Below are 114,139 nucleotides of genomic sequence, written 5' to 3'. Positions count from 1 at the left end.
CCACTCTTGCGCCTTCATTTCGGCGCGGGCCAGGATCAGCAGGTCGCGGTCTTGAAAGGCATTGGTGGAGCCGGAGCACGGCAGCAGAAAGCGCACGGTGTTGCGGCGCTTTTGCAGGTGATCCCTGAGCCAGCGGCCAAGGCGCAGGCCCAGGTGGTCGGGTTCTTCCGGCAAGACCAGAATGGGCAAGCGCTCGTCCCAGCGCTCGGGCCGCTCGGCTTCATCCAAGGCTGACCAGGGGTCGGTCTGCCAGGCTTTCGGCAGCGCGATGACGCGGAAGGTCTTGGCCACCTCGTCGGCGCTGCCGATGACGTAACGAATCTGCCTGGCGAGTTGGGCCTGATCGGAGCCGTCGGCAAAGAGCTTGTCGTTGCGTGCGCAGGCCCTCAGTTTGGCACGCGGGTTCTCTTCCTCGCGGAAAACCAGCCGCAGCCCATCCTGATGGATGTTGAAGCTGTTTTCGACGATGGTCGCCAGTTCTACCTGGAAGGCGTTGTCGTCGATGGCCTGGCTGCGCGTAATGTCGGCCTGCAAGGTCGCGCCCTCGGCGCCGGCCAGGTTGCCGACGGCAATCGAGCGCAACCACAGGGCGCTGACGAGCTCTTGCAGATGCGGGGCGCGACGGGCGTGGTCGGCCACGGCTTCGGTGACCGCGATGATGTTCTGCCGGGCCTTCGTGCGCAATGCGCGGTGGCGCTCGTTCGACACCGAATCGAGCAGCGCGGCAATGCCTGAGGCATCGTCGTCCAGCCGGAAATCGGCAGCCGTCAGCACCGGCGCCGCTGCGCCACGGGTCTTGTAGAGGTTGGCCAGGATGCGGATCATGTCGCGCGTTTCCTGCGCGTCGGTGGCAACCAGCACCTGCTCTTCCAGCAGGCGCAGCAGGTGCGGCGCATAGGGCCAGGATTCGGTAAATTCACGGCGCTTGCGCTCTTGCTCGGACGGCGGCACCTCCAGCAGGCGAAAGCTCTCCGCGACATGCCCGGCCACCAGCGACTCGATGCTGGCCGCAGCAATCTGCCGGCGGTTATCGAACAGACGGTGCAGCAGCATCCGGCGCCGGTCCTGCTGGATGCGCTCGGCGTCGCCGCCGGCCTGGAAGTCGATGACGACCGGATTGACACGATGCACCTGCTGGTAGGCGTCGCCGCCGCCGTTGCGCACCGAGATCACCAGCACCAGAAGGTCTGGATGCTCCTTGGCAATTTCGGAGAGTATCTGGATGAAGGTGAAGGCCCAGTTTTTCCAGGGATGCTGCTTGCTGTTGGTCAAGCCGTCGTACCACGTCTGGAATTCGTCCAGCAGCAGCATCGTGGGCCTGTGCTGCAATAGTTCAAGGATCAGTTGGTCGGACGGGATGTCGGTCTTGGCCGCGCCCATGCCCGCCCATTTGCCCTCGATGTAGGCGCCGTGGGGATGGTGATCGAACAGCAAATCCCACAGGAACTTGCAGCGCTGACGGTGCAGGCTTTCACCAATCACCTGCATTCCGTCGCGCAGCGCGATCTTGGCGATCTGCGGGTCGCCAAGGGTGGCGGCCCAGTGGTTCAGCCACACACGGGTCGATGCGGCATCGTTGACCGCGTGGTACAGCACGGCCATCAGGTGCGACTTGCCCAGGCCGCGCTCGCCAATCACCACCACCGGACGGCCCTGGTTCGGGCCGACCGCCTCGATCCCTTTGAGCAAATCGCGGGTCGGATACGTGATCTGCAAAAACGCCTCGGCAGCCATCTGCGTCGCGCCGGTATTTTTGTCGTTGGAAAGCTCGATGGCCGTCCCTTTGAGGCGATTGCCTCGAAATTCTTCTCGCAGGGTCAGGTTCAGCATTGTTTTCGTTCCTCTTGGTCACCCTTGTCCGACGGACGCTTGCCCGTGCCGTTTCCGGCATGTCCGGGGACTGGCCTTGACTGCTGCTCGATCCAGCCATCGATATCGACACGCGAGAACCGCCATACCCCGCCGACCCCGAAGGCCGGGATCTCCTTGGCGGCTGCGGGCCTGTAGATCGTTCGTTGCGTGACTTTCAGGTAGTCGGCGCCCTGCCCGATGGTGAGGATTTCGCCCTCGTTGGTGCTGGTGGACATGGTGATCGATGGTCGATGCGCGGGAAACGACGGCAGGGTAACGCACTATTTTCAAGCCAGTGGCGGCGAACGGTGGATCCTTGCAGCGTTCTTCATGGTGAGAAGCCCCGTGGATGAGCCAATACCAATACCAATACCAATACCCAATACGATCGGGGCCAGGAACGGAACGGAGGCGCCAGCGCATGGGTGAAAGGGAGTCATCCCTCCGGTGGGCTGGCATATATATGCCCGGCAAACTCGCGGCAGCAGTCAGGCCGCGCTGGCGGCACTGACGGCTGCGTTTTGTAAAGCGGTGCGCTTTTGTTCCAGGGCGCGGTAGCGATCGAGGGCTGTCGGGTCTTGTGCTGCTTGCAGGATCAGCAGCTTTTGCTGCTGCTTGATGTCTTCGATCTGCATGCGGTTGAGCAGATCGCGCAGTTCCAGCCACAACTCCTGCAACTCGCCTTCGGTCTGGGCATGGGCGCCGGTCATCACTTTGAGCGCCAGGGCTTCGCATTCGTGCTCGCGCAGGCTTTCGCGCAGCCGCGCCCAGGCCACCGGGCCTCGTTCGTGAAACTGCGCCTCCAGCCAGGCGAACAGCGGTCCGTGCGGCGCTGGCTGGGCGCACAGTGTGCTGTGGTCGTCGTGGGTCAGTTCTTGCAGAAGATCCATGTGCGCGAGCAGCAGCCGCGCCGCGTGGTCGGCGCGACTGGCGTTGGGCGTGCGCGGCAGCCGGGGTTGGGATGGCGGCCAGGGCGCGGCGCGCCTGTTGCCGTTGCCGCTTTGCCAGTCTGCGCTTTTGCGCCAGGCCGGCCGCTGCACTGCGTAGCCGCCGGAGTCGCCATGGCCGTTGCTGGCGTCACGGGGGGGGTGTCTGTCGTCCAGGGCCGGCGGGTGGCCCGGGTTGGCGGGGCGCTGGCTCTGGCGGCTGTGGTCCGGGCTCCACAGGTCTGACAGGTCCCGGGCGTCGAGTTGGGTCAGTTGGGCCAGTTCAGCCAGCAACTGGCGCTTGAGCACTCCGTCGGGCAGGGCAGTCCACAGGGGGCGGGCGTTGCTGGCCATGTGGGCGCGGCCTTCGGCGCTGCCCAGGTCGCAGCCTTCGCTGGCGGTTTCGAGCAGGAAGCGGCTCAGCGGGACGGCGTCGCCCACATGCCGGGCGAAGGCTTCGGGGCCATGGCTGCGGATGAAGCTGTCCGGGTCATGCTCGGCGGGCAGGAACAGAAACTTGATGCTGCGCGTGTCGCTGGCGTGGGGCAGGGCGCCGTCGAGCGCCTTGCGTGCTGCGCGGCGCCCGGCGGCGTCGCCGTCGAAGCTGAAGACCACCGACGCGGTAAAGCGCAGCAGCTTTTGCACATGCTCGGGCGTGCAGGCCGTGCCCAGGGTGGCGACGGTGTTCGGAAAACCCCGCTGCGCCAGCGCCACCACGTCCATGTAGCCTTCGGTGACCAGCGCGTAGCCTTGCTCATGGATGGCGCTGCGGGCCTCGAACAGGCCGTAGAGTTCATGCCCTTTGTGGAATACCGGCGTTTCCGGGGAGTTGAGGTATTTGGGTTTGTCCTGGCCGAGCACGCGGCCGCCAAAGCCTATGCATTCGCCCTTGACGTTGCGGATCGGGAACATCACCCGGTTGCGAAAGCGGTCGTAGCGTTTGCCGCCGTCTTCGGCGTTGACGATGACCAGGCCGCTTTCTGCCAGCAGCGGGTCGTCGTAGCGCGCAAAGCAACTGGCCAGACTGCGCCAGCCGTCGGGCGCATAACCGAGGCCGTAGCGCTCGGCGATGGCGCCCGAGACGCCCCGGCTTTTGAAATAGGCGATGGCGTGCGGCGTGTCATGCAAATGCTGGCGGTAGGCTGCGGCCGCTTTTTCCAGCACTTCGCTCAGCGTGGCCTGCTTTTGACGGGCGGCGGCGGCGCGCTCCTTGTCGGCCGGGGAACTGTTGTCGTCGGGCACTTGCAGGCCCGCTTGCCGGGCCAGGTCTTGCACGGCCTCGACGAAGTCCAGGCCCGCCTGTGCCATCAGAAAGCTGATCGCATCGCCGCTTTTGCCGCAGCCAAAGCAGTGGTAGAACTGCTTGGCGGGGCTGACGCTGAACGAGGGCGACTTTTCCTCATGGAAGGGGCACAGCCCCATCAGGTTGACCCCGCCTTTTTTCAGCGGCACGTAGCGGCCCACGATGTCGACCAGGTCGATACGGGCGAGCAGTTCCTGAATGAAAGACGCAGGGATGGACATGCCGCCCATTGTGCCTGTTTGCCGGGCCTGGACAGGCGCAGATGCGGCACTGCCGGCCCCTGGAGATGGCCGCAAATTTGCGCTGTGGCCCAGACCCCGTAGTTGCTGATGGCTATAAAAAAGAGAGCATCGAAGTGGGCCGATCCGGGACGCCGGGTTCAGGCCGGGATCGGGCCGGGCCACCGGTCTTGCACCACGAAGCGGGCCAGGGTGCTGACCGGGCTGTCGGCGCGCAGCGGGTCTTGCAGCACGCGCAGGCTGGTGCTCCAGCGCTCGGGCCGGATGTCGGCCAGGCCGTAGCCGCGCTGCTCGCAGCGCGCCAGCAGCACCTGGGGGTTGTGCCGTGCCACGGCGTCCACCTAGTGTCGCGTCACCGATCAGATGTCGTAGGCTGCGCGCAGCCATCGGAGCGCAGCGCAAGGCGCAGCGCTTGCCAATACCGAGCGTATTGGCAAGCGATGCAACGCCGCGATGCGCTTCGATGGCCAGCGCAGACCGACAGATGATCGGTGACGCGACACCAGGTCGGGCTGATCGGCGGCCAGATGGCGCCAGGCCGCGTAATGCCCGTGCTCCCAGCGCTGGCAGGAGGCAAAAGCCAGGCGCAGCGCAGCCGGCAGCATGCCCGGGGCGGGCGCGGTGCGCGTGCGGCCCGTGGCGCTGACCGCATCGCCCAGCATGAAGCGGTAGTGGTACCAGCGCTCGGGCGCCAGGCCGTGCAGTTGCACATGCACGCCATGGCCCAGTTGCGGCAGGGCCGGGGCCTGGCCTCGTTGCACGATGCGCGCAAAGCGGCTGTCATGCGCCAGTTCCCAGCGCACGCTGTACGGGGTTTGCTGCTGGCCGGGTTCGGCCAGCAGCAGGCGCGTCCATAGCACCAGGCCGTCGGGCGCAGGCTCGCCGCTGGCAACGCCCAGCGCGAAGGGGTTGCGACCGAGCGCCGGCGACCGGCTCCAGGCCCGGCGGGGCGCGCTGCCGGCGCTTGCCGCCCATGCTGCGTGCAGCAAGAAGGCGCGGCGCTGTAGCGCGGACATGGCCGCAGCAGAGGGCCTGTCGATCAATTGACCAGCACCAGTTTGCCCATCACGCCGCGCGCGCCCATGCGGGCGTAGGCGGCGGGCAGTTCGGCCATGGGCATGGTGCGGTCGATCACGGGCTTGATCTTGCCCTGGGCGTACCACTGCGCGAGTTGCCCCATCATCGCGGCGTTGCTCCGGGGTTCGCGCCGGGCAAAGTCGCCCCAGAACACGCCCACGATCGACGCGCCCTTGAGCAGGGCCAGGTTCCAGGGCAGCGCAGGGATGGGGCCGGAGGCAAAGCCGACCACCAGATGGCGCCCGCGCCAGGCGATGGAGCGAAAGGCCGGCTCGGACAGGTCGCCGCCGACCGGGTCGTAGATCACCTGCGGGCCTTGGCCGTCGGTCAGCGTCTTGATGGCTTCGCGCAGATTGTCCTGGCTGTAGTCGATGCTGGCATCGGCCCCGATGGAGCGGCACAGCGCGCATTTTTCGGCGCTGGAGGCGGCGGCGATCACCCGCGCGCCCATGGTCTTGGCGATTTGTATCGCTGCCGTGCCCACGCCACCGGCGGCCCCGAGCACCAGCACGGTCTCGCCCGCCTGCAGTTGTGCGCGGTCGGCCAGCGCGTGGTGCGAGGTGGCATAAGTCATGATCAACGCAGCGGCATCGACATGCGAAAAACCGTCCGGCAACGGCAGGCACAGCTCGGCCGCAGCGATGGCGTGGGTGCCAAACCCCCCGGTGCCCGACAGGCAGGCCACGTTCTGGCCGGGCTTCAATTGCGTGACGCCAGCGCCCACTGCCGCCACCACGCCCGCATATTCGGAGCCGGGCACGAAGGGCAGGGGCGGCTTTTTCTGGTATTTGTTCTGCACGATCAGCAGATCGGGAAAATTCAGGCTGGCGGCCCGGATCTCGATCAGCACTTCGCCGGCCTGGGGCGCGGGCGTGGGCAGTTCGGTCCAGGCAAGCGCCTGAACGCCTGTGGGTTCGGTGCAGAGCCAAGCATGCATCGGGGAGTCTCCTGCGGTGGGTCGATGGGCCGCATGATAGAGGAGCGGCCCGGTGGCTGCGCCGCCCCCCGGGCGGGTAGCGCTGCGCCGACCGGCCACACCTACAATCGGCAGCAACCCATACCGCGACCATGAAGATTCTGATTTCCAACGACGACGGCTACCAGGCGCCCGGCATCGTGGCCTTGCACGATGCGCTCAAGACCCTGGAGGGGGTGACGGTGCAAGTCGTCGCGCCCGAGCACAACAACAGCGCCAAGTCGAATGCCCTGACCCTGCATTCGCCGCTGTACGTGCACCAGGCGGCCAGCGGCTTTCGTTATGTGAACGGCACGCCCGCCGACTGCGTGCACATTGCGCTGACCGGCTTGCTCGGCTACCGGCCCGATCTGGTGGTCTCGGGCATCAACAACGGCGCCAACATGGGCGACGACACCATTTATTCAGGCACGGTGGGCGCGGCCATGGAGGGCTATCTGTTCGGCGTGCCGGCGATCGCGTTCTCTCAGGTCGACAAGGGCTGGGGCGAGTTGGAAGCGGCCGCCGCCAAGGCCCGCGAGATCGTGGCGCAGTTGCGCGCGCAGAACCTGGTCGATCCACAGGCGCCATGGCTGCTGAATGTGAACATCCCGAACATGCCGCTGACTGCGCTACGGCCCATTGCGCTGTGCCGCCTGGGGCGGCGCCATGCAGCCGAGCGCGTCATCGTGCAGCAAAGCCCGCGCGGCGAGGCCATGTACTGGATTGGCGGGGCCGGCCCCGCCAAGGACGATGCGCAGGGCACGGACTTTTACGCGACGGCGCATGGCCATGTGTCGATCACACCGCTGAAGGTCGATCTGACCGACCACGATAGTCTGGCCGACTGGGCGCAAACCGCAATGCGCCTGGCGCCAGGGGCCTGCATCTGATGCAGCGCCGGCCCGGCCCCCCCGCCCGATTCCCCGCCCGGCTGCCGGGTTCGGACCCGCCGGCGCCCCGGCCCGCAGCAGCCGCGCCGGCGGGGGCCGCCGGGTCGGCCCCTTCGGCGCTGACCGGGCTGATGAGGGCGCGCATGGTGCAAAGGCTGGCGGCCGGCGGCATGGCGTCGGCCCCGGTGTTGCAGGCGATGGGGGCGGTAGAGCGCCATCGGTTCGTCGACAGCGCGCTGGGCAACCAGGCCTACGAAGACATCAGCTTGCCGATCGGCCTGGGACAAACCATTTCCAAGCCCCAGGTGGTTGCGCGCATGTGCGAACTGCTGCTGGGCGCCGAGGTTGCCCGTGCCGGCGGCCTGGGGCGGGTGCTGGAAATCGGCACCGGCTGCGGCTACCAGGCGGCGGTGCTGAGTTTTCTGGCGCGCGAGGTCTATACGCTGGAACGCTTGCGCGGGCTGTACGACAAGGCCCGCGACAGGCTGCGCCCATTGCGGCTGGCCAACGTCCATTTGCTGTTTGGCGACGGCATGCCCGGCTATGCCAAGGGGGCGCCGTATGCGGCCATCATTGCGGCCGCAGGCGGCGACGCCGTGCCCCAGGCCTGGTGCGACCAATTGGCCGTCGGCGGGCGGCTGGTGGCGCCGATGGCGCTGTCGGGGGGGCCGCAGATGCTGCTGGTGATCGACAAAACCCTGCACGGGCTCGAGCAAAGCGTTCTCGAGCCGGTGCATTTCGTCCCTCTAAAATCAGGGATTGCCTGAGGGGATGCTTATGTTCGTATCGCGTGGTCTGGTGCTGGTGTGCGGCTTGGCAGTGGCGGCTTTGCTCTGCGGCTGCGGCACCCGACTGCACAAGGCGCCGGTGGAGGACCGGGGAAGCTCCCTGGCGCTGCAGCAACCGGCCAAGCCGCCGCCCCCGGGGGCCGAGAACGCGGGCAAGCCGGGCTACTACACGGTCAAGCCGGGCGACATCCTGATTCGCATCGGTCTGGAGACGGGCCAGGGCTGGAAGGACATCGCCCGCTGGAACGACCTGGACAACCCCAACCTGATCGAAGTCGGCCAGGTGCTGCGCGTCGTGCCGCCCCTGCCGGTGGCGCCGGCGCCCGACAGCGGCGTGGTCACGCGACCGGTGACTTCCTCGACGGTGGTGCCCACGACGCCCGCCATGGCCCCCGCAGGCGCTGCCTCCGCCACGGCCCCCGCCGCGACGCCCGCTGCGGCCCCGGCCCCCGGCGCGACGATCGTGGCAGCGGCCCCCGCCACGCCGACCCCCGCAGCCGAAGACGATCTGAGCCTGATCTGGCCGGCGCAGGGCGCATTGATCGCCGGCTTTCACGAGGTGCGCAACAAGGGCTATGACATCGCCGGCAAGGCGGGCGATCCGGTGCTGGCGGCCGCAGATGGGCGCGTGGTGTATGCCGGATCGGCCATCCGCGGCTATGGCAATCTGATCATCCTCAAGCACAACAACACCTTCCTGACGGCATACGCGCACAACCGCAGCTTGCAGGTGCAGGAGGAGCAGACCGTGCGCAAGGGGCAAAAAATCGCCGAAATGGGCGATACCGATGCAGACCGCGTCAAGCTGCACTTCGAGATCCGCCGCAACGGCCGGCCGGTCGACCCGTCGCGCTACCTGCCTGCCCGCTGAGCACGATGCCGCACAGTCCGCCCGACGGCAAGGCCCCTGTCTGCGGGGAACTCGGGGAACCGGCCGGCGCGGGTGATGATCTGCTGGAGCCTGCCGATGAGGCCGACGGCGAACTGCGCCAGATGCAGATCGGGGCGCGCCAGCATGCCGCCCGGATCGATCGGGCGCTGGTGGAACTGGTGCCGGAGTTTTCCCGCAGCTATTTGCAGCAGTTGCTGGCGCAAGGAGGGGTCAGCCTCAACGGCCGGCCGGTGCGCAAAGCCGCCAGCCGCGTCAACGCCGGCGACCGGGTGGTGCTGGAAATGCGGCCCACGGTGCAAAGCCAGGCCTTCAGGCCGCAGCCGATGGACATCGATGTGGTCTACGAGGATGCCCACCTGCTGGTGCTGAACAAACCGGCGGGCCTGGTGGTCCATCCGGCGCCCGGCCACTGGAGCGCCACCTTGCTCAACGGCCTGCTGGCGCGCGACGCCAACGCGCTGCTGCTGCCACGGGCCGGCATCGTCCATCGGCTGGACAAGGACACCAGCGGCCTGATGGTCGTTGCCCGGGACCGTGCCACGATGGACGCATTGGTGGCGCAGATTGCCCGGCGCCAGGTCCAGCGCCAATACCTTGCGCTGGCGCATGGCGCCTGGAGCGGGCCTCGCAGCCGCTCCGTGCAGGCCCCGATCGGGCGCGATCCGCGCAACCGCCTGCGGATGGCGGTGGTGGACTTGGCGCGCCATGCGGGCAAGTGCGCGCGCACCGATGTCCTGTGCCTGGACGCAACGCCGCAGGGCTGCTGGCTGCAGTGCCGCCTGCACACCGGGCGAACCCACCAGATTCGGGTGCATATGGCCTCGTTGCAACACCCGCTGGTCGGCGATGGCCTGTACGGCGGCGCGCCGCTGGGAGCGCTGCAACGCCAGGCGCTGCACGCCGAGCGGCTGGCATTCGTGCACCCGGCGACGGGCCAGGCGCTACAGTTTCATGCCGAGGTTCCGCAAGACATGCAGCAAGCCCTGTCGTCGTGGGGGCTGGGCTACAATGCCCGCTGACGGCTGCCAAGGCCCCGTGCCCGATCTGGGATCGAGCCCGGCATGGCCGATACAGGCCCCCGACCCGAAGACGCAACGCCCATCGCGCCAAGCCCCGACGCGCTGTTTGCGTGCTGTCTGCACCCCGGCATGGCGCGCCGCGCCGTTTGCCTGGCTTGCCACTTCGCCCCATTGATTCGATGGGCCCCTGCTGTTGTTTTGTCTGATGTGCCGCCGGCTGCAATGCGTGGCCACTTTCCAGGAATCGCCAAACCATGAACACGGTGGATGCCAAACGGATCCTCGAAACGGCGCTGATCTGCGCGCCGCAGCCCGTGCCTTTGCGCGAGCTGCGGGTGCTGTTCAACGACGCGCTGGGGGCCGACACGCTCAAAGTGCTGCTGCAGGAGTTGCAACTGGACTGGGCGCAGCGCGGGGTGGAGTTGGTCCAGGTAGCGAGCGGGTGGCGTTTTCAGAGCCGCCCGCAAATGCGCGAGTACCTGGACCGGCTGCACCCCGAAAAGCCGCCGCGCTATACGCGGGCGACGCTGGAGACGCTGGCCATCATGGCCTACCGCCAGCCGGTCACGCGCGGTGACATCGAAGACATACGCGGGGTGGCGGTCAACAGCCTGACCATCAAGCAATTGGAGGACCGGGGCTGGGTGGAAGTGATAGGGCACCGGGACAGCGTAGGGCGCCCGGCGCTGTTTGCCACCACGCGCCAGTTTCTGGACGACCTGGGACTACAGTCGCTCGACCAGTTGCCGGTGCTCGACGACCCCTCGGGCGACACGGATGTGCTCGCCGCGATGGCCGCCGCAGCCCGGGGCCTGATCGCACCAGAGGCGGAGCCGGCGCCTGCCGAGGATCTTTTTCGGAACGAGCATGTGGATGCCCCGGCAGGCATCCAGGAAAGCACTTGATGAACGACACGACCCCAGACACTCCGGCAGCCGCTGCGCAGCCTGGCAGTGCCCCCGCGCACGCAGCGCGCGGCCAGGAAACAACGACGAGCACAGCGCGCGGCCAGGAAACAACGACGAGCGCAGCGCAAGGCCAGGAAACGACACGCACGGCGCCCGGCCAGGAAACGGCATGTGCAGCGCAAGGCCGGGAAACGCACACGGCGCACGACCCGCCAGCGGACACAGCCGCCACCCGGCAACAAGCCGGGCCGCCGCTGGCCGCGGTCGACGGGCCGGCCGAGCCAACGGCCGCCAGCGCAGAGGCTGGCGCGCAACGCGAGCGTCACCATCCGGCCGAACCCGGTGCCTCCAGGGGCAGGCCGCGTCCCCCAGGCCCGCGCAGGCCGGCGGCGATTGCGGTCGAGGGCTATCGGCTGGCCGATGTGGTATCGGGCCGGTTCGATGCCGACGATGCCGCGAGCGACCTGCCGCCCCCCAAGCGGGTGCTGCTGCCGCAGGTGGAAACGCCCAAACTGCACAAGGTGCTGGCCCAGGCCGGGCTAGGCTCGCGGCTGGAGATGGAGCAGCTGATTCTGGAGGGGCGCATCTCGGTGAACAACGAGCCGGCGCATATCGGGCAGCGGATACAGTTCGGCGACCAGGTCAAGGTCAACGGCAAGCCGATTCGCTACCGCATCGATCCGCCACCGGCGCGTGTGATCGCCTACCACAAGCCGGTCGGCGAGGTCGTGTCGCACGACGACCCGCACAACCGGCCGACCGTCTTTCGCAGGCTGCCGCGCCTGGTGCAGGGCAAGTGGCAATCGGTGGGGCGGCTGGACCTGAACACCGAAGGCTTGCTGCTGCTGACCAGTTCCGGCGAACTGGCCAACCAGTTGATGCACCCGCGCTTCGGACTGGAGCGCGAGTACGCGGTGCGGGTCCTGGGCGCGCTGAGCAACGAAGAAAAGCAAAAACTGCTGGACGGCGTGCGGCTCGATGACGGCATCGCATCTTTCGGCACCATCGAAGATGGCGGCGGGGAAGGCGCCAACTGCTGGTACCGGGTCACCATTGCCGAAGGGCGCAACCGTGAAGTGCGCCGCATGTTGGAAGCGGTCGGCCATGCCGTCAGCCGCCTGATCCGCATCCGTTACGGCGCGATGGTATTGCCGCGCGGCCTCAAGCGCGGGACCTGGCTGGAGCTCGACGAGCGCGACATCCGGGCACTGGCGCAGGCCGCTGGCGCGCGCGCGCCAGCACTGTCCACGCGCACGCCGACGGATGCGCGCGCGGGCAAGCAGCGCGAGCGCAGCGGCCCCCCGATGGGCAACGGGCCGCGACGCGGCCGGTCGCCGCAGGGGCCTGCCGCCGGCGCGCGCGCGCAGAACCCGCGCCGCGATGGCGGCGGGCAGGGCGTGGGGGCCGGTGGCAACCATGCCGGCCCGCGCGCAGCGGCCCAACCCGACCCGATGCAGACCAGCGTGGGTTATATCGGTGGCGACAGCCTGTCCAGGCTGCGCCAGAGCAAACGCCGCCCGGCAGGCGCGGGGCCTCGGCGCGGAGGCGGCGGGCGCTGAGCCGAAGGCGGCAGCAGAGTTCAAACCAGGGGCTGGCACGGTTAGAATCGCGCCCTTTGTTCGGCGGACATCCGGCGGACGAAATGCATCACTGCAACACACAATGTCAGGAAACCAACATGGCGATCGAACGCACACTCTCCATCATCAAACCCGACGCAGTGGCAAAGAACGTCATCGGCCAGATCTACGCCCGTTTCGAGGCTGCCGGCCTGAAAATCGTGGCGGCGCGCATGGTGCATCTGGCGCGTCCGGAAGCCGAGCGGTTCTACGCAGTGCACAAGGAGCGTCCTTTCTTCAAGGACTTGGTGGAATTCATGATCTCCGGCCCGGTGATGGTCCAGGTGCTGGAAGGCGAAAACGCGGTGCTCAAGAACCGTGAACTGATGGGCGCCACCGACCCCAAGAAGGCGCAAACCGGCACCATCCGCGCCGACTTCGCGGACAGCATCGACGCCAACGCAGTGCATGGCTCGGACGCCGCTGAAACGGCGCAGGCCGAAGTGGCGTTCTTCTTCCCCGGCCTGAACATCTACCCGCGGTGAACCAGCCCCCGCAATGAGCACGACCAACCTGCTGGAGTTCGACCGCGACGGACTGGCCGATTTTTGCGCGCGCCTCGGCGAGAAGCGGTTTCGCGCGACCCAGTTGTTTCGCTGGATTCACCAGCGCGGCGCCAGCGACTTCGACGCCATGAGCGACTTGGCCCGGGCCTTGCGCGACAAGCTCAAGGGCTGTGCGCGGGTGCAGGCCCCGCCGGTCATTTCCGGGCAGGCATCGGCGGACGGGAGCGTCAAGTGGTTGTTCGACGTGGGCGCCGGCAACGCCGTCGAGGCCGTGTTCATCCCCGAAGATGAGCGCGGCACGCTGTGCGTGTCTTCGCAGGCCGGGTGCGCGGTGGGCTGCCGTTTTTGCTCCACCGGGCACCAGGGCTTCAGCAGGAATCTGAGCAGCGGCGAGATCATTGCGCAACTGTGGTTTGCCGAGCATGCGCTGCGCCGGCGCCTGAAGACCGAAGACCGGGTGATCTCCAACCTGGTCATGATGGGCATGGGCGAGCCGCTGCAAAACCTTGCAGCGCTGCTGCCCGCGCTGCGCGTGATGCTCGATGACCATGGCTATGGCCTGTCGCGCCGGCGTGTGACGGTCTCGACCTCGGGCGTGGTGCCGATGATCGACCGCCTGGCCCGGGACTGCCCCGTGGCCTTGGCGGTTTCCCTGCATGCCCCGAACGATGCGCTGCGCGACCAACTGGTGCCGCTCAACCGCAAGTACCCGATCGACGAACTGCTGCAAGCCTGCAAGCGCTACCTGGCGCATGCGCCCCGGGACTTCATCACGTTCGAGTACTGCATGCTCGATGGCGTCAACGACCAGATCGGGCACGCCCGGCAACTGGTCGAACTGGTCGGGCGCGCGGCAATCCGCTGCAAGTTCAACCTCATCCCTTTCAATCCATTCCCCGCCTCGGGGCTGTTGCGGTCGGCGCACGATCAGATCCTGGCTTTTGCCCAGGTCCTGGGCGCTGCGGGCATCGTCACCACCGTGCGCAAGACCCGGGGGGATGACATCGCCGCTGCCTGCGGCCAGTTGGCCGGGGATGTCAGGGACCGCACCCGGGTCGCCGAGCGCATGGCAAAGCAGCGCACAATGCAACTTCAACTCCAGCTCAACTCCAGCCGCCGGGCTGAGCCGTCAGCAGCAGGGGTGATTGGATGCGGAGAATCGATTTAGCGGCATGACCCTATGCGTCTTACACATGAGCGCATACCGGTTTCCTTTGGGGCGCGCACCCTTGGCCGCTGTGAAGTGCGAGAACGGCGCCATCCAGCCTTTCGTGGTGAGTCCGATGGATGGCATGAATTGCGGAGCGATCAAGGAGGCACTATATGGTGGCAGGATTGACAGGTCATTGGCCGCATCGGGGTCATCGGACATTCACGGCATGTGGCGCAGTGCTCGCAGCGCTGGCAATGGTCTGTGTGGCGGCACTTGCCGGCTGCGCAAGCCGCAGCAGCCAGGGGGTCGTCAGCAATGCCGATGCCGGCTTGATCACCCCCTCGGACGAGCCGGAAAACAGGCGCCGCGCCCGTCTCCGGCTGGAACTGGCGGCCAATTATTTCGAGACCGGGCAGGCCGCCGTTGCGCTCGACGAAGTCAAGCAGGCCCTGGCGGCAGACCCGGAGTATGCCGATGCCTACAACCTGCGCGGCCTGATTTACATGGGGCTGAGTGATTTCCCGCAGGCCGATGACAGTTTCCGCCGTGCGCTGGCGTTGCGCGGGCAGGACCCCAGCTTGCTGCACAACTACGGCTGGCTGCTGTGCCAGCAGCACAAGTACCTGCAAGCCGACCAGTACTTTGCCCGCGCGATTGCCAACCCGGCCTACACCGCGCGCGGCAAGACGCTGATGACGCGCGGGCTGTGCCAGTCCGGCGCCGGGCAATTGGCCGAGGCCGAGCAGTCTTTTCTGAAATCCTATGAATTCGATGCCGCCAACCCGGTGGTGGGTTACCACCTCGCGGCCCTTTTGCTGCGGCGCAATGAACTGACCCGGGCGCAGTTTTACATACGCCGCCTGAACAACAGCGAGTTTGCCAACGCCGAGTCGCTGTGGCTGGGCATCAAGGTGGAGCACGCGCTGGGGGACTCCGTGGCCATGCGGCAACTGGCCGATCAATTGCGCAAGCGGTTTCCCGATTCGAGTGAGCTCGGGGCTTACGAGCGCGGGGCTTTCAATGACTGAGGCGGCCGACGGCCAGGCCACGGCCGGTGGCTTGCTGCGCCAGGCCCGCGAGGCATCCGGCATGCACATTGCGGCCTTGGCGGGGATCTTGAAAGTCCCGGTCAGCAAGCTCGAAGCGCTGGAGGCCGACGATCATTCCGTGCTCACCGATACCGTGTTCGTGCGCGCGCTGGCAGCCAGTGTTTGCCGGACACTGAAGGTGGATGCGGCGCCGGTGCTTGCGTTGCTCCCGCAAAACCTGCCGCGCCTGTCTGCCAACGGCGCCGGGATCAATGCGCCGGTCAAGAGCAGCGCCGCCTCTGCAACCGCCTTCCCGGGCTCGGCCTCGCGCTCGGTGATCCTGGTCGTGCTGGCCTTGCTGCTGGGGGCCTTGCTGCTGTTTTTCTACCCGCGCCATCCGCCCGACGCTGGCGTCACCCCGGCGCCTGCCGACGCTCCGGCGACCACCGGCTCTGCTGCGGACCCTGCTGCGCAGGCGCCGACGGCGGCCTCGGACATGGCGGCCGTGCCCGAGCCGCCGGCCGCAGGCATGGCCGGGAGCGCGGCCGTTCATTCTTCGGCGGCAATGGCCCCAGCGTCGGCGACCGCTGCCCAGGTGGCGGCCGGGGCGGGGGCCGGGGCCGGGTCGGCCCAACTGCTGGTATTGCGCGCCCGCAGCCAGTCCTGGGTTCAGGTGCGGGACGCCACCGGAGCGCTGGCTTTGCAGCGCACGCTGTCCGCAGGCGAGTCGGTGTCGGTGGCTGCGCCCACCCCGCTGTCGGTGGTGGTCGGCCGCGCCGATGGCACGGAGGCGTTGGTGCGTGGCAATCCTTTCGATCTGCGGGCTGTCGCGCGCGACAACGTCGCTCGTTTCGAGGTGAAATAATGGCCAACACCCGCGACCTCCTCGACACCACTCCTGGCGCCTGCGATGCCCCCTGCCGCGACGACGCGCCGGTGGCGATCGCGGCCCCGTTGCCCCGTCGCGCGCGCCAGGCCACCCTGGCCTGGGGGGCGCGGCTCGTCACCGTCGGTGGCGCGGCCCCGGTGCGCGTGCAGTCGATGACCAATACCGACACCGTCGATGCCATCGCCACCGCGATCCAGGTCAAGGAACTGGCGCAGGCCGGCTCCGAATTGGTCCGGATCACGGTCAACACCCCGGAAGCCGCAGCGGCCGTGCCCCATATCCGCGAGCAGCTCGACAAGATGGGCGAGAGCGTGCCTTTGATCGGGGATTTCCATTACAACGGGCACCGTTTGCTGACCGATTTTCCGGCCTGTGCCCAGGCCCTTTCCAAATACCGCATCAACCCGGGCAACGTGGGCCGGGGCGACAAGCACGACAAGCAGTTCGGTCAGATGATCGATGCCGCGCTGCGCTGGAACAAGGCGGTGCGCATCGGTGTCAATTGGGGCAGCCTGGACCAGGATTTGCTGGCCGATCTGATGGATGCCAACAGCCGCCGCAGCGTGCCATGGCAACTGCGCCAGGTGATGTACGAGGCGCTGATCAGCTCGGCGATCGGGTCTGCGCGCCGGGCCGAGGCGATGGGCCTCGATGGCGACCAGATCATCCTGTCGTGCAAGCTCAGCGGGGTTCAGGACCTGATCGCCGTGTACCGCGCATTGGCGCGCCGCTGCGACTACGCGCTGCATCTGGGGCTGACCGAAGCCGGCATGGCGACCAAGGGAACCGTGGCCTCGACGGCCGCATTGGCGGTGCTGCTGCAAGAGGGGATAGGCGACACCATCCGCGTGTCCTTGACCCCTCAGCCCGGGCAGGCGCGCGCGCAGGAGGTGCTGGTCGCCACTGAAATCCTGCAAGCGCTGGGCCTGCGCGCCTTTGTGCCCAGCGTCACGGCCTGCCCCGGCTGCGGCCGCACCACGAGCACCCTGTTCCAGGACCTGGCCAAGCAGATCGATGACTTTTTGCGTGACCGGATGCCGGTGTGGCGGCTGCGTTATCCGGGCGTGGAAAACCTGCGCGTGGCCGTGATGGGCTGCATCGTCAATGGTCCGGGCGAGAGCCGGCATGCGGATATCGGCATCAGCCTGCCAGGCACCGGGGAGGCGCCGGCGGCGCCGGTCTTCATCGACGGGCAAAAGGCCATGACCCTGCGCGGAGATAATATCGCCAGCGAATTTCATCAACTCGTCGAGCGCTACATCGAAAAACGCTTTGGCGCAATGGCTGCGCCCACCGTTTGAAAAAGAAAAGCCGTGAACAACGCAGCAAAAAAACCCTCGCCCGCGCCGGAAAAGCTGGCCGCAGTCAGGGGCATGAACGACATCCTGCCGCCCGAGTCGGCCCGTTGGGAGTGGCTCGAGGACAAGGTCCGCACCCTGATGGCGCGCTATGCCTATCGCAATATCCGCACCCCCATCGTCGAGCCAACGGCGCTGTTCGTGCGTGGCTTGGGCGCGGTCACCGACATCGTCGAAAAAGAGATGTATTCGTTCGATGACAGGCAAAGTGGCGAGCCGCTGACGCTGCGCCCGGAAGCCACGGCGGGCGTCGTGCGCGCCGTGGCCGAGCATTCGCTGCTGTATGACGGGGGCAAGCGGCTGTACTACATGGGCCCGATGTTCCGGCATGAGCGTCCGCAGCGGGCGCGCTATCGCCAGTTTCATCAGGTTGGCGCCGAAGCCCTGGGTTTTCCGGGCCCGGAACTGGATGCGGAACTGATTCTTCTGGCCCATGCGCTGTGGCGTGAACTGGGCCTGCGCGCTGTCCGGCTGGAGCTCAACAGCCTGGGCGAGCCGCATGAACGCCTGGCCCATCGCGCGGCGTTGAGCGCCTATCTGAAGCAACATGCCGAGCTATTGGACGAGCAGGCGCGCCGGCGTCTGGACAGCAACCCGCTGCGGATTCTGGACACCAAGAACCCGGCCATGCAAGCCATGGTCGAGGCCGCGCCCCGATTGATCGACTTTCTGGGGCGCGAGTCGTTGGCGCACTTGCATGCCGTGCAGGCCATTTTGGATGCCAACGGCGTCGCATGGACGATCAATCCCCGGCTGGTCCGGGGCATGGACTACTACAACCTGACGGTCTTCGAGTTCGTGACCGACCAACTCGGCGCGCAGGGAACCATCTGCGGCGGGGGGCGTTACGACTATCTGATCGGGCAAATGGGCGGCAAGCCGGCCCCTGCCGTGGGTTGGGCGCTGGGGATGGAGCGGGTGCTCGAATTGCTCGACGCGCAGGCGACGGCCTGGCCCTGCCTGGTGCCCGATGTGTACGCGGTCATTCCCTGCGCATCCGTCTTGCCGCTGGCGCTGGCCACGCTGGAGCGGCTGCGCCAGCACGGCCTGGCCGTGCAGATGCATGCCGCGCCTGCCGGGGAGCAGGGCATGGGCAGCATGAAATTCCAGTTCAAGAAGGCCGACGCCAGCGGCGCCCGGTACGCGCTGGTGTTCGGCGAGGATGAGCGCGCGCGCGGCATGGTGAGCGTCAAGGCGCTGCGCGATGGTGCCGGCACGCAGGTCGAGCACGCGCTCGATACCCTGGCCCAATGGGCCGGCACCCTACAATCGCCGCGCTGAGAACACATCCATGGCCCATCATCTAGACCTCGAAGAACAAGAGCAGCTTGACCGGCTCAAGCATTTCTGGCGCGCCTGGGGCACGCCCATCACCTCGGTGCTGATAGTGGTGGCCGGCGCCATCGCCGGCTGGAATGGCTACCAGTATTGGCAGAACCGGCAGGCGGCCCAGGCCGCAGCATTGTGGGATGTGGCGGATATGGCCGTGCGGGCGGGCGACCAAGCACGCATGGAGCAGGCTTTTGGCGATCTGAAGGCCAAATACCCGGGCACGGCGCAGGCCGCGCAGGCGGGCTTGGCCCTTGCCAAGGCGCTGCAGGATGCGGGCAAGACCGATGGCGCCAAGCAGGCGCTGGAGTGGGTGGCGCAGCAGTCGGCCGATGAGGGGCTCGAGGCGCTGGCCAGGCTGCGGCTGTCGAGCCTGCTGATGGATCAGAAAAACCACGAGGAAGCGCTGCAGCAACTGTCCGGCAACTTTGCCCCTGCCTTTGCCGCCATCGTCGCTGACCGCAAGGGCGACATCCTGTGGTTGCAGGACAAGCGCCCGCAGGCCATTGCCGAGTACCGCAAGGCGTACCAGGGATTCGAGGACGGCCTGGAGTACCGGCGTCTGGTCGAGATCAAGCTCGACGCGCTGGGTGCCGCGCCACAGGATGTGGCTGCCTCGGCGGCGCAGGCCAGGCAGCCATGAGGGCGAGTCCGGAGACTCTGGACACGGCGTCCGGCAGGTCGCTGCCGTGGCGCGGCGTGGCCTGCGCGCTGCTGCTGGCGGCGGTGACCGGATGCTCATCCTGGGGCGGTGGCAGTGGCAGTGGCAGTGCCAAACCCGCCCCGGCAGATTTGGGGGTGAATGTCCCGACCCTCGGCGTTCGGCAGGTCTGGACGGCGCGCATTGGCAGCGTTGCCGGCCTGCCGCTGGCCGTGCACACTGCCGGCCCTGTGGTGACGCTGGCCAGCGCCGATGGCGTGCTCGCTGCCATCGATGCGCGCACGGGGGGCGATCTTTGGCGCATGGCGCTCGGGGAATCCTTGTCGGCCGGCGTCGGCAGCGACGGCAAGTCGGTGGCGGTGGTGTCGCGCAACAACGCGCTGATCGTCGTCGATTCCGGCCGCGAGCGCTGGCGCGGGGCGCTGACCGCACAGGTGTTGACAGCGCCCTTGGTGGCCGGCGGCCGGGTTTTCGTGCTCGCCGCAGACCGTTCGGTAGCGGCCTATGACGCGGCCACCGGGCGCCGGCTATGGGTCTTGCAGCGCCCCGGCGAACCGCTGGTCCTGCGGCAGGCGGGGGTGCTGCTGGCGGTCGGTGATACCTTGGTGGCGGGCCTGTCCGGACGCCTGGTGGGCATCGATCCCGACAACGGCAGCCTGCGCTGGGAAGCGCCGCTGGCCAGCGCGCGCGGCAGCAACGATGTCGAGCGCCTGGTCGAATTGGTCGGCCGCAGCAGCCGGGTCGGCGATAGCGTATGCGTGCGCTCCTTTCAGGCCACGGTGGGCGCGGTGGGCTGCGTCGATACCGCCCGGGGCGTCGTCCGCTGGACACGAGCGGCCAGTGGCGCCGAGGGGGTCGATGGCGATGGCGATGCCATTTTTGGCACGGAAAGCAACGGCACGGTCATCGCCTGGCGCCGCAGCGACGGCACGCGGCTGTGGGACAGCGACCGGCTCAAACACCGTAAGCTGACGGCGCCACTGCTGCTCGGGCGCTCGGTGGTGGTCGGCGACGATACCGGCTGGGTGCATTTCCTGTCGCGCACCGATGGCACGCCGCTGAACCGCATGGCCACGGATGGCTCGGGCATCGCGGCAGCGCCCACGGTGGCTGCGGACACGCTGGTGATCGTCACCCGCAATGGCGCTGTCGGCGGCTTTCGGCCTGATTGATCGGACGGCCGTCCGATGAAGCCCGTCATGGCCCTCGTAGGGCGCGCGAATGTCGGCAAGTCCACGCTGTTCAACCGCCTGACCCGCTCCCGCGATGCGCTGGTGGCCGACTTTGCCGGGCTCACGCGCGACCGGCATTACGGCAATGGCAAACAGGGCCGGCACGAATACATCGTCATCGACACGGGCGGCTTCGAGCCGGATGTGGCCAGCGGCATTTACCGCGAAATGGCCAGGCAGACACAGCAGGCCATCGCCGAAGCCGATGTGGTCGTCTTTGTCGTCGATGTCCGGGCCGGCGTCACGGCGCAGGACCACGACATCGCCCATTACCTGCGGCGCGCGGGCAAGCCCTGCGTGCTGGCGGCCAACAAGGCCGAAGGAATGCAGCAGGATCAGGGGGGGAAATGGGCCGAGTTTTATGAACTGGGACTCGGCACCGTCCACCCGGTGTCGGCAGCGCATGGCCAAGGCATCCGCAGCCTGGTGGAGATGGCGCTGGAGCCGCTGAGTCCGCCGGACGACGGGGCAGATGCGGCCGCGCGCGACCTGCCCGACGCCGATGGCGTCGATGGCGTTGATGGCGTTGATGGCGCTGACGGGCGCATCATCCGGCTGGCCGTGGCAGGCCGCCCGAACGTGGGCAAATCGACATTGATCAACACCTGGCTGGGGGAAGAGCGGCTGGTCGCATTCGACACCCCGGGCACCACCCGGGATGCGATCACGGTGCCGTTCGAGCGCAATGGCCAGCGCTTCGAACTGGTGGATACGGCGGGTTTGCGGCGCAAAGGCAAGGTCTTTGCAGCGGTCGAGAAATTCTCGGTCGTCAAGACATTGCAGGCGATCGAGTCGGCGCATGTGGTGCTGCTGCTGCTCGATGCCAGCCAGGGCGTGACGGAGCAGGATGCGCATATCGCCGGCTACATTCTGGAGAGCGGTCGGGCCGTGGTGCTGGCGGTAAACAAATGGGATGCGACCGATGACTACCAGCGCCAACTGCTCGAACGCTCCATCGAGACCCGGCTGGCGTTCCTGAAATTTGCGTCGCTGCATCGCATTTCGGCCAAGAAACGCCAGGGCCTGGGCCCCTTGTGGACGGCCATCGTCCAGGCCCACAAGGCGGCCACCTGCAAAATGTCTACCCCGGTGCTGACGCGGCTGCTGCTGGAGGCGGTGCAGTTCCAAAGCCCGCAGCGCCAGGGCCTGTTCCGGCCCAAAATGCGCTATGCGCACCAAGGCGGCATGAACCCCCCGGTGATCGTCATCCACGGCAATGGCCTGGAGCATGTGACCGACACCTACAAGCGATTTCTGGAAGGGCGCTTTCGCAAAGAGTTCGATCTGGTCGGCACACCGCTGCGGATCGAGCTGAAAACCTCCCACAACCCCTATGTCGACGAGGGCCGGGGCGGAAGATGATGTCGTTTACTTTGCAAAGCCATGCACTGCTTTGGCAACGCCGCCACCGGCTGTGGTAGAGTGCCCGCTCACAACAACTTCGACACGCTCTTGAACACGGAGAAAATATCGTGAGCAACAAAGGCCAACTCTTGCAAGAACCCTTCCTCAACACCTTGCGCAGGGAGCATGTTCCGGTTTCCATTTATCTGGTCAACGGAATCAAGCTGCAAGGACAGATCGAATCGTTCGATCAGTACGTGGTGCTACTGCGCAATACGGTGACGCAGATGGTCTTCAAACACGCGATCTCCACCATAGTGCCGGGTCGCGCAGTGCATTTTTCTACGGCAGAGCCCGCTGATGCAAACAGCAACAACGGCTGATTCTTCGTTTCCCGGCCGATCTTTGCTTCTGATTTCGAATCAGGCGGTACCAGAAGGCGCCTGGCTTTGAGTTCGGCGATGTCTTCTCAGGCCGGTAGCGCTGCGGTAGTGCTGGTGGGCGTGGATCTGGGTCTGCCCCACTTCGATGGCGAACTGGAGGAACTGGGCCTGCTGGCCCAGGCCGCCGGCATGCAGCCCGTCGCGCGCATGGCCTGCAAGCGCAAGGCGCCCGATGCCGCACTGTTCGTCGGCAGCGGCAAGGCCGATGAGATTCGCAGCCTGGCGCAGTTACATGGCGCCGAGGAAGTGCTTTTCGACCAGTCGCTGAGCCCGGCCCAGCAGCGCAATCTGGAGCAGCACATAGAACTGCCGGTCAACGACCGCACCTTGCTGATCCTGGAGATCTTCGCCCGGCGCGCGCGCAGCCACGAGGGCAAACTGCAGGTCGAACTGGCCAGGCTCCAGTACCTGAGCACCCGGCTGGTGCGGCGCTGGTCGCACCTGGAGCGCCAAAGCGGCGGCATCGGCGGCCGTGGCGGTCCGGGCGAAAAGCAGATCGAGCTCGACCGCCGCATGATCGGCGCGGCCATCAAACGCACCCGGGAGCGCCTGGTCAAGGTCAAGCGCCAGCGCTCGACGCAGCGCCGCCAGCGTGAGCGGCGGGATACCTTCAACATTTCGCTGGTCGGCTATACCAACGCAGGAAAATCCACGCTCTTCAACGCCCTGGTCAAAGCCGGCGCATACGCCGCCGACCAACTGTTTGCGACGCTCGATACCACGACGCGCCAGTTGTACCTTGCGAATGCCGGGCGCTCGGTCTCGTTGTCCGATACGGTGGGCTTCATCCGGGACTTGCCGCATGGCCTGATCGACGCCTTCGAGGCCACATTGCAGGAGGCCGTCGATGCTGATTTGCTGCTGCATGTGGTGGACGCATCGAACCCCGATTTCCCGGAGCAGATGGCGCAGGTCGAGCGGGTGTTGCATGAAATCGGTGCGGCCGACATTGCGCAGATGCTGGTGTTCAACAAGCTCGATGCGCTGCCGGCGCAGCGGCGTCCGCTGCGTCTGCAAGACCAGTACGAACGGGCCGGGCAGGGGCTCGAGCGCTGGTTCGTCAGTGCCCGATCGGGCGAGGGGCTGGACCTGCTGCGCCAGGCACTGGCGGCCAAGGTGCTGGCCACGCCAGCCGACATCGCCCCTGCTGACAGCGTGCAATTGCCATATGCCCGGCCCTGATTGGGCACAATGACGGATCGATGGCGTCATCGAGAACCAGAGACTTTGCGCATGAATTTCCAAAATCGCCCCCTGGGATGGGCCTTGCTGCCCGAACGCATTCGGGGCATGTTCAACCTGAATGACCCGCGCTGGGGCCGTGGCGAGGACAAGTCGGACGATGCCGCCGGGCCACCCGACGATCGCCCCGGCACACCGCCGGCCGGCCAGCGCGGCGATGACAAGCGCCCTGGCCGCCCCGGCCGCTCCGGTAATACGCAGCCGCCGGACCTCGACGAAATCATGCGCGACCTGAACCGCAAGCTCGGCGGGCTGTTTGGCGGCAAGAACGGCGCAGGGCGCGGGCCGGGCAGCGGCGGCAATGGCGGCGGCTCGGGCGGCGGGTTTCAGCCCGACATGAAAAGCGCCGGGGTGGGCGTCGGTTTGATTGCCGGCATCGTTTTCGTGATCTGGATGGGCACCGGCTTTTTCATCGTCCAGGAAGGGCAGCAGGCCGTCATCACCCAATTTGGCATGTACAAGAGCACGGTGGGCGCGGGCTTCAATTGGCGCCTGCCTTACCCGATAGAGCGCCATGAACTGGTCTTCGTGACCCAAATTCGTTCCGAGGACGTGGGCCGCGACAACATCATCAAGAGCACCGGCCTGCGCGAGTCGGCCATGCTCACGGCAGACGAGAACATCGTCGAGATCAAGTTCGCCGTGCAATACCGCTTGAATGATGCGCGGGCCTGGTTGTTTGAAAGCAAAAACCCCAGGGATGCCGTGGTGCAGGCGGCAGAGACGGCTGTCCGTGAAGTGGTCGGCAAGATGCGCATGGATACGGCGCTGGCCGAAGAGCGCGACCAGATTGCGCCCCGGGTGCGCACCTTGATGCAAACCATCCTCGACCGCTACAAGGTCGGCGTCGAGGTGGTGGGCATCAACCTGCAGCAAGGCGGGGTCAAGCCGCCGGAGCAGGTGCAGGCGTCGTTCGACGATGTGCTCAAGGCCACGCAGGAGCGCGAACGCGCCAAGAACGAAGCCCAGGCCTACGCCAATGACGTGATTCCGCGCGCCGTCGGGTCTGCGTCGCGGCTGAGCGAAGAGGCCGATGCGTACAAGGCGCGTATCGTCGCCCAGGCGCAAGGTGACGCGCAGCGCTTCTCATCGGTGTTGGCGGAGTACCAAAAGGCGCCGCAGGTCACGCGCGACCGGATGTATCTGGACGCGATGCAGCAGGTGTACGGCAATGTGACCAAGGTGCTGATCGAGTCGCGGCAGGGCACCAACCTGTTGTACTTGCCGCTCGACAAGATTTTGAGAAATGCCGGCGCCGAAACCGGAACGCAGGAGCCGTCGGCGGCCCCCTCGTCGGTCATACCGGCGATACCGCCAGCCAATCTTTTGAATGACCCCCGGGCGCGCGACAGCAACCGCACCCGTGAACGCGAATCTCGCTAGGAGCAAGCTCGTGAACCGAGTCGGACTTATTGCCTCCACCGTCCTGGTGGCATTGGCGCTGATGAACTCCATGCTTTTCGTCGTCGATCAGCGCCAGTTTGGCGTTCTTTATGCGCTGGGACAGATCAAGGACGTGATTACCGAGCCGGGCCTGAACTTCAAGCTGCCGCCGCCTTTCCAGAACGTGACCTACATCGACAAACGCCTGCTGACCTTGGACAGCACGGACACCGAGCCGATGCTGACCGCTGAAAAGCAGCGGGTCGTGATCGACTGGTATGTGCGCTGGCGCATCTCTGAACCGACGGCATATATCCGCAACGTGGGCCAGGATGAAAGCGCCGGCGCGATGCAGCTCAACCGCGTGGTGCGCAATGCCTTCCAGGAGGAGATCAACAAGCGCACGGTCAAAGAGTTGCTTTCGCTCAAGCGCGAGGCATTGATGGCCGATGTGAAGCGCGAAGTGCTCGAAGCCGTCCGCGGCGTCAAACCCTGGGGCGTGGACGTGGTTGACGTGCGCATCACCCGCGTCGACTACGTGGAGGCCATTACCGAATCCGTGTACCGCCGCATGGAGGCCGAACGCAAGCGGGTGGCCAACGAACTACGCTCCACCGGGGCTGCCGAGGGCGAAAAAATCCGGGCCGACGCCGACCGTCAGCGCGAAATCACGATCGCCAACGCCTACCGCGACGCACAAAAGAGCAAGGGCGAGGGCGACGCGCAAGCGGCCCGCATCTACGCCGAAGCCTTCGGCCGCGACCCGCAGTTCGCCCAGTTCTATCGCAGCCTGGAAGCCTACAAGGCGAGCTTCAATAAAAAAAGCGATGTGCTGGTGGTCGACCCTTCGTCGTCAGATTTCTTCAAAGCCTTCCAGGGCCATGCGCCAGCGGCTGCCCAGCCGGGTGCGCGCAAGTAATCCCATGTAATCCCATTGCCCAACGGGGCCAATGCCCTCAGCGCCGCCATGCCGGGCTCGGGCGGGCCTGCGCCGCTGCGGCACTGCCGCTGAGCACAGCGCCTTCGAGCGTGGCGGGGTAGACGGGGTAAGGGCCTTGCACATAGTCGCCGCAGGCGCTCAGCCCTGGCAGCACTTGCATGCCGGGCCGTTGCAGACCGGGGGTGCAGGCGAAGGTCGCCCGTTTTTCCAGCACGGTCTGCACCAGCCGCAGCGGCGGTTGCGTCCCTGGCGCCCCTGACTCCCGATGGGCCAGCGTCGCGCGCGCCTGCTGCAGCACCTGCCGCTCGATCGCTGCGCGTTCGCCGTCGCTGGCGCTGACCACGAAGGCCAGCAATCCGGGGGGGCCGCCGAGCCAACCCCGGTCGAACACGAACTGCGCAGGCTGCTCTGCCGTGCTGCGCAGCGCCAGCATCGGCTGCGGCAGGCGCACACCGGCGGCGTGGACATAGACGGTGGCGATGGCGGCAAAGCGCAGCCCATCGGCCGCTGCGCTCCAGCAGCGGGCGGCCCGCTGGCCTGCTGCGTCCAATCGGGCAATGCCTGCCACCAGCCGGCGGGCCTCCCATGGCGGGCAGGCCAGGGTGACATGCTCAAACCGCTCCGAGGCCCCGCCGCCGCTGACCTGCCAACCCGCGCCCGCCGATGGCAGCAGCCCGCAAACCCGTTGCCCGGTGATGATTTGCCCGCCATGGCGCCGTAGCCAATGCGCCGCAGCCTGTGGGAAAAGCGCGCCCAGGTCAGTGCGCGGCAGCAGCAGGTTGGAGCCGCCACGGCCGCTGAACAGGCTGTCTTGCAGCACCCGCAAAAACACCTGGCCGCTGGCCGCATGCACCGGGGTGTTCAGTGCCGAGACGCACAGCGGGGCCATGAACTCGGCCATCAGGCGCGGTGACAGCCGGGCGCACAACTGCGCCACCGAGACCGGGGGCGCGCAGCGAAAGCCGCGCAACCGCCACAGCGCCGCCGTGCGCAGCAGCGCCAGTTTGTCGCGCCAATGCCAGCCTTTGGCGCGGGCGATGCCGAGCAGCGCATCCAGGGGCGGCGGCAGATCGGGCAGTTGCAAGCCCTGGCCATCGGCAAACAGCAGCGTGAGCGGCAGGCGCAGCAGCGCAGCGTCGGTGTCCACCCCCACCAGCCGCATCAGGCGCAGGCTTTCGCGGTAGGCGCCGATGAGGATATGTTGCCCGTTGTCCAGCGTCACCGCAGAGCCGTCAGGCAGCGCGCCCGGCACGGCCCGCGCACGGCCGCCGACCCTGCGTGCCGCCTCGAAAACGGTGACCCTGCGCCCCGCCTGCGCATGGGCGATGGCAGCGGCCATGCCGGCCCAGCCTGCGCCGATGACGGCGACTTTCATCGCCCGACCCGGGCCATCGGCCGGGCCGCTAGTGTCGCGTCACCGATCATCTGTCGGTCTGCGCTGGCCATCGAAGCGCATCGCGGCGTTGCATCGCTTGCCAATACAGCTCGGTATGGGCAAGCGATGCGCCTTGCGCTGCGCTCCGATGGCTGCGCGCAGCCTACGACATCTGATCGGTGACGCGACACTAGTCTGCCCCGAGGCCAGGCGCGGCGGCGCGCCAGCCAAGGTCGGGCAAGGTCGGGCAGGGGGCGATGCGACCGTGGGGCGGCCATACCTTTTACATGCGCCCCAGCGCCTGCACCTTCCACGCCAGCCAGAACTTGCGCAGCGGTGTCAGGCGGATGCGCTGGTGCAGCACCTGGAAGTTCTCATGCCCGATCTCGCGCAGCAGCGTGCGGTAGATGCTGGCCATCATCAGGCCGGGCTTTTGCGCGCGCCGGTCGACCTCGGGCAGCAGGGCCAGGGCCTGGTCGTACAGGCGGTGCGCGCGCTCGGCCTGAAAGCGCATCAGCGCGGTGAAGCGGTCGGAATACCGGCGCTCGAGCAGTTCGTGCACCTTCACGCCGAATTGCTGCAACTCGCTCAGCGGCAGGTAGACGCGGCCCAGCAGCGCGTCTTCGCCCACGTCGCGGATGATGTTGGTGAACTGGAACGCCAGCCCCAGCATGTGTGCGTACTGCGTGGTGCGCTCGTCGGTCTGGCCGAAGATGCGCGCCGTGACCTCGCCCACGATGCCCGCCACCAAGTGGCAATAGCCGGTCAGGCCCGCAATGTCGAGGTAGCGGGTTTGCTCCAGGTCCATCCGGCAGCCGTCGATCACGGCCTGCAAGTGGCGCTGCGCAATGCCGTATTCGGCGGTGTGTGGCATCAGGGCCTGCATCACCGGATGGCTGGGCTGGCCGGCGTAGGCCTTGACCACTTCCGACTGCCACCAGGCCAGCTTGGTGCGGGCCACGCCCGGGTCGATCATTTGGCTATCCACCACGTCGTCGACTTCCCGGCAGAACGCATAAAACGCCGTGATCGCCGCGCGGCGCGGCGCGGGCAGAAACAAAAAGGCGTAATAAAAACTGCTGCCCGAGGCCACGGCTTTTTGCTGCACGTACTGCTGTGGTGTCATGGCCTCGATTGTCCCATGGCGCCGCCGCACCTCCCCACGCATAAAAGTTTGGGGTAATTGAGGCTGGAGCCATTGATTTTCATGGATTGTAAGATATCATTTTGATAGTGACACCGATGCCCGCCGCAGGCAGCTTGCGTGGGTGTCCCGCGCAGGTTTGCGACACTGGCCGGAGATGGTTCGTGCCCGGCCGAAAGTGGCCGGGGTGATGACAAGGAGAAAGGTTTTGATGATGAAGCAACGTGTGATGGATGGTGCCGGGCCCCGGGAAAAGTCGGGCCAGGTGGTGGCCGATCCGGGCCTGCAGGGTGTCGATCGGTTTCAGATCAAGTCTGGCCTGGTCCAGGCCATCGCCTGGACGATGCAGCACCGCAGTTTGACCCAGCAGGCGATGGCCGAGATCAGCGGCATTGCCCGGCCCAGACTGTCGCTCGCGCTGCGCGGTGATTTCTCCCAATTGTCCGAGCGCAAACTGATGGATGCGTTGACCCGGCTGGGCTTTGACATCGAGATCAAGGTCAAGCGCACGCGCAAGGCGCAAGGGGTGCGGCAGTTGGTGCTGTCCTGATGGCCTGGGGGGAGGGCGCCGCCGGGCCGCTTCATTGCATTGCTGAATCATCCGTGCACTGCGCCGGCGTCGCTTGCCGCACATCTGTGCCGTCTGCGCTCCGCCTGCGCGTTCACGAACGATTTGGACGATTTGGCAATGGAATCAGGCCGCGGTGCCGGTGCCGTCGGGGCGCAGCAGCCATTCGTGGGCCGGGTCGTTTCTGAAGGCCCAGGCGCGGCGGGGGCCGGCCATCACGTTCAGGTAGTACAGCCGGTAGCCATGGGGGGTGACCACCGGGTGGTAGCCGCGCGGCACCAGCACCACATCGTGGTTCTCGACCACGCAGGCTTCGTCCAGGCTCCGGTCGTCGGTGTAGACGCGCTGGAACGCAAAGCCCTGCGGCGGGTCGATCCGGTGGTAGTAGGTTTCTTCCAACCGGGTTTCGCCGGGCGCGGCGTCGTCGTCGTGCTTGTGCGGCGGGTAACTGCTCGAATGGCCCGCCGGGGTGATCACCTCGACCACCAGCAAGCGCTCGGCCGCCGGGTTGTCGCCCATCAGGATGTCGCAGACATGGCGCAGGTTGCTGCCGGCGCCGCGTGTGCTGCGGCGCATGCCGGTGCCGTCGATGCGGCGCACGGGCTTGTTGCCGCCGGCGCAAGGCGCGCTGCACAGCGCGACCTCGGCCGCGCGCGTGGCCGTGATGGTCAGCCGCTGGCCGCCGGGCAGGTACAGCGCGTCGGGCGCGCATTCCTCGAAGACGCTGTCGCGCCGGCCCAGGCCGGCATGGCGTTGCCCGGCCACTTCGGCGTCGATGCTGCCGGTGAGCACCACCACGCACAGTTCGCGCGTTCCTGTCTCCAGGGTTTCGCTGGCGCCGGCTTGCAGGCGCAGTGCGCGAAAGCCGACATGGCTCCAACCGGCGGAGGCCGGCGTGACGCAGCAGATCTCGCGCCCGGGCGCGGCTTTGATCAGCAGGGGGGAAGTCGTCATCGGGATGCTCTCCTCGGGATATCAGCGCTCACGCTGGCCAGGCCCATGGCACACGCTCGATTGGTCGACCAGCGCGCGCAATGTGTCGTGGCCTTTGCGCGCATAGGCGTAGCTGGGCGCGACGGCCGGGTCCTGCTCGGCCTCGACCACCAGCCAGCCCTGGTAGCCGACATCCTTGAGCACGCGCAGTATGGCCCGGTTGTCGATGGCGCCGTCGCCCGGCACGGTGAAGGCGCCGTTGATGACGCTGTCGAGAAAGCTCCAGCCGCCATTGCGCGCCTGGTCGATGATTTGCGGGCGCACGTCCTTGCAGTGCACATGCACCACGCGGGCCGCATGTTTGCGGAGCAAAGCCACCGGGTCGGCGGCGCCGCCGAACCAGGCATGGCCGGTGTCGAACAGCAAAAAGACGCTGGCGGGGTCGGTCAGCGCCATCAGTTGGTCGATGTCGGCCGGCGCCTGGACATAGGCGCCCATGTGGTGGTGGTAGGCCAGCCGGATGCCGTAACGGGCCAGCAGTTGCGCGCCAAAGGCGTTCAGGCGCTCGGCGTAGCGCTGCCAGGCGGTGGCGCCGGCAAAGCGCGGGCGCTTGGCGAGCGGCATGTCGATCCGGCCCTGTATCGTGCCGGCGCATTCGCCATAGACCACCACCGTGACATCGTTGTGCTGCAACTTGCGCATATGCGGCTGGCAGCGCTCGAGTTCGGCGGCCACGGCCTGGGCGTCGCTCTGGCCGGGCGCGGGTTCGGCCAGCGCGCCGCTGTACCAGCCCGAGACGCAGACCAGGCCGAACTCGGCGAGCCGGGCTTTGAGCGCCGGGCCGTCGGCGGGAAACTTGTAGCCCAGCTCGAAGCCGGCATAGCCGATCTCGGCGCCCTCCCGGAGCGCGGTTTCGAGCGGGGTTTCACCGCCCAGCGACGGCAGGTCGTCGTTGCTCCAGGACAGCGGGTTGATGCCGATGCGGACGTTCCAGCTCATGGGATGCCTGTGTCGGTGGGTGGATCGGTGGGCGGCGGCCGGCCGGCTCAGCGGCGCTGCCGGGTTTTGGCTTGCAGGTAGGCGCGGTGCGCTGCGGCCACCTCGGCCCGGGCGGAGACCTCGGGCACCGCCACCTCCCACCAGGCGCCGCCGTCGCCGGTGGTGCGCTGGTGCGTGGTGTTTATCACCAGCACCTGGCTTTTGCTGGCCGCCCGGGCGCGGTGCAGCTCGCGGCGCAGTTCTTCCGTGTCGCGCACATGCACGGCGTCGGCGCCCATGGAGCGGCCATGCATGGCAAAGTCGATCGCCGAGCGCGCGCCGCCTTCGGGCACGCAGTCGTCGAGCATGTTGTTGAAGCTCGCGCCGCCGCTGCCGATCTGTAGCCGCTCGATGCAGCCGTAGCCGCGGTTGTCCAGGATGACGACGATGATCTTGCGGCCGAGCAGCACCGAACTGGCCAACTCGGAGTTGAGCATCATGTACGAGCCGTCGCCGACGATGACGATGACCTCGCGCTCGGGCCGCGCCAGTTTCACGCCCAGGCCGCCCGCCACTTCGTAGCCCATGCAGGAGTAGGCATAGTCCATGTGGTAGTTGCCCGGCAATGCGCTGCGCCAGAGCTTGTGCAACTCGGCCGGCAGCGTGCCGGCGGCGCAGACCACGATGTCGTTGTCTGCGCTGTCGAGCCCGACATCGGTGGCCGATTCGCGCACTGCGCCTATCACCTCGGCGTCGTAGGGCAGCGCGTCGCCGGGGTCATGGGTGGTCAGTTCGGTCACGCGCGTCGCCCAGGCGGCGGCCTGGTGGCGGCAACTGGCGCTCCAGTCCGGGTCGGCACGCCAGCCGGCCAGGGCGGCCGTGAGCTGGCCCAATCCGGTGCGGACATCGGCGAGCAGCGGCTGGCCGCGCTTTTTGGCCGCATCCAGCGGCTGGATGTTCAGGCTCAGCAACCTGGCCTGCGGGTACAGCGCATGCGAGCCGGTGGTGAAGTCCTGCAGCCGCGTGCCGATGGCGAACAGCAGATCGCATTGCTCGGCGGCGCCGTTGGCTGCGGGCGAGCCACTGACGCCGATGGCGCCCAGGTTCAGCGGGTGGTCCCAGGCCAGGCTGCTTTTGCCGGCCTGCGTTTCGCTCACCGGCACGCCATGGGTTTGCGCAAAGCTGCGCAGCGCGTCCCAGGCCTGGCTGTAGAGCACGCCGCCGCCGGCCACGATCAGCGGCCTCTTGGCCGACTTCAGCAGCGCGCAGGCGGCGGCCAGTTCTTGCGCGTCGGCCGGCGGGCGGCGCATGCGGATCAGTGCCGGGTGGAAAAAGTCTTCGGGCCAGTCATGGGCGAAGGTCTGCACATCCTGCGGCAGCGCCAGACATACCGGGCCGCATTGCGCCGGGTCGGTCAGCACCTGCAGCGCACGCGGCAGGGCCACCAGCAGTTGCTCGGGCGCCATGATGCGGTCGAAGTAGCGCGTCACCGGGCGAAAGCAGTCGTTGGCGCTGACATCGCCCTGCCCGAAGCTCTCGACCTGTTGCAGCACGGGGTCGGGCAGGCGCGAGACAAAGACATCGGCGGGCAGCAGCAGCAGCGGCAGCCGCGCCACATGCGCCAGCGCTGCCGAGGTCAGCATATTGGTCGCGCCCGGGCCGATGCTGGAGGTCACGGCCATGATGCGCTGGCGGAAATGGGCTTTGGCAAAGGCCACGGCGGCGTTGGCCATGCCCTGCTCGGTGTGCGCGCGCAGCGTGGGCAGCCGGTCTTTTTCGGCCTGTAGCGCCTCGCCCAGGCCGGCCACGTTGCCGTGGCCGAAGATCGCGAACACGCCGGCGCAGTAGGGCAGGATGTCGGTGCGGCCGTCGGGCTGTATGACCTCGGCCTTCAGCGCAGCCAGGTAGCGCACCAGCGCCTGGCTGACCGTCAGTCTCGTGCTTGCTTGCATGTTCATGCTTCGGTGGTGGTGGGGATGGAGGTGTTTGCCGGGCTGTCCAGGCGCTGCTGCCAGGCCTGGACCAGCCGGGCGAAGTTGTCGGCCACGGCATCCGTCAAGGCCTGGTCGTCGATCTGGCCGCGCAGCCATTGCAGCGCGGCCTGCGCCCACAGCGTGCGGCCGACCATGAAGCCTTTGACCACCGGGTCGGTGGCGGCGCGAAAGCTGTCGGCCAGATACGCCAGCGGCTGGTTCAGGCCCAGGATCACCGCGCCACGGCAGTGGCTGTCGCGCTCGGCGATCAGGGCCGCCAGTCGTGACCAGCCCTCGGGACGCATGGGCGCGAGCTTCCACCACTCGGGCTTGACGCCCAGGTTGTAGAAGCGCTTGACGGCGCGCAGCACCACTTCGTCTTCGGCGCTGGCATGGGTTTGCGGGCCGGCGTCCGCAGGCGGTTGCAGGCAGGGCGGGATCAGTTCCAGCAGCAGTTCGTTGCCGCTGGCGCGCGTGGCCTGCCAGAGTTCGAGCACGGTTTGCTCCTGCGCCAGGCGCAGGTCCACGGGGTCGTCCGGGTGGTAGTGCACCAGGCATTTGACCACTTGCTCGGTGGGCCAGTGCACCAGGGCCGAGCCGATCGAGCGCGTGCCGTCGAAGCGCAGCGGGCGCGAGCCTGGCAGCTCCACCGGCCGCCCGACCCACCAGCCGCGCCCGGTGGCCTGCGCCAGCGCATCGCTGCCGTAGGCGCCGCCATCGATCAGCACCCCGATCTGGCCCTGCAACTGCTGGCTGCGCTCGACCTGCTCGGCAGCGCGCACCAGCAGCAGCTTGAGCCGTTGGATGCGCTCCTCGGCGGCGCCGGCCTCGCGGGCCAGTTCGTAGAACTGGCTGCGGTGGTCGAAGGCCATCACGCACAGCTTGTCCCAGCGCTGGCGCGCCACGGTGACGCGGTGCAGATGGGCCAGTTGCCGGTCGGCATCGACCTTCGGGTTGCGCTGGCCGCTGAACCAATGCGCCAGTTCGGCCGGCGTGGGCATGGACGCCGAGCAGGCATGGCGCGAGACCACGATCGCGCCGCAGGCGTTGGCGATGCGCGTGGCCTCGGCCCAGTCCCGGCCCTGCAACAGGCCGGTCAGCAGCCCGGCGAGGAAGGCGTCGCCGGCGCCCAGCACATTGAGCACCTCGACGTGCTCGCCGGGGTAGCCGGGCGCGTCTTCGATGCGCGCCGGCAATGCGCCCTCGATGACGCAGCAGCCCAAAGCGCCGCGCTTGACGACCAACACCGCCTGGCTGTGCTGCCGCACCGCTTGCAGCGAGGCCATCAGTTGGTGCGGCACGCCGCCGGCGATCAGGAACTCCTCCTCGGTGCCGACCAGCAGGTCGAATTCGCCCAGCACCTGTTGCAGTCGTTGCGTCACGCTGGCGTCGGGCAGGTAGCGGTTGGCGCCCGCGCCGCGCGGCGTCAGGCCCCACAGCACGGGCCGGTAGTCTATGTCCAGCACGCGCACCACGCGATGCCGGCGGGCGTAGCCCAGGGCGGTCAACGCGGCCTCGCGGGTGCCCGGGGTCGACAGGTGGGTGCCGGTGACCGCCAGCGCGCGGCAACCGGCGATGAAGTCCGCGCTGATTCCGTCGGCGCGCAGCGCCATGTCGGCGCAGTTCTCGCGCATGAACAGCAGCGGGAAGTTGTCGCGGTCCTTCAGGGCCAGCAGCACCAGCGCGGTCAGGCGCTGCGGGTCGGTCTGCAACTGGCTGGTGTCGCAGCCTTCGCGCTCCAGGGCCGCGCGCAGATAGTGGCCCATCTGCTCGTCGCCGACGCGCGAGATCATCGCGCTCTTGAGGCCGAGCCGGGCAACGCCGAAGGCCAGGTTGCCGGACGAGCCGCCCAGGTACATCTGAAAGCTGCGCGCGTCTTCGAGGCGACTGCCGTATTGCTGGGCATAAAGGTCGACGGCCACCCGGCCCAGGCAGGCCAAGTCGATGGGGCGACCCGTCGGAAAGTTCAAGGCGCTCATGGTCACTTGTCGGTTGGTCAGGTCCACCGCGATCCACGCAACCCGGGGCGGTGGCCCTCGTCTGTTCTGTTCTGGAGGCTCGGGACTGCGGCCGGAGTCTAGCCAATGTAGAAATAAAATTCTCTAGGTGTAATTACTTAGAAATAAATTTTCAAAAATGACCGGCATCGAACTACACTGACCTGCGGTCGAAGGCGCCCCCGGCCGAGGTCGCCAAACCAGGCACCGGCCCCCGAGACCCGCATATCCAATAGGAGACATGCCGAATGAAAACGCTACTGATGGCCGTGGTGACGGCCACCGCCGCACTGGCCGCGCCGCTGGCCAGCGCGCAGAAGATCGGCGTGACCATGTCACAGTTCGACGACAACTTTCTGACCATCCTGCGCAACAGCATGGCCGACTCGGCCAGGAAAGCCGGCGTCAGCGTACAGATCGAGGACGCCGGCGGCGATGTCGGCAAGCAGCTCAGTCAGATCCAGAACATGATCGCGCAGAAAGTGGACGCGGTCATCGTCAACACCGTGGACACCGACGCCACGCCGAAAATGACCCGCCTGCTGACCGAGGCCGGGATTGCGCTGGTCTACGTGAACCGCAAGCCGGTGGACTTCGAGAAACTGCCGCCCGGCATGGCCGTGGTCGCGTCCGACGAGACGGTGTCGGGCAAGTTGCAGGCCGAGCAGGTGTGCAAACTGCTCGGCGGCAAGGGCAGCATCCTGGTGCTGATGGGCGATTTGTCGAACGAGGCTGCGCGCTCGCGCACCAAGGCGGTCGAGGATGTGCTGGCGGGCAAGGAATGCTCGGGCATCAAGATTGCCGACAAGCGCGAGGGCAAGTGGGACCGCACCCGGGGCCAGGACATCGCCACCAACTGGCTCAGTTCGGGGCTGAAGTTCGACGCCATCGTCTCGAACAACGACGAGATGGCCCTCGGCGCGATCAACGCGCTCAAGGCCACCAAGAAGTGGACGCCCCAGACCATCGTTGCCGGCATCGATGCCACGCCCGATGCGCTGGCGTCGATGAAGGCCGGCGACCTGAAGGTCTCGGTTTTCCAGAACGCCGTCGGGCAGGGCGCAGGCGCGATCGATGCGGCGATCAAACTGGCCAGGAAGCAGCACCAGGAGCGCTTCGTCAGCATACCGTTCGAGCTGGTCACGCCCGAGAACATGGCCCGGTACGCCGGCAAAAACTGATCCGGCCGCAGCCCCCATCGGCGCACCTACCTGCCCGCCCGCCCGCCCATCGGCCCGGTCAACGAATCAACATCAACCAAACGGTAAACCTGCATTGCGGCCCGCAAGCCCCGTCCGACTTCCCGAGGAGACCCACCGAATGAAACCGCTACTGATGGCCGTGGCCACGGCTGCCGCGCTGGTTGCGCCGCTGGCCAGCGCGCAGAAGATCGGCGTAACCATGGCCACGTTCGACGACATCTTCCTGAACATCCTGCGCAACAGCATGGCCGACGCGGCCAGGAAGGCCGGTGCCAGCGTACAGATCGAGGACGCCGGCAGCGATGTCGGCAAGCAACTGAGCCAGATCCAGAACATGATCGCGCAGAAGGTGGACGCGGTCATCGTCAACGCCGTGGACACCGACGCCACGCCGAAAATGACCCGTTTGCTGACCGAGGCCAGGATTCCGCTGGTCTACGTGAACCGCAAGCCGGCGGACTTCGAGAAACTGCCGGCCAGCGTGGTCATGGTCGCGTCCGACGAGATGGCGGCGGGCAGGCTGCAGGCCGAGCAGGTGTGCAAGCTGCTCGGCGGCAAGGGCAGCATCCTGGTGCTGATGGGTGATCTGTCCAACGAGTCCACGCGCTCGCGCACCAAGGCCGTCGATGACGTGGTGGCGGGCAAGGAATGCTCGGGCATCAGCATCGCCGACAGGCGCGAGGGCAAGTGGAGCCGCACCCGGGGCCAGGACATCACCATCAACTGGCTCAGCTCGGGCCTGAAGTTCGACGCCATCGTCTCGAACGACGACGAGATGGCCCTCGGCGCGATCAACGCGCTCAAGGCCACGAAGAAATGGACGCCCCGGACCATCGTTGCCGGCATCGATGCCACGCCCGATGCGCTGGCGTCGATGAAGGCCGGCGACCTGAAGGTCACGGTCTTCCAGAACGCCGCCGGGCAGGGCGCAGGCGCGATCGATGCGGCGATCAGGCTGTCGGGCAAGCAAAGCGTCGAGCGCTTCGTGAACATACCGTTCGAGCTGGTCACGCCCGGGAACATGGCCCGGTACGCCGGCAAAAACTGATCCGACCCGGCCCGGCAATGAACCCAACGAACGCTCGACCTGTATGGCGACCCGCAAGCCCGGCCCGGACTTTCGCAGAGACACCATGACCCAGCGCATCGCCCTTCGCCTCTTTGCCGTCCTCTTCGCGGCCACGCTGCTGGCCGGCGCCGCGCAGGCGCAGCCAGCCGCCTACCCGCAGCAGCCGCTGAAGTGGGTCGTGCCCTACGCGCCGGGGGGCACCACGGACGTGATCGCGCGCCAGCTCGCGGTGCGCATGGGGCAGACGCTGGGCCAGTCGGTCATTGCCGACAACAAGCCGGGCGCGGCCAGCATCATCGGCGCCACCTTCATCGCGCGCTCGGCGCCGGACGGCTACACGGTGGGCACGGCGGACTCGGGCACGCTGGCCTTCAACCCGGCGATGTACGCCAGCCTCGGCTACGACGCCGGCAAGGACTTCAGCCTCATCGGCGGCTTGGGCCGGATGCCGCTGGTGCTGGCCGTGCACCCCTCGTTCCCGGCCAAGGATGTGCAGGAGTTCCTGGCGCTGGTGCGCAAATCGCCGGGGGCCGTGTCCTCGGCCTCGGCGGGGTCGGGCTCGCCGTTGCATGTGGCGCTCGAACTGTTCAAGCAGCAGACCAGGACCGACATCCTGCATGTGGCCTACAAAGGCGCGGCCCCGGCGCTACAGGATCTGATGGCCGGCCAGGTGAATTCGATGTTCGTGGACCTGCCGGCCAGCCTGTCGATGATCAAGGCCGGCAAGATCCGCGTGCTGGCCGTGGCCACGCCGCAGCGTCTGGCCCTGCTGCCGGACGTGCCGACGATGGCCGAGGCCGGTGTGCCGGGCTACCAGGCCTACGCCTGGCAGGGCCTCGTCGGTCCGGCCGGGCTGCCGACGCCGGTGCTCGAGCGGCTGAACAAGGAACTGGTGGCTGCGCTCTCGCACGCGCAGACCCGGTCCAGGCTGCAAGAGATCGGCATCGAGCCGATGCCGATGGCGCCGCAGCAGTTCGCCGATTTCGTGCACGACGAGCAAAAGCGGTGGTCCGGCGTGATCAAAGCGGCCAGCATCCGGCTCGATTGACGACGCGCTGTCCAGGGAGCCTGCCATGTTCGTTGCCACACCCGATCGCCCAGCGCCCACCGGAGGGGGCCGGCCACCCGTCCCGCCCGGGCCGGCCTGCCTGCTGCAGGTGCGCGGCGTGAGCAAGTCCTTCCCCGGCGTGGTGGCGCTCGACAACGTGCAGTTTCGCCTGCGGCCAGGCTCGGTGCATGCGCTGCTCGGCGAGAACGGGGCCGGCAAGTCGACGCTGATGAAGATCATTGCCGGCGTCTACGCGCCGGACCAGGGCCAGATCCTGCTGCGCGGCCAGCCGGTGACGCTGGCCAGCCCGCGCGCGGCCCTCAGCCATGGCATCGCGATGATCCATCAGGAACTGAACCTGATGCCCTATATGACGGTGGCCGAGAACATCTGGATCTGCCGCGAGCCGCTGGGCCGCCTGGGCCTGGTGGACCACGGCGCGCTGCGCCAGCGCACGCAGGCGCTGTTCGATCGCCTGGCCATCGACATCGACCCCGAGGCCGAGGTGCGCAGCCTGACGGTGGCCAACCGCCAGATGGTCGAGATTGCCAAGGCGGTGTCGTTCGACTCCGACGTGCTGATCATGGACGAGCCTACGTCGGCGCTGACCGACAAGGAGGTCAACCACCTGTTTCGCATCATTGGCCAGTTGCGCGCGCAGGGCAAAGGCATCGTCTACATCACGCACAAGATGAGCGAGCTGTTCGAGATCGCCGACGAGTTCTCGGTGTTTCGCGACGGCAAGTACATCGGCACCCATGCCTCCTGCGATGTCACGCGCGACGACATCATCCAGATGATGGTCGGGCGCGAGATCACGCAACTGTTCCCCAAGGAGGAGGTGCCGATCGGCGCTGTCGTGCTGTCGGTGCGGGACTTGGCCGTCAAGGGCGTGTTTCGCGACGTGAGCTTCGACCTGCGCGCCGGCGAGTTCCTCGGCCTGGCCGGGCTGGTCGGCTCCGGGCGCTCGAACGTTGCCGAGGCGCTGTTCGGCGTGGTGCCGGCCACCTCGGGCGAGATCCGCATCGATGGCCAGCCGGTGCGCATCGATTCGCCCGCCAAGGCGATGCGGCATGGCCTGGCCTTCCTGACCGAGGACCGCAAGGAGAGCGGCTGCTTTCTGATCCTCGACCTGCTGGCGAACCTGGAAACGGCGGTGCTGCGCAGCCGCTTCGTCAAGTACGACTTCGTGCAGCAGGCCCCGCTGCGCCGGGACTGCCAGCAGATGCTGCGCACGCTGCAGGTGAAGGCGCCGGGCCTGCACGAGACGATACAAAACCTCTCGGGCGGGAACCAGCAAAAGGTGCTGATCGGCCGCTGGCTGCTGACCGAGCCGAAGATTCTGATCCTGGACGAACCGACGCGCGGCATCGATGTCGGCGCCAAGGCCGAGATTCACCGCCTGGTGACCCGGCTGGCGGCCCAGGGCGTGGCGGTGCTGCTGATTTCGTCGGAGATGCCCGAGGTGCTGGGCATGTGCGACCGCATCCTGGTCATGCACGAAGGCCGGATGACCGGCATCGTCGAGCGCAAGGACGCCACGCAGGTGCGCATCATGGAATTGGCGTCCCGCTGATTTCCCGTCAATCCGTCAATCCATCAATGCTTCATTTCAACAACGCTCAGGAGAGAAACATGACCTTCGCTCGCCAACTGGTTCGCTGCGCATTCGCGGCGGCGCTGTCCGCAGCATGCGCCTGGGGCCAGGCCCAAACCATCGCCGTCGTGACCCATGGCCAAGCCAATGACGCGTTCTGGTCCGTCGTCAAGAACGGTGTCGAAGCGGCGGCCAAGGACGCCGGCGTCAAAGTCAGCTACCGCGCGCCCGAGAGTTTCGACATGGTGGCGATGAGCCGTCTGATCGATGCGGCAGTCAACCAAAAGCCCGACGGCCTGGTGGTTTCGCTGCCCGATGCGTCGGCCCTGGGCCCGGCCATCGAACGCGCGGTCAAGGCCGGCATCCCGGTGATCACGATCAATTCCGGGCTGGAATTTTCCAAGAAGCTCGGGGCCGTGCTCCATGTGGGCCAATCCGAATACGATGCCGGCAAGTCGGCCGGCGAGAAGCTCAAGTCCATGGGCGGCAAGAATGGCATTTGTGTCAACCAGGAAGTGGGCAATGTCGCCCTGGACCTGCGCTGCAAGGGCTTCGCCGATGGCTTTGCCGGCAAGTCCAAGGTGCTGCCCACCGGCAATGATCCGGCCGAAGTGCGCGCCAAGGTCAAGGCCGCCCTGGATTCGGATGCCGGCATCGACACCATCATGGTGCTCGGCGCGGCGACCTCCGGCGACCCGAGCCTGGCCGCCGCCAAAGACACTGGCCGCAGCGCCAAGCTGCTTATCGCGGCCTTCGACTTGTCTGCCGGCTTCCTGAAAGCCATTGCCGCCAAGGAAGCGGCGTTCACCATCGACCAGCAGCAGTTCCTGCAAGGCTATCTGCCGGTGAGCTTTCTGGCGCTGCACGCAAAGTACGGCGTGATGCCGGCGGGCAATGTGCCGTCCGGCCCGAACCTGATCACCGCCGACAAGGCCGCGCAGGCGATCGACCTTTCCGCCAAGGGCATTCGCTAAAGACCCGCCAGGGGCCATGCAACGGTTGCCGGCCCCCCGACCCCATCAACCCTCTTTCCTCGAAGACGCCATGAATCATGCAAGCGGGCCGGCCGACGATCGCTTGACGCACCGGTCCTGGTTTTCACGCTGGATGAAGCGCCCTGAATTGGGTGCCGTCGCCGGCCTGCTGCTGGTGACGGTGTTCTTCATGCTCACCGCCGATCCGGTGATGTTCAGCCTGGCCGGGCTGGTCAATTTCCTGACGCCGGCGGCGCAGTTGGGCATCCTGGCATTGGGCGCGGCTTTGCTGATGATCGGCGGCGAATTCGACCTGTCGATCGGATCGATGATTGCCTTTGCCGGTCTGATTTTTTCCACGGCGATCGTCATCTTCGAGCTCCCGCTGGTGCTGGCGGTCTTGCTGACGCTGCTGGTGGTGGCCGTGATCGGCTGCGTGAACGCCTGGATCGTCATCAGCACCGGCTTGCCGAGCTTCATCGTGACGCTGGCCTTTTTGTTCATGTTGCGCGGCCTGAGCCTGGTGGGGCTCAAATGGGCCACCGGCGGCTCGACGCAGTTGCGCGGCGTGACCGAAGCGGTCCAGGACAGCTCCCTGCTCTGGCTGTTCAACGGCAAGGCGTTTACCGGCTGGTTCGCCTTCATGGGTGAGCATGGGCTGATCCCGCGTTTCCCGAACGGCGTGCCGATGATCACCGGCATCCCTGTGGAAATCTGCTGGTTCGTGGGTCTGACCGCATTGGCCACCTGGGTGCTGCTGCGCACCCCGCTGGGCAACTGGATTTTTGCCTCCGGCGGCGATGCCACGGCCGCCAAGAACTCGGGGGTGATGGTGCGCAACGTCAAGACCGGCCTGTTTGTCTTTGCCGCATTGTGCGCCGGGCTGGTGGCCATCATCACGGTGCTGGACAGCGGATCGACGGACGCGCGGCGCGGTTTCCAGAAGGAGTTCGAGGCCATCATTGCCGCCGTGATTGGCGGCTGCCTGCTCACCGGTGGCTACGGCTCGGCCGTGGGCGCATTCCTGGGTTCGATCATCTTCGGGATGGTGATGATAGGGCTGACCTACACCCGCATCGATCAGGACTGGTACCTGGTTTTCCTGGGCGCGATGCTGCTGGTGGCCGTGCTGTTCAACAACACCATCCGCAAGCGCGTGACCGGGGAGCGCTGATATGACCGCAGCCGCCCAGCCCCAGCCCCAGCCATTGGTCGAGATGCGCGCGATCGAAAAGCGCTTCGGCAACATCATCGCCCTGTCCGGCGTTTCGTTTTCCATCCATGCGGGCGAATGCCACTGCCTGCTCGGGGACAACGGCGCCGGCAAATCGACCTTCATCAAGACCATGTCCGGCGTGCACAAGCCCTCGGGCGGAACCATGCTGGTCAACGGCGCCGAGGTGGTGCTGGAAAGTCCGCGCCAGGCCATGAATGCCGGCATTGCCACCGTGTTCCAGGACCTGGCGATGATTCCGCTGATGTCGGTGACGCGCAACTTCTTCATGGGCCGCGAGCCGACCAAAGGCTGGGGGCCGTTCAAACGCTTCGACATCCGGCAGGCGAACCAGGTCACGATGGCCGAGATGCAGCGGATGGGCATCCGGCTGCGTGAGCCCGAGCAGGCCGTGGGCACCTTGTCCGGCGGCGAGCGCCAGTGCGTGGCCATTGCGCGCGCGGTTTATTTTGGCGCCAAGGTGCTGATCCTGGACGAGCCGACCTCGGCGCTGGGGGTGCGCCAGACCGCCAACGTGCTGGCCACGATCGACCGGGTGCGCAAGCTGGATGTCGGCGTCATTTTCATCACCCACAACGTGCGCCATGCGATGGCCGTGGGCAACCGCTTTACCGTGCTCGACCGGGGCCGGACCCTGGGCACCGCAACGCGCAGCGAGATCACGGCCGAGCAGTTGCAAAACCTGATGGCCAGCGGCCAGGAACTGGCCACGCTCGATGGCTCGCTGGGCGGCACGGTGTGATCGACAAGCAACGATGCGGCCACGGTGCGCGCAGGAATGAGGACGAAACCCATGCAACGATCTTTTGAATTGGCCGCCTGCGCCGAAATGCTGTGGCGCGACAAACCGATGCTGTGGCGCGTCAAGCGCCTGACCGAAATGGGGTTCCAGGTCGGCCTGTGGAACTGGCCCGACCATGATCTGGCGCTGCTGGAGCGCTCGGGCGCGCGCTTTTCCATCATGAACGGCTATCTGCGCGGCCGTCTTGCGGACGACGAAGGCGCTGCCGAACTGCTGCGCACGGCCCGCGAGACGGCGCAGGTCGGCAAGCGCCTGGGCGTGGCCCGGCTGAACCTGCACGGCACCGGCCTCGGTGCGGACGGTTTGCCGGTCACGCCCTGCGATGTGGTCACCGGCCCGATGTGGATCAAGGCCCGCGACACCTTGGCCCGCATTGCCGACCTGGCCGAGCAGCAAGAGGTGTGCTTCACGCTGGAGAACCTGAACCGGTCCGTCGATCACCCCGGCGTTCCGTTCGCCCGGGCCGCCGACACCCTGGCCCTGGTCTCGGCGGTGAACCATCCGCGCCTGCGCCTGAATCTGGACCTGTACCACGCGCAAATCGGTGAAGGCAACCTGATCGATCTGTGCCGCCGCTGCCTGCCCTGGATCGGCGAGGTGCAAGTGGCCGACGTGCCTGGCCGCCAAGAGCCGGGCAGTGGCGAAATCAACTATGCCGGCGTTGCGCGCGCACTGCACGCGCTGGGCTACCGTGGCCCGGTGGCGCTGGAGGCATACGCCAGCGGCGAGCCTGAGGCGGCACTGCAAGCCTTCCAGCGCGCTTTCACGGTCCAGGGCGCTGGCGTGGCCGGCGTCTGAACCCTTGCAATCCCTTCGACCCTTTCAACCATCTCGTTTCTTCAGGAGTCCGCCATGATCAAAGTGGGTCTGCTCGGCGCCGGCCGTATCGGCAAGGTGCACGCCAGGAGCATCGTTGCCGATCAGCGCAGCCAGTTGCTGGCCGTCGCTGACATCAACGCGCAAGCGGCGCAGCAACTGGCTGCCACCTGCGGGGCCAAGGCCCGGTCGGCGCAAGAGATCATCGCCGACCCCGGCATCGATGCGGTACTGATCGCCACCTCCACCGACACCCATGCGGCGCTGATCGAAGCGGCGGTGCATGCCGGCAAGGCCGTGCTGTGCGAAAAGCCGGTGGACCTGGACCTCGACCGCGCGCTGGCCTGCCAGGCAGTGGCGGCCCAAGCCGGCCGGCCGGTGATGATCGGCTTCAACCGCCGCTTCGATCCGCACTTTGCCGCGCTCAAGCGCGCCTTCGACGCCGGCGACATCGGCAAGGGGGAGTTGTTGTCGATCACGTCGTTCGACCCGGCGCCGCCGCCGGCGAGCTATGTCAAAAGCTCCGGCGGACTGTTTCGCGACATGGCCATCCATGACCTGGACATGGCGTGCTGGCTCTTCGCCGCGCTCCCGGTGTCGGTCACCGCGCTGGGCGCCAGCATCATCGACCCGGCCATTGGCGCCGAGGGCGATGTCGACACCGCCGTGATCACGCTCGGCTTTGCCGATGGCCGGATGGCCGTCATCAAGAACAGCCGGCGTGCCGCTTACGGCTATGACCAGCGGGTGGAACTGCTGGGCGCCACCGGCCTGCTGTCGGTCGGCAATGTGCTGGAAAACACGCTGACCCGGATCACCAGCGCAGGCGCACACAGCGCCAAGCCGGAATACTTCTTCCTCGAACGCTACATGCAAGCCTACGCCGCCGAGTGGCGCGCCTTCATCGACGCAGTGACCGCCGGGACCGACTATCCGGTGACGCTGCAAGACGGCGTGAATGCATTGGCGCTGGCGCAAGCGGCAACCCTGTCGTGCCACAGCGGCAAGACCGTGCAACTCGATGGCGGACGGCCCGTGAGCGCCGCCCGGCCGCCCGAAGGCGCTCACACCGCAGCCGAAGGCGAAGGTATCCCAGCGAGCGCCGCCCGGCCGCCCGAAGGCGCTCACACCGCAGCCGAAGGCGAAGGTCTTCCAATGAGCGCCGCCCGGCCGCCCGCAGGCGAAGGCGCTCCGGCGAGCGCCTGAAACCAGGCGCGCAGGCCGTCGTCCGGCATCCGGAGACAAGACATGAAGACAACGGACATGGGCGCGCCGGATCCGGCCGCAGGCGCGCACGGCGCCAATCCTGGCCCGGGCGCGCAGGCGGCCACCACGCCCTGCACGCCCGGCACGCCCGGCACGATGCGCCAGCGCAAATGGCCGCCCGAGTGGAGCACCTTGCTGGTGCTGGCGGGCATTGGCCTGTTCTTCGAGGCCGTGGGCTGGGTCGTGGTGGGCCAGAGCTTTTTGTTGAACCCGCAACGGCTGCAGATCATCGTGCTGCAGATGGCGGTGATCGGCATCATCGCCGTGGGCGTGAATCTGGTGATCATCACCAGCGGCATAGACCTGTCCTCCGGATCGGTGGTCGCCGCCGCCGCCGTGGTCTCGGCCAGCCTGGCGCAGGTGGCGGACTTTCCGCGCGCGGTGTTTCCGCAACTGACCGACCTGCCGCTGATCTGGCCGATCCTGGCCGGCGTCACCGTGGGGCTGCTGGTCGGGCTGATCAACGGCTCGTTGGTGGCCTTCACCGCCATCCCGCCATTCATCGCCACGCTGGGCACGATGGTGGCGGTGCGCGGGTTTGCCAAATGGTTCACCAACGGCACGCCGGTGTCGATGCTGACCGACGACTTCGCGGCCATCGGCGCGGGCATCAACCCGGTGCTGATCTTCGTGCTGATTGCCGTGATCTTCCACGTCGTGCTGCGCTACACGCGCTTTGGCAAATTCACCTACGCGATTGGCGCCAACCGCCAGGCGGCCATCGTCTCGGGCATCAACGTCAGGCACCACCTGGTCTGGGTCTACATGGTCGCGGGCGTGCTCAGCGGCATCGCCGGCACCGTCACCGCCGCGCGCGCCATCTCCGGCCAGTCCGGCATGGGGGTGATGTACGAGCTCGACGCGATTGCCGCCGTGGTGATTGGCGGCACCTCGACCGCCGGCGGTCTCGGGCGCATCACCGGCACCGTGATCGGCGTGCTGATCCTGGGCGTGATGACCTCGGGCTTTACCTTCATCCGCATCGACGCCTACTACCAGGAGATGGTCAAGGGCGCCATCATCGTCGCGGCCGTGATCGCCGATCAATACCGCAACCAGAAACGACGCGGCTGAGCCTTGGCCGCAGCGCCGCTTTCAGGAGACCTGTTGTGAGAATACGCCTGCTCCCCGTGGCGGTCGTCTGTGCCTGTCTGTGGCTCGCGCCGGCGGCACAGGCCCAGCGCATTGCCGTGTCCGTTGCCAACACCGGCCCCTGGCTGTCGCTGGTCAGTCGCGGCATGAGCACCTATGCGGCCAGCCAGAAAGGGCTGGATCTGAAACTGCACGACGCGCAGGACGACATCGCGCGCCAGCTCAACCAGATCCAGAACTTCATTGCCCAAAAGGTCGACGCCATCATCGTCGTGACCGTAGACACCCAGGCGACCCCGAGGATGACCCAACTGGCCAGCGCCGCCGGCATCCCGCTGGTGTATGTGAACCATCCGCCGGCCGAGGGCAAGCTGCCACCCAAGGTGGTGTTCGTCGGCTCCGACGAGGCCGACTCGGGCACCCTGCAAACCCGCGAGGTCTGCCGGCTGCTCGGCGGCAAGGGCCGCGTGGCGGTGATGATCGGCGACCTGTCGAACCAGTCGGCCATCCAGCGCACGCAGGATGTCAGGGAGGTGATCGCCAAGCCGCCATGCCAGGCCATAAAGATCGTGGCCGAGCAATCTGCCGACTGGAGCCGCGTCAAAGGCGCAAACCTGATGACCAACTGGATCACCGCCGGCATTCCGGTCGATGCCGTGATCGCCAACAACGACGAGATGGCGATCGGCGCGATACAGGCGCTCAAGGCCGCGCGCAAGCTCGATACGGTCGTGGTCGCCGGCATCGATGCCACGCAGGACGCGCTGGCGGCGATGAAGGCCGGCGAGTTGAAGGTGACCGTGTTCCAGGACGCCATCGGGCAGGGTCGGGGTGCGGTCGATGCCGCCCTGAAGCTCATCCGGGGCCAGCCCGTGCCGTCGAAGCTGTGGGTGCCGTTCGAGTTGGTGACCCCCGCCAACATCGACAAATACCTGGGCAAGAACTGAGCGCGACGCACCCGCCGGCACGCCGTGCGGCCAGCCGCGCATTGCGGGCCACTACGGGCCACTACGGGCCACTACGGGCCATTGCGGGGCGTGTCTGAAGCAGAACCCAACGCATTCAAGGAGAACATGCACCATGATCAACGGAGAAATTGCGCTCGGCCAGCCCATCCCCTGGGGCCTGGTCGGGGGCGGACAAAGCAGCCAGATCGGCTATATCCACCGCTCGGCCGCGCTGCGCGACGGCAGCTTTGCGCTCGTCGCCGGCGCCTTTGACATCGACGCCGAGCGCGGCCGCCAATTCGGCCAGCGGCTCGGGGTCAGCGCCGAGCGCTGCCATGCCGACTACCGGGCGCTGTTCGAGGCCGAGGCGCGCCGCCCGGACGGCATCCGCGCGGTATCGGTGGCCACGCCCAACGACACCCACTTCGAGATCTGCCAGGCCGCGCTGCACGCCGGGCTGCATGTGGTCTGCGAAAAACCGCTGTGCTTTACCAGCGCACAGGCGCGGGAACTGCTGGCGCTGTCGGGCGCGAAGAACAAGATCGTCGGGGTCACCTACGGATACTCCGGCCACCAGCTGATCGAGCAAGCGCGCGCGATGATCGCCCGTGGCGACCTGGGCCAGATCCGCATCGTGCAGATGCAGTTCTCCCACGGTTTTCACAGCACGGCGGTAGAGGCCGCCAACCCCTCGACACGCTGGCGCGTGGACCCGAAGTTCGCCGGCCCGAGCTACGTGCTGGGCGACATAGGCACGCACCCGTTGTACATCAGCACGCTGATGCTGCCCGAGCTCAAGATCGAACGGCTGCTGTGCTCGCGCCAGAGCTTCGTCCAGAGCCGCGCCCCGCTGGAGGACAACGCCTTCACCATCATGCAGTACGCCGGCGGCGCGATCGGCTATCTGTGGTCTTGCGCGGTCAACGCCGGCTCCATGCACGGCCAGCAGATCCGCGTCATCGGCGCCAACGCAAGTCTGCAATGGTGGGACGAACGGCCGAACCAACTGCGCTACGAAATCCAGGGCCAGCCGGCGCAGGTGCTCGAACGCGGCATGGACTACCTGCATCCGGACGCGCTGCACGATGACCGCATTGGCGCCGGCCACCCGGAAGGGCTGTTCGAGGCCTGGTCCAACCTCTACTACCGCTTCGCGCTGGCCATGGACGCGACCGACCGGCGCGACGCAAAAGCCCTGTCCGGCATCCGCTACCCGGACATCCACGCCGGCCTCGAGGGTGTGCGCTGGGTGGAAAACTGCGTGCGTTCGGCCGACGCCGGCGGTGTCTGGGTCGACTACCGCTGACGGAACCATCGAAAAGGCCGCGCATCTGTTCTGCCGGGCGGCCCATGCATCGATATGCCGCAGTGTCGTGTCCGGCACCGTCGGCAGACATCGATGGCGCATCGTGGCGTTCGCATGCATCGCATCGACCATGACGCCGCCATCCGCCGTCCGCCGCTCCTGGCCTCGATCGCCCGTCCTGCGACATGGCGGGGGCCATCCTCTATGGCAGCCGTGCCCGTGGCACGCACCGCCCGGACAGTGATGCGGGATGTGGCCGTTCTGTTGCGCGGAGAACATCGACGCCTGCTGTCCGCGAAACTGGACATGGCCGATGTCGCCTTTGATGTGCTGCTCGAAACCGGCATCCTCATCTTTCCGCTTCCGATCTGGCGCGATGAAGGGGGAGCACCCGGAGAACCATGCCAACCCCGCCTTGCTGCGCAACATCGGGCGCAAGGGGATCCGGTTGTGCGGACGGCAGGCCGCCGCCCGAGCCGCCGCATGCACCGGTGGCGGCCCTGCCGGATCTTCAGTGCTTGAGCAGGGCGCGTTTCGATACGACGACCAAGCCGATGACCGCAACGCAGATCAGCAGCGCCAGCGGGTCGAAGGCTTCGCCCATCAGGATGATCGAGTAGCCGTAGGTGAAAAAAGGCTGTAGCAACTGTAGTTGGCTGATGCGCTGTATGCCACCCAAAGCCAGCGCCCGGTTCCAGGAGAAAAAACCGAGCAACGAGTTCACGAACGCCAGGAATGCCAGCGCCGCCCATGACACCGAGCCAAAACCGGCAAAGTCTGCCGCGTTGAAATACAGCAGCGACAGCGGCAGCAGCACCGGCAGGTTCAGCACCAGCGCCCAGCACATCACTTCCCATCCCTGCATCTCCTTGGACAGGGCGCCGCCCTGGGCATAGCCAAAACCGGCCAGCGCCACTGCGCCCAGTAGCGCCAAGTCGCCGAGGTAAAAACCACCGCCGATACCACTGCGCCACGCCGCAAACAGCGCCACGGCCACGAAACCCCCGATCGAAGCCAGCCAGAACAACAACGGCGGGCGGTCTTTGGTGATCAGGCTGCCGAAAATCGCGGTCGCCAGCGGCAACGCGGCCAGCACCACGCCGCCATGGCCGACCGGCACATAGCGCATGCCGACCGCCGTGAGGATAGGAAAACCATAGACGATGCCCAGCGACAGCAGCAGCAGGCGCTTGACCTGCGAGGCATTGGGCCGCGCCGAGCGGGTGAACCACAGGATAGGCAACGCCGCCAACGCCGCCAACATCGAACGGAACAGGCCGATCTGCATCGCACTCAACGGGCCGGCCAAGACCTTGGCGCAGGGCAACGTCAGCGCGAACGCGGCCACCGACATCAGGCCCAAAAGATACGCCTGCATTTCGACAGAGGCGGCAGGCCGGGAAAGCGCTTGGTTCATGGCATTTCGCCTTTGGTGAGTGAAAATTTCCTGGTCAGGGGATCCACATCCTCGCGGGCCCCGAAGAGGACAACGACAACAAAATCAAGCCCGTCGTTGAGCGCTTCGCGCGTTGCCTTCAACTGGGCCTCAGCGCAAGTGCCGATCATCGAAGTCGTGAATACGTTGTAAGCAATTCGCTGGTTCGACATCACGCTTGAAACGAGCGTTTGCAGTTGGTTGCTGTTCTTGGCATCGAGAATGATGAATGGATACTCATCGATTTTTGCCAGAAAGCCGCTGGCACTATTGGAGTAGTCGAGCAAGTGCTCGGGGTTTACGCCTTTCCCGGACAAGCCAAACGCGGTGTGTGCCAGCGCATTCAGGATGGACGCAAGTGAGTGCTTGCGGTTGACAACCGCCACAAATTTCATTTCGTTGTTTTCGTAGGCCATGTTTTCAAGCAAAAGTTGCTGGCAAGGAACCCATGAAATCTCCTCGTCGTCGCTATTCGTGGTTCCGGTCCAGGTAAATCAGCGGAATGTCGGCCGCTGGCGCGGCGAGCCGAAGAGACCTCTAGTGTCGCGTCACCGATCAGATGTCGTAGGCTGCGCGTAGCCATCGGAGCGTAGCGCAAGGCGCATCGCGCAGCCCATACCGAGCTGTATTGGCAAGCGATGCAACGCCGCGATGCGCTTCGATGGCCAGCGCAGACCGACAGATGATCGGTGACGCGACACTAGTGTGCCATCCTGCCCAACCCGCACAACAAAGCCTGATCCCGGCGCGCATCCTCGGCCGGGTTGCGCACCTTGTCGCCGTTCACGATGGCGCCCCAGAAGCCAATCATCTCCTCGACAAAGGCTTCTTCGAAACCGGCGCGCAATTCGGTTCGGGACAGGGTGTGGCCGTCGGATTTTTTCACCGTCACCCGTGTCGGCTGGTGGTTCAGCCAGGGCGAGGGGAATTCAAGCGCCATGATCGCATCGTCGAAGAACAGCGTGATGCGCTCCTTGTAGTCGGCCAGCGCGGGCACGCTCAGGTGCGCCATGTTCCACAGGGCCTGGCCGTCGAGCAGGCGCACCGCGCCCTGGCCGCCGTCGCCGTTGGCGAAAATTTCTGCGCCGACGATTTTGCCGTCCGGCACGCCGAGCACGTCGAGCATGCCATGCACGGCGTTGACATCATGCACCAGGGCCGAAGCGTAGGCCGTGGCAAAACCGCGCACCGTGGCGGCGTTGGCCTGGTGGCCGATGGCGCGGGCGATTTGCGTTTTTTGTTTGGCTGCGGCGGCCTCGATCATGCTGCGCGCAATGTCCGTGCCGCGCCCGGTGGCATGGTGCCGGATGAAGGGCCAGGCGTCCGGGTCGTTGACCTCGACCGAGATATAGCGCAGGGTTTGGGCCGTGCCTGGCAAGTGCTGTAGCGCCAGTTGGTAGTTCGGGTCGAAGCGTTTCATGTAGCCGACCTGCACCACTTTGCCCGCCTCGTTGCGCGCGGCGATGATGTCGTCGATCTCCTCCGGCGAATAGCACAGGGGCTTTTCGCAGAATACATGCAGCCCAAGATCGAGCGCCGCCAGCACCTGCTCGTGGTGCAGCATGTCGGGCGAGCCGATGACGACCGCATCGAGTGGTTCGCCGAACAGGGCTTCGGGCGTCTCGAAGCCTTTCACGCCGTAGCTTGCGGTGATGAAATCGCGCGCGGTCTTCGAGGGGTCGGCAATGCCAACCAGTTCGAACTTGTCGCGCAGGCGTATCAGATTGGGCACATGCTCGACCTGCGAAATGGTGCCTGCGCCAATGACGCCAACTTTTACTCTGCTCATGCCGGGCTTTCTTCAAGGATGAAGGATGAAGGATGAAGGATGAAGGATGAAACCTGTCCTGCCGCCCGCTACCACGGAGCAGTTTTTTTCATCCTTGCGCCTTCATCCCTGGTTTTTCAGATTGACGGCGCAGTTTTGCAGCAGCCGCACCGATTTGCGCACGCCTTCCAGCGGCGACATGGCCATGTCTTCGTGCTCGATGGACAGAACGTCGTCATAGCCGCTCATGTGCAGGGCGGCGAGGAACTGTTTCCACCACGCTTCGCCGTGGCCGTAGCCGAGCGTGACGTAGTTCCAGGAGCGCTGCGCGACCTGGCTGGCTGCGCGGGTTTCGAGCATGCCGTCGATGCCCGCCGGGACGGTTTCGATGCGGGTGTCCTTGGCGTGCACATGGTAGATGGCGTCGCCCAATGCGCGCACGGCGGCGATGGGGTCGGCTGCCATCCACATCGGGTGGCTGGGGTCGTAATTGACGCCGACGGTGTTGCCCACGGCTTCGCGCAGGCGCCAGAAACTGGCGGGGTGGTAGACGGCCTGGTGCCCGTGCAGTTCGAGGCACAGTTTGCGGATGCCTTGGTGGTTGGCAAACTCGACCAGTCGCTGCCAGTATGGAATCAGCACCTCTTGCCATTGATGCTCGAGAATGCGCAGGCACTCTGCCGGCCAGTCGGTGGTGATCCAGTTCGGGTTGGCGTCGCCCGGTCCTCCGGGCAGGCCGGACATCATGACCACGCGCTCGACCTCGAGCAGCGCGGCCAGCCTTATCGTCTTTTCGACGACCTGGTGGTGCGCCTTGCCGCTCGGCCCCGGGTGCAACTGGTTGCCGGAGCAATTGAGCGCAGAAATCGCCAGCCCATGGTCGCTCAAGCGGGCGAGGAAGTTGGCGCGGTGGGCGCTGTCGTCCAGCATCCGATCGAGCTGGATATGCGGCGCGCTCGACCAGTTGCCGCAAGCGAATTCGACGCTTTGCACGCCCAGCGCGGCAGATTCTTGCAGAACCTCGTCCAGGGGCAACGCGCCCAGGCTATCTGTCAACAGGCCAATTTTCATGGCATCTCTTTCGTGGAAGTCAGGGGGTATTCAGGGAGCGATCAGGCCGGAAATTGCGTCCACGCCTTCAGCCGCGGGTAGCGGGCACAAAGGCGGAAGGCTTCTGCGTAGCGCGTGCCGCTTTGCAGGCCGCGCATGCGCCCGAGCACTTCAATGGCTTCGACCAGGTCCCAGTCGGACTGCGATTTCATGCTGGCCATCTGGCTCGTGTGCATGCGCGCCAGTTCCTGCTTGCGCGCCATCTGGCCGGAGATGTCGACATAAAAGGAGGGCTCGAAGTCGAGGCCGGGGAGGGTGTCGTAGTAGTACATTGCCGGCGCACTTGGCAGTGCGGGCAGCGCGGGCAGTGCGGGCGGCGTGATGCGCAGTTGCGGCAGGGCCGACAGATGCGCCGCCTGGAATGCGATTTCGGAGGCAATGGTGTGGTCGGTCTGGTAGCAATGGGGCGAGGGCGCCAGCACCACATCGGCCTTGGCGCGGCGAAACACGGCGGCCAGCGCATTGCGCAGTTCGGGGGTGTCGTAGAGATACTCGTCTTCCGCGCCCAGATTGATGAACTCCGCGCCGAGCGCCGCCGCCACCGAGGACGCCTCGCGAAAGCGCATCGCGGCAACTTCCGGGTAGGGAAGATCAGGCTGGTTGCCCGACCCCTTGTCGCCATTCGTCACGCACACGATGGTCAGCCGGGTGCCTTCTTGCTTGAGTTTCAACAAGGTGCCCAGGCAGAGAATCTCCACATCGTCGGGATGCGGCTCGACGGCGACGACGCTTGCAATGCGCGGGTGTGGCATGGCGGCTCCCTGGGTCGTCAGTGCAGCATGGAGACCAGCCTGGTCAGTTCTTCCAGACTGGTCTCGCCGGTGTTGAAATGGGCCATCACCTTGCCGTTGCCGAGCACCACCACCTCATCGCCCACCAGCAGGGCGTGATGGAAGTTGTGGGTGATGAAGATGACCGCCTGCCCGGCCGCCGCAGCGGCCTTGATCTGGTCGAGCACGCCATGCGCCTGGCGCACGGCCAGCGCCGAAGTGGGCTCGTCAAGAATCAGGCAGGTCGAGCCGAACAGCATGGCGCGGGCAATCGCCAGCGACTGGCGCTGGCCGCCGGACAGCGCGGCAGCCGGTCGGCCCATGTCGCTGCCCACATTCACGCCCAGCACCGCAAAGGCCTGCCGGGTTTGCTCCTCGGCCTTCTTCATGTCCATCCATCGGAACGGGCCAAAGCGCTTCATCGGCTCGCGGCCAAGAACGACATTGCGCGTGATCGACAGCAGATTGCAGACCGCCAGGTCCTGGAACACCGTGGCAATGCCACGCTGGCGCGCATCCCTGGGCGTCTGGAAGGATACCGGCTGGCCATCCATCAGCAGCGCGCCTGCGCTGGGCGCGGTGACGCCGCTGAGAATCTTGATCAGCGTCGATTTGCCCGCGCCGTTGTCGCCCAGCAGCACCAGCACACGCCCGGCGTGGGCCTCGATGGACACGTCCTCGAGGATGGGCACCGGGCCGTAGGATTTCCAGATATTGCGCGCTTCGAGAACGGCCTGTTTCATCGCTGGCTCCTGGCGGGCGGGGAGGGTTTGCGCGCGGCTTTCGACTTCAAAAAGCCGCCCGACGCGACCAGTTTGGAGAAGCTCTGGTTGACCAGCACCGCGCCGACCAGGGTTGCGCCGACCAGGGTCTTGAAGTAATAGCCCGGCGCGCCAACCAGCACCAGCCCGACCTGGACCATGCCGAAGATGAGCGCGCCAAACATCGAGCCGATCGCGCTGCCATAGCCGCCGGTCAGCAGCGTGCCGCCGATCACGGTGATGGCGATGGCCAGCAACTCCGCGCCCTCGCCGCGCAGCGCGTCCACCGACTGGAAGCGCGCAACCTGGACAATCCCGGCAATGCCGCCGCACAGCGAGCACAGCACGAACAGCGCGACCGTGGTGCGCTCGACCGGAACGCCGAGATTGCGCGCCGCCTCCGGGTTCTGGCCAATCGCATAAGTCCAGTTGCCGAAGCGGGTGCGCAGCAGCGTGAAGGTCGCCCCCAGCACCAGCATGGCAAACCAGACCAGCGACATGCGAAAGCCGCCCGGCAGCAGGGCGCCCGACACGATGGAGCGCATCGGCTCGGCGATGTCGCTGGAGACGGGAAAGCCGCCAGTCCAGGCCGTCAGCAGGCCGCGAAAGACATGCATGGTGCCCAGCGTCACGATGAAAGAGCCAAGGCCGGTGCGCATGACGAGCAAGCCGTTGACCAGGCCCAGCGCGGCGGAGATGGCCAGCGCGCCCAGGAATGCGAGCGCAGGCGGCAGCCCGATCGAAGAAAAATACACCGTCATGTAAGACGAGATGCCCACCACCGCGCCGACCGACAAATCGATGTGGCCGCCGATCATCAGCAGCGTGACGCCGATGCTGATGATGCCAAGCTCGGCCACCAGATTGGTGATGCTGATCAGGCTCTCCTTGCTCAGAAACAGCGGGCTGGCGATGGAAAAACCGACCAAGGTCATCAGGCAGGCCGCAGCGGCAGCCGTCTCCGCCCGCAACAGCAGCGAGCGCAGCCGCATCAGGAAGCGCGGCAGCGGCGTTGACGTGCCCATCGGAATCCGGTCCTGTGGTGTGGTCTGGGGCAACCGCTCGGGGGCGGCTCAGCGCACGCCATCCCTGGAGAGTTTGAGCGCAGCCCTGGCATTGGCGGCATCGACGATGCTGGGGCCGGAGAGAAAGTAATTCGCCTGCTGCAAACCGTAGCGCAGGTGGTGCGTAATGCCGAGAACAGGAATGTAGCCGCGCCAGAACGGTTGCTGGTCAACGGTAAACAGCATGTCCTTGTCGACGATGCTTTGCAGCGTTGCGGCATCCATATCGAAGCCGCCGAGCAGCAGATCAGGACGCTTGGCCGCCTTCCTGGCCTCGCGCGCGCCGGCATTCGGCGGGCCGCCCAGCGTGATGACCGCGCCGGTGTCCGGGTTGGCGCGCAAATAAGTCGCCAACAACTCCGCCGCCTGCCCCGGCTCATTGGCAATCTCGATGATCGCGGTCTTGATGCCAGCCTCCTTCAAGCGCTCGGACACGCCCTGGCAACGGGTCGATAGCGTCAGATCGCCGGGAATCTGAATGCCGCACACCACCTTGCCCTTCACCTTCTCCGTCAACAGCCGTTCGGCAGCAGCGCGCCCGGCGGAATACTCATCGGAACCGACGCGGCTGACATAGAGATCGTCCGGCGTGCGCAGCGGCTTGTCCTTGACCGGCGGGGCCGGATTGAAGCCCAGCCGGATGCCCAACTCCCTGGCCCGCTGCGCCAGCGGCCGGGAACCTTTCTCATCGATGCCAAGGATGACGATACCCTGCGGCTGAGCGGCAATGGCCTGCTCGATCTTGGCGTTGTAGTCGGTCAGCGTCACCTTGTCGGGAAAGATATAGACGACATGGACCCCCAAATCCTTGCCCGCCTGCTCGGCGCCACGCGCAATGACGCCGTGGAACGGATCGGCAGGGCTGGCGATGCCAACGAAGTAAATGGTTTCCTTTTTCCCCTGCGCCAGCGCGACCGGGGCAGCAAGGGCAGCCAAGGCAAGGGCAGCCAGCGCCAGACAGCGCCGGGGTGTGCGGGTGCGGGCAGATGTCATTTGATGATCCTCGTTCATTACGGAACCGGGGCGGTTCGTCGATAGATGAGATTTCAGTGACAGACTCGGTACAGGGCGCGGCCTCCAAACCAGCTTATGCAACAATTGGCCCCACAACAAGGTCCAGTAATGGACATTTTGAAGGGGCCAGATTTGAAGAAAATCAACTCGCTCGACGCTATCGTGCTGGATGCGGCGCTCAAGTCGACGCTCAAGCGGCAGCTCTATGAGCAATTGCGCCGGCTGATTTCCGGGCGGATTCTGGCGCCGGGCAGCGCGCTGCCTTCGACGCGACAGCTGGCCAAAGATTTGGCGATTGGGCGCAACACCGTGGTGGCCGCCTATGAGCAGTTGATCACCGAGGGTTACCTGCACAATCGCCATACCGCCTGCCCGGTCGTTGTCGACTTGCCAAGCGGGCCCATGTCGCACGAGGATGAGCGGGCGTATCCGTTTCGGCCATCGATCTCAAGGCGCGGCGAGATGATGATGGGCGAGCCTTTTTACTTCGGCGCCGCCGGTCAGCCAGCGTTCCACCCGGGCATGCCGGATGCGCAGGAGTTTCCTTTCACGGCCTGGAGCCGTCTGCTCGCCAGGCGCGGCGCCAGCGGTCGGGATACCTTGTTTGGCACTTATGACGTGCTGGGTTTTCCCCCATTGCGCGAGACGATCGCGTCTTACCTCAACGCTGCGCGTGGCATGCGCTGTAGTACGGAGCAGGTTGTCATCATCAGCGGCGCGCAAGGCGCTTTCGATTTGCTGGCGCGCTTGTTGCTGGACCCTGGCGACACGGTGTGGATGGAGGAGCCGGGCTATTTTGGCGCGCAGTCGGCCTTTGAAGTCGCAGGTGCCAGGCTGGCGCCGCTGCATGTGGATGGCGGCGGCTGGTCGCTGGATGGCTGGCCCAGTCCGGCCCCGCGTGTCATTTGCGTGACGCCCTCCTGCCATCACCCGCTTGGCGCCACCATGCGCATGGAGCAGCGGCTGCGCCTGCTGGAAATCGCCGAGAGTTGCAACGCATGGATCATCGAGGACGACTACGACAGCGAGTACCGCTTCCAGGGGCAGCCCATTCCGGCGATGCAGGGCAGCGATGCGTCGCGCCGGGTGATTTATGTCGGCACTTTTTCAAAGCTGCTGTTTCCGGCATTGCGCATTGGCTTCATGGTGCTTCCGGCGGGTCTGGTGTCCGGCATTGCGCAGGCGATCAATGTTTCCGGCCATGTGCCGCCATTGCTGTTGCAGGCGGCCTTGTTCGATTTCATCAACGAGGGGCACATGGCCAAGCATCTGCGCCGCACGCGCAGGCTGTATGCCATGCGGCGCGAGGCTTTTCTCACGATGGGCGAGGCGCAGTTGTCGCAGTGGCTGCAATGGGCGCCCGGCCAGTCCGGCATTCAGACGACGGCGTTTTGCCGCGACGGGCTGGATGATCATGCGATTGCGGCGGCTGCGAAGAAGCGCGGCATCCATGTCTCGCCTTTATCGATGCAGTACCGTCACGGCAAGCCGCGTCATGGGCTGGTGCTCGGCTATGCCGCGACTTCGGTTTCGCACATGGACAGCGGCATGCAGAAGTTGCGCGAGGCTTTGCTGGAGGTGGCCGGGTGATGCTTCGGGCAACGCCCAAGCGCAGCGTGGCCGTTGGATGGTGCCGGGCCACGCGGCGGCGGCCGTGAGCGCCGCCCGGCCGCCCGAAGGCGCTCACACCGCAGCCGAAGGCGAAGGTCTCCAGTCCGCGCCGCCCGGCCGCCCGAAGGCGCTCACACCGCAGCCGAAGGCGAAGGTCTCCAGTCCGCGCCGCCCGGCCGCCCGAAGGCGCTCACACCGCAGCCGAAGGCGAAGGTCTCCAGTCCGCGCCGCCCGGCCGCCCGAAGGCGCTCACACCGCAGCCGAAGGCGAAGGTCTCCAGTCCGCGCCGCCCGGCCGCCCGAAGGCGCTCACACCGCAGCCGAAGGCGAAGGTCTCCAGTCCGCGCCGCCCGGCCGCCCGAAGGCGCTCATACCGCAGCCGAAGGCGAAGGTCTCCAGCCAGCGCCGCCCGGCCGCCCGAAGGCGGCTCACACCGTAGCCGAAGGCGAAGGTCTCCAGTCCGCGCCGCCCGGCCGCCCGAAGGCGCTCATACCGCAGCCGAAGGCGAAGGTCTCCAGCCAGCGCCGCCCGAAGGCGCTCACACCGTAGCCGAACGCGAAGGTACTCCCGTGAGCACGGTCAGGCCGGCATCGATGGCCATCCGCTCAAGATTCCGGTAGCCCATCGTCGCATAGGTCAGCGGATTGGCTTTCTTCGGATCCTGTTCCGCCTCGACGACGAGCCAGCCGCAATAGCCGCGCTGTGCCAGTTGCGTCAGCAGTGCCGTGAAATCGACGCCGCCATCGCCCGGCACGGTGAAGATGCCATCGAGCACGGCGGCCATGAAGCTCATGTCCGTCGAACGCGCCTTTTGCAAGATGGCCGGGCGGACATCCTTGCAATGGACATGGACGACGCGATCGATGTGACGGTCGAGCAGGCTGGCCGGATCACCGCCGGAGAAAAGACAATGGCCGGTGTCGAAAAGCAAGCCAACGGCCTTGCCGCTGTGGCGCATCAAAAGGCCGACTTCCGCGTCCGTTTCGACGATCGTGCCCATATGGTGATGGAATGCCATCCCGACGCCGAAATCGGCCATGCGTTCGGCCAGTTCGGTGATTTTGGCGCCGTAGGCCCCCCATTCATCGGCCTGGAGTTTCGGGCGCTTGGAGATCGGCTGGAAAATGCCGCCATGACGTCCACGCGATGTATCGGCATAGACGACATGCGCAGCGCCCGCAGCGCGCAGCAAGCTCAGATGCGGCAGGGCAGCCGCAAATTCCTCATCGACCGACCGATCGAGAATGCGGCCGTCATACCAGCCGGAGACCAGTTCCAGCCCATGGCGCGCCAAGACCGCCGCCAGCGCGCGGCTGTTGCGCGGAAACTTTCCGCCAAGCTCCGTGCCGCGATAGCCGGCCTGTGCGGTTTCCGACAGGCACACCTCCAGCGGCGTGTCGCCGCCGAGTTCCGGCATGTCATCGTTCGTCCAGGTAATGGGGTTGATGCCGATTTTTACCGTCATGATGGGCAAGCTGTGTCTCGTTTCCGGTTCGCAATGGTGCGCTGCGCGCTGGCCGCCCCGGTCGGGCCATCGATCGGCGCGGCAAGGTCAGGGCGCAAGATACGCGGGCCTTGGTTCTGAAACAAGCTCCAGAACGGCGCAGATCGAGGGAGCCAGTTTCGACGGGAATCTGCAACCGGGGACGGCAGGGTCAATGCATCAGCTCCGATGCCGGGCCCCGGCCCATCAGCAGCGCGACGGCATCGGCAGGGCTGAGCCGGCCGTCGAGCAAGGCCACCACGGCCCGGGTGATCGGCATCTCCACCCCCAGCAACGCAGCGCGCCGCGCCACGGTGCGGGCGCTGTAGACGCCTTCTGCCACATGGCCCAAGGACTCCAGGGTCCGGGCCAGGCTCCGGCCCTGGGCCAGCAGCAGGCCCACGCGCCGGTTGCGCGACAGATCGCCGGTGGCGGTCAGCACCAGGTCGCCCAGGCCCGACAGGCCCATGAAGGTCTCGGGCCGGGCCCCGAGCGCGACCCCGAGCCGCGTCATCTCGGCCAGGCCGCGGGTGATCAGCGCCGCCCGGGCATTGAGCCCCAGCGCCAGTCCGTCGCACAGGCCGGTGGCAATGGCCAGCACGTTCTTGACGGCGCCGCCGACCTCGACGCCGACGATGTCCTCGTTGGCGTACACGCGCAGGCTGGGGCTGTGCAACGCGCCGACCAGCGCCGCGCGCACCCGGTCATGGGGGCTGGCGGCGACCAGCGCCGTCGGCTGGCCCAGGGCCACTTCCTGCGCAAAACTCGGGCCGCTGAACGCGCCAGCGAGCAATCGAGGAGCTACCAGCGCTTGCACTTCATGCGCCAGCAGACCGCCGGATTCGGCGCCAGTGGCCGCCTCGAAGCCCTTGCACAGCCAGGCCACCGGCGCCGTGCAGCCGTGCAATGCCAGCAACATGCCGCGCAACGCGGCCATCGGCGTGGCCACGATGACCAGGTCGGCGCCGGGCCACAGCGCCGCCAGGTCGCCGCTGGCGAGCGTGAGAGCGGGGGGAAAGGGCAGGCCGGGCAGGTAGCGGGCGTTTTGCCGCTCGGCGCGCATGCGCTCGGCCTGGCTGGCATCACGCGCCCACAGCGTGACCGCATGGCCTGCGGGGTGCCGGGCCGCGCTCAGGGCCAGCGCGCAACCCCAGGCACCGGCGCCTGAGACGATTATTTTCATCGCGTATCAGCGCATGGGCATCGGGCGCCGGCGGTCGCAGAGCCTGCGGGCGGCACCCGGGCGAATTACTGCGTGGTCACCGGCGCAGCCGCGCCCGCAGCTTGCGCCTGCTGCTGCTCATACATGCCCTGGAAGTTGATCTCGCCCAGGTGCACCGGCGGGAAGCCGGCGCGGTTGATCACGTCGGCCACATTGCCGCGCAGGTAGGGGTAGACGATCTGCGGGCAGACGACGCCCATGATCTGGCCCATCTGGTCCTCGGGCACATTGCGGATCTCGAAGATCGCGGCCTGCTTGGCCTCGACCAGGAACATGGTCTTGTCCTTGATCTTGGTCTGCACCGTGGCGGTCACGGCCACTTCAAAAAAGCCTTCGCCCACCGGGGTGGCTTCCACACCAAGCTGTATGTCGAGATTGGGCTGCTCTTGCTCCAACAAGATGGCGGGCGAGTTGGGCTGTTCCAGCGACAGGTCTTTGAGGTAGACCCGCTGAATCTGGAACACGGGATTGTCTTGGTCGGCCATGGTGACAGTCTCTTGGCTTGGGTTGCAGCAAAACGAAACCCGCCGGGGCAAGCAGCTCCCGCAGCGGGCACATGGGTGGTGCGGGCATTATGCAGCGCCCAGCAGCGGCATCAATTGGCCACGGCCGTCGAGCGCCACCAGGTCATCGTAGCCCCCCACATGCGTCTGGCCGATGAAGATCTGCGGCACCGTGCGACGGCCGGTGAGCGCCATCATCTGCTGGCGCGCAGCCGGGTCGGCGTCGATGCGGAGCTCTTCGATCTGCTCCACCCCCCTGGCCTTCAGAAGCTGTTTGGCCCGGACGCAGTAAGGGCAGACGGCGGTGGTGTACATCTTCACGGCTTGCATGGCGCTCTTTCGTGGCTCAGGTTTTTTCCACCGGCAGGCTGGCTGCCCGCCAGGCAGCGAGGCCGCCGGCCATGGCCTGGGCGTTGTCATAGCCGAGCTTCCTGGCCATGGTCACCGCACGCCGGGCGCGGGCGCCGGTGGCGCACACCAGAACCACGGGCAGCGCCTTGTTCTTGACGACGCCGGGCAGGCGCTCTTCGATCTGGCCCAGGGGCAGGTTCCTGGCGCCAACCACATGGCCGGCGGCAAACTCCTCGGTCTCGCAGACATCGATGACCACGGCTTTTTCGCGGTTGATCATCTGCACGACCCTGGCGGGCGTCAGCGCGCCGTCCCTGGCGTTCTTGATGAGCGGCCACAGCAACATGCCGCCCGAAGCCAGTGCAACGAGGAACAGATACCAGTTGTCAATGATGAATTTCACGAAGGGTCCTTGGGCTTGGGTTGGCCGATGGCGTGATTTTAGGGACAGGCCGATCGCCGCATCACAGCCGCCGCACCATGGCCTTGCCCGGCTGCGCCGAAGGCGGGCAGGCGGGGGCGCCATGTGTGTCCATCTGGTGTATGTCACTCCAGCGTGATCGCGCTTTGCGCGACGAGCTTGCTCCAGCGCGCTACCTCGCTGCGGATGGCGGCCCGCGTCTGCTCGGGTGTCATGAACGCCGGCATCGCGCCCTGCGTGCTCAGCGAGTCCCTGACCGCCGGCCGGGACAAAATGGCGCCGAGCGCGGCACTGAGCCGCTCGACGATCGGCCTGGGCGTTCCCGCCGGCGCCAGCACGCCAAAGATGGAGCCAAGCTCGAAGTCTTGCAGGCCGGCCTGCGCCGCCGTCGGCACCTCGGGCAATGCCGCCACCCGCTGCGCGGTCGTGACCGCCAGCGCGCGCAGCCTCTGGCCTTTGATGAACGCCTGCGTGGCCGGCAGCGTGTCGATGATCACATCCACCTGCCCGCCCATCAGGTCGTTCAAGGCCGGGCCGCTGCCTTTGTAAGGCACATGCAGCAGTTTCACCCCGGCCTGCCGTTGCAGCAGTTCGGCCGCCAGATGCTGCGGCGAGCCGTTGCCCGCAGAGGCGTAGGCCAACGTCCCCGGCCTGGACTGGGCCAGCGCGATGAACTGCGCCAGATTCGCGGACTTGACCGTCGGCCCCACGGTGATGACCAGCGGCACCCGCCCCACCAGTGCGATGGGCTCGAAGTCCTGCTCCAGATGGAACGGCGCCTTGGCCGTGAACAGCACGCTGTTGATGGCGTGGCTGGTCAGCGCGCCCATCAGCAGGGTCTGCCCGTCCGGCGGCTCTTTCGCCACGGCGCTGGCGCCCAGGTTGCCCGCAGCGCCCGGGCGGTTCTCCACCACGACCGGCTGGCCCAGTTCCAGCGTCAACTGCTGCGCCAGCACACGCCCGATCACATCGGTCGCGCCGCCGGGCGGGTAGGGGACGAGCAGTTTCACGGGCCGCTGCGGGTAGTCCTGCGCCTGCGTGGCGGTGGCCCAGAACGCCGTGGCCAGGGCCAGCGCTGAGGCCACAGTCTGGCACCAGCGCGACCGAAGAAGGCTTGCCGCCATGGAGACCCCCCTTGAAGGATATGTGACAGGAATGCGGGGCAGACATCTCTGTGCGGGTGTTGCCTGCTGCGACGGGAAGTTTAGTCATCCAGAATGTCGGTGCTGCCACCCGGGCCATCGACGCCATCCAGGCCATCCAGGCTTGCGGCCCTGCGGGCGCATCCATTCCTTGCCGCAACATTTTTTTTTCTTGCCTCCTTCATGACCGACACCCATCCATCACCGCAGCACGCCACCGCGCCGGATGAAGCCGCGCACGGCATTGCCAAGGGGCTGCCCGACTACGGCGATCGGGGCTTTTCGCTGTTTTTGCGCCGGGCCTTCATCAAGGGGGCGGGCTATACCGACGCGGCGCTGGGGCGTCCGATCATCGGCATCGCCAACACGGCCAGCGCCTACAACCCGTGCCATGGCAATGCGCCGCAGCTCATCGAGGCCGTCAAGCGCGGCGTGCTGCTGGCCGGTGGCCTGCCGATGGATTTCCCGACGATCTCGGTGCACGAGAGCTTCTCGCAGCCTACGAGCATGTACACGCGCAACCTGATGTCCATGGACACGGAAGAGATGATCCGCGCCCAGCCCATGGATGCGGTGGTGCTGATCGGCGGTTGCGACAAGACCGTGCCGGCGCAGTTGATGGGCGCGGCATCGGCGGGCATCCCGGCGATTGCGCTGATCACGGGGGCCATGCTGACCGGCGCGCACCGTTCGCAGCGCGTGGGGGCCTGCACGGATTGCCGGCGCTACTGGGCCCGGTTTCGCGCCGGGGAGATCGATGCGCAGGAGATCGCCGACGTGAACCGGCAATTGGTCGCCAGCGTCGGCACCTGCTCGGTGATGGGCACCGCCAGCACCATGGCCTGCATCGCCGAGGCGCTGGGCATGACGGTGCCCGGCGGCGCGTCGCCGCCGGCCGTGACGGCCGACCGTATCCGCGTGGCCGAGCAGACCGGCGCGCAGGCGGTCGCGATGGCGCGCAGCGGGCTGACGATCGATAAGGTGCTCACTGCCCGGGCGTTCGAGAACGCGATGCGGGTGTTGCTGGCGATTGGCGGATCGACCAACGCCATCGTGCACCTGACCGCGATCGCGGGCCGCATGGGCTATGACATCGACCTCGATGCATTCGACCGCATGGGCCGGCAGACGCCGGTGCTGCTGGACCTGAAACCTTCGGGCGCGCATTACATGGAGGACTTCCACCATGCCGGCGGCATGGCAACGCTGCTGCGCGAGCTCAAGCCCTTGCTGCATCTGGACGCGCTGACCGTGACCGGGCGCACCTTGGGCGAGGAGATCGAGCGGGCCGGGCCGGGCTTCGCGCAGCAGGTGGTTCGGCCGCTGGAGCGCCCAATCTATCCGCAAGGCGGCATCGCGGTGCTGCAGGGCAATCTGGCGCCCGGCGGGGCCATCATCAAGCAATCGACGGCCGACGCCGCGCTGATGGAGCATGAGGGGCGGGCGGTGGTGTTCGAGAATGCCGAGGATCTGGCGCGCCGCATCGACAGCGATGGGCTCGACGTGACGCAGGCGGACATTCTGGTGCTCAAGAACATCGGCCCCAAGGGCGCGCCGGGCATGCCCGAGGCCGGCTACATCCCGATTCCGCGCAAACTGGCCCGCGCCGGGGTCAAGGACATCGTGCGCATCTCGGACGGCCGCATGAGCGGCACGGCTTTCGGCACCATCGTGCTGCATGTGACGCCCGAAGCGGCGGTGGGCGGCCCGCTGGCCCATGTGCGCAATGGCGACCGCATTCGCCTGTCGGTGCGCGAGCGCGCATTGACGCTGCTGGTGGACGACCAGGAACTGGCCCGGCGCGCGAGCGCACACCCGGTCGTCGCGCCCCGGGCCGACCGGGGCTATCGCAAGCTGTTCTTGCAGTCCGTGACGCAGGCCGACCAGGGCGTCGACTTCGACTTCCTGCGCGCGCCGGTGACACGCGCGAGGCTGCCTGCATCCGGTGCATGGCACGACGCTGCGTGCCCGCCCGCCCCGCCGAGCCTGCCCGGCGCCATGCCTGAGGCCGGGCTGCGGGCGGCACGGACCAGCGCCGACCCGCCGTCTGCAATACCGCCGACGGCGCCCTGAGTGGCGGGCCGCCGTTGGCAAACGGGCGCCGGGGCCGCGCCGCACGGCAGGCCCGCGTCGCGGGCGCGGGCCTGGGCCTGGGCTTGGGCCTGAGGGGGCTTGGTGGCTTGGCGCATTCTTTAGAATGCCCGGCTTCGCCCTGCCTTCCCGGGAAAGCCATGCACCAACTCGTCCTGATCCGCCACGGCGAATCCACCTGGAACCTCGAAAACCGCTTCACCGGCTGGACCGATGTCCCCCTGACGCCCACCGGCGTGTCCCAGGCCCTGTCGGCGGGGCGGCTGCTCAAGGCCGAGGGCTACATGTTCGATCTGGCGTGCACCAGTGTGTTGCAGCGCGCCATCCATACGCTGTGGCATGTGCTGGACGAGATGGATTGCAGTTGGCTGCCGGTGGTCGGGGACTGGCGCCTCAACGAGCGCCACTACGGCGCGCTGCAGGGCCTGAACAAGGCCGACATGGCCCGGCAATACGGCGCCGATCAGGTGCTGCTGTGGCGCCGCAGTTATGACACCCCGCCGCCGGCGCTTGCGGTCTCGGACCCCCGTTGCGAGCGCAACGATCGCCGCTACGCCGGTGTGCCGGCCGTGCCGCTGACCGAATGCCTGAAAGACACCGTGGCCCGTGTGCTGCCGTTCTGGACGCAGGTCATCGCGCCGGCCATCGTTTCGGGCAAGCGCGTGGTGCTGGTGGCCCACGGCAATTCGATCCGCGCCCTGGTGAAGTATCTCGACCGCATCGCCGAGGCCGACATCGTCGGGCTGAACATTCCCAACGCCATTCCACTGGTATACGAGCTCGACGCCAACCTCAGCCCGATCCGCCACTACTATCTGGGCGATGCCGATGCGGCGGCGCAGGCAGCGGCGGCGGTAGCGGCGCAGGGCCAAGCGTAAAAGACTGTAAAGCCCGGCCAGGAATCGGGCAGGACCGCCGGTTTCACTGCCAAAGTCAAGGCTTTGCGCCAAGCCGTAGCGGGTTCGGGGTTTTTTCAGGTTTTCAGGATATGTCTGGTTTTTCGCAGCGTCAAAGGTGTTCGTATGGGCCACAGACTCAGGATTGCAGGATGGGTGGCGGTGGGCGTGGTGGCCGGTGCGCTGACCACGGTGTCACTGCAAACGCTGGCGCGCGGTGCCATGGCGCCGCTGCCGCTGGAGGAGATTCAGCAGTTGTCTGCGGTGTTTGGCCTGGTCAAGACCGACTACGTAGAGCCGGTGGATGACAAGAAACTGATCACCGACGCCATCGCCGGCATGGTGGCCAGCCTCGACCCGCATTCCCAGTATTTCGACAAGAAGTCCTTCAAGGAATTTCGCGAAGGCACCTCCGGCCGCTTCGTCGGTGTGGGCATCGAGATCACGCAGGACGATGGGCTGATCAAGATCGTCTCGCCCATCGAAGGCTCGCCGGCATTTCGCGCCGGTCTCAAGACCAACGACCTGATCACCAGGATCGACGACACCGCCGTCAAGGGCCTGACGCTCAACGAAGCGGTCAAGCGCATGCGGGGCGAGCCTGGCACCAAGGTCACGCTGACCGTCTTCCGCAGGGACGAAAACCGTACCTTCCCCGTCGTCATCACGCGCGAAGAGATCAAGACCCAGTCCGTCAAGGGCCGGCTGCTGGAGCCGGGCTATGCCTGGATTCGCCTGTCGCAGTTCCAAGAACGCACGGTCGATGACTTCGTGCGCAAGGTCGAAGAGATCTACCGGCAAGAGCCCCAGCTCAAGGGTCTGGTGCTCGATCTGCGCAATGACCCGGGGGGCTTGCTGGATGCGGCGGTGGCGATTTCGGCCGCGTTCCTGCCCGAGAACGTCACGGTGGTTTCCACCAACGGCCAGTTGGCCGACAGCAAGGCCATCTTCAAGGCCGCGCCCGACTACTACCAGCGCCGTGGCAGTGGCGATCCGCTGCGGCGCCTGCCTGCGGCGCTCAAATCGGTGCCGCTGGTGGTGCTGGTCAACGAAGGCTCGGCTTCGGCCAGCGAGATCGTTGCCGGCGCGCTGCAAGACCACCAGCGCGCGACCATCATGGGCAGCCAGACCTTCGGCAAGGGCTCGGTGCAGACCGTGCGCCCGCTGGGCCCGGACACCGGCATCAAACTGACCACGGCGCGCTACTACACCCCCAGCGGCAAATCGATACAGGCCAAGGGCATCGTGCCTGACGTGATGGTCGACGAGTCGCAAGAGGGCAACCTGTTTGCCGCGCTGCGCGTGCGCGAGGCCGACCTGGACAAGCACCTGGGCAGCGGCCAGGGCGAAGAAAAGAAGGACGAGGCCCGTGAAAAAGCCCGCGAAGAAGCCCGCCTGCGCCTGGAGGACGAGGCCAAAAAGCCCGTCGCCGACCGCCGGGCGCCGGAGTTTGGCTCCGACAAGGACTTCCAGTTGCAGCAAGCGCTCAATCAACTCAAGGGCCATGCGGTGCTGGTCAGCAAAACGCTGACGGAGCGCAAGGAAGAAAAGAAAGACAATTGAGCGTGCATGGCCTGGGCCTGCATGGTGCTGCGCTGCGCGAAACGGGCGCGGCCCGCGCTAGTGTCGCGTCACCGATCATCTGTCGGTCTGCGCTGGCCATCGAAGCGCATCGCGGCGTTGCATCGCTTGCCAATACGCTCGGTATTGGCTGCGCGATGCGCCTTGCGCTGCGCTCCGATGGCTGCGCGCAGCCTACGACATCTGATCCGTGACGCGACACGAGGGACGCTGCAGAACCAGTTTTGCCAGGCCGCTGGCGCCGTCCCCTTCGGGGGAAGGCGCTGCAGCCGGCCCGGGGGGGCTTCGCATCGATGACCGACGACCAGCTTCTGCGCTATTCCCGCCATATCCTGCTCGATGAAATGGGCATCGAGGGCCAGGAGCGGGTTCTGGCCGCGCACGCGCTGATCATCGGTGTCGGGGGCCTGGGCTCGCCTGCGGCGCTCTACCTGGCCGGGGCCGGGGTCGGCCACATCACGCTGGTCGACGACGATGTGGTGGATCTGACCAACTTGCAGCGCCAGATCGCCCACACCACGGCGCGGGTCGGGCGCCCGAAGGTGGAGTCGGCGGCGGCGGCGCTGGCGGCGCTCAATCCGCAGGTGCGGGTGACGGGGCTGCAAGCCCGGGTGGACGCCGCCACCCTCGATGGCCTGGTGCAAAAGGCCACCGTAGTGCTCGATTGCAGCGACAACTACGCCACGCGCCATGCCATCAACGCGGCCTGTGTGCGCCAGGCCAAGCCGCTGGTGGCGGGGGCGGTGCTCCGGTTCGACGGGCAACTGACGGTGCTCGACCCGCGCGATGCGCAGTCCCCCTGCTACGCCTGCATCTTTGCGCCCGATGCCGATTTCGAGGAGGCGCGCTGCGCCACGATGGGCGTGTTTGCGCCGCTGGTCGGGGTGGTGGGCGCGCTGCAGGCCGCCGAAGCGCTCAAGCTGCTGGCCGGCATCGGGCAATCGCTGGCCGGCCGGCTCTGGATGCTCGACGGGCGCTCGATGCGCTGGAACTGCATCCGCGTGCAGCGCAGCCCCGGCTGCACCGTGTGCGCGCCCCGGTAGGGCGTGCTGCGGTACGCTGCTACGGTGCGGTGCGCTGCCGGCCGCTGGCACGATCGGGGCCGCTCCATGCCCGACCGTTTTGCAGACCCGAGCAGCGCAGGCGCGCGCGCTGCTCGCAACACTGGAGCCGTCCGTGAAACTGCGTACCTACTTCGTTGAAGACAATGCGACCATCCGGGAGAACCTGATCGGCACCCTGGAGGAGTTGGCGTCGGTGCAGGCCGTCGGCGTTGCAGAAACCGAAGACGCCGGCAAGGAGTGGCTCACGACGCACGCTGGCCAGTGGGATCTGGCCATCGTCGATCTCTTCCTGCGCCAGGGCAATGGTCTGGGTGTGCTGGCCGCCTGCCGCGCACGCCGCCCCGGGCAGAAGATCGTGGTGTTGAGCAACTACGCCACCCCTGACGTGCGCATGCGGTGCACGCAGTTGGGCGGGGATGCGGTGTTCGACAAATCCAACGAAATCGATGCGCTGGTGGCCTACTGCGTTCTGCACGGCAGCCGCAGCGCAGACCCCGGCACGGGGCCGGTCCTGCCGTGATGCCGGATGCCGCCGCCCCTGCCGGTTCGCTGGCGGCGGCGTCCCCTTCAGGGCCGGGAGCCGCAGGCGATGCGGGTGTCCTAGTGTCGTGTCACCGATCAGATGTCGTAGGCTGCGCGCAGCCATCGGAGCGCAGCGCAAGGCGCATCGCGCAGCCAATACCGAGCGTATTGGCAAGCGCTGCAACGCCGCGATGCGCTTCGATGGCCAGCGCAGACCGACAGATGATCGGTGACGCGACACTAGGGTGTGCCCGCCCCAGTCAATCGATCAGCCGGTTCTTGAGCGCGTAGTAGGTCAGGTCGCTATTGGATGACAGCCCCATTTTTTCCATCAGCCGCGTGCGGTAAGTGCTCACGGTCTTGACGCTCAGCGACAGCGCCTCGGCGATGTCGCCCGTGGTGGCGCCCCGGGCCAGCTTGAGAAACACCTGAAACTCGCGCTCGGACAATTGCTGATGGGCTGGCCGCTCGTCCTTGCTGCCCAGTTGTCGGGCCAGCAGTTCGGCCACCACCGGGGTCAGGTAGCGGCGGCCCAGCGCGATGGTGCGGATGGCCTGCACGATCTGCGCAGGCTCGCATTCCTTGTTCAGGTAGCCGCTGGCGCCCTGGCGGATCAGGTTGATCGCATAGTGCTCCTCGGGGTAGCCGCTCAGGATCAAAATGCCCATGTCCGGCGCCTTGGCGCGCAGCATCGCCAGCGCATCGAGCCCGCTCTGACCGGGCATCGACAAGTCCATCAGCAGCACGTCGATTTCCTGGTTGCGCACCAGGTCTATGGCTTGCCGGCCATTGGCCGCCTCCCCTTGCACCCGCAGGTCCACCTGCTCGGACAAGAACTGGCGCAACCCGGAGCGCACAATCGCATGGTCATCCACAATGCCGATCCTGATCATCGATCTTTCTTTCAGTTGCAACGGGTGCAGCCCCCAAGCCGGCAGCGCCGGCGCCGTGGGGGCACACCATGCGCGGTGATTATCCGGAAATAAAACCCATGAATCTCCAGGAAGGCACCCGGCGCTGGTTGCCCAAGGTGCGCAAGATGGCCCTGAGTTTGCCGATGGCGCTGTTGGCGGCGGCGGTGCTCGTGGGCATCAACGAGACCGGGCATATGCGCTCGCAGGACGCGGTGCAGCAAATGTCCCTGGGCCAGAGCACCCGCAGCGATGTCAACAGCTTGCTGCAAAGCATGCTGGATGCAGAGACCGGTCAGCGCGGCTATCTGCTGACCGGCGCCGAGACCTACCTGGAGCCTTACGACCGGGCCGTCGCCACCGTGCAGACCCATCTGGACCGGCTGCGCAGCCAGCTCTCGGGTTTTCCCGAGGACGCGCAGGAGCTTGCGCTGCTGTCGCGGCGGGTGGTGCGCAAGCTCGCAGAGATGGATCTGAGCCTGCGCCTGCGCCGCCAGGGCAATGAAGATGCCTGGAAGTTCATCCTGAACACCGATGTCGGCCAGGAGCACATGCAGGCCATCCGCCGCCATGCCCAGGTTTTGAGCGAGCGCAGCGACCAGCGCGTGCAGCATGGCCAGCGGCAGATCGGGCAGTCCCTGATGCTATCGCGCATCGGCATTGCCACGGTCACCCTCATCGGCCTGTGCGCCTTTTACATGTACCTGCGCCAGACCCGGGCCGTGCAGCAGGTGGGCCAGCGCGAGCAGGAAATGCTCGAACGCGAGCGCGACCGGCTCGAGGGCCTGGTGCGCGAGCGCACGGCCACGCTGTCAGAGCTGGCCAACCACTTGCAGCAGGTGCGCGAGCAGGAGCGGGGGCATCTGGCGCGCGAGTTGCACGACGAACTCGGGGCCTTGCTGACGGCGGCCAAGCTCGATGTGGCGCGCCTGAAATCCAAGCTCGATGCCGCGGCGCCGGACATTGCCGAGCGCCTGGCGCACCTGACGCAGACGCTCAACAGCGGCATCGCGCTCAAGCGCCGCATCATCGAAGACCTGCGCCCTTCGTCGCTGTCCAACCTGGGTCTGACGGCGGCGCTGGAAATTCTGACGCGCGAGTTTGCCGGGCACGCGGGCATCGAGGTCGAGACCAGCCTGGAGTCCGTGCAACTGCCCGAAGCCGTGCAACTGACGGTGTACCGCATGGTGCAGGAGGCCCTGACCAATATCGGCAAATACGCCAAGGCGCAGCAGGTGCTGGTGTCGGTGCACGCCCATCCCGGCCATGTGGCGGTGCAGGTGCGCGACGACGGCCAGGGGTTTGACCCGGCTGCCCTGCCCCCGACCTCGCACGGCCTGGCAGGCATGAGGCATCGCGTGGAGGCGGCCGGCGGGCGCCTGTCGATCACTTCGCGCCCCGGCGGCGGCACCTTGCTGTCGGCGATACTGCCGCTGCGCGCGCGGCAGCCGGCGTGACGCGATCGGCACTGCGCGCCATCGGGTTTAAGCTCCACACCATGCGGGTCTTCAATTGCGACCATTGCGGTCATCTGGTTTTCTTCGATAGCGTGCGCTGCCTGCACTGCGGCAGCGCGCTGGCCTTCCTGCCGGACGCGCTGGCCATGGCGGCGCTGGCGCCAGCGCCCCGGGATGGCCCGCTGCTGTGGCGCCGCATGGGCGAGCATGGCGGCGCCATGTACCGCATGTGCCACAACCACAGCGCGTACCAAGCCTGCAACTTCGCCGTGCCGGCCAGCGACGCGGTGGCGCTGTGCGCCTCATGCCGCCAGACCCGCGTGCTGCCGGACCTGTCGCAGCCGGCCCATCTGGGCCGCTGGCAGCAGATCGAAGCGGCCAAGCGCCAACTGTTCTACACCTTGGCGCGCCTGGGGCTGGAGCCGGTGCCGGGGCGCTGCGGCCCGGTGTTCGAGTTCCTCGCCGACCTGCCGGGCGACCCGGCGATCCTGACCGGCCACCATGGCGGAACCATCACCCTGAACGTGGCCGAGGCCGATGACGGCGAGCGCGCGCGCCGCCGCATCGCCCTGGGCGAGCCTTACCGCACCTTGATCGGCCACCTGCGCCACGAGTCCGGCCATTTCTACTGGGACCAACTGGTGCGCGATGGCGACCGCAGCGCGCCCTTTCGCAGCCTGTTCGGCGACGAGCGGCAGGACTACGCGGCCGCGCTGCAGGCCCACTATGCCAAGGGCCATGACCTGGGCGACTGGTCGGCGCAGCATGTCAGCGCCTATGCCACGGCCCACCCGTGGGAAGACTGGGCCGAAACCTGGGCCCATTACCTGCACATGATCGACCTGCTGGAGACGGCTGCCAGCTACCAGGCCAGCGTCACCGTGCCCGCCCCCCGGGCCGCGCTGCGCCACCATGTGACGGACCCCTTTGCCAGCCCGCGCCCGGCTTTTCAGGACATGGTGCGCCAGTGGGTTCCGCTCACGCTGCTGCTCAACAGCCTGAACCGCAGCCTGGGGCAGAGCGACGCCTACCCGTTTGCGCTGTCATCCGGCGCCATGGCCAAGCTGCGCTTCGTGCACGATCTGGTGCAGGCATGAAGTGCCGCGCCCTTGGGCTGCCTGCGGCCCGGCAAAGCCGCTGCCCTGTGCCGTCCTTTGGCAGCAAACGATGCCACGGGTGCAGGTTTCATCTGCATCTGCATCTGCATCTGTAGCGATCGATTGGGCAGCCATTCAAAACTCCAGGTTGTCGATCAGCCGCGTCGTTGCGAGCCGCGCGGCGCCCAATGCCACCAGCGTGCCGGGCGCATCCTGCGCCGTGGCCGGTTGCAGATCGGCGCGCCGGCACACCGTCAGGTAGTCGGGCTGCCAGCCGCGGGCGCGCAGCGCGTCCAGGGCCTGCTGCTCCAGCGCCGGGCCCGGGTTGCGGGCCTCGCGCCAGCGCCGGGCCAGTTGCTGCAACGCCAGCGGCAGGGCGACGGCCTCTTGGCGCTCGGCCAGGCTCAAAAAGCCGTTGCGCGAGCTCAGCGCCAGGCCGTCCGCAGCACGGCAGGTTTCACCCGCCACGATCTCGATCGGCAGTGCCAACTGCTGGACCATCTGGCGGATCACCATGAGCTGCTGGTAATCCTTCTTGCCAAACACCGCCGTGCCCCCCGTCTTGCCCAGCACGCAGGCAAAGAGCTTGAGCACCACGGTGCCTACGCCGACGAAGAAGCCGGGGCGAAACTGCCCTTCCAGCCGATCCGCCAGCGCCGGGTCGGGGTGCAGTTTGAAGGTTTGCGGCTGCGGGTACAGGTCGGCCTCGCGCGGGGCAAACAGCAGGTCGCAGCCCACGGCCTGCAGTTGCGCGCAGTCGGCCTCCCAGGTGCGCGGGTAGCTGTCGAAATCCTCGTGCGGCAAGAACTGCAGGCGGTTCACGAAGATGCTGGCCACCGTCACGTCGCCGAGCGGCTTGGCCAGGCGCATCAGGGCGATATGCCCGTCATGCAGATTGCCCATGGTGGGCACGAAGGCCGGGTGGCGGTAGGGCGCGAGGGCCTGGCGCAGGTCGGCAATGGAGCGGGCGATCAGCATGGCAATTCCATCAGGGGTCAGGCTATGGGCGGCAATGGGAGCAACGGGCGGCAAGGGCAGCAAATACTGCGGGGGCGACGGGAGCGACAGGAACGCGAGGGCAACGCCGTGCCGGCCGGGCCTACCAGGCGTGCAAGGCGTCGTCCGGAAAGCGCCCCTGCTTGACCGCCTGCACATAGGCCGCGATGGCGCCGTGCACGCTGCCTGCGTCCTGCATGAAGTTGTGGACGAACCTGGGCATTTTGCCCAGGTTCATGCCCAGCATGTCGTGCAGCACCAGCACCTGGCCCGCCGTGCCGTTGCCCGCGCCGATACCGATGGTGTGGCAGTGCGGCAGCGCGTCCGTGATGTCGCGCGCCAGCGCGGCGGGCACCATCTCCAGCACCAGCAGGGCGGCGCCGGCGTCTTGCAACTCGCGGGCCTGCTGGCGCAGCGTGCGGGCGCCGGCGTCCGTTTTGCCCTGCACACGGTAGCCGCCCAGGGCGTGCACCGACTGCGGCGTCAGGCCCAGATGGGCGCACACCGGCACGCCACGCTGCACCAGGAACTCCACCGTGGGCGCCGTCCAGCCGCCGCCTTCGAGCTTGACCATCTGCGCGCCCGCCTGCATCAGCACGCAGGCGCTGCGCAGGGCCTGTTCGCGGCTTTCGGCGTAGCTGCCGTAGGGCAGATCGGCCACCAGCCAGGCGCTGCCCTGCACCCGGTGCAGGCCCCGGGCCACGCAGGCGCTGTGGTAGGCCATGGTGTCGAGCTGCACGCCCACGGTGCTGGGCAAGCCCTGGCACACCATGCCCAGCGAGTCGCCGACCAGAATGCATTCCACACCCGCCGCATCGGCCAGCGCCGCAAACGTGGCATCGTAGGCCGTCAGCATGGTGATCTTCTCGCCCGCTGCGCGCAGTTGCGCAAGGCGCGGCAGGCTCACTGGAGCGCCTCTGCCTGCGGCTGCGGTATGAGCGCCTTCGGGCGCTGCGGGCGACGGTGTGCCGTAGGGTGCGGCACAAGGCGCGGCAGAGGCGGGCATGGCAGAGGGCGGCGTGCGGGTGGCGGTCATGCGGCGTCCGGGGAGAAAAATGGGCACCAGTTTATGCGAGGCCGGCACGGCTTGCGGCTATGCTCGCAGCCATGACTTCGACCCCCGCTTCGACCCCCGACTCCCAAGACCGCAGCGTGGCCGACATGGCCCGCGCCGACGCAGCCCGCGCGCTGGCAGAAGACCTGGGCACGGGCGATCTCACGGCGGGCCTGATCGATCCCGCCCGCCGCGCCCGCGCCCGCATCCTGGCGCGCGAGGCCGCCGTGATCTGCGGCGCGCCCTGGGCCGAGGCCACGTTGCGCGCGCTCGACCCCGGCGTGCTGCTCGACTGGCATGTGGCCGAAGGCCAGCGCTGCGCGCCCGGGCAGGTGGTGCTGACGCTGGAAGGCCAGGCGCGCGCGCTGCTCAGCGCCGAGCGCACGGTGCTGAACTTTTTGCAACTGCTCAGCGCCGTGGCCACCCGAACGCGCATCCATGTGGACGCGGTGGCAGGCACCGGCGCCCGGATCGTGGACACGCGCAAGACCTTGCCGGGCCTGCGCCTGGCGCAAAAATACGCAGTGCGCGTGGGCGGCGGCAGCAACCACCGCATCGGCCTGTACGACGCCGTGCTGATCAAGGAAAACCACATTGCCGCCGCCGGTGGCGTGACGGCCGTGCTGCGCGCGGTCGGCCAGCTCGATCTTGCTGCGCAGGCCCGGTTCATACAGATCGAAGTCGAAACGCTGGAGCAGTTGGGCCAGGCCCTGGACGCGGGCGCCAGGATGGTGCTGCTCGACAACATGCCGCTGCCCATGCTGCGCGAGGCCGTGCGCCGCAACGCCGGGCGCGCAATCCTGGAAATCTCGGGCGGCGTCACCCTGGCCGGCCTGCGCGAACTGGCCGAAACCGGCGTCGACCGCATCTCCATCGGCACGCTGACCAAGGATGTGCAGGCCATCGACTTGTCGATGCGTCTGCAGGATCTGTCATGACCGAACCCGCCATGCCCGGGCGCATCGCCGTCGAATACGAGCAGCCGCTGGCCGCTGGCGGCGCCTGCTCGACCAGACAAGCCTGGGCGCACGTGCCGCCCGAACCGGCGCCGGCCGAGCGCGCCGCGCTCAGGCAGCAAATCCGCCGCCTGCTGCGGCAAAACGACGCCGTGATGGTGGCGCACTACTACGTGCATCCCGACCTGCAGGACCTGGCCGAGGAGACCGGCGGATTGGTGGGCGATTCGCTGGAAATGGCGCGCTTCGGCCGCGACCATGCCGCCCGGACGCTGGTGGTGTCGGGCGTGCGCTTCATGGGCGAAACGGCCAAGATCCTCAGCCCCGGAAAAACCATCCTGATGCCCGATCTGGACGCCCACTGCTCGCTCGACCTGGGCTGCCCGCCGGCCGCATTCAGCGCCTTTTGCGATGCGCACCCCGAGCGCACCGTGGTCGTCTACGCCAACACCAGCGCCGCCGTGAAGGCGCGGGCCGACTGGCTGGTCACCTCCAGTTGCGCGCTGGAGATCGTGGCTGCGCTGGCGGCGGCGGGCCAGAAAATCCTGTGGGCGCCCGACCGCCACCTGGGCGCCTACATACAGCGCGAGACCGGCGCCGACATGCTGCTCTGGAACGGCGCCTGCATCGTGCACGACGAGTTCAAGGCGTTCGAGCTCCAGGCCCTGAAACAGCAACACCCCCAGGCCAAGGTGCTGGTCCATCCCGAAAGCCCGGCCGATGTGCAGGCGCTGGCCGATGCCATTGGCTCGACCTCGGCCATCCTCAAAGCCGCGCGCCAGATGGCGGCCAAAGAATTCATCGTGGCCACCGACAGCGGCATGTTGCACCAGTTGCGCGCGCAAAACCCCGGCAAGATCTTCCACGAAGCCCCGACGGCGGGCGACAGTGCCACCTGCAAAAGCTGCGCCCACTGCCCCTGGATGGCCATGAATGGCCTGGCCGACCTGGCCCGCGTGCTGGCAACCGGCGCCAATGCCATCAGCGTCGACCCGGCACTGCTGCCGCGTGCGCGCCAGCCCATCGACCGCATGCTGGCCTTCACTGCGGCGCTGCGCAACGGGCAAGCCGCTGCCGGTCTGGTGCCGCACCTGGGGGCGGCCTGAACGGCTGCGGCCTGTCATTCCATTTCTGAATCATCCTCTGAATCATCCGTGCACTTCGTCGGCGTCGCTTGCCGCGCATTCGTGCTGTCTGCGCTCTGCTTTCGCGTTCACGAACGATTTGGAAACGGAATCAGAAGGCAAAGATCTTCCCCGGATTGAGGATGTTCTTCGGGTCCAGCGCCCGCTTGATCGCGCGCATCATGTCCACCGCGCCGGCGCCGGTTTCATCGAGCAAAAACCCCATCTTGTGCAGGCCCACGCCATGCTCGCCGGAGCAGGTGCCGTCCAGGCTCAGGGCGCGGGCCACCAGATTGTGGTTCAGCGTTTCGGCGGTAATGCGCTCTTCGGGGTTGTCGGGGTCGAGCAGGTAGCCGAAGTGGAAGTTGCCGTCGCCCACATGGCCCACCAGGCTGTAGGGGATGCCGCTGGCCTCGGCTTCGGCCACCGATTCGAGCAGGCAGTCGGCCAGGCGGCTGATGGGCACACAGGTATCGGTGCTGATGGCGCGGCAGCCGGGGCGGCTTTGCACGGCGGCGAAGTAGGCGTTGTGCCGCGCCGCCCACAGCCGGCTGCGCTCTTCCGGCGTGCTGGCCCATTCGAAAGCCTGGCCGCCGAATTCGCCGGCGATCTCCTGCACGGTCTCGGTCTGCTCCTTCACGCCCGATGGCGTGCCGTGGAATTCCATCAGCAGCATCGGCTCTTCGCGCAGTTGGAGCTTGCTGTGCGCGTTGACCATGCGCACCGCGTGGCGGTCTATCAGCTCGATGCGGGCGATGGGCACACCGAGCTGTATGGTCTGTATGGTGGTGCGCACGGCGGCCTCGATGCTCGGGAACGAGCAGACCGCTGCGCTCACGGCCTCGGGCAGAGGGTACAGGCGCACGGTGATCTCGGTCATGATGCCCAGCGTGCCTTCGCTGCCCACCATCAGGCGCGTCAGGTCATAGCCTGCGCTGCTCTTTTTGGCGCGGGTGCCGGTGCGGATGACCTGGCCGCTGGCGGTGACCACTTCGAGCGCCAGCACGTTCTCGCGCATGGTGCCGTAGCGCACGGCGTTGGTGCCGCTGGCGCGCGTGGCGCTCATGCCGCCGATGCTGGCATCGGCGCCGGGGTCGATGGGGAAAAACAGGCCCGTGTCCTTGATGGCCTCATTGAGCTGCTTGCGGGTGATGCCGGGTTGCACCGTCACGGTCAGGTCTTCGGCATCGATGCTCAGCACCTGGTTCATGCGGCTCAGGTCGATGCTGATGCCGCCCTGCACGGCCAGCAACTGGCCTTCGAGCGACGAGCCTGCGCCGTAGGCAATCACCGGCACGGCGTACTGGCTGGCCAACTGCACGGCATCGGCCACATCCTGCGTGCTGTCGGCAAACACCACGGCCGACGGCGGCGGCGCCCGGAACGAACTCTCGTCCCGGCCATGCTGCTCGCGCACCGCCTGCGCCACCGTGCACTGGGCGCCAAAGCGGGTTTGCAGCGCGGCGATCAGCGCCGGGGGCACGACACGCAGATGAATTTCAGGCAACAGATGGGCTGCGTTCATGGTCTTGGCTCCTGGGGTGGCGATGCGTCGGCGCGGGGTCTCGATTCTATGCAGCCTTGGCGCGCGGTGGCCCTGGCTGCTTGGCCGGACGGTCTTTGCGGGTTTGTGCCCCGGCATTGCCGGTGACCGGGGGCCGACTGCATAATTTGCCTCACTTTGCGACCAGAACCTGTCATGACCGACCTCGAATTCATGGACCACGCTGAAAAACTGCTGCTGGCCGTCGAGCGCAGTTGCGATCGCATCAACGAAACCACGGATGCCGACCTGGACAGCCAGCGCTCGGGCGGCATGCTGACCCTGGTTTTCCCCAATCGCAGCCAGATCGTCATCAATCTGCAAAAACCGCTGCACGAGGTCTGGATGGCCGCGCGCTCGGGCGGCTACCACTACCGGTTTGACGGCCATGCGTGGCAGGACAGCAAGGGGGCAGGGGAGTTCTTTGCCTGCCTGGGCCGCGATGCCACCGTGCAATCCGGGCGACCGTTGCAGTTTGCGGCGTAAAACGCCGCTCAGTGGCGAAACAGGTCGAGAATCCGGTTGCGCTCCTCCGATGGCGGCGGCGCCTGGGGCACTGCGGCGGGTGCGGCAACGCCCCCCGCCTCCAGCCCGACGCTGGCAACGCCCGCGTTGTGGGCGTATTCCTCATAGAACCATTCCCCGCCCACATTCACGACCCCTGCCGGCACGTCGGGCTCCTGCACCGGGACGCCCCTGAGCGCGCGCTCCATGAAACTGATCCATATCGGCAGGCTGAGCCCGCCGCCCGTCTCGCGGCTGCCCAGATTGCGCGGGGTGTCGTAGCCAATCCATGTGACCGCCGCAATGGTGGGTTGGAAGCCGGCAAACCAGGCATCGACCGAGTCGTTGGTGGTGCCGGTCTTGCCGTAGATGTCCGGGCGCTTGAGGGTGGCCTGGGCCTTGGCGGCGGTCCCGGAGCGGGTCACCTCCTGCAGCAGGCTGTCCATGACAAAGGCGTTGCGCGCAGCGATGGCGCGGGACTGCTCGCCGCTGACCGGAGGCGGGGGTTCGGAAATCACCCGCCCTTTGTGGTCCGTGACCTTGGTGATCAACCAGGGGTTGACGCGATAGCCGCCGTTGGCAAACACGCAATAGGCCGAGGCCAGTTGCAGCGGCGTCACGGAACCCGTCCCCAACGCCATCGGCAGGTAAGCCGGGTGTTTCTCGACATCGAAGCCAAAGCGCCCCACCCAATCTTGCGCCGTCTTCGGGCCTATGGCCTGCAGGATGCGGATCGAGACCATGTTCTTGGACTTGGCCAGCCCGGTGCGCATGCTCATCGGCCCGTCGTATTTGCCGTCGTAGTTTTTCGGCTCCCAGGGCTGGCCGCCGGTGACGCCCGCGCCAAAGAACAAAGGCGCGTCGTTGATGACCGTGGCGGGCGTAAACCCCTTCTCCAGGGCTGCCGAGTAGATGAACGGCTTGAAGCTCGATCCTGGCTGGCGCCAGGCTTGCGTCGCATGGTTGAATTTGTTTTTATTGAAGTCGAAGCCCCCGACCAAGGCCCGAATCGAGCCGTTGCGCGGATCGAGCGCCACCAGGGCGCCTTCCACCTCCGGCAATTGCGTGATTTCCCAGGTGTTTTTGGGCGTCTTGAGCACCCGTATCACGGCGCCAGGGCGGATCCTGATGTTCGGCGGCGCCTTGTCGCTCAGCCCCGACTGCGCCGGCTTCAGGCCGTCGCCGGTGATCTCGATCTGGTCGCCAGTGGCACGCGCGGCAACGATCTTGTTCGGAGCGGCCGCCAGCACCACGGCAGCGAGCAGATCCCCGTTGTCGGGATGGTTGGCCAAGGCGTCGTCAATCGCGTCCTCCATCTCCTGCTGCGCGGCCGGCAGCGCGACAAACCGCTCCGGCCCGCGATACTGCTGGCGCCGTTCGTAATCCATGATCCCGCGGCGCAAGGCGTTGTAAGCGGTCTCTTGCTGCACGGCATTGAGGCTGGTGTAGACATTGAGCCCGCGTGTGTAGGCCTCGTTGCCATACTGGATGAAGATCAGTTGCCGCACCATTTCGGCCACATACTCGGCATGTATCCGGGTGTTGTCCGGGCCTGTGCGAATCTTGAGGTCCTCCTGCTTGGCCTCGGTCGCTTGCTGCGGCGTGATGAAGCCGTTTTCCCGCATGCGCTCGATGATGTACTGCTGGCGCACGCGGGCCCGCTTGGGGTTGCTGATCGGGTTGTAGGCCGAGGGCGCCTTGGGCAAGCCCGCAAGCATGGCCGCTTGCGCAATCGACAAGGACTTCAGCGGCGTGCCGAAATAGGCTTCGGAGGCCGCAGCAAAACCATAGGCGCGATTGCCCAGGTAAATCTGATTCATGTAGATCTCAAGAATCTGATCCTTGGTCAGCAAATTTTCCAACTTCAAAGTCAGTAATACTTCATAAATCTTGCGTGTGAACGTTTTCTCCGACGACAAATAAACATTGCGCGCCACCTGCATCGTGATCGTCGAAGCGCCCTGGCTCCCCAGGCGTCCGACATTGGCCAGACCGGCACGCAGCACACCTTTGTAGTCGATGCCGCCGTGCTGAAAAAACCGCGCGTCTTCGACCGCCAGGACGGCGTCCTTCATGACCTTCGGGATCTCGGCGATGGGCGTCAGATTGCGCCGCTCTTCCCCGAATTCGCCCAGCAACGCCCCTTCCGCCGAGTACACCCGCAAAGGCAGCTTGGGACGGTAGTCCGCAAGCTCCGATATGTCCGGCAGATTGGGGTAGGCCGCCGACAGCGCCACGGCGATCGTCAACGCCAGCCCTGCGACAGCGGCGGCGGTCAATCCGAGCAGCCACCCGCTGATGCGCAGGACCTGGCGCGACCAGGTCGGCCGGGCACGAACGGGGGGGGTGTCCGACTTGGCGGAGGACTTCGCTGGGGGGGGCTGCGGCATGTTGCTCCGGCGGGCTGGGGGTCGCGCATTATAAAAAACACCTGCCCGGGCTTGCCGGGGCAGGCCGCATCCTGCGCGCAGCGCCGCCGCCGAGCACCGCCGCCGAGAGGCGCGCCACACCGGTCCAGCAGTGTTGCAAGTGTAGAAAAATTTCGTTTGCTTTTTGCAACGCTCGGCAGACCGGACAACGGAAAAAGTCTTTACGATAGAACCCTCTTGCTGATAGCATTCATGTGAAGCGTGAGGTTTGGTTACACGTTTGGGCGATTGGTATCAGCCCTTTCCGCCCCACATCGGGCTATCCGCAAGTTACACATACAGGGGAGCAATCTTGATCTCAATGGGGTCCTTGTTCGGTCGCCAGTCTGCTCCGCTGCTGGGAATCGACATCAGTTCCTCCAGCGTCAAACTGGTGGAGTTGGGGCGCGACAAAGCGGGCAGTCTGGTCCTGGAGCGTTGCGCCATCGAGTTGCTCGAACGTGGCTGGATCACCGATGGCAACGTCGAAAAATTCGACGAGGTCGCCGATGCGCTGCGCCGGCTCATCAAAAAGAGCGGAGCGAAGACGAAAAACGTCGCCCTGGCACTGCCGCCTTCCGCCGTGATCACCAAAAGGATCACCCTGCCCGGGGGGATGACCGAGCAAGAGCTGGAGATCCAGGTCGAATCCGAAGCCAACCAGTACATCCCGTTCTCGCTGGATGAAGTGAGTCTGGACTTTTGCGTAGTCGGGCCGAGTAAGACGGCGGCTGACGATGTCGAGGTGCTGATTGCGGCTTCGCGGCGTGAAAAAGTCCAGGACCGGCAAGGGCTGGCCGAGGCGGCGGGCCTGAAGGCCGTCGTCATCGACATCGAATCCCATGCCGCGCGCATGGCCGCCGGGCGATTGATACAAGCCCTGCCCAACCAGGGTGTCGATGCCGTAGTGGCGCTTTTCGAGATCGGCGCCTTGACCACCAGCATGCAGGTCCTGAGCAACGATGAAGCCCTTTATGACCGGGATCAGGCCTTCGGCGGCGCGCAACTGACGCAACTGATCATGCGCCAGTACGGTTTCTCGATGGAAGAAGCCGAAAGCAAGAAGCGCAGCGGAGAACTGCCCGAAGATTATCAATCGGCCGTGCTGCACCTGTTCGTCGACAGCATGGCGCAAGAAATTGGCCGGGCGTTGCAGTTCTTTTTTACCAGCACCCCGCACAACCGCGTAGACCACATCCTGCTGGCAGGGGGATCGGCACCCTTGCCCGGACTGACCGAAGCAGTGACCCAACACACCGGTTTCGTTTGCAACACAGTCAACCCGTTTGACGGCATGGAGATCGGAAATGCCGTCCGAATGCAAAAAATGGCGCGTGAAGCGCCCACCTATTTGACCTCTTGCGGTCTGGCGATGCGGAGGTTCCTGCAGTGATCCTGATCAACTTGCTACCCCACCGGGAGGAAGCCCGTAAACGCCGCAAAGAGGCCTTTCAGGCCGCCACGCTTGCGTCGGCTCTTCTCGGCCTGGCGATCGCCGGCGCCATTTACTGGGGGTTCCAGATGCTGATCACGGATCAACTGGACAGGAATGCCTTCCTCCAGAAGGAAACCCAGGTTCTGGAAGGACAGATCAAGGAAATCGCCTCCATCGAAGACGAGATATCTGCGCTGCGTGCCAGACAAAAGGCGGTGGAAGATCTTCAGTCGGACAGAAACTTGCCAGTCCATTTGCTGGCCGAACTGGTCAAACAATTGCCGGACGGAATGTTCATCACCGGCATCAGACAAGCGGAGCAGACCATCACGATGCAGGGCGTGACTTATTCGAATGAGCAGGTTTCCGAACTGCTGCGCAATCTCGCCGACAACACCCCTTGGTTGACCAAGCCCGAGTTGGCCGAAATCGTCGCGGGCAGCAATTTCGCTGCGGTCCAGAACCAGCGCAACCCGCGCCCGGCGTCTTCATTCAACCTCAGGTTCCAACTGGTTCGGGCCAGCGATGCCGAAAAAACGATAGCTGCTGCCAACGCTGCTGCGCCTGGAGGAAAGTGAGATGGCGAGCAAAAAACAAAATTCGATCGATTTGGCCGAACGGATGGCGGTCATTCTGGGGCAATTCAAAAATCTGGACAACAAAGACCCATCCCTGTGGCCCACCGTCCCCAAGATATTTCTTTACCTGGCCGTGATGGCGGCCGTTGCCGTGGCCTCATGGTTCATCTTCTTGAAGGACTACGAGACGGAACTGGAGGAGGCACGCAGCAAGGAAACCGCATTGCGTGACGGGTATCGCCAGAAGCTCGTCAAGGCCGTGAATCTGGATGTCCTGAAAAAGCAAAGGGAACAGATCCAGCAATACGTCATCCAGTTGGAAAAACAACTGCCCAGCAAGGCTGAAATGGCCGCATTGCTCTCCGACATCAATCAGGCCGGCCTGGGCAGGAGCCTGCAGTTTGAACTCTTCAAACCAGGCCAGGTGGTGGCAAAGAATTACTATGCCGAATTGCCCATAGCCATCCGGGTCTCCGGCAAGTACCATGATATTGGCGCGTTCGCCGCCGACATAGCGCATCTTTCCCGCATCGTGACGCTGAACAACATCGCCATCGCGCCGACCGGAGCGCGCGGAGCCAATATGCTGACGCTGGACGCAACGGCGCGCACCTTCAGATATCTGGATCCCGAAGAAGTCCAGGCGCAAAAGAAGGCGGGAGGGGCAAAGTGATGAAGGATTTTCGCATTCCGCTGCTGCTGACGCTGCCGGTGGTGCTGACGGCTTGTTCTCCCGGCGGCGAGGATGAATTGCGCCAATGGATCATCGAGCAGCGCGCCAACACCCGCGCCGGTGTCACACCTTTGAGCGAGCCGAAAAAGTTCATTCCAGAGCTTTATACCCAGGACGGGGTCATGGATCCGTTCGATCCATTGAAACTGACACGGGGCTCGGACGGCGACACCACACATGCGGCGGAAAATGCAGCGCTGCTGGCCCCCGAGCTGGCGCGGCGCAAAGAGCCTTTGGAGGCATTTCCGTTGGACACCATGGCCATGGTTGGCAGCCTGAACAAAACGGGAACTCCGACCGCCTTGCTGCGGGTTGAGAATCTGATTTATCAGGTTCATGTGGGCAATTATCTTGGGCAGAACTATGGGAAAGTCGTCCAGATCACCGAAAACTCGATTCAATTGCGCGAGATAGCACAGGATGCAGCCGGAGATTGGGTAGAACGCATGGCATCGCTCGATCTGCAAGAGGGAAAAAAATGAAACATATCAGTAGCTTGTCCATGAACTTCTGCCGTCCCGCCGCCATCGGCATCACGCTGGCGTTCCTGTCCCTGACCGCGGTGGCACAAGGCGCAATCAGCGCGATTGCCGGTAGCGTGCAGGGTGGGGTCGAAATCCTGAAAATAGACTTCACCGACGCTTTGACGGCGCCGCCCACGGGGTTTACGATACAATCGCCGGCACGCATTGCGCTTGATTTTCCGGGCGTGACCAACGCCTCGGGAAAATCGGCGCACACGGTGAATCTTGGCAATTTGAAATCCATCAACATCGTTCAAGCCAGTGAGCGCTCGCGCGTGGTGCTGAACCTGAAGTCGCCGACATCCTATCATGTGGATGTTCAGGGCAAGACGCTCATCCTGTCATTGGCTCCCGTGGCCGGAGCCGCCCCGGTGGCGGCCGCTCCGGTGGTGCCATTTGCTGAAAATCAAAACAGCGACATATTGCCGCTGAAGGATATCGATTTTCGCCGTGGCACCGATGGTTCCGGCCGGGTGATCGTGACGCTGGCCAACAGCCAGGCCGGCGTCGATCTTCAGCAGCAAGCCAAAGGCATTGCCGTCGAATTCATGCGCACATCGCTGCCCGAAGGCTTGCGCCGGCGGCTGGATGTGACCGATTTCGGCACCCCGGTGCAGACCGTGACCACGACGCAAACCGGCGAGCGCGTCCGCATGCTGATCGAATCCAGCGGCGATTGGGAGCACAGCGCCTATCAGAGTGACAACCAATTCGTGGTGGAGATCCGCCAAAAGAAAATCGATCAGAGCAAGCTCACGCAAGGCCCGGGGTATTCTGGCGAGAAACTTTCGTTGAACTTCCAGAATATCGAAGTCAGGTCGTTGCTGCAGGTGATCGCTGATTTCACGAATTTCAATATCGTGACCTCGGACACCGTGACCGGGTCTTTGACCCTGCGGCTCAAGGACGTGCCTTGGGACCAAGCCCTGCAGATCATCCTCGATGCCAGGGGCTTGGGCATGCGCAAAGCGGGCTCGGTGCTGTGGGTGGCGCCCAAGGACGAAATCGATGCCCGCACCCGAAAGGATTTTGAAGTGGCCCAGGCGATACAGCGGCTCGAACCTTTGAGAACCCAGGCCTATCAACTCAATTACGCCAAGGCTTCCGATATTCTCACCCAACTCAATGCCAGCGGTGGTGCCGGCGGCTCATCCACCCGCTTTCTCTCGGAGCGCGGGAGTGCGATTGCCGAGCCCCGGACCAACCAGTTGTTCGTCACGGATACCGCCAGCAAGCAGGAGGAGGTTCGGCAACTGTTGGCGCGCCTGGATGTCGCAGTCCGTCAGGTGATGATCGAGGCGCGCATCGTCGAAGCCCGTGATTCGTTTGGCCGTTCGCTGGGTGTGCGTCTGGGTTCAACGGATTTGAGTGCGAGCCGGAAGGGAACCGGTGGCTACGGAATCGGTGGCAACAAACGTGTTGCCTATGGCACCTCGTACAGCGATGCGGTCAAGGCCAGTGGTGCAAACGGATCCACTGCTCCCGATACCGGTGGAAATTTCGTCAACCTTCCCGCCAGTCTTTCGAGCGTGAATACGGTCGGCTCCTTTGCGCTTTCGATCTTCAACGCTGCGACGAACAAATTCCTGACGCTGGAGCTGTCGGCGATGGAGGCCGATGGCAAGGGGCGCATCGTGTCGAGCCCGCGCATCATCACGGCGGATCAGACCAAGGCATTGATCGAGCAAGGAACGGAATACCCCTATGCCGTCACCGCCCCCAACGGGGCGACCACGCTGGCTTTCAAGAAAGCGGTGCTGAAACTCGAGGTCTCTCCGCAAATCACCCCGGAAGGCAACATCATTCTGGATCTGGACGTGAGCAAGGACAGCCGTGGTGAAACCACATCCCAAGGTGTTGCCATCGATACCAAGCACATCAAAACACAGATCCTGATCGAGAACGGCGGAACGGTGGTGATTGGCGGCATTTTCGAGATGGAAGAAACGAGCCAGGAAAACAAAATCCCGTTCCTGGGCGATGTCCCGGTGGTCGGCAATCTTTTCAAGAGCAAGACTAAAGAGACGACGAAACGCGAAATGCTGATATTCATCACGCCCAAGGTGATTGCGGACAGCGGTCCGAAGAGGTAATTGCTCCAACTGCACACAGACCATCATGAAAAACATCTTCAAAACCTCGGTGGCAATTTCTGCCGTTTCGCTTGCCGCTTTGCTGCTGATGTCCTGTGGCGGTGCCAATAATGGCGATCCCGTCGGCCCGATTGCCAAACTGAGACTGAAGGCTCCCATTGGCAGTCTCATCGCCTACGCAGGAGGCGGTTGGTCTGACCTCACTGAGGTGCGTGGCGGGACCATGCCTTATGGTGTCTTCAACAACGTTCAGGGCCTGGAAACCTATGTGGATGACGATGGTGTTTTGATGTTCCGTGCCCGTGGCGCAGGAGGGGATGGTGAGATCACCGTTTATGACAGCAGTTTGCCTGTCCAGCAGGTGGTCATCAAGGGGGCTACCAAGGTGATACCGATGACCTGTAGCTCTGGCGTGACGATCAGTCTGGTTCCCAATGAATCCCGGAAGTTCACGATCATGGGGGGGATTGCTCCCTACACGATAAATAACGCGAATGCCGGCGCTGTCACTGCCAGCATTTCCGGCTCCACCGCCACCGTCACCGCCAAGGACCTGACCGCAACCGCCACATCCATTGTCACGGTACTCGATGCCACCGGAGCATCTTGTCCGGCCATCACTGTCACGGTCACTGCCAGTGTGCAAACCTCTCCGCCGCTGACTGTCGACCCGACAGAGATAACCAGCAGTCTTAGGACGACAAGCCGCACGATGATCGTTTCTGGCGGCACGCCTCCCTATACCGTGGTCTCCACCAACCAAGACGTAGCCACGGCGAGCATTGCAGGTTCGACGATCACCGTGAATCTGCATGCTATCGGAAGCGCTAACATTATTGTTACGGACAGCAAAGGTCAGACTATCAAGTCTGCTCCTAAGGTGACGGTAAATACCGACGTGATCGATGTGGAGCCTGATAGCTATGAGATCAATGAGGATAGTACTTCTTCCATCAAATATTTGATCACTGGTGGTAAACCGAACTATACTGCAATGATCAGTTTGGATGACCAAGAATATATCGAGGTACATACCACAAACGCGGCACCCTACACACTCACCGTAACGAAGCGTCGCTGTGTACCAGAGAATAGAACCATACCAATCGATATCTATGATGTCAATTTGCTGAAACAGACGGTGCGTCTGACCATCAAGAACACTATCCGTCCTGGTCAACCAACTAATGATGCTGATGATACTGGTAAAAACTGCAGGACACCGTAACCAACGACGCCAGCATCAGGAGCAGCACGTTAGCACCCATATCCCAATGGCCCATCCCCCCGGATTGGCCATTGCCTCGCACCATGGCCCGCCCGCCCGATCTTTCATTCCCGATGCACTCCGTCGATATCGATCTGGGTGATCGCAGTTACAGCATTCTGATTGGATCGGGGTTTCTTCCGGATGGAATAGCGCGCCTGGCGGATATTCGGGCGACCAGTGCCGTGGTGGTCACCAATGCGACGCTGGCACGCCTTTATCTGAAGGGGTGGAGCGGTTTCTTGGCGACGGTTTATCCACGGGTCCATGTGGTGGAGCTGCCGGATGGCGAGGAGTACAAGAATTGGGATTCCTTGAACCGCATCTTCAGTGCCTTGCTGGAATGGGGCTGTGACCGCAAGACGGTGTTGTTTGCGCTGGGCGGCGGGGTCATCGGTGATTTGACCGGTTTTGCGGCGGCAAGCTATATGCGCGGCATTGCGTTCGTGCAGATTCCCACCACTTTGCTGGCCCAGGTCGATTCGTCGGTGGGTGGAAAAACCGGGATCAACCATCCGCTCGGCAAGAACATGATCGGAGCGTTCCACCAGCCCCGCCTCGTCATCTGTGATCTGGATACGCTGGATACCTTGCCGAAAAGGGAACTGAGCGCCGGTTTGGCCGAGGTCATCAAATACGGCCCGATTGCCGACATGGCGCTGCTCGACTGGCTGGAAGGCTCTCTGGATGCGGTGCTGGCCAAAGACCGCCGGGCGCTGGCGCATGTCGTGCAGCGTAGCTGCCAGATCAAGGCGGCAGTGGTGGGATGCGATGAGAAGGAAACCGGCTTGCGCGCGGTTTTGAACTTCGGCCACACCTTTGGCCATGCCATCGAGGCGGGCATGGGCTACGGTGTCTGGCTGCACGGCGAGGCGGTGGCCGCAGGCATGGTCATGGCCGCCGAGCTTTCGCACCGGCTGGGCATGGTGGATGCGCGGTTTGTGCAGCGGCTGACGAGCATCATCGGGCGCGCCGGCTTGCCGACCCGAGGCCCCATCGTCGATGCAGCGGATAATGCAGGTCGTTATCTGGCGCTGATGCACGTCGATAAAAAGGCGCAAGCCGGAGAGATTCATTTCGTGCTGATCGACGGCCCGGGCCGGGCCGTGTCGCGCCCGGCGCCCGACGCTCTGGTGCGGCAGGTGATTGACGCCTGCTGCGGCTGATGCCAGGCCCTGCCACCCGTTGCCGTCGCGCGGCGCCTCGGGTGGTCAGCGCGCCGATGCCGGTGTTTGCCGTGCCTGCGCAACGGCGCTGGCAGCGATAATCGATCCACCGTTGCCATCAGCGCCTGCGCCCGGTGGCCTCGTTCCGCCCAGCGCCAACCATTGCCAACCACCGCCAATCGACCTGACCACCATGGGTGAAAAATTTCCTTTCCGGGCACGCAATCCTGACAACACCAGGCAACTGATTTTGGACGCGGCCCGCATCGAATTCGCCAAGGCCGGCCTGTCCGGTGCCCGGGTGGACAAGATCGCCGAGACCTCGGGAGTCAACAAGCGGATGATCTACCATTATTTCGGCGGCAAGGAGTTGTTGTTTGCTGCGGTCGTGGAGGCTGCCTACATGGATATCCGCAGCCAGGAGCAGGCGCTCGGTCTCGATGGGCTTGCGCCTTCCGAGGCCATGCGCCTGCTGCTCGATTTCACCTGGAAATACCATTTGCAAAACCCGGCGTTCATCACGCTGGTCAATAGCGAGAACCTGCACCAGGCCAGGCACATCGAGGGCAACCGGCAACTGCGCAAGCTCCAGAAAGCCTATGTCGGCATGGTCGAAGGCATTTTGCAGCGCGGCGTGGCCAGCGGTGAGTTTCGTCAGGGGATCGATGCGGTGCAGCTTTGCATCAGCATTGCGGCCGTCAGTTTTTACTATCTGAACAATCGGTACACGGGCCGTGTGCTGTTTGGCTTCGATTTCATGAACAAGAATGCGCTGCTGGCGCGCCGCCAGTTCAACACGCAGACCATCATGCGCATGGTGGCCGCGCGGCCTGATTGAGCCAGCCCGCCGCGCGCCCGGCGCCTTGGCATTGCGCGTTGGGCGCCAACGAGGCCAAAACCTGCTGCCGATCGATGGCGGGCCGCGCTTTCGGGGTTTGCGTTTTTCCGGTGCCGGGACCGGTGGCGCCTGGCCTGGCTTGGCTTGACAGCAAGCGCCGGCCGCTCCCCCGGGTCGATCGCATCACAGGTTTGACGCCAGCAGCCGCGCCAGCGCCGGCTGCTCCATGCCCCGGCGCTCGGCCATGGCTTGCAGTTGGTCTTGGCCGATCGTGCCGACGCTGAAGTATCGGCTGTCGGGGTGGGCCAGGTAGAAGCCGCTGACGCTCGCTGCGGGCGTCATGGCCAGGCTCCCGGTCAGGCCCATGCCGATGTCTGCGCATTGCAGCACGCGAAACATCGCTGCCTTGGCGCTGTGGTCCGGGCAGGCGGGGTAGCCGGGGGCGGGGCGGATGCCACGGTATTTTTCCGCGATCAATTCGGCAGGGCTGAGCCGCTCGTCGGGCGCGTAGCCCCACAGGTCGGTGCGCACGCGCTGGTGCAGGCATTCGGCAAAGGCTTCGGCCAGGCGGTCGGCCAGGCTTTTGAACAGGATGGCGCTGTAATCGTCGAGCGCGGCGATGAAGTCCTGCTCCTTTTTCTCGATCCCCAGGCCCGCCGTCACGGCAAACAGGCCGGCGTAGTCGGCGATGCCGCTGTCCTTGGGCGCGACGAAATCCGACAGGCAGCGGCTCGGGCGCATGACGCCATCGATGACATGCTTTTGCGTCTGCTGGCGCAGGCCGTACCAGGTCATCGCGCACCGGGTGCGGGTGTCGTCGGTGTAGAACTCGATGTCCTCGCCGACGCTGTTGGCCGGCAGCAGGGCCACCACGCCGCTGGCCGTGAGCCAGCGGCCGGCGATGATTTTCTTGAGCATGGCCTGGCCGTCGGCGAATACGCGGCTGGCTGCCGCGCCCACCACGGCGTCGGTCAGGATGGCGGGGTACGGGCCGGCCAGGTCCCAGGTCTGGAAGAACGGGCCCCAGTCGATGTACTTTTCCAACCCGGCCAGGTCGAAGTTCTTGAACACGCGCCGACCCATGGCGCGCGGCGCGGCGGGTTGGCAGGCAGACCAGTCGATGGGGGTCTTGTTCGCGCGAGCCTTGGCCAGGGGCCACAGCGGCAGCGGTTTTTTGCTGGCGTGCAGGCGGCGCACTTTGTCGTAGTCGGCGTTGAGTTCCTGCAGGTAGCTGCCCAGCGCCTGGCCCAGCAGGTTTTGCGCCACGCCCACGCTGCGCGAGGCGTCGGGCACGTAGACCACGGGGCCTTCGTAGTGCGGCGCGATCTTGACGGCGGTGTGCACGCGGCTGGTGGTGGCGCCGCCGATCAGCAGCGGGATTTTGCGCAGCCGGAAATGCTCGTCTTTCTGCATCTGGCCGGCCACGTATTGCATTTCTTCCAGGCTCGGGGTGATCAGGCCGGACAGGCCCACGATGTCGGCCCCCTCGGCTTTGGCGCGGGCCAGAATCTCGTGGCAGGGCACCATCACGCCCATGTTCACCACATCGAAGTTGTTGCACTGCAAGACCACGGTGACGATGTTCTTGCCGATGTCATGCACGTCGCCCTTGACGGTGGCGATGACGATCTTGCCCTTGCTGCGCACGTCGCGCCCGGCCAGTTCGTCCTGGCGCTTTTCTTCTTCGATGTAGGGGATCAGGTGCGCCACGGCCAGTTTCATCACGCGCGCGCTCTTGACCACCTGCGGCAGGAACATCTTGCCCGCGCCAAACAGGTCGCCGACGATGTTCATGCCGTCCATCAGCGGGCCTTCGATCACATGCAGCGGGCGACCGCCCCGGGCCAGAATCTGCTGATAAGCCTCCTCGGTGTCCCGGGTGATGAAGTCGGTAATGCCGTGCACCAGCGCGTGACCCAAGCGCTCGCCGACGGTCTTGGGGGCTTCGGGCGTGCCGCGCCATTCGAGCTTGCGGCTGTCGTCCCTGGCGCTGCTCCTGGCGCTTTCGGCGATTTCGACCAGGCGCTCGCCAGCATCGGCCCGGCGGTTCAGGATCACGTCCTCCACGCGCTCGCGCAGCGCAGGCTCGAGGTCGTCGTACACACCCACCATGCCGGCGTTGACGATGCCCATGTCCATGCCGGCCGCGATGGCGTGGTACAGGAACACGGTGTGGATGGCCTCGCGCACCGGGTCGTTGCCACGGAAGCTGAACGAGACGTTGGACACACCGCCCGACACCTTGGCGCCGGGCAGGTTCTGCTTGATCCAGCGGGTGGCCTCGATGAAGTCGACCGCGTAGTTGTCGTGCTCCTCGATGCCGGTGGCCACGGCGAAGATGTTGGGGTCGAAGATGATGTCCTCGGGCGGGAAGTCGATCTCGTCCACCAGGATGCGGTAGGCGCGCTCGCAGATCGCGATCTTGCGCCCGCAGGTGTCGGCCTGGCCCTGCTCGTCGAAGGCCATCACCACGGCGGCGGCGCCATAGCGGCGCACCAGTCCCGCCTGGCGCTTGAACTGCGCCAGGCCCTCTTTCATGCTGATGGAGTTGACGATGCCCTTGCCCTGTATGCAGCGCAGGCCGGCTTCGATCACCTCCCACTTGGAGCTGTCGATCATGATCGGCACGCGGGCGATGTCCGGCTCGGACGCGATCAGTTGCAGAAAGCGCACCATCGCGGCCTTGCTGTCGAGCATGGCCTCGTCCATGTTGATGTCGATGATCTGGGCGCCGTTGTCCACCTGCTGGCGCGCCACGGCCAGGGCCTGCTCGTACTGGCCGTTCAGGATCATGCGCGCAAACGCCTTGGAGCCGGTGACGTTGGTGCGCTCGCCGATGTTGACGAACAGCGAGTCCGGGCCAATGGACACCGGCTCCAGGCCGGACAGCTTCATCGGGGGCAGCGAAATGGCAGACATGGGACGGAAAGCTGTGCAGTGGCAACCGGAAAAACAGGCGGGCGTCGTTGCGCTCGGGCGTGCAGCCGCAAGCCCGCCGCTGGCCCATTCCTGATGCCTCGATGCGGGCTGGGGCCTGTCGCTGCAACGCGCCTTGGGCGAGGGCGGATTCTAAAGGGGCGCCGCCCTGCCGGCGCTACGGCGGCGGCGGCGCCAGCTCCAACTGCCGCATGATGCAGTCGACCAGCGTGCCCACCGCAGCCTGCCCGGTCTGGATCACGCACCGGGCGGTTGCGCGGTACAGCGGGTCGCGCTCGGCGTACAACTGGCGCAGCCGCCGTAGCGGGTCGTCCGTTTGCAGCAGCGGACGGGTCTGGTCGTGCTTGACGCGCTGGTAGAGGTCTTCGGGCATGGCCCACAGGTACAGCACATGCCCGAACTGGCGCAGCACGGCGCGGTTTGGCGCGCGCAGCACGGCGCCGCCGCCGGTGGCCAGCACCAGGCCGCCGGGCTGGCGCGCCACCTCGGCCAGCCCCTGCGACTCCAGGTCGCGAAAGCGCTCTTCGCCTTGCGCTTCGAAGTAGCTGCGGATGCTGCTGCCGATGGCCTGTTCGAGCCATTGGTCCAGATCGATGAACGGCACCCCGACCCGGTCGGCCAGCCGCTGGCCAACGGTGGATTTGCCCGCGCCGGGCATGCCGACCAGTGCACAGCGAATCTGCATGGGTGTCCTGCCTCTCCTGCCTCTTGTGGCCTGTGGTGACGCGACGCCGAGTGTAAGGCCGCGCGCGAACGTGCCGGCGCGCCCGAAACTTGGCGGCGGGTAATGGGCTGGATGAATGGGCTGGATGTATGCAGGGCTGTGCGAGCGCGACAGGCCGCAGGCCGGGGCGGCGCCGATAATGCGCCCCTGTGCGGATTGCCCGATCGTTTCGTCCGCTTGTTTTTGCCCCTTCTTCCCGGCGGCCCCGCCACGGCGCCCATCGACCTGTGACTCCACCGACCCCCGCCATCGTGACCCAACAGGCCGTCAGCCCCCTGCCGCGCTGGGCGCTGCTGCTGCTGTGCAGCGCCTATGTGGTGCCCGGCTTCGTCGGGCGCGAGCCATGGAAGAGCGCCGATATCACGGCCTTTGGCTACATGCTGGCGTTGGCCCGGGGGCAGACCCCGTGGTTCGGCCCGCTGCTGGGGGGGATGCCCCCCGAATCCGAGAGTCTGCTGCCTTACTGGCTCGGGGCCTGGGCGCTGCAACTGGCGCCGCCGTGGCTATCGGCCGAACTGGCGGCGCGCATTCCTTTTGCCGCCCTGCTGCTCGTCACGCTGCTGGCCACCTGGTACGGCACGTACTACCTGGCCCGCAGCCCGGGCGCCCAGCCCGTGGCGTTTGCCTTTGGCGGCGAGGCCAACCCGCCCGACTATGCGCGCGCGATGGCCGACGGGGCGCTGCTGGCCTTGATTGCCTGTCTGGGCCTGGCGCAGTTGTCGCATGAGATGAGCAGCCATCTGGCGCAGTTGGGCTGCGTGGCGCTGCTTTTTTTTGCGCTCGCCGCAATGCCGCACCGCAGGTGGGCGTCGGCCCTGGCCCTGGTCTTGGGCATGTTCGGGCTGACGCTGTCCGGCGCGCCGGCGCTGGCCGCGCTGCTGGGTGTGGGCAGCATGGTGCTGGTGCTCCATGCCCCCGGCGATCAGAGCGGCCGCAGACTGCGCTGGGTCTTGGCCCTGGCGGCCGTCACGCTGGCGGCGGCCTTGCTGGCCTGGGGTCTGCATTGCTGGCGCTGGCGGATCGTGTCCGCCGATGCCGTCGGCAAGGAATGGCAGAGCCTGGCCCGGCTGCTGCTGTGGTTTGGCTGGCCCGCATGGCCGTTGGCGCTGTGGACTGTCTGGCGCTGGCGCCGGCAGATCCTCAGCCGCCAGGGGCACCGGCATTTGCTGCTGCCGCTGTGGTTTTGCGCGCTGTCGCTCGCCGCCGCCATCACCACCCGGCCCGCAGACCGGGCCTTGCTGCCGGGTTTGCCGGCGCTGGCCGCTCTGGCGGCCTTTGCCCTGCCGACGCTGCGCCGCAGCGTGGGGGCGTTGATCGACTGGTTCACGCTGCTGTTTTTCAGCGCCTCGGCGCTGGCGATCTGGGTGATCTGGATTGCCATGCAGACCGGATTTCCGGCCAAACCGGCGGCCAATGTGGCCAAACTGGCGCCCGACTTCGTGCCGCAGTTCTCGGCCTTGGCGCTGGCGCCGGCGCTGGCCGCGACGGCGCTGTGGTGCCTTTTGGTCTGGTGGCGCGCCGCCCGCGACCGCGCCCCGATCTGGAAGAGCCTGGTGCTGCCCGCCAGCGGCGCCACGCTCGGCTGGCTGCTGCTGATGACGCTGTGGCTGCCCCTGCTCGACCATGCGCGCAGCTATGGCCCGCAGGTGCGCAGCGTGGTGGCGGCGCTCGGGCCTGCGCCGGGCTGCATCGAAACGCTGGGGCTGCATCGGGGCCAGGTCGCGGCCTTGCAGTACCACGGCCGATTGGCGCTGCAACCGGCCGGCGGGGCCGATGCTTGCCAATGGCTGCTGGCCGATGGCGCGGCCTGGCCCGTTTCCGGGCGCATGGTCGATGCGGGGCTCTGGGAGTTCGAGGCCATCCTGCCCCGCCCTACGGACAACAACGACCATCTGCTGCTGTTTCACCGCCTGGCTGCGGCGCGCGGGACGGATGGGCCGCGCGGGTCGGAGGGGGCGGACGAGCCGGATGGGCCGGATGGGCCGCCGCGCGGACGATAGCGGCAGCCTGCGGCGCGTGCTGCCGGCCATTGCCTCGGGTTCCTGAAGGGCGTCAGATCACCAGCGGATCCACATCGACCAGCCAGCGCAGCAAGCCCTTGTGCTGCGGCTGGCTGCGCGTGGCTTGCAGCACCGGCTGCCAGGCGCTCAGAAAGCGCTGCAATGCGGCGCGGGCGGGGCTTTCCAGCAGCATCTGGGCGCGCTCGACATTTGCCACGCGCTGTATCGCCAGCGGCACCGGGGGATAGAGCGTCACCTGCTCGCGTCCCGGCAGGCCGGCGGCCTGCGCCGCAGCCGTGGCGGCCGTCAAAAAGCCCTGCGCCAGTTGCTGCGTGCGGGCGTCGGCGCGCACCAGGGCCTGGTAGGCGAAGGGGGGCATCGCGGCGGCTGCGCGCTCCTGGAGCTGTTGCTCGGCAAAGGCCGGGTAGTCGTGCCGGCGCAGGGCCTCGAACACGGCGTGCCGGGGGTGAAAGCTCTGCACCCACATTTCGCACGGCGTTCCTTGCCGCGCCATGTAGGCGGCGTCGCGCCCGGCGCGGCCTGCGGCTTGCATCAGCAGCGCAAACAGCCGCTCGGGCGCGCGAAAGTCGCTGGAGAACAGGGCCCCGTCGGGCTGCACGGCGGCCACCAGCGTGATGCGCCGAAAGTCATGCCCCTTGGCGATCATCTGCGTGCCGACCAGCACATCGACCTGGCCGGAATGCACCTGCGCCAGTTGGCTTGCCAGCGCGCCCTTGGCCCGGGTGGTGTCGGCGTCGATGCGGGCGATGCGCGCCGGCGTGCGGTCGGGCCGCAGCACGTCGGACAGCAGCGCGCCCAGTTGCTCTTCCAACTGCTCGGTGCCCCGGCCCAACGGCAGGATGTCGGGGCTGCCGCAGCCGGGGCAATGCCGCGGCACGCGCAGGGTGCTGCCGCAGTGGTGGCAGCGCAGGCTGCGGTCGGCTTTGTGGAACACCTGGTGCGCGCTGCAATGGGGGCAGTCGCTTTTCCAGCCGCAGTCGACACAGTGCAGCACCGGGGCGTAGCCACGGCGGTTGAGCAAGATCATGCTTTGCTCGCCGCGCGCCACGCGCTCGGTGATCGCGGCCAGCAGCGGGGCGCTGAACAGGGCGCGCCGGGGCTGCTGGCCCATGTCCACGCGCCGCACGCGGGGCAGCGCGCCGGCGCCGATGCGGCTGGGCATGTGCAGCCGCAGATAGCGCCCGCCGGCGGGGTTTTCGGGGCTCGGCGGGCGGCTGGCGTGCCAGCTCTCCAGCGATGGCGTGGCCGAGCCGAGCAGCACCTTGGCGTTTTGCTCGCGCCCGCGCCAGATGGCCAGGTCGCGTGCCGAATAGCGCGCGCCTTCTTGCTGCTTGTAGCTCGGGTCATGCTCCTCATCGACGACGATGAACGCCAGGCCGGGCAGGCTGGCAAAGACCGCCATGCGCGTGCCCAGCACGATGCGCGCCCTGCCGCTGTGCGCGGCCAGCCAACTGGCCAGGCGCTGCGGCCCGGTCATGCCGCTGTGCAGCGAGACCACGGCCGCAGCGCCAAAGAGCGGGGCAAAGCGGCGGGTCAGGCGCTCTTCGAGCTGGGCGGTGAGGTTGATCTCGGGCACCAGCACCAGCGCTTGCGCGGCGGCGTTGGCTTGCAGCGCTTCTTGCACGCAGCGCAGGTAGACCTCGGTCTTGCCGCTGCCGGTGCTGCCGAACAGCAAAAACGGGCCTGGCTCCGCCGCAATGCGGGCGATGGCGCTTTCCTGCTCTGCGCTCACGGTGAGGGTTTCCGTGGCGGGCATGGCCTCGTCGGTGGCGCCGGGCGCCTGCGCCGGGCGGCGCAGGCGGCGCGCCAACTGTTCCGGGCTGAGCGTGCGCAACTGCGGCGGCAGCGCGGCCAGGGCCACCTCGCCCAGCGCGCGCTGGTAGTAGCGCGCGGCAAAAGCCACCAGGCGGCGCCAGGGGGCATCCAGTGGGGCCAGACCTTCCAGCACCCCGGCAATCGGGCGCAGGGTCATGCCCTCGGGCAGCGCGTGCCGCTGCCCGGGCGGCGCATCGATCCCCTCGGGGGCATCCCAGACCACCCCCAGCACCTCGCGCCGGCCCAGCGGCACGCGCACCAGCGTGCCTGCGGGCAGGGGGCGCTCGCAGGCGTAGCTCAGCAGGCCGCCGGCGTCGCTATGCAACGGGGTGTGCAGCGGGGTGTGCAGTGCCACATGGACGCGGCAGGCGGCGGGCGGGGGGGCAGACAAGGGGCGGGCAGGATGACGATGGGCAACGAAGGGCGCTGCCGGGCAGCAGCGGGCATTGTCGCCGCTGGCCGGGCCTCGGATCTCGGGCCTCGGGCCTGAGGGCGGCGTGGCGCCGGGGCGTCCTGGCACGGGCACGGCGGCCTTGCCGCTGATGGGCAGGGCCGCGCCAGCGGGCAGCCGGCGGCGGTATTGCCGGCGCTTCGGGCGTGCCTCCCTGGCCGGGGCCGCGCTGGCGCCATTGCCCGGCGCTCAGCCCTGGCGCTGCGCCCGCGAGTAGCTGTGCACGGCCTCGACCAGTGCTGCCACATGCGCCGGCGGCGTGAACTGGCTGATGCCGTGGCCCAGGTTGAAGATATGCGTAGGCCCGGTGGTGCTGCGGTCGGTGTGGGGCGGGCCAAAGCTGTCGAGCACCTGCTGCACCTGCTGCACGATGCGCGCCGGCGGGGCCAGCAGCACATGGGGGTCGATGTTGCCCTGCAACGCCTTGCCCGGGCCGCCCACGGCGCCGCCGACCAAGGCCCGCGCGCTGGCCAGGTTGGCCGTCCAGTCCAGGCCCAGCACCTGGCAGTCCAGCGACTGCATGTCTTGCAGCCACGGCGCGCCGCCCTTGGTGAAGACGATGCGCGGCACATCGCTGCCATCCACCCCGGTGCGCTGCAATTGCGCCAGCACGCGGGCGGTGTAGGCCAGGCTGAATGCCTGAAAGGCGCCGTCGGCGAGCACGCCGCCCCAACTGTCGAAGACCATCACGGCCTGGGCGCCGGCGTCGATCTGGGCGTTCAGATAGGCCGCCACCGTGTCGGCGTTGATGGCCAGGATGCGGTGCATCAGGTCGGGGCGGGAATACATCAGGCCCTTGACCAGCCGGTAGTCGTCGCTGCCCCGGCCTTCGACCATGTAGCAGGCCAGCGTCCAGGGGCTGCCGGAAAAACCGATCAGCGGCACGCGCCCGTTCAGCGCCCGGCGGATGCTGGCCACGGCATCGAACACGTAGCGCAGCCGGGCCATGTCGGGCACGGCCAGCGCGGCCACGGTGGCCTCGTCGCGCACCACCTTGGCCAGGCGCGGGCCTTCGCCCTCGGCAAACGACAGGCCCAGGCCCATCGCGTCCGGCACGGTAAGGATGTCGCTGAACAGGATGGCCGCGTCCAGCGGGAAGCGCTCCAGCGGTTGCAGCGTCACCTCGGTGGCGTAGTCCACGCTGGTCGCCAGGCCCATGAAGCTGCCGGCCCGCGCCCGGCTGGCCTGGTATTCGGGCAGGTAGCGGCCCGCCTGGCGCATCAGCCACAGGGGGGTGTAGTCGGTGGCCTGGCGGCGGCAGGCGCGCAGGAAACTGTCGTTGGCGAGGGGGGCAAAGGGCATCCGCCGATTGTCGCAGGGCCGGCGGCCAGGCCCCTGTCCATGCGGCGCTTGCGCGGCGCGCGCGCGTCCCTTGCGCGGTTTGTGCGGCTCGTGCGGCGCACTCAGCGTTCGGCGATGTAGTGCGACATGCGGGCGCTCTGGCCCGGGGCCAGGAAGGCGCGCACCCCGGTCTCCAGCACCTGGTCGGCCATCGTGGCGCGGGCGCGCTGGTGCAGGTAGTCGGCCCAGGATTCGACGATGAACCGCTCCACGTAGCGCGAAGGCTCGCCCAAGTCTTTGTACACGCGCCAGAAGGTCGCGCCATCGCGCCGGCGCGGGGCCTTCATCTGGCTGATGGCGTCGAGAAAGGCGGCGTCGCTGCCCGGCACGATGCGGTAGCCAATCTCCACGGCCACCGGGCCGGCCTCGGGCAGGGGTTCGGCCTCGATGAACAGTTCATCCCAGGGCGTGGCCTGCGTGACCTCGTGCAGCGCGCCCATGCGCAGCGGCATCGGGCCGGCCAGCGGCAGGCCGGCCAGCATGCAGGCGGCGGCCAGGCACAGAGTGGGCGTCGGGCCCATGAGTTCAGACGATGCGCCCCAGAACGCCGAGCCCAGCGCGAACGCCCCCAGCGCGGCCACCATGTGCATGGCCACGGCGCGCGAGCGCACCCACTGCGGCGCGCTGGCCTGCGTGGCGGTGTTGAAGGTGGACATGGCCGACATCCACGCGGCGCCGGCCAGCAGCATCCACAGATAGACCAGCCAGGCGCGCTGCGTGAGCGCGGTCACCAGCATGGCTGCGGCAAACACCCCGCCAGCGCTGCCGACGATCCACTCCAGCCCGAAGCGGGCGCGCAGCCGCCCCAGCATCAGGCCCACCGCCACGGCGCCGATGCCCAGGCAGCCCATCAGCAGCCCGAAGCCCTGCGCGCCGGCACCGAGCTGGCGCTGCGCAATCACCGGCAGCAGCGCCCACAGCGCCGAGCCGGCGGCGCTGAACGCCATCACGCGCACCAGTTGCGCCAGGATGATGCGCGAATGCCAGGCAAAGCGCAGGCCGCTGAGCGTGCCGCCCCACAGGCGCTCGGCGGGCAGCTTGGAAGGGGCATGCGCCCGTGGCGGCCAGCGGCGGATCGAGTCCCACATCACCAGCGTGGTGCCCACCGTGACCGCAAACACCCAGCCCGCCCCCAACTGCGCAAACACCAGACCGGCCAGCGTCGGACCCACGGCCCGCGCAACGTTGTAGGCAATGCTGACGGCGGTGATGGCCTGCGGCCATTCGTCGCGCGGCACGGGGTCGATGACCGAGGAGTTCCAGGCCGGGGTGAGCACGGCGGTGCAGCAGCCACAGACGAACACCAGCAAGAGCACGGACGCCGGACCGATCCAGCCGGCCAGCGTCAGCAAGGCGAGCAGCGCGCAGGCGCCGGTCTGCGCCAGCAGCGCGCCCGAGATCAGGCGCTTGCGGTCGGTGGTGTCGGCCAGCACGCCCGCCGGCAGCGCCAGCAAAAACATCGGCATGAACACCGCCGTCTGCACCAGCGCCGCCAGCAATGCGGAGCCTGTGAGCTCGACCACCAGCCACGCCGCCGCCATGGCCTGCATGCCGCTGCCGATAAAAAAAACCCCGCCGCCAATCCACAGCCCCCGGAACACGGGCTGGCGCAGGGGGCTCCACAAAGAGGTCGATGGCGTGGACATGCAGGCAGTGCGGGTGAGGGCCAAAGGTCTGGACGGGCGCTGCAGCGCGCCCCGGGCGCGCGCACCAGGCACCCCCCGTGCGCGATCGATGCGACCGTGCTGGCGTGCTGCGCGGCGGCTATTGTTGCATTCCGTTCGGCGGACGATCAGCCCGGGACGGGTTCGAGACGGGTTCGGGATGTGTTGCGGCGCTACCATGGCCCTGTCGCTGGCGGCCCGGGGGACGGCGAAGGGACGGCGAAGGATGGCGAAGGGATGGCAAAGATGGCGCTGGGGAATTTGCGTGTGCTGCTCGACGGCTTGGCGGCCGGGCCGGCCTGTCTGGTGACGGTGGCCTCGACCCGGGGCTCGGCGCCGCGCGAGCCTGGGGCCTGGATGGCGGTGTTTGCCGATCGGCTGGTGGGCAGCATTGGCGGGGGACATCTGGAGTGGCAGGCGATCACCGAGGCGCGCCGCCGTCTGGCGCATGGGGCTGACGCCGGACCGATGCGTTGTGCGCTCGGCCCGTCCTTGGGGCAATGCTGCGGCGGCGTGGTGCATCTGGGCTTCGAGCGCCTGAGCGCTGTCGATGCCCCCGGGCTGGCCCGGCGCCTGGCCCCGCGCTTGCAGCCCGTGGCGCTGTTTGGCGCCGGGCATGTCGGGCAGGCGCTGGCGCGGGTGCTGGCGCCTTTGCCGTTCGCGCTGACCTGGATCGACAGCCGCGACGGCATCTTTGCGCCAGACCCGCCGCCAGGCGCGGTCTGCGAGCATTCCGAGCCGGTGCAAGGGGCCGTGCCCGCGCTGGCCGCCGGCTCCCGCGTGCTGATCATGAGCTTTTGCCATGCCGAAGATCTGGAACTGGTGGCCGCCTGCCTGCGCCGCCAGTGCGCGCAGCAGGATTTGCGCTTCATCGGGCTGATTGGCAGCCAGCCCAAGTGGGCGGCGTTTTCCAGGCGCCTGCGCGGGCGCGGTTTCAGCCCGCAGGAGTTGGCGCAGGTCACCTGCCCCATCGGCATCCCCGGCATTGCCGGCAAGCAGCCCGAAGTCATCGCCGTGGCCGTGGCGGCGCAGTTGCTGCAAACCTTGTGAGCCACGGCGGCGCGGCGCCGCGACAGGGCTACGGCGCGCCTTTGGCCGCGCTCAGCGAGACTTCGCGCGCGATGACGGCAAGCATCGATGGAATCAGGTTTTCCGGGTCGTCGGCATAGACGGCGTGCAGTTTCAGGGCCGGAAACTGCGGCGTGATCGACAGGCGCTCCAGCGCCCCGGTGGCAATCGCCGCAGCCGCCACCGGCAGCGGCAACAAAGCCACCCCCACGCCGTCGCAAGCGAGCCGCGACACGGCAGACAGGGAGTTCGAGTTCGAGATCACCGGCGGCGGCACGCCAAGCTCCTCGAACTGCCGCAGCAGCCAGACATGCTGCACGCTGTTGCGCGAAAAACTCAGCACCGGATGCGCCCGCAACTCCTGCAGCCGCAAAGGCTGGCCACCCAGGCCGAAAGACGGCGCGGCGACCCACAGGCATTCCATGCTGCAAAGGTCGATGTTCTTGAGCCCGGTGCGCAGGACGGGGCCCATCAGCAGCGCCAGATCGAGCCGCCGCTCGCAGATGTCCCGGGCGATTCCCAGCGAGGTGTCGACGTTCAGGTCCAGGCCCAGCGCCGGAAAGCGCGCCTTGACCTGCTCGATGAATTGGGGCAGCCAGGCGTGGACGATGGAGTCGATCGTGCCGATCGAGATCGTGGCGCGCAACTGCAACGGGCTGCTGATCGCCACTTTGAAGCTGGTCGCCGTCCTGAGCAGTTCCTCGGCCGGTTGCAGCGCCCGCTGCCCGACCGTCGACAGCCTTACGCCGCCCGGCATGCGCTCGAAAAGCTCGCACCCCATCTCGGCTTCGAGGCTGGCGATCCGGTTCGACACGGCGGCCTGCGTCGCGTTGAGCCTTTCGGCCGCCGCCCGGAAACTGCCCAGCCGCGCAACCCAGACGAAAGTCTCGACGAAGCGCAGGTTCATCTTCGCGCCTCAGGGCCGGCTATCGGGTGATGGGGCTGCGGGCTTGCGGGCCGCCGGATCGGAACCCGTTTGTTGAGCAAGGCATAAGACGCGAAAGTGCCATCCATCATATGAATCAACGACTTAGCTGCCCGCGGTAGGCATAAGGTGCGAAATTTGCAGGCGTAAGCTGCGAAATCGCTACCCGGGCACAGGGACCCTTCAGGAACTGAGAAGAGTCACGTGCCGGTACATATCGGTGGCGCACTGGAACTTCACACTCGCGCCGCCTATGAAGGTAGGCTATTTATACCTCCAAATGGGCACTATTTGCAGGCAGTTATTCCGACGGCCCAAGTTCTCGCCCGAAAGAATCTGGGCCGATACGGCGTGGTCACCTCAGGCTTGGTGTCAGACAAGCCTCGGTGCGATGGAGTAGCCCATCGCGCTGTAGCCCCGCAGCCTTTTCTCCCACATGCGGTGGAGCGCCGGGTGACCCGTATCGACGAAATCCAGAATGCGGACATCGGTTTTTGCGCTGTGTTCCCGGTGCAGCCGGCCGGCGTACTGCTGCAACGTTCCCCTCCATGACACCGGCATGGCCAAAGCCAGTGTGTCCAGCGCTGGGTGGTCAAAACCTTCCCCGACCAGTTTCCCTGATGCGAGCAGAATCCTGGCAGCAGTCGGCGGCAATTGGTCCAGTTCGGCCGTGGTCGCCATGCGCTCCTTTCGCGACATGCGACCGTGCAGGATGAAGATGCGAGGCGCAATCTTCCGAAAGGCGTCAGCAAGGGTGGCAATGTGATCTGTGCGTTCTGTCAGGACCAGAATCTTGCGCCCCTGGCCGTAGCACTCAAGGACCGCATCAACAATCTCCCGCGTTCGGCGCACGTCATTCACGAGGCTGGTGAAGATGTCCTGAATTCCCGCGTCACCTGGAACCTCAAGAGACCCTGCCACGCGAATCGGATGGAACTCCATCCGTTGTGGCGCGCTGTCCGGCCTCTGGGCCGTGTGCCGGATCGGCCCGCACTGCATGAAGATGATGGGGTGCTGGCCATCGCGACGCACGGGGGTCGCGGTGAGGCCGAGGACGTACTTCGCCTTGGCCCGTCGCAGCAGCAAGTCAAACGATACGGCTCCGATGTGATGGCACTCGTCGACGATGACCTGGCCATAGTTGTCGAGCAGCGCGCTGAGTTCTTCGTTCCTTGCCAGAGACTGCATCACCGCGATGTCGATTTTCCCGGTGGGCTTGGACTTGCCACCACCAATCCGGCCAATCACGTTCTTGTCGGCGGCAAGGAAACTCTGCAGCCGTTCTTGCCACTGCGTCAGCAGTTCCGTGCGATGGACCAGAACCAGGGTGTTCACGCCGCGCCTGGCAATCACCGCCGCGGCCGTGACGGTCTTGCCGAAGGCGGTCGGTGCGCAGAGGACGCCGGTGTCGTGCTGCAGTGTCGCCCCCACCGCGACCTCCTGGTCGTCGCGCAGCGTGCCAGCGAAGCGCACGTCGATCTGCGCGCCCTGGAAGCGCTCGTCCTGGACAACGGCACGGATGCCGTTGGCGGCCAGCAAGGAGACCGCGTCGTCCAGGCAACCGCGCGGCAATGCGATGTGGTTGGGGTAGTTCTCTGCGCACCCGATGACGCGCGGTTTGTCCCAGACCGCGAAGCGCATGGCTTGTGCCTTGTAGAACTCCGGGTTCTGGAAGGCCGCCAAGCGAATGAGACGGTTGGCCAATGCCTGAGGGAGCCCCTCTTTCGGGAAGTAGACCAGGTTGGCGAGCGTCAGGTGGAGACTCTCGGGCAGAGGCCCGGAAATCTTCTTGCTGGTTCGCAGTGGCGTGAGCCACGGCGTCTGGTGGTCCTCGTCTTCGATGAAGGTCACGTCCAGTGGGTGCGAACCTCCTGTCGCCTGCAGGATTGTGGGCTCGATGTCTTCGACAGGCATGCGGCGCACGGATGCCAGAAAGCCCCATTGATCCGGATAAGGAAGAAACTCGTCATCGACAAATACGCTGCGGCCAGCGTCGCGCGGCTTTTTCTGGAGCGGTAGCGCAATCAGATTGCCGAAGCCCCCTTTTGGCATCGTGTCCTGGTTGGGGAGCAGCCGGTCGTAGGAGCTCAGCTTCAACTGCCGGGTCCGCGCACAGACATGGCTGATGAGGGCGGTCCCGAGGCGACGGGCATCACGCGCGTCGACCTTCTGCGAAAAGAAGAGCCAGACGTGGGCCCCATCGCCCGAACGGGAAATCTCCAGCGCAGCAGGAACCCCAAGCGTCCGGCAGGACTCGACGAATGCCAGGGCGTCCTCGCGCCACTCCTGCTCGTCGAAGTCGACCGCCAAGAAGTGGCAGGTGTTGTCGTGGAGAAGTGGGTAGATTCCGACCGTGTGCTCGCCTGCCAGGTGATCGTAGATCACCGGGTCCGTGATGGACGCGAGGGACCGATGCTCGCAATCGGCGCATTTGATCCTGGGCTTGTGGCAGATGCCCGCCGCCCACTCGTTCAGGCACGCCGGCGCGTAGCCTGATTTGCCCGTTGTCTTGCTCTCCCAGCGGACAGGATAGACGTCAGTCCGTCCTCGGAAGAGACCGCGAAACAGGCGGACCTTTTCGTCCGTAGACAGCTTGGCGAACGGAGGGGGTGGAGCGCGATCTACCGGAGGTTGAGGCGTGCGCCATTTGACGCCATTGGCCTCCAAGTACTGGCACACCTCTCTGCCACCTCCAATTTCTGGTTCCTTCCGGGTCACGCACCATGTACGGCGCTCGAAGCGCGCTTTCAGCGCCCAGGCATCGGCCAAGGCATGGTGCCGCTGCAGTCCGCGCAGCTCGTCCGTGACCGACCATCGTCGGTGACCAGACGATCCACGTCGTGCTTCAGCCCGAGACATGCAGGGCCCGCATGAAGGTGCCCCGGCATGGCAATTGCTTCTCTTTGATGCAGCAAAACGCAGTCGAATGCTTCATCTTTGGGAAGCGATCAATCGTCATACGCTTCTCTATCAGGAAGCTAAAAGTGACGTATGATTCACTATAGGCTATCATGTTGTTTGAAAAAATCAGCCTATAGGCTAGCGATGTCGCCTGAACTAAATCAACTCAGACTCGAGCAACTGCAAGCCACCCTGTCCAGTTACGCGGACTTGGTGAAGCGGCAGACCCCGCCACGGGGCTGGTTGAAGCTCATCCGGGAGGCCCTGGGGCGCACGGAACGCCAGCAGGCCCAGCGGCTGGGCATTTCCGGGCCAACGCTGCACAAGTCAGAACAGTCCGAAGCGGACGACCGTATCACGCTCGGGCAGTTACGAAAGCTCGCCGACGGGCTGGACTGCGAACTGGTCTACGCCCTGGTTCCCCGCCGGCCGCTCACGGAGGTGGTCCAGGAACGCGCCCGCACCATCGCCGTAGAAGAGGTCGGGAGTGTGGCCCATACCATGGGGCTCGAAGACCAGCGCCCGGGCGCCGACCGGCTTCGCAAGCAGGTGGAACGCAGGACCGAAGAACTGCTGCGTGGCCGGTGGTCGGACCTATGGCGATAGACCTCGATGAGCAGGATGGCCAGACCCCGCTGGACCCCGACGAGAAGGCCGGGCTCATCCCTGAGCACCTGGTCACCAAGGGCGACCTGAACGACTGGGAGCAGGAGAACATCCTGCGTGCCGTGCGCTGGCTGAAGCGGGCGCGTGCGCCGGACGTGCTCAGCGAAGGATTCTGCCGAGAGTTGCATAAGCAGATGTTCGGCAAGACTTGGTCATGGGCGGGCACGTTTCGCAAGTCGGACAAGAACATCGGCTGTGACTGGACGCAGGTGGCGGTGCGGCTCAAGAACCTATTCGACAACACGCGTTGGTGGGCCGAAAATGCCACGTTCCCGCCTGATGAAATCGGCGCACGCTTTCATCGCGACCTGGTCTGGATTCATCCGTTTCCCAACGGGAATGGGCGGCATGCCCGCATGATGGCCGACGCGCTGGTGCGTAGTCTGGGCGAACCGGCGTTCTCCTGGGGCAGTGGCGGCAATCTGGTTGCAGCCAATGAGGCCCGGGCCCGGTATCTGGCCGCCCTGCGGGCTGCGGACCAGGGCGACTATCAACTGCTGCTGGCGTTCGTCCGGAGTTGAACTGGCCCTGCCACTCTGTTTGGGTGGGGCATTGTCAGCGGCTGAGGTCTTCGATACCGCAACGGAGCTTGCCATTCCCGCCCCCCAGGTCACACGCCATGTACGGCCTCGAAGCGCGCCTTCGACGCCCAGGCATCGGCAAGATGCGTGGTGCCTCCGCAGTCCACGCAGCTTATCAGTGGCCGACCAACTGGCCACTGCAGCCTCCTTACCGAGAGGATCGTCGAGCAGGTAGCCCACATGGACCGGCACGAGCCGCGTCAGGACAGACCCATACGAATTCGCAAGTAGCCGCTCAAGCAGCGAGAAATCCATCGAGTAGTCGTAGGCCACTTTGAGAGCGTCGCCATCCCGGAATGCCAGCCAGCGGGCGGCGGCCTGCGCCATTCCGTCGAGGGTGTGCCGCGCGCCGGGCACGCGCCCGAACTGGGGCAGCACCGCTTGTTGAAGGAAGCGGTTGCGCCGGTGCCCCCTGAGAACGGAAGCGACCCCGTCTTCGTCCAGCTCCGCGTAGAACTCGCAGGAATCTCCGACGATGCCAATGCTCAGGAGTTCGCCATCGTCTGCAGCACAGCGGAATTCGGTGTCGAGGAATAGCATTTCTGGTGGTTGTAGAAGGAACAGCGCCGGCCGTGGCACCCTTGCGGATTTGCTCGATGAGCGGCACCAGGGGCTGTAGGTCCAGCGGCGCCTTGGCTGCGAACGGCGCCAAGGCAGCCTGCAGCGCCTCGTTGAAGTCGCCGTCCGTGTCTTACCGCTATTGTTGGCACCGACCAAGATAGTGGTCTTCTTGTCGATCTTGACTTGGGTTTGAGCCAGGCGCCGGAACCGGCTGAGCTCGATGCAGGCCAAGCGGACGTTGGGTGTTGGAGAGGGATTCTGAGGCTGTGCGCTCATCGACGTTCCTTGACAAGATCGAATCCGTTGAAGTGGGGCGCTGAGATAGCGCGTCGGGCCAAGTCTGTTGGCAGTGCTTGGCTCGCCGTACAAGGGCGGCAGTTGCATCGGTCGGTGCGTGAATGAGCAGCGTCGAGCGTGCAGCCGCTGCGGGCTGCCATGCCAACTGGGGAAATACTCCGGTTGGCACCTGTTCAGTCAGCTTGTGACGGTGAGCGCCATCTCGCAGGTTGCGGACGAAGTGCACTAGCGCCGTCGGCGAAACGAACCCAGGAGAGGTGCTTGGCCGGAGGGCTGAGTAGCGCCCCAGTACGGTGACGCTGTGAATCGCGAGTTTTCGAACTTCCGCTTCAACGGCTTCGCGTACGACCATTCCTCAAGCCTCGCGCGCGACATGTGCCACTCTGGGCGCACCTATCAATGAGAAGAGATCATAGTTTTCGCGTCTTATGGGCCTCAATTTCGCGTCTTATGCCTAGCTCTACACCGTTCAAACGTCGATGTTCCCCGCCCTGAGCGCATTCATCTCGATGAAGTCCCGCCGTGGCTCGACCTCATCGCCCATCAGCATCGTGAACACGCGATCGGCCTCGATGGCGTCGTCGATCTGCACGCGCAGCAGGCGGCGCACGCTCGGGTCCATCGTCGTTTCCCATAGCTGCTCGGGGTTCATTTCGCCCAGGCCCTTGTAGCGCTGGCGGGTGGTGGTGCGCTCGGCTTCGCTGATGAGCCATTTCATGGCCTGGCGGAAGTCGCTGATTTTTTCTTCCTTTTGCTTTTCCGCCTCGCCGCGCATGGCCTTGGCGTTTGCGCCGAGCAGGCCGCGGAAGGTTTCGGCGGCTTCGGCCAGGGCGGCATAGTCGGCGCCGTGCACGAAGTCTTGCGTGATCGCGCTGCTCTTGATGTTGCCGTGGTGGCGGCGGCTGATGCGCAGCAGGGGCTTGTCGGTGCGGGCGTCGAACTCGCCCGTCACTTCGGCCGGGGCGCCGGTGGTGTGCAGCTCGCGCAGCTTGGCTTGCAGCGCCACGGCGCTGGCCTGGGCATCGGCCAGGCTGCCCAGCCGCAGGCGCACGCCGTCGGCCATTGCGCGCAGCGCTTCTGCGTCCATGAAGTGGCTCAGGCGGGCGATCACGCTTTCGGCGCTCTGGTGCTTGCGCGCCAGTTCGGTCAGGGTCGCGCCGCTCAGCACGGCCTGGTCGGCGTTGCCGGTGAGCACGCTGGCCTGGTTCAGCGCAATGCGCAGCAGGAAGTTGTCCAGCGCCGGGTCGTCCTTCAGGTACAACTCCTCTTTGCCGGCTTTGACCTTGTACAGCGGCGGCTGGGCGATGTAGATGTGGCCGCGCTCGACCAGTTCGGGCATTTGCCGGTAAAAGAAGGTCAGCAGCAGGGTGCGGATATGGGCGCCGTCGACGTCGGCGTCGGTCATGATGATGATGCGGTGGTAGCGCAGCTTGGCGGCGTCGAAGTCGTCGCCGCCGGCGCTGCCGCCGGCCTTGCCGATGCCGGTGCCCAGGGCGGTGATCAGCGTCAGGATGGCGTCGCTGGTCAGCAGCTTTTCGTAGCGGGCTTTTTCCACGTTCAGGATCTTGCCGCGCAGCGGCAAGATGGCCTGGAATTTGCGGTCGCGCCCCTGCTTGGCAGAGCCGCCGGCCGAGTCGCCCTCGACGATGTAGATCTCGCACAGCGCGGGGTCTTTTTCCTGGCAGTCGGCCAGCTTGCCGGGCAGGCCCAGGCCGTCGAGCGCGCCCTTGCGGCGCGTCATTTCACGGGCCTTGCGGGCGGCTTCGCGGGCGCGGGCGGCGTCCACGATCTTGCTGCAGATGATCTTCGCGTCGGCGGGCTTTTCCTGCAGGTAGTCGGCCAGCAGCTTGCCCACGATGTCTTCCACCGGGGCGCGCACTTCGCTCGATACCAGTTTGTCCTTGGTCTGGCTGCTGAACTTGGGCTCGGGCAGTTTCACGCTCAGCACGCAGCACAGCCCTTCGCGCATGTCGTCGCCGGTGACTTCGACCTTGGCCTTCTTGGCCATTTCGGTTTCTTCGATGTACTTGTTGATGACGCGGGTCATCGCCGCGCGCAGGCCGGTCAGGTGGGTGCCGCCGTCGCGCTGGGGGATGTTGTTGGTAAAGCACAGCACCTGCTCGGCGTAGGCGCTGTTCCACTGCATGGCCACTTCCACGCCGATATGCGTGCCGGGGATGCCGCCATAGGTCTCGGCCGGGCGCTCGCCGGTGGCGTAAAACGAGTTCGGGTGCAGGGCGGTCTTGCCCTTGTTGATGAATTCGACGAAACCGCGCACGCCGCCGGCGCCCGAGAAGTCGTCTTCCTTGCCGCTGCGCTCGTCTTTCAGGCGGATGCGCACGCCATTGTTCAAAAAGGACAGCTCGCGCAGCCGCTTGGCCAGAATTTCGTAGTGGAAGTCGCGGTTTTCTTTGAAGATTTCGGCGTCGGGCAGAAAGTGCACTTCGGTGCCGCGTTTTTCGGTCGCGCCGGCGAGCTTCATCGGCGAGACGGCGACGCCGTCCACGGTGTCGAGCAGGCGGTCTTGCACGAAGCCGCGCGCAAATTCGAGCTGGTGCACCCGGCCTTCGCGGCGCACCGTCAGGCGCAGCCATTTGCTCAGCGCGTTCACGCAGCTCACGCCCACGCCGTGCAGGCCGCCCGATACCTTGTAGCTGTTTTGGTTGAACTTGCCGCCCGCGTGCAGTTCGGTCAGCGCGATTTCGGCCGCGCTGCGCCTGGGCTCGTGCTTGTCGTCGAACTTCACGCCGGTGGGAATGCCGCGACCGTTGTCGGTCACGCTGATCGAGTTGTCGGTGTGGATGGTCACCACGATGTCGTCGCAGTGGCCGGCCAGGGCTTCGTCGATCGAGTTGTCCACCACCTCGAACACCAGGTGGTGCAGTCCGGTGCCGTCGCTGGTGTCGCCGATGTACATGCCGGGGCGCTTGCGCACCGCCTCCAGACCTTCCAGGATGGTGATGGCGCCTGCGTCGTAGCTTTCGCTGGCGCCCGCCTGCCGGGTGTCGATCTTTGGCAGGGCAGGCCCACCAGTGCCGCCGGGTGCGGGCTCGGGCAGGGGGTTGTCAGCGGTCATGTGGTGGGGCCTCGGGATCCGTGGAAAGCGCGCTTTTCACTGTGTTCGATGAGATTCGGGCTGGCTGCGGGTGGCTCATTGCACAGCTACCGGCGGCCATGTCCATGGTGGGTGGCGCCGGCTGGTTGCCGGCAGCCAGGGTGTCGGCGGGACGGCGCACGACTAGATGCGCATCGGCATCACGACATACTTGAAGTTGTCGTTGGCGGGGATGGTCAGCAAGGCCGAACTGTTGCCGTCGGCGAACGCCAACTGCACCATGTCCTGCTCCATGTTGGCCAGTGCGTCGATGAGGTAGGTCACGTTGAAGCCGATCTCGATGTTGTCGCCGGCGTAGTCGACATCGAGCTCGTCGACGGCCTCCTCCTGTTCGGCGTTGCTCGATGCCACGCGCAGCGCGCCGGGCTCCAGGTTCAGGCGCACGCCCTTGAACTTGTCGCTGGTCATGATGGCCGTGCGTTGCAGGCTGGTCAGCAAGGCCGCGCGGCCCAGCGTGACGCAGTTGTGGTGGTTCTTCGGGATCACGCGGTTGTAGTCCGGGAACTTGCCCTCGACCAGTTTGGTGACGAACTCCATGCCGCCAAAGGTGAATTTGGCCTGGTTGCTGGCAAACTGCATCTCGATGTGGGGCCGGTTGTCGCCGTCCGCGTCGCTGAGCAGGCGTTGCAGTTCGAGCACGGTCTTGCGCGGCAGGATGACTTCCTGCTTGGGCACTTGCACGTCGAGCGTGGCGCAGGCGAAAGCCAGGCGGTGGCCGTCGGTGGCGATCAGCGACAGTGTTTGGCCCTCGGCCACGAACAAGATGCCGTTGAGGTAGTAGCGGATGTCCTGCACGGCCATCGTGAACGAGACCTGGCCCAGCAGGCTCTTCAGGGTCTTTTGCGGAACGCTGAACACCGGGCCGAACGCGGCCGATTCCTGCACCAGCGGGAAGTCCTGGCCCGGCAGGCTGTGCAGCGTAAAGCGGCTCTTGCCGGCCTTGAGGATGAGCCTGGACTGGTCCGACTCCAGGCTCACCGTCTGCTCGCCCGGCATGGTGCGCAAGATGTCGATGAGCTTGCGCACGCTCATGGTGGTCATGCATTCGCCGGTGTCGCCGCCAAGCTCGGCCGTGGTGCGGATCTGGATTTCCAGATCGCTGGTCGTCAGTTGCAAGGCATTGCCGGTCTTGCGGATCAGCACATTGGCCAGGATCGGCAGCGTATGGCGGCGCTCAACGATGCCGGCCACGGATTGCAAAGCCGCGAGAACCTTGTCTTGTGTCGCTTTCAGGACAATCATGTCATCAACCTCTGGAGTTTTTCGGGACGCTGCGCGACCCGCCATTTTGCCTTGTTGCGCGGCGCTCTTTTCCGGGCCGCTGCCGGCCGGTGTTTTCAACCTTTGAGCGTTTGTTCGAGCACATGCAGTTGCTGGTTCAGTTCGGTCAGTTGCTGGCGCTCGGCGGCAATCTTGCGGACGGCGTGCAAAACGGTGGTGTGGTCGCGCCCGCCAAATGATTCGCCGATTTCGGGAAGGCTCTTTTGCGTCAGTTCCTTGGTCAGGTACATCGCAATCTGGCGCGGGCGGGCAATGCTGGCCGGGCGCTTTTTGCTGTACATGTCGGCGACCTTGATCTTGTAGTAGTCGGCCACGGTCTTTTGGATGTTCTCCACGGAGATCTGCCGGTTCTGGATCGACAGCAGATCGCGCAGCGCCTCGCGCGCCAGTTGGATGGAGATTTCCTTCTGGTTGAAGCGCGAGTAGGCGAGGATCTTGCGCAGCGCGCCTTCGAGCTCGCGCACGTTCGAGCGCACGTTCTTGGCCACGAAGAAGGCCACTTCCTCGGGCATTTCCGTGCTTTCTGCCTGCGCCTTGTTGATCAGGATGGCCACGCGCATTTCCAGCTCGGGCGGCTCGATGGCCACCGTCAGGCCGGAATCGAAGCGCGACACCAGCCGCTCGTGGATGTTGCTCAGCCCCTTGGGATAGGTGTCGCTGGTCATCACCAGGTGCGATTTCTTGGTCAGCAGGGCCTCGAACGCATTGAAGAACTCTTCTTGCGTGCGGTCTTTGTTGGCGAAGAACTGCACATCATCGATCAGCAGCAGATCGAGCGAGTGGTAGCGCTCCTTGAACTCGTCGAACGTGCGCCGCTGGTAGGACCTGACCACATCCGAGACAAACTGCTCGGCGTGGACGTAGAGCACCTTGGCCTGCGGGCGGCTGGCCAACAGGCGGTTGCCCACGGCGTGCACCAGGTGCGTCTTGCCCAGGCCCACGCCGCCGTAGACGAACAAGGGGTTGTACAGATGCCCCGGCATGCCGGCCACATGCATGCCGGCCGAGCGCGCCATGCGGTTGGCCGAGCCTTCGACCAGCGTCTCGAACGTCAGCGCGGCGTTGAGCCGGTGGCGCAACGCCTGCGGCGCCTCGTCGCGGCCGGCGCTGGCCGATTCGGCGCCCGGCGCGCCGGGCGGCCCGGATGCAGAGGGCCGAGGAGTGTGCGCCGTGCGGGCCACCGATTCACGCGGCACCAGCGCCAACTCCAGGGCCATCGGCTGCCCATACAAATCTCCGAGCAGCGCCGTGATTTGGCTGGCGTACTGGGCGCGGATCCAGTCGAGCTTGAAGCGGTTGCCCACCAGCAGGGTGATCTTGGAGAAGTCCTGCGCCACTTGGGCGACCAAGGGCTTGATCCAGGTGTTGAATTGCGCTTCGGGCAGGTCCCGCGCCAGTTGCTCTGCGCAGGCCTGCCACAGACCCTGTCCGGCGCTGCGTTCGTCGGCGGCATTTGCACCGGGCCAATGCAGAGGCGGGGGCGGGCTGTGGGTGAATTCCTCGGTCATTGCAGGGGGCTCGTCGTTGTGGATAAGGGCCGTGGCGCCGGGCGCCGGATTGTAATCTTGTCAAGAAGTTATCCCCAATTTCGGGACGGCCGGCATCCGGGGTGGATGGGGGTGAGCGAGGGTCGATCAGAGCAAGAAACGCCGCAAAAGGAAAGCAGGAATTGCATTGTCAGCCGCCGGCAAGCCTGCAATAATCGCCGGTTTTCCTGCCCTGCGTCAGGGTGATACGACTGACCGGCAGTGACAGACGGTGGCAGGGCGGTGACAGGGCGGCAGGGCCTGCCATGGTGGCTGCCTTGCAGGGCCTTGGACGACGGCGATATGCAAAAGCCATGCGCGTGCAAGCGTGCGAAAGCGTGCAAAAGCGTGCGCCGCCCCCGGCGCGCTGCCACTGCCGGCCCGGCAGCGCAGGCAGCGCGTCGGGCGCCATGGAAGTGAAGCCCCATCGAAGCCCGTCAGGCCCGATGGCCATCCGGAACCGGACTATCTTTT

101 protein-coding genes (1 of these 101 cut by a window edge) are annotated in these 114,139 nt (G+C 66.2%); 58 read left to right on the top strand and 43 right to left on the bottom strand.

Annotated elements, in window-relative coordinates; all coding sequences use genetic code 11:
* From VEIS_RS00490 to VEIS_RS00465, 6 genes are all read right to left on the bottom strand, one after another.
* Nucleotides 1-1,830, bottom strand: partial view of a DUF499 domain-containing protein gene (locus VEIS_RS00490; protein ID WP_011807907.1) — the 5' portion only. 903 nt of this gene lie to the left of the window's left edge; 1,830 of the gene's 2,733 nt are visible here — the first part of the coding sequence; its start codon is at nt 1,828-1,830; the stop codon falls past the left edge of the window.
* Complete coding sequence (locus tag VEIS_RS00485; protein ID WP_011807906.1) at nt 1,824-2,087, bottom strand: helix-turn-helix domain-containing protein; 264 nt, start codon at nt 2,085-2,087, stop codon at nt 1,824-1,826. Before VEIS_RS00485 ends, VEIS_RS00490 begins: the two co-directional genes overlap by 7 nt.
* A gap of 252 nt (nt 2,088-2,339) precedes the next feature.
* Nucleotides 2,340-4,301 (bottom strand): DNA primase, encoded by a 1,962-nt coding sequence (gene dnaG, locus VEIS_RS00480; RefSeq protein ID WP_011807905.1) that lies wholly within the window; start codon nt 4,299-4,301, stop codon nt 2,340-2,342.
* Between the two features lie 158 nt (nt 4,302-4,459).
* Nucleotides 4,460-4,651: a hypothetical protein gene (locus tag VEIS_RS00475; RefSeq protein ID WP_407831856.1), complete on the bottom strand. Its 192-nt coding sequence runs from the start codon at nt 4,649-4,651 to the stop codon at nt 4,460-4,462.
* A 27-nt stretch (nt 4,652-4,678) separates the two neighbouring features.
* On the bottom strand, nt 4,679-5,335 hold the full coding sequence (locus VEIS_RS00470) for an alkaline phosphatase D family protein (protein WP_041949692.1): 657 nt from the start codon (nt 5,333-5,335) through the stop codon (nt 4,679-4,681).
* 23 nt (nt 5,336-5,358) lie between these two features.
* Nucleotides 5,359-6,333 (bottom strand): NADPH:quinone oxidoreductase family protein, encoded by a 975-nt coding sequence (locus VEIS_RS00465; RefSeq protein ID WP_011807903.1) that lies wholly within the window; start codon nt 6,331-6,333, stop codon nt 5,359-5,361.
* 131 nt (nt 6,334-6,464) lie between these two features.
* Between VEIS_RS00465 and surE the strand changes: the two genes are divergently transcribed.
* From surE to hflC, 19 genes are all read left to right on the top strand, one after another.
* Complete coding sequence (surE, locus tag VEIS_RS00460) at nt 6,465-7,244, top strand: 5'/3'-nucleotidase SurE (RefSeq protein ID WP_011807902.1); 780 nt, start codon at nt 6,465-6,467, stop codon at nt 7,242-7,244.
* Entirely contained in the window at nt 7,244-8,011 is a 768-nt protein-coding gene (locus tag VEIS_RS00455; protein ID WP_011807901.1) for a protein-L-isoaspartate(D-aspartate) O-methyltransferase, read from the top strand. Before surE ends, VEIS_RS00455 begins: the two co-directional genes overlap by 1 nt.
* A 10-nt stretch (nt 8,012-8,021) precedes the next feature.
* The gene (locus VEIS_RS00450; RefSeq protein WP_041949691.1) at nt 8,022-8,903 is read left to right on the top strand and encodes a peptidoglycan DD-metalloendopeptidase family protein; all 882 of its coding nucleotides are present in this window, start codon (nt 8,022-8,024) and stop codon (nt 8,901-8,903) included.
* Nucleotides 8,904-8,908: 5 nt separating this feature from the next.
* On the top strand, nt 8,909-9,943 hold the full coding sequence (locus VEIS_RS00445) for an RluA family pseudouridine synthase (RefSeq protein ID WP_011807899.1): 1,035 nt from the start codon (nt 8,909-8,911) through the stop codon (nt 9,941-9,943).
* 254 nt (nt 9,944-10,197) lie between these two features.
* The gene (gene scpB / locus VEIS_RS00440; protein WP_011807898.1) at nt 10,198-10,848 is read left to right on the top strand and encodes an SMC-Scp complex subunit ScpB; all 651 of its coding nucleotides are present in this window, start codon (nt 10,198-10,200) and stop codon (nt 10,846-10,848) included.
* Entirely contained in the window at nt 10,848-12,410 is a 1,563-nt protein-coding gene (locus VEIS_RS00435) for a pseudouridine synthase (RefSeq protein ID WP_011807897.1), read from the top strand. Before scpB ends, VEIS_RS00435 begins: the two co-directional genes overlap by 1 nt.
* 119 nt (nt 12,411-12,529) lie before the next feature.
* Nucleotides 12,530-12,955, top strand: coding sequence for a nucleoside-diphosphate kinase (gene ndk, locus VEIS_RS00430; protein ID WP_011807896.1), 426 nt, complete (start codon nt 12,530-12,532; stop codon nt 12,953-12,955).
* Between the two features lie 13 nt (nt 12,956-12,968).
* On the top strand, nt 12,969-14,144 hold the full coding sequence (rlmN, locus tag VEIS_RS00425) for a 23S rRNA (adenine(2503)-C(2))-methyltransferase RlmN (RefSeq protein ID WP_011807895.1): 1,176 nt from the start codon (nt 12,969-12,971) through the stop codon (nt 14,142-14,144).
* Nucleotides 14,145-14,299: 155 nt separating this feature from the next.
* Nucleotides 14,300-15,157, top strand: a complete 858-nt coding sequence (pilW, locus tag VEIS_RS00420) for a type IV pilus biogenesis/stability protein PilW (RefSeq protein WP_011807894.1) — start codon at nt 14,300-14,302, stop codon at nt 15,155-15,157.
* Nucleotides 15,150-16,022, top strand: coding sequence for a helix-turn-helix domain-containing protein (locus tag VEIS_RS00415; RefSeq protein WP_011807893.1), 873 nt, complete (start codon nt 15,150-15,152; stop codon nt 16,020-16,022). The genes pilW and VEIS_RS00415 overlap by 8 nt, the downstream gene beginning before the upstream one ends.
* Nucleotides 16,022-17,347 carry a flavodoxin-dependent (E)-4-hydroxy-3-methylbut-2-enyl-diphosphate synthase gene (ispG, locus tag VEIS_RS00410; RefSeq protein ID WP_011807892.1) on the top strand — a complete coding sequence of 442 codons (1,326 nt, stop codon included), beginning with the start codon at nt 16,022-16,024 and terminating at the stop codon, nt 17,345-17,347. Before VEIS_RS00415 ends, ispG begins: the two co-directional genes overlap by 1 nt.
* A gap of 72 nt (nt 17,348-17,419) precedes the next feature.
* A complete protein-coding gene (gene hisS / locus VEIS_RS00405) occupies nt 17,420-18,685 on the top strand; it encodes a histidine--tRNA ligase (protein ID WP_041950353.1) in 1,266 nt (421 codons plus the stop codon).
* A gap of 10 nt (nt 18,686-18,695) precedes the next feature.
* Nucleotides 18,696-19,376 (top strand): YfgM family protein, encoded by a 681-nt coding sequence (locus VEIS_RS00400; protein ID WP_011807890.1) that lies wholly within the window; start codon nt 18,696-18,698, stop codon nt 19,374-19,376.
* Complete coding sequence (gene bamB / locus VEIS_RS00395) at nt 19,373-20,566, top strand: outer membrane protein assembly factor BamB (protein WP_011807889.1); 1,194 nt, start codon at nt 19,373-19,375, stop codon at nt 20,564-20,566. Before VEIS_RS00400 ends, bamB begins: the two co-directional genes overlap by 4 nt.
* A 15-nt stretch (nt 20,567-20,581) precedes the next feature.
* Nucleotides 20,582-21,988, top strand: coding sequence for a ribosome biogenesis GTPase Der (gene der / locus VEIS_RS00390; protein ID WP_011807888.1), 1,407 nt, complete (start codon nt 20,582-20,584; stop codon nt 21,986-21,988).
* A 110-nt stretch (nt 21,989-22,098) separates the two neighbouring features.
* On the top strand, nt 22,099-22,353 hold the full coding sequence (gene hfq / locus VEIS_RS00385) for an RNA chaperone Hfq (RefSeq protein ID WP_011807887.1): 255 nt from the start codon (nt 22,099-22,101) through the stop codon (nt 22,351-22,353).
* A gap of 78 nt (nt 22,354-22,431) precedes the next feature.
* Nucleotides 22,432-23,595 (top strand): GTPase HflX, encoded by a 1,164-nt coding sequence (gene hflX, locus VEIS_RS00380; protein ID WP_011807886.1) that lies wholly within the window; start codon nt 22,432-22,434, stop codon nt 23,593-23,595.
* 51 nt (nt 23,596-23,646) lie between these two features.
* The gene (gene hflK / locus VEIS_RS00375) at nt 23,647-25,038 is read left to right on the top strand and encodes an FtsH protease activity modulator HflK (RefSeq protein ID WP_041949690.1); all 1,392 of its coding nucleotides are present in this window, start codon (nt 23,647-23,649) and stop codon (nt 25,036-25,038) included.
* A 10-nt stretch (nt 25,039-25,048) separates the two neighbouring features.
* The gene (gene hflC, locus VEIS_RS00370; RefSeq protein WP_011807884.1) at nt 25,049-25,957 is read left to right on the top strand and encodes a protease modulator HflC; all 909 of its coding nucleotides are present in this window, start codon (nt 25,049-25,051) and stop codon (nt 25,955-25,957) included.
* Between the two features lie 37 nt (nt 25,958-25,994).
* Here hflC and hpnE read toward each other — a convergent pair whose 3' ends face one another.
* The 3 genes from hpnE to hpnD all read right to left on the bottom strand — a co-directional run bounded on the left by hpnE (nt 25,995) and on the right by hpnD (nt 28,479).
* Nucleotides 25,995-27,353: a hydroxysqualene dehydroxylase HpnE gene (hpnE, locus tag VEIS_RS00365; RefSeq protein WP_011807883.1), complete on the bottom strand. Its 1,359-nt coding sequence runs from the start codon at nt 27,351-27,353 to the stop codon at nt 25,995-25,997.
* Nucleotides 27,350-27,544, bottom strand: a complete 195-nt coding sequence (locus tag VEIS_RS27525; RefSeq protein ID WP_086014347.1) for a hypothetical protein — start codon at nt 27,542-27,544, stop codon at nt 27,350-27,352. Before VEIS_RS27525 ends, hpnE begins: the two co-directional genes overlap by 4 nt.
* A 92-nt stretch (nt 27,545-27,636) precedes the next feature.
* Nucleotides 27,637-28,479 carry a presqualene diphosphate synthase HpnD gene (hpnD, locus tag VEIS_RS00360; protein ID WP_011807882.1) on the bottom strand — a complete coding sequence of 281 codons (843 nt, stop codon included), beginning with the start codon at nt 28,477-28,479 and terminating at the stop codon, nt 27,637-27,639.
* A gap of 229 nt (nt 28,480-28,708) precedes the next feature.
* Here hpnD and VEIS_RS00355 point away from each other — a divergent pair, with 229 nt between their 5' ends.
* On the top strand, nt 28,709-29,047 hold the full coding sequence (locus VEIS_RS00355) for a helix-turn-helix domain-containing protein (protein ID WP_011807881.1): 339 nt from the start codon (nt 28,709-28,711) through the stop codon (nt 29,045-29,047).
* Between the two features lie 144 nt (nt 29,048-29,191).
* Here VEIS_RS00355 and iolB read toward each other — a convergent pair whose 3' ends face one another.
* From iolB to VEIS_RS00335, 4 genes are read right to left on the bottom strand one after another with little or no spacing between them, the layout of a single operon-like run.
* Entirely contained in the window at nt 29,192-30,019 is an 828-nt protein-coding gene (iolB, locus tag VEIS_RS00350) for a 5-deoxy-glucuronate isomerase (protein ID WP_011807880.1), read from the bottom strand.
* Nucleotides 30,020-30,040: 21 nt separating this feature from the next.
* A complete protein-coding gene (gene iolE / locus VEIS_RS00345; protein ID WP_011807879.1) occupies nt 30,041-30,997 on the bottom strand; it encodes a myo-inosose-2 dehydratase in 957 nt (318 codons plus the stop codon).
* A 47-nt stretch (nt 30,998-31,044) separates the two neighbouring features.
* Nucleotides 31,045-32,928: a 3D-(3,5/4)-trihydroxycyclohexane-1,2-dione acylhydrolase (decyclizing) gene (gene iolD / locus VEIS_RS00340; RefSeq protein ID WP_011807878.1), complete on the bottom strand. Its 1,884-nt coding sequence runs from the start codon at nt 32,926-32,928 to the stop codon at nt 31,045-31,047.
* Nucleotides 32,929-32,930: 2 nt separating this feature from the next.
* Complete coding sequence (locus VEIS_RS00335) at nt 32,931-34,928, bottom strand: bifunctional 5-dehydro-2-deoxygluconokinase/5-dehydro-2-deoxyphosphogluconate aldolase (RefSeq protein ID WP_041950351.1); 1,998 nt, start codon at nt 34,926-34,928, stop codon at nt 32,931-32,933.
* A 266-nt stretch (nt 34,929-35,194) separates the two neighbouring features.
* Between VEIS_RS00335 and VEIS_RS00330 the strand changes: the two genes are divergently transcribed.
* From VEIS_RS00330 to VEIS_RS00270, 13 genes are all read left to right on the top strand, one after another.
* Nucleotides 35,195-36,127 (top strand): sugar ABC transporter substrate-binding protein, encoded by a 933-nt coding sequence (locus VEIS_RS00330; protein WP_011807876.1) that lies wholly within the window; start codon nt 35,195-35,197, stop codon nt 36,125-36,127.
* A 139-nt stretch (nt 36,128-36,266) separates the two neighbouring features.
* Nucleotides 36,267-37,196, top strand: coding sequence for a sugar ABC transporter substrate-binding protein (locus VEIS_RS00325; RefSeq protein ID WP_011807875.1), 930 nt, complete (start codon nt 36,267-36,269; stop codon nt 37,194-37,196).
* An 85-nt stretch (nt 37,197-37,281) separates the two neighbouring features.
* Nucleotides 37,282-38,265 (top strand): Bug family tripartite tricarboxylate transporter substrate binding protein, encoded by a 984-nt coding sequence (locus VEIS_RS00320; protein WP_041950350.1) that lies wholly within the window; start codon nt 37,282-37,284, stop codon nt 38,263-38,265.
* A 25-nt stretch (nt 38,266-38,290) separates the two neighbouring features.
* The gene (locus VEIS_RS00315; RefSeq protein WP_011807873.1) at nt 38,291-39,841 is read left to right on the top strand and encodes a sugar ABC transporter ATP-binding protein; all 1,551 of its coding nucleotides are present in this window, start codon (nt 38,291-38,293) and stop codon (nt 39,839-39,841) included.
* A 59-nt stretch (nt 39,842-39,900) separates the two neighbouring features.
* The gene (locus VEIS_RS00310; protein ID WP_011807872.1) at nt 39,901-40,836 is read left to right on the top strand and encodes a sugar ABC transporter substrate-binding protein; all 936 of its coding nucleotides are present in this window, start codon (nt 39,901-39,903) and stop codon (nt 40,834-40,836) included.
* 70 nt (nt 40,837-40,906) lie between these two features.
* Nucleotides 40,907-42,010 (top strand): ABC transporter permease, encoded by a 1,104-nt coding sequence (locus tag VEIS_RS00305; RefSeq protein WP_041949689.1) that lies wholly within the window; start codon nt 40,907-40,909, stop codon nt 42,008-42,010.
* Between the two features lies 1 nt (nt 42,011).
* Nucleotides 42,012-42,812 (top strand): ATP-binding cassette domain-containing protein, encoded by an 801-nt coding sequence (locus VEIS_RS00300; protein ID WP_011807870.1) that lies wholly within the window; start codon nt 42,012-42,014, stop codon nt 42,810-42,812.
* 51 nt (nt 42,813-42,863) lie between these two features.
* Entirely contained in the window at nt 42,864-43,670 is an 807-nt protein-coding gene (locus VEIS_RS00295; RefSeq protein ID WP_011807869.1) for a TIM barrel protein, read from the top strand.
* 54 nt (nt 43,671-43,724) lie between these two features.
* Entirely contained in the window at nt 43,725-44,894 is a 1,170-nt protein-coding gene (gene iolG / locus VEIS_RS00290) for an inositol 2-dehydrogenase (RefSeq protein WP_011807868.1), read from the top strand.
* Nucleotides 44,895-44,936: 42 nt separating this feature from the next.
* Nucleotides 44,937-46,028, top strand: coding sequence for an ABC transporter permease (locus tag VEIS_RS00285; protein ID WP_011807867.1), 1,092 nt, complete (start codon nt 44,937-44,939; stop codon nt 46,026-46,028).
* Between the two features lie 35 nt (nt 46,029-46,063).
* The gene (locus VEIS_RS00280; RefSeq protein WP_011807866.1) at nt 46,064-46,993 is read left to right on the top strand and encodes a sugar ABC transporter substrate-binding protein; all 930 of its coding nucleotides are present in this window, start codon (nt 46,064-46,066) and stop codon (nt 46,991-46,993) included.
* A 133-nt stretch (nt 46,994-47,126) separates the two neighbouring features.
* Nucleotides 47,127-48,299: a Gfo/Idh/MocA family protein gene (locus VEIS_RS00275; RefSeq protein WP_011807865.1), complete on the top strand. Its 1,173-nt coding sequence runs from the start codon at nt 47,127-47,129 to the stop codon at nt 48,297-48,299.
* 114 nt (nt 48,300-48,413) lie between these two features.
* Nucleotides 48,414-48,821 (top strand): DNA polymerase III subunit beta, encoded by a 408-nt coding sequence (locus VEIS_RS00270; RefSeq protein WP_232287804.1) that lies wholly within the window; start codon nt 48,414-48,416, stop codon nt 48,819-48,821.
* On the opposite strand, the gene VEIS_RS00265 is transcribed toward VEIS_RS00270, so the two are convergent.
* From VEIS_RS00265 to VEIS_RS00230, 9 genes are all read right to left on the bottom strand, one after another.
* Nucleotides 48,811-49,716 (bottom strand): DMT family transporter, encoded by a 906-nt coding sequence (locus VEIS_RS00265; RefSeq protein ID WP_011807864.1) that lies wholly within the window; start codon nt 49,714-49,716, stop codon nt 48,811-48,813. The two genes, VEIS_RS00270 and VEIS_RS00265, sit on opposite strands and share 11 nt — an antisense overlap.
* A complete protein-coding gene (locus tag VEIS_RS00260) occupies nt 49,713-50,150 on the bottom strand; it encodes a DUF2000 domain-containing protein (RefSeq protein WP_011807863.1) in 438 nt (145 codons plus the stop codon). Before VEIS_RS00260 ends, VEIS_RS00265 begins: the two co-directional genes overlap by 4 nt.
* 132 nt (nt 50,151-50,282) lie before the next feature.
* Nucleotides 50,283-50,435: a hypothetical protein gene (locus tag VEIS_RS25090; RefSeq protein WP_232287803.1), complete on the bottom strand. Its 153-nt coding sequence runs from the start codon at nt 50,433-50,435 to the stop codon at nt 50,283-50,285.
* Nucleotides 50,435-51,523 carry a Gfo/Idh/MocA family protein gene (locus tag VEIS_RS00255; RefSeq protein ID WP_011807862.1) on the bottom strand — a complete coding sequence of 363 codons (1,089 nt, stop codon included), beginning with the start codon at nt 51,521-51,523 and terminating at the stop codon, nt 50,435-50,437. Before VEIS_RS00255 ends, VEIS_RS25090 begins: the two co-directional genes overlap by 1 nt.
* 102 nt (nt 51,524-51,625) lie before the next feature.
* Entirely contained in the window at nt 51,626-52,573 is a 948-nt protein-coding gene (locus tag VEIS_RS00250) for a sugar phosphate isomerase/epimerase family protein (RefSeq protein ID WP_011807861.1), read from the bottom strand.
* Between the two features lie 41 nt (nt 52,574-52,614).
* Entirely contained in the window at nt 52,615-53,364 is a 750-nt protein-coding gene (locus tag VEIS_RS00245; protein ID WP_011807860.1) for a PIG-L deacetylase family protein, read from the bottom strand.
* A 17-nt stretch (nt 53,365-53,381) separates the two neighbouring features.
* Nucleotides 53,382-54,125 (bottom strand): ATP-binding cassette domain-containing protein, encoded by a 744-nt coding sequence (locus tag VEIS_RS00240; protein WP_011807859.1) that lies wholly within the window; start codon nt 54,123-54,125, stop codon nt 53,382-53,384.
* Nucleotides 54,122-55,168 carry an ABC transporter permease gene (locus tag VEIS_RS00235; protein WP_011807858.1) on the bottom strand — a complete coding sequence of 349 codons (1,047 nt, stop codon included), beginning with the start codon at nt 55,166-55,168 and terminating at the stop codon, nt 54,122-54,124. Before VEIS_RS00235 ends, VEIS_RS00240 begins: the two co-directional genes overlap by 4 nt.
* 48 nt (nt 55,169-55,216) lie before the next feature.
* The gene (locus tag VEIS_RS00230; RefSeq protein WP_157048333.1) at nt 55,217-56,434 is read right to left on the bottom strand and encodes a substrate-binding domain-containing protein; all 1,218 of its coding nucleotides are present in this window, start codon (nt 56,432-56,434) and stop codon (nt 55,217-55,219) included.
* On the opposite strand from VEIS_RS00230, the gene mocR reads away from it, so the two are divergent.
* Nucleotides 56,354-57,811: a rhizopine catabolism transcriptional regulator MocR gene (gene mocR / locus VEIS_RS00225; RefSeq protein WP_041949687.1), complete on the top strand. Its 1,458-nt coding sequence runs from the start codon at nt 56,354-56,356 to the stop codon at nt 57,809-57,811. The two genes, VEIS_RS00230 and mocR, sit on opposite strands and share 81 nt — an antisense overlap.
* Nucleotides 57,812-58,369: 558 nt before the next feature.
* Here mocR and iolE (VEIS_RS00220) read toward each other — a convergent pair.
* From iolE (VEIS_RS00220) to VEIS_RS00195, 6 genes are all read right to left on the bottom strand, one after another.
* Nucleotides 58,370-59,296, bottom strand: coding sequence for a myo-inosose-2 dehydratase (iolE, locus tag VEIS_RS00220; RefSeq protein ID WP_011807855.1), 927 nt, complete (start codon nt 59,294-59,296; stop codon nt 58,370-58,372).
* Nucleotides 59,297-59,486: 190 nt separating this feature from the next.
* Nucleotides 59,487-60,497 (bottom strand): NAD(P)H-dependent glycerol-3-phosphate dehydrogenase, encoded by a 1,011-nt coding sequence (locus VEIS_RS00215; RefSeq protein ID WP_011807854.1) that lies wholly within the window; start codon nt 60,495-60,497, stop codon nt 59,487-59,489.
* Nucleotides 60,498-60,562: 65 nt separating this feature from the next.
* Nucleotides 60,563-61,021: a protein-export chaperone SecB gene (gene secB, locus VEIS_RS00210; RefSeq protein WP_041949686.1), complete on the bottom strand. Its 459-nt coding sequence runs from the start codon at nt 61,019-61,021 to the stop codon at nt 60,563-60,565.
* A gap of 87 nt (nt 61,022-61,108) precedes the next feature.
* Nucleotides 61,109-61,369 (bottom strand): glutaredoxin 3, encoded by a 261-nt coding sequence (gene grxC, locus VEIS_RS00205; RefSeq protein WP_011807852.1) that lies wholly within the window; start codon nt 61,367-61,369, stop codon nt 61,109-61,111.
* 16 nt (nt 61,370-61,385) lie between these two features.
* Nucleotides 61,386-61,793, bottom strand: coding sequence for a rhodanese-like domain-containing protein (locus tag VEIS_RS00200; protein WP_011807851.1), 408 nt, complete (start codon nt 61,791-61,793; stop codon nt 61,386-61,388).
* A 143-nt stretch (nt 61,794-61,936) separates the two neighbouring features.
* A complete protein-coding gene (locus VEIS_RS00195) occupies nt 61,937-62,935 on the bottom strand; it encodes a Bug family tripartite tricarboxylate transporter substrate binding protein (protein WP_011807850.1) in 999 nt (332 codons plus the stop codon).
* A gap of 201 nt (nt 62,936-63,136) precedes the next feature.
* Between VEIS_RS00195 and VEIS_RS00190 the strand changes: the two genes are divergently transcribed.
* From VEIS_RS00190 to VEIS_RS27950, 7 genes are all read left to right on the top strand, one after another.
* Nucleotides 63,137-65,026 carry an IlvD/Edd family dehydratase gene (locus VEIS_RS00190; RefSeq protein WP_011807849.1) on the top strand — a complete coding sequence of 630 codons (1,890 nt, stop codon included), beginning with the start codon at nt 63,137-63,139 and terminating at the stop codon, nt 65,024-65,026.
* A 158-nt stretch (nt 65,027-65,184) separates the two neighbouring features.
* A complete protein-coding gene (gpmA, locus tag VEIS_RS00185) occupies nt 65,185-65,922 on the top strand; it encodes a 2,3-diphosphoglycerate-dependent phosphoglycerate mutase (protein ID WP_011807848.1) in 738 nt (245 codons plus the stop codon).
* Between the two features lie 144 nt (nt 65,923-66,066).
* On the top strand, nt 66,067-67,503 hold the full coding sequence (locus tag VEIS_RS00180) for a S41 family peptidase (RefSeq protein WP_011807847.1): 1,437 nt from the start codon (nt 66,067-66,069) through the stop codon (nt 67,501-67,503).
* A 6-nt stretch (nt 67,504-67,509) separates the two neighbouring features.
* On the top strand, nt 67,510-67,818 hold the full coding sequence (locus tag VEIS_RS25085) for a hypothetical protein (protein ID WP_157048332.1): 309 nt from the start codon (nt 67,510-67,512) through the stop codon (nt 67,816-67,818).
* Entirely contained in the window at nt 67,815-68,564 is a 750-nt protein-coding gene (locus VEIS_RS00175; RefSeq protein ID WP_011807846.1) for a HesA/MoeB/ThiF family protein, read from the top strand. Before VEIS_RS25085 ends, VEIS_RS00175 begins: the two co-directional genes overlap by 4 nt.
* 133 nt (nt 68,565-68,697) lie before the next feature.
* The gene (locus tag VEIS_RS00170; RefSeq protein ID WP_041950343.1) at nt 68,698-69,105 is read left to right on the top strand and encodes a response regulator; all 408 of its coding nucleotides are present in this window, start codon (nt 68,698-68,700) and stop codon (nt 69,103-69,105) included.
* A gap of 83 nt (nt 69,106-69,188) precedes the next feature.
* On the top strand, nt 69,189-69,398 hold the full coding sequence (locus VEIS_RS27950; RefSeq protein WP_157048331.1) for a hypothetical protein: 210 nt from the start codon (nt 69,189-69,191) through the stop codon (nt 69,396-69,398).
* Here VEIS_RS27950 and VEIS_RS00165 read toward each other — a convergent pair.
* Nucleotides 69,368-70,000, bottom strand: a complete 633-nt coding sequence (locus VEIS_RS00165) for a response regulator (protein ID WP_011807844.1) — start codon at nt 69,998-70,000, stop codon at nt 69,368-69,370. The two genes, VEIS_RS27950 and VEIS_RS00165, sit on opposite strands and share 31 nt — an antisense overlap.
* 98 nt (nt 70,001-70,098) lie before the next feature.
* Between VEIS_RS00165 and VEIS_RS00160 the strand changes: the two genes are divergently transcribed.
* Together VEIS_RS00160 and VEIS_RS00155 are read left to right on the top strand one after the other, a co-directional pair.
* A complete protein-coding gene (locus VEIS_RS00160; RefSeq protein WP_049773766.1) occupies nt 70,099-71,475 on the top strand; it encodes a sensor histidine kinase in 1,377 nt (458 codons plus the stop codon).
* A gap of 41 nt (nt 71,476-71,516) precedes the next feature.
* The gene (locus VEIS_RS00155) at nt 71,517-72,572 is read left to right on the top strand and encodes a zinc-binding metallopeptidase family protein (protein WP_011807842.1); all 1,056 of its coding nucleotides are present in this window, start codon (nt 71,517-71,519) and stop codon (nt 72,570-72,572) included.
* A 135-nt stretch (nt 72,573-72,707) separates the two neighbouring features.
* On the opposite strand, the gene panC is transcribed toward VEIS_RS00155, so the two are convergent.
* Both panC and panB read right to left on the bottom strand, forming a co-directional pair.
* The gene (gene panC / locus VEIS_RS00150) at nt 72,708-73,550 is read right to left on the bottom strand and encodes a pantoate--beta-alanine ligase (protein ID WP_011807841.1); all 843 of its coding nucleotides are present in this window, start codon (nt 73,548-73,550) and stop codon (nt 72,708-72,710) included.
* Nucleotides 73,551-73,671: 121 nt separating this feature from the next.
* Nucleotides 73,672-74,604, bottom strand: a complete 933-nt coding sequence (gene panB, locus VEIS_RS00145) for a 3-methyl-2-oxobutanoate hydroxymethyltransferase (protein WP_011807840.1) — start codon at nt 74,602-74,604, stop codon at nt 73,672-73,674.
* A 71-nt stretch (nt 74,605-74,675) separates the two neighbouring features.
* Here panB and nadC point away from each other — a divergent pair, with 71 nt between their 5' ends.
* Together nadC and nadA are read left to right on the top strand one after the other, a co-directional pair.
* Nucleotides 74,676-75,560 carry a carboxylating nicotinate-nucleotide diphosphorylase gene (gene nadC, locus VEIS_RS00140; protein ID WP_041950340.1) on the top strand — a complete coding sequence of 295 codons (885 nt, stop codon included), beginning with the start codon at nt 74,676-74,678 and terminating at the stop codon, nt 75,558-75,560.
* Between the two features lie 11 nt (nt 75,561-75,571).
* On the top strand, nt 75,572-76,684 hold the full coding sequence (gene nadA / locus VEIS_RS00135; RefSeq protein ID WP_011807838.1) for a quinolinate synthase NadA: 1,113 nt from the start codon (nt 75,572-75,574) through the stop codon (nt 76,682-76,684).
* A 130-nt stretch (nt 76,685-76,814) separates the two neighbouring features.
* Here nadA and VEIS_RS00130 read toward each other — a convergent pair whose 3' ends face one another.
* Nucleotides 76,815-78,227 (bottom strand): FAD-binding oxidoreductase, encoded by a 1,413-nt coding sequence (locus tag VEIS_RS00130; protein WP_011807837.1) that lies wholly within the window; start codon nt 78,225-78,227, stop codon nt 76,815-76,817.
* A gap of 174 nt (nt 78,228-78,401) precedes the next feature.
* Between VEIS_RS00130 and cyaY the strand changes: the two genes are divergently transcribed.
* Entirely contained in the window at nt 78,402-78,731 is a 330-nt protein-coding gene (gene cyaY / locus VEIS_RS00125) for an iron donor protein CyaY (protein ID WP_011807836.1), read from the top strand.
* A gap of 8 nt (nt 78,732-78,739) precedes the next feature.
* Here the strand turns inward: cyaY and VEIS_RS00120 are convergent, their stop codons facing one another.
* Nucleotides 78,740-81,139 carry a penicillin-binding protein 1A gene (locus VEIS_RS00120; RefSeq protein ID WP_011807835.1) on the bottom strand — a complete coding sequence of 800 codons (2,400 nt, stop codon included), beginning with the start codon at nt 81,137-81,139 and terminating at the stop codon, nt 78,740-78,742.
* Nucleotides 81,140-81,470: 331 nt separating this feature from the next.
* Between VEIS_RS00120 and VEIS_RS00115 the strand changes: the two genes are divergently transcribed.
* The 8 genes from VEIS_RS00115 to VEIS_RS00080 all read left to right on the top strand — a co-directional run bounded on the left by VEIS_RS00115 (nt 81,471) and on the right by VEIS_RS00080 (nt 89,791).
* A complete protein-coding gene (locus tag VEIS_RS00115) occupies nt 81,471-82,550 on the top strand; it encodes a pilus assembly protein PilM (RefSeq protein ID WP_011807834.1) in 1,080 nt (359 codons plus the stop codon).
* Complete coding sequence (locus VEIS_RS00110; protein WP_011807833.1) at nt 82,547-83,170, top strand: PilN domain-containing protein; 624 nt, start codon at nt 82,547-82,549, stop codon at nt 83,168-83,170. The genes VEIS_RS00115 and VEIS_RS00110 overlap by 4 nt, the downstream gene beginning before the upstream one ends.
* Nucleotide 83,171: 1 nt before the next feature.
* Entirely contained in the window at nt 83,172-83,843 is a 672-nt protein-coding gene (locus VEIS_RS00105) for a type IV pilus inner membrane component PilO (RefSeq protein WP_011807832.1), read from the top strand.
* Nucleotides 83,843-84,385 (top strand): pilus assembly protein PilP, encoded by a 543-nt coding sequence (locus VEIS_RS00100; RefSeq protein WP_011807831.1) that lies wholly within the window; start codon nt 83,843-83,845, stop codon nt 84,383-84,385. Before VEIS_RS00105 ends, VEIS_RS00100 begins: the two co-directional genes overlap by 1 nt.
* Entirely contained in the window at nt 84,382-86,520 is a 2,139-nt protein-coding gene (gene pilQ / locus VEIS_RS00095; RefSeq protein WP_011807830.1) for a type IV pilus secretin PilQ, read from the top strand. Before VEIS_RS00100 ends, pilQ begins: the two co-directional genes overlap by 4 nt.
* A gap of 25 nt (nt 86,521-86,545) precedes the next feature.
* Nucleotides 86,546-87,748, top strand: coding sequence for a hypothetical protein (locus VEIS_RS00090; protein ID WP_011807829.1), 1,203 nt, complete (start codon nt 86,546-86,548; stop codon nt 87,746-87,748).
* An 83-nt stretch (nt 87,749-87,831) separates the two neighbouring features.
* Nucleotides 87,832-88,953 carry a 3-dehydroquinate synthase gene (gene aroB / locus VEIS_RS00085; RefSeq protein WP_011807828.1) on the top strand — a complete coding sequence of 374 codons (1,122 nt, stop codon included), beginning with the start codon at nt 87,832-87,834 and terminating at the stop codon, nt 88,951-88,953.
* 193 nt (nt 88,954-89,146) lie between these two features.
* Nucleotides 89,147-89,791 (top strand): TetR/AcrR family transcriptional regulator, encoded by a 645-nt coding sequence (locus VEIS_RS00080; protein WP_011807827.1) that lies wholly within the window; start codon nt 89,147-89,149, stop codon nt 89,789-89,791.
* A 183-nt stretch (nt 89,792-89,974) separates the two neighbouring features.
* On the opposite strand, the gene metH is transcribed toward VEIS_RS00080, so the two are convergent.
* Together metH and VEIS_RS00070 are read right to left on the bottom strand one after the other, a co-directional pair.
* Nucleotides 89,975-92,710: a methionine synthase gene (gene metH / locus VEIS_RS00075; protein WP_011807826.1), complete on the bottom strand. Its 2,736-nt coding sequence runs from the start codon at nt 92,708-92,710 to the stop codon at nt 89,975-89,977.
* Nucleotides 92,711-92,885: 175 nt separating this feature from the next.
* On the bottom strand, nt 92,886-93,413 hold the full coding sequence (locus tag VEIS_RS00070; RefSeq protein ID WP_011807825.1) for a shikimate kinase: 528 nt from the start codon (nt 93,411-93,413) through the stop codon (nt 92,886-92,888).
* Nucleotides 93,414-93,679: 266 nt separating this feature from the next.
* Here VEIS_RS00070 and VEIS_RS00065 point away from each other — a divergent pair, with 266 nt between their 5' ends.
* The gene (locus VEIS_RS00065) at nt 93,680-95,452 is read left to right on the top strand and encodes a hypothetical protein (protein WP_232287801.1); all 1,773 of its coding nucleotides are present in this window, start codon (nt 93,680-93,682) and stop codon (nt 95,450-95,452) included.
* A 52-nt stretch (nt 95,453-95,504) separates the two neighbouring features.
* Here VEIS_RS00065 and priA read toward each other — a convergent pair whose 3' ends face one another.
* The 3 genes from priA to VEIS_RS00050 form a co-directional block, all read right to left on the bottom strand.
* The gene (gene priA / locus VEIS_RS00060) at nt 95,505-97,679 is read right to left on the bottom strand and encodes a replication restart helicase PriA (protein WP_049773764.1); all 2,175 of its coding nucleotides are present in this window, start codon (nt 97,677-97,679) and stop codon (nt 95,505-95,507) included.
* A gap of 249 nt (nt 97,680-97,928) precedes the next feature.
* Nucleotides 97,929-99,041 (bottom strand): uroporphyrinogen decarboxylase, encoded by a 1,113-nt coding sequence (gene hemE / locus VEIS_RS00055; protein ID WP_011807822.1) that lies wholly within the window; start codon nt 99,039-99,041, stop codon nt 97,929-97,931.
* 101 nt (nt 99,042-99,142) lie between these two features.
* The gene (locus VEIS_RS00050; RefSeq protein ID WP_011807821.1) at nt 99,143-100,726 is read right to left on the bottom strand and encodes an MFS transporter; all 1,584 of its coding nucleotides are present in this window, start codon (nt 100,724-100,726) and stop codon (nt 99,143-99,145) included.
* Nucleotides 100,727-100,981: 255 nt separating this feature from the next.
* On the opposite strand from VEIS_RS00050, the gene xdhC reads away from it, so the two are divergent.
* Nucleotides 100,982-101,794: a xanthine dehydrogenase accessory protein XdhC gene (gene xdhC / locus VEIS_RS00045; RefSeq protein WP_408644185.1), complete on the top strand. Its 813-nt coding sequence runs from the start codon at nt 100,982-100,984 to the stop codon at nt 101,792-101,794.
* Nucleotides 101,795-101,822: 28 nt separating this feature from the next.
* On the opposite strand, the gene VEIS_RS00040 is transcribed toward xdhC, so the two are convergent.
* Nucleotides 101,823-102,719: a LysR family transcriptional regulator gene (locus VEIS_RS00040; protein WP_011807819.1), complete on the bottom strand. Its 897-nt coding sequence runs from the start codon at nt 102,717-102,719 to the stop codon at nt 101,823-101,825.
* Between the two features lie 390 nt (nt 102,720-103,109).
* Nucleotides 103,110-105,506: a TOTE conflict system archaeo-eukaryotic primase domain-containing protein gene (locus VEIS_RS00035; RefSeq protein WP_232287800.1), complete on the bottom strand. Its 2,397-nt coding sequence runs from the start codon at nt 105,504-105,506 to the stop codon at nt 103,110-103,112.
* Nucleotides 105,507-105,782: 276 nt separating this feature from the next.
* Here VEIS_RS00035 and VEIS_RS00030 point away from each other — a divergent pair, with 276 nt between their 5' ends.
* Together VEIS_RS00030 and VEIS_RS00025 are read left to right on the top strand one after the other, a co-directional pair.
* Nucleotides 105,783-106,244 carry a mobile mystery protein A gene (locus VEIS_RS00030; protein ID WP_041949682.1) on the top strand — a complete coding sequence of 154 codons (462 nt, stop codon included), beginning with the start codon at nt 105,783-105,785 and terminating at the stop codon, nt 106,242-106,244.
* Complete coding sequence (locus tag VEIS_RS00025) at nt 106,235-106,825, top strand: mobile mystery protein B (protein ID WP_011807816.1); 591 nt, start codon at nt 106,235-106,237, stop codon at nt 106,823-106,825. Before VEIS_RS00030 ends, VEIS_RS00025 begins: the two co-directional genes overlap by 10 nt.
* Nucleotides 106,826-108,212: 1,387 nt before the next feature.
* Here VEIS_RS00025 and gyrB read toward each other — a convergent pair.
* The 3 genes from gyrB to dnaA all read right to left on the bottom strand — a co-directional run bounded on the left by gyrB (nt 108,213) and on the right by dnaA (nt 113,647).
* Nucleotides 108,213-110,819, bottom strand: a complete 2,607-nt coding sequence (gene gyrB / locus VEIS_RS00015) for a DNA topoisomerase (ATP-hydrolyzing) subunit B (RefSeq protein WP_011807815.1) — start codon at nt 110,817-110,819, stop codon at nt 108,213-108,215.
* Nucleotides 110,820-110,981: 162 nt separating this feature from the next.
* Entirely contained in the window at nt 110,982-112,100 is a 1,119-nt protein-coding gene (gene dnaN, locus VEIS_RS00010; RefSeq protein WP_011807814.1) for a DNA polymerase III subunit beta, read from the bottom strand.
* A gap of 95 nt (nt 112,101-112,195) precedes the next feature.
* Entirely contained in the window at nt 112,196-113,647 is a 1,452-nt protein-coding gene (gene dnaA / locus VEIS_RS00005; RefSeq protein ID WP_011807813.1) for a chromosomal replication initiator protein DnaA, read from the bottom strand.
* Nucleotides 113,648-114,139: the final 492 nt, after the last annotated feature.

It is taken from the genome of Verminephrobacter eiseniae EF01-2, from assembly GCF_000015565.1.
GTDB lineage: Bacteria > Pseudomonadota > Gammaproteobacteria > Burkholderiales > Burkholderiaceae_C > Acidovorax > Acidovorax eiseniae.
The sequence above is the reverse complement of the archived record's forward strand: the minus strand, read 5'-3'. Positions and strand labels throughout refer to the sequence as shown.

Bases quoted from the DNA above. Each gene is read 5' to 3' on its own strand.
- VEIS_RS00485 (WP_011807906.1), bottom strand. From the start codon at position 2,087: ATGTCCACCAGCACCAACGAGGGCGAAATCCTCACCATCGGGCAGGGC.
- dnaG (WP_011807905.1), bottom strand. From the start codon at position 4,301: ATGTCCATCCCTGCGTCTTTCATTCAGGAACTGCTCGCCCGTATCGAC.
- VEIS_RS00470 (WP_041949692.1), bottom strand. From the start codon at position 5,335: ATGTCCGCGCTACAGCGCCGCGCCTTCTTGCTGCACGCAGCATGGGCG.
- VEIS_RS00465 (WP_011807903.1), bottom strand. From the start codon at position 6,333: ATGCATGCTTGGCTCTGCACCGAACCCACAGGCGTTCAGGCGCTTGCC.
- surE (WP_011807902.1), top strand. From the start codon at position 6,465: ATGAAGATTCTGATTTCCAACGACGACGGCTACCAGGCGCCCGGCATC.
- VEIS_RS00455 (WP_011807901.1), top strand. From the start codon at position 7,244: ATGCAGCGCCGGCCCGGCCCCCCCGCCCGATTCCCCGCCCGGCTGCCG.
- VEIS_RS00450 (WP_041949691.1), top strand. From the start codon at position 8,022: ATGTTCGTATCGCGTGGTCTGGTGCTGGTGTGCGGCTTGGCAGTGGCG.
- VEIS_RS00445 (WP_011807899.1), top strand. From the start codon at position 8,909: ATGCCGCACAGTCCGCCCGACGGCAAGGCCCCTGTCTGCGGGGAACTC.
- scpB (WP_011807898.1), top strand. From the start codon at position 10,198: ATGAACACGGTGGATGCCAAACGGATCCTCGAAACGGCGCTGATCTGC.
- VEIS_RS00435 (WP_011807897.1), top strand. From the start codon at position 10,848: ATGAACGACACGACCCCAGACACTCCGGCAGCCGCTGCGCAGCCTGGC.
- ndk (WP_011807896.1), top strand. From the start codon at position 12,530: ATGGCGATCGAACGCACACTCTCCATCATCAAACCCGACGCAGTGGCA.
- rlmN (WP_011807895.1), top strand. From the start codon at position 12,969: ATGAGCACGACCAACCTGCTGGAGTTCGACCGCGACGGACTGGCCGAT.
- pilW (WP_011807894.1), top strand. From the start codon at position 14,300: ATGGTGGCAGGATTGACAGGTCATTGGCCGCATCGGGGTCATCGGACA.
- VEIS_RS00415 (WP_011807893.1), top strand. From the start codon at position 15,150: ATGACTGAGGCGGCCGACGGCCAGGCCACGGCCGGTGGCTTGCTGCGC.
- ispG (WP_011807892.1), top strand. From the start codon at position 16,022: ATGGCCAACACCCGCGACCTCCTCGACACCACTCCTGGCGCCTGCGAT.
- hisS (WP_041950353.1), top strand. From the start codon at position 17,420: ATGAACGACATCCTGCCGCCCGAGTCGGCCCGTTGGGAGTGGCTCGAG.
- VEIS_RS00400 (WP_011807890.1), top strand. From the start codon at position 18,696: ATGGCCCATCATCTAGACCTCGAAGAACAAGAGCAGCTTGACCGGCTC.
- bamB (WP_011807889.1), top strand. From the start codon at position 19,373: ATGAGGGCGAGTCCGGAGACTCTGGACACGGCGTCCGGCAGGTCGCTG.
- der (WP_011807888.1), top strand. From the start codon at position 20,582: ATGAAGCCCGTCATGGCCCTCGTAGGGCGCGCGAATGTCGGCAAGTCC.
- hflX (WP_011807886.1), top strand. From the start codon at position 22,432: ATGTCTTCTCAGGCCGGTAGCGCTGCGGTAGTGCTGGTGGGCGTGGAT.
- hflK (WP_041949690.1), top strand. From the start codon at position 23,647: ATGAATTTCCAAAATCGCCCCCTGGGATGGGCCTTGCTGCCCGAACGC.
- hpnE (WP_011807883.1), bottom strand. From the start codon at position 27,353: ATGAAAGTCGCCGTCATCGGCGCAGGCTGGGCCGGCATGGCCGCTGCC.
- hpnD (WP_011807882.1), bottom strand. From the start codon at position 28,479: ATGACACCACAGCAGTACGTGCAGCAAAAAGCCGTGGCCTCGGGCAGC.
- VEIS_RS00355 (WP_011807881.1), top strand. From the start codon at position 28,709: ATGATGAAGCAACGTGTGATGGATGGTGCCGGGCCCCGGGAAAAGTCG.
- iolB (WP_011807880.1), bottom strand. From the start codon at position 30,019: ATGACGACTTCCCCCCTGCTGATCAAAGCCGCGCCCGGGCGCGAGATC.
- iolE (WP_011807879.1), bottom strand. From the start codon at position 30,997: ATGAGCTGGAACGTCCGCATCGGCATCAACCCGCTGTCCTGGAGCAAC.
- iolD (WP_011807878.1), bottom strand. From the start codon at position 32,928: ATGCAAGCAAGCACGAGACTGACGGTCAGCCAGGCGCTGGTGCGCTAC.
- VEIS_RS00335 (WP_041950351.1), bottom strand. From the start codon at position 34,928: ATGAGCGCCTTGAACTTTCCGACGGGTCGCCCCATCGACTTGGCCTGC.
- VEIS_RS00330 (WP_011807876.1), top strand. From the start codon at position 35,195: ATGAAAACGCTACTGATGGCCGTGGTGACGGCCACCGCCGCACTGGCC.
- VEIS_RS00325 (WP_011807875.1), top strand. From the start codon at position 36,267: ATGAAACCGCTACTGATGGCCGTGGCCACGGCTGCCGCGCTGGTTGCG.
- VEIS_RS00320 (WP_041950350.1), top strand. From the start codon at position 37,282: ATGACCCAGCGCATCGCCCTTCGCCTCTTTGCCGTCCTCTTCGCGGCC.
- VEIS_RS00315 (WP_011807873.1), top strand. From the start codon at position 38,291: ATGTTCGTTGCCACACCCGATCGCCCAGCGCCCACCGGAGGGGGCCGG.
- VEIS_RS00310 (WP_011807872.1), top strand. From the start codon at position 39,901: ATGACCTTCGCTCGCCAACTGGTTCGCTGCGCATTCGCGGCGGCGCTG.
- VEIS_RS00305 (WP_041949689.1), top strand. From the start codon at position 40,907: ATGAATCATGCAAGCGGGCCGGCCGACGATCGCTTGACGCACCGGTCC.
- VEIS_RS00300 (WP_011807870.1), top strand. From the start codon at position 42,012: ATGACCGCAGCCGCCCAGCCCCAGCCCCAGCCATTGGTCGAGATGCGC.
- VEIS_RS00295 (WP_011807869.1), top strand. From the start codon at position 42,864: ATGCAACGATCTTTTGAATTGGCCGCCTGCGCCGAAATGCTGTGGCGC.
- iolG (WP_011807868.1), top strand. From the start codon at position 43,725: ATGATCAAAGTGGGTCTGCTCGGCGCCGGCCGTATCGGCAAGGTGCAC.
- VEIS_RS00285 (WP_011807867.1), top strand. From the start codon at position 44,937: ATGAAGACAACGGACATGGGCGCGCCGGATCCGGCCGCAGGCGCGCAC.
- VEIS_RS00275 (WP_011807865.1), top strand. From the start codon at position 47,127: ATGATCAACGGAGAAATTGCGCTCGGCCAGCCCATCCCCTGGGGCCTG.
- VEIS_RS00270 (WP_232287804.1), top strand. From the start codon at position 48,414: ATGCATCGCATCGACCATGACGCCGCCATCCGCCGTCCGCCGCTCCTG.
- VEIS_RS00265 (WP_011807864.1), bottom strand. From the start codon at position 49,716: ATGAACCAAGCGCTTTCCCGGCCTGCCGCCTCTGTCGAAATGCAGGCG.
- VEIS_RS00260 (WP_011807863.1), bottom strand. From the start codon at position 50,150: ATGGCCTACGAAAACAACGAAATGAAATTTGTGGCGGTTGTCAACCGC.
- VEIS_RS00255 (WP_011807862.1), bottom strand. From the start codon at position 51,523: ATGAGCAGAGTAAAAGTTGGCGTCATTGGCGCAGGCACCATTTCGCAG.
- VEIS_RS00250 (WP_011807861.1), bottom strand. From the start codon at position 52,573: ATGAAAATTGGCCTGTTGACAGATAGCCTGGGCGCGTTGCCCCTGGAC.
- VEIS_RS00245 (WP_011807860.1), bottom strand. From the start codon at position 53,364: ATGCCACACCCGCGCATTGCAAGCGTCGTCGCCGTCGAGCCGCATCCC.
- VEIS_RS00240 (WP_011807859.1), bottom strand. From the start codon at position 54,125: ATGAAACAGGCCGTTCTCGAAGCGCGCAATATCTGGAAATCCTACGGC.
- VEIS_RS00235 (WP_011807858.1), bottom strand. From the start codon at position 55,168: ATGGGCACGTCAACGCCGCTGCCGCGCTTCCTGATGCGGCTGCGCTCG.
- iolE (WP_011807855.1), bottom strand. From the start codon at position 59,296: ATGACGGTAAAAATCGGCATCAACCCCATTACCTGGACGAACGATGAC.
- VEIS_RS00215 (WP_011807854.1), bottom strand. From the start codon at position 60,497: ATGAAAATAATCGTCTCAGGCGCCGGTGCCTGGGGTTGCGCGCTGGCC.
- secB (WP_041949686.1), bottom strand. From the start codon at position 61,021: ATGGCCGACCAAGACAATCCCGTGTTCCAGATTCAGCGGGTCTACCTC.
- grxC (WP_011807852.1), bottom strand. From the start codon at position 61,369: ATGCAAGCCGTGAAGATGTACACCACCGCCGTCTGCCCTTACTGCGTC.
- VEIS_RS00195 (WP_011807850.1), bottom strand. From the start codon at position 62,935: ATGGCGGCAAGCCTTCTTCGGTCGCGCTGGTGCCAGACTGTGGCCTCA.
- VEIS_RS00190 (WP_011807849.1), top strand. From the start codon at position 63,137: ATGACCGACACCCATCCATCACCGCAGCACGCCACCGCGCCGGATGAA.
- gpmA (WP_011807848.1), top strand. From the start codon at position 65,185: ATGCACCAACTCGTCCTGATCCGCCACGGCGAATCCACCTGGAACCTC.
- VEIS_RS00180 (WP_011807847.1), top strand. From the start codon at position 66,067: ATGGGCCACAGACTCAGGATTGCAGGATGGGTGGCGGTGGGCGTGGTG.
- VEIS_RS25085 (WP_157048332.1), top strand. From the start codon at position 67,510: ATGGCCTGGGCCTGCATGGTGCTGCGCTGCGCGAAACGGGCGCGGCCC.
- VEIS_RS00175 (WP_011807846.1), top strand. From the start codon at position 67,815: ATGACCGACGACCAGCTTCTGCGCTATTCCCGCCATATCCTGCTCGAT.
- VEIS_RS00165 (WP_011807844.1), bottom strand. From the start codon at position 70,000: ATGATCAGGATCGGCATTGTGGATGACCATGCGATTGTGCGCTCCGGG.
- VEIS_RS00160 (WP_049773766.1), top strand. From the start codon at position 70,099: ATGAATCTCCAGGAAGGCACCCGGCGCTGGTTGCCCAAGGTGCGCAAG.
- VEIS_RS00155 (WP_011807842.1), top strand. From the start codon at position 71,517: ATGCGGGTCTTCAATTGCGACCATTGCGGTCATCTGGTTTTCTTCGAT.
- panC (WP_011807841.1), bottom strand. From the start codon at position 73,550: ATGCTGATCGCCCGCTCCATTGCCGACCTGCGCCAGGCCCTCGCGCCC.
- panB (WP_011807840.1), bottom strand. From the start codon at position 74,604: ATGACCGCCACCCGCACGCCGCCCTCTGCCATGCCCGCCTCTGCCGCG.
- nadC (WP_041950340.1), top strand. From the start codon at position 74,676: ATGACTTCGACCCCCGCTTCGACCCCCGACTCCCAAGACCGCAGCGTG.
- nadA (WP_011807838.1), top strand. From the start codon at position 75,572: ATGCCCGGGCGCATCGCCGTCGAATACGAGCAGCCGCTGGCCGCTGGC.
- VEIS_RS00130 (WP_011807837.1), bottom strand. From the start codon at position 78,227: ATGAACGCAGCCCATCTGTTGCCTGAAATTCATCTGCGTGTCGTGCCC.
- cyaY (WP_011807836.1), top strand. From the start codon at position 78,402: ATGACCGACCTCGAATTCATGGACCACGCTGAAAAACTGCTGCTGGCC.
- VEIS_RS00120 (WP_011807835.1), bottom strand. From the start codon at position 81,139: ATGCCGCAGCCCCCCCCAGCGAAGTCCTCCGCCAAGTCGGACACCCCC.
- VEIS_RS00105 (WP_011807832.1), top strand. From the start codon at position 83,172: ATGGCGAGCAAAAAACAAAATTCGATCGATTTGGCCGAACGGATGGCG.
- VEIS_RS00100 (WP_011807831.1), top strand. From the start codon at position 83,843: ATGAAGGATTTTCGCATTCCGCTGCTGCTGACGCTGCCGGTGGTGCTG.
- pilQ (WP_011807830.1), top strand. From the start codon at position 84,382: ATGAAACATATCAGTAGCTTGTCCATGAACTTCTGCCGTCCCGCCGCC.
- VEIS_RS00090 (WP_011807829.1), top strand. From the start codon at position 86,546: ATGAAAAACATCTTCAAAACCTCGGTGGCAATTTCTGCCGTTTCGCTT.
- aroB (WP_011807828.1), top strand. From the start codon at position 87,832: ATGGCCCGCCCGCCCGATCTTTCATTCCCGATGCACTCCGTCGATATC.
- VEIS_RS00080 (WP_011807827.1), top strand. From the start codon at position 89,147: ATGGGTGAAAAATTTCCTTTCCGGGCACGCAATCCTGACAACACCAGG.
- metH (WP_011807826.1), bottom strand. From the start codon at position 92,710: ATGTCTGCCATTTCGCTGCCCCCGATGAAGCTGTCCGGCCTGGAGCCG.
- VEIS_RS00070 (WP_011807825.1), bottom strand. From the start codon at position 93,413: ATGCAGATTCGCTGTGCACTGGTCGGCATGCCCGGCGCGGGCAAATCC.
- hemE (WP_011807822.1), bottom strand. From the start codon at position 99,041: ATGCCCTTTGCCCCCCTCGCCAACGACAGTTTCCTGCGCGCCTGCCGC.
- VEIS_RS00050 (WP_011807821.1), bottom strand. From the start codon at position 100,726: ATGTCCACGCCATCGACCTCTTTGTGGAGCCCCCTGCGCCAGCCCGTG.
- xdhC (WP_408644185.1), top strand. From the start codon at position 100,982: ATGGCAAAGATGGCGCTGGGGAATTTGCGTGTGCTGCTCGACGGCTTG.
- VEIS_RS00040 (WP_011807819.1), bottom strand. From the start codon at position 102,719: ATGAACCTGCGCTTCGTCGAGACTTTCGTCTGGGTTGCGCGGCTGGGC.
- VEIS_RS00030 (WP_041949682.1), top strand. From the start codon at position 105,783: ATGTCGCCTGAACTAAATCAACTCAGACTCGAGCAACTGCAAGCCACC.
- VEIS_RS00025 (WP_011807816.1), top strand. From the start codon at position 106,235: ATGGCGATAGACCTCGATGAGCAGGATGGCCAGACCCCGCTGGACCCC.
- gyrB (WP_011807815.1), bottom strand. From the start codon at position 110,819: ATGACCGCTGACAACCCCCTGCCCGAGCCCGCACCCGGCGGCACTGGT.
- dnaN (WP_011807814.1), bottom strand. From the start codon at position 112,100: ATGATTGTCCTGAAAGCGACACAAGACAAGGTTCTCGCGGCTTTGCAA.
- dnaA (WP_011807813.1), bottom strand. From the start codon at position 113,647: ATGACCGAGGAATTCACCCACAGCCCGCCCCCGCCTCTGCATTGGCCC.